This window comes from Limosilactobacillus albertensis (assembly GCF_014145555.1).
GTDB classification, from domain to species: Bacteria; Bacillota; Bacilli; order Lactobacillales; family Lactobacillaceae; genus Limosilactobacillus; species Limosilactobacillus albertensis.
Window position 1 is genome coordinate 1 of sequence record NZ_JACIVD010000055.1, and the last position, 115,343, is coordinate 115,343.

110 protein-coding genes, 1 pseudogene and 1 riboswitch (1 of these 112 running past the window's edge) are annotated in these 115,343 nt (G+C 39.1%); of the genes and pseudogenes, 32 read left to right on the forward strand and 79 right to left on the reverse strand.

Annotated features, from left to right (window positions below; all coding sequences use genetic code 11):
- Positions 1–19: 19 nt before the first annotated feature.
- The 3 genes from H5S41_RS03335 to guaA all read right to left on the reverse strand — a co-directional run bounded on the left by H5S41_RS03335 (position 20) and on the right by guaA (position 2,914).
- Positions 20–988: an IS30 family transposase gene (locus H5S41_RS03335; RefSeq protein WP_085720378.1), complete on the reverse strand. Its 969-nt coding sequence runs from the start codon at positions 986–988 to the stop codon at positions 20–22.
- A gap of 78 nt (positions 989–1,066) precedes the next feature.
- Positions 1,067–1,189, reverse strand: a complete 123-nt coding sequence (locus H5S41_RS11915; RefSeq protein ID WP_259395056.1) for a hypothetical protein — start codon at positions 1,187–1,189, stop codon at positions 1,067–1,069.
- Positions 1,190–1,360: 171 nt separating this feature from the next.
- Positions 1,361–2,914 (reverse strand): glutamine-hydrolyzing GMP synthase, encoded by a 1,554-nt coding sequence (gene guaA / locus H5S41_RS03340; protein WP_182598025.1) that lies wholly within the window; start codon positions 2,912–2,914, stop codon positions 1,361–1,363.
- A gap of 513 nt (positions 2,915–3,427) precedes the next feature.
- Here guaA and H5S41_RS03345 point away from each other — a divergent pair.
- Positions 3,428–4,618: an ATP-binding protein gene (locus tag H5S41_RS03345; RefSeq protein WP_182598026.1), complete on the forward strand. Its 1,191-nt coding sequence runs from the start codon at positions 3,428–3,430 to the stop codon at positions 4,616–4,618.
- On the opposite strand, the gene coaA is transcribed toward H5S41_RS03345, so the two are convergent.
- The gene (gene coaA, locus H5S41_RS03350) at positions 4,619–5,542 is read right to left on the reverse strand and encodes a type I pantothenate kinase (protein ID WP_182602329.1); all 924 of its coding nucleotides are present in this window, start codon (positions 5,540–5,542) and stop codon (positions 4,619–4,621) included. It lies immediately after the preceding gene.
- A gap of 193 nt (positions 5,543–5,735) precedes the next feature.
- Positions 5,736–7,832, reverse strand: coding sequence for an LTA synthase family protein (locus H5S41_RS03355; protein WP_182602330.1), 2,097 nt, complete (start codon positions 7,830–7,832; stop codon positions 5,736–5,738).
- 211 nt (positions 7,833–8,043) lie between these two features.
- On the opposite strand from H5S41_RS03355, the gene H5S41_RS03360 reads away from it, so the two are divergent.
- Positions 8,044–8,913, forward strand: coding sequence for a DMT family transporter (locus H5S41_RS03360; protein WP_182602331.1), 870 nt, complete (start codon positions 8,044–8,046; stop codon positions 8,911–8,913).
- A 46-nt stretch (positions 8,914–8,959) separates the two neighbouring features.
- Here H5S41_RS03360 and H5S41_RS03365 read toward each other — a convergent pair whose 3' ends face one another.
- The 3 genes from H5S41_RS03365 to helD form a co-directional block, all read right to left on the reverse strand.
- Positions 8,960–10,312 (reverse strand): FAD-dependent oxidoreductase, encoded by a 1,353-nt coding sequence (locus H5S41_RS03365; protein ID WP_182602332.1) that lies wholly within the window; start codon positions 10,310–10,312, stop codon positions 8,960–8,962.
- A gap of 94 nt (positions 10,313–10,406) precedes the next feature.
- Entirely contained in the window at positions 10,407–11,750 is a 1,344-nt protein-coding gene (locus H5S41_RS03370) for an FAD-dependent oxidoreductase (RefSeq protein ID WP_182602333.1), read from the reverse strand.
- A gap of 92 nt (positions 11,751–11,842) precedes the next feature.
- Positions 11,843–14,149: an RNA polymerase recycling motor HelD gene (gene helD, locus H5S41_RS03375; RefSeq protein WP_182602334.1), complete on the reverse strand. Its 2,307-nt coding sequence runs from the start codon at positions 14,147–14,149 to the stop codon at positions 11,843–11,845.
- 228 nt (positions 14,150–14,377) lie between these two features.
- On the opposite strand from helD, the gene H5S41_RS03380 reads away from it, so the two are divergent.
- From H5S41_RS03380 to hflX, 3 genes are all read left to right on the forward strand, one after another.
- Positions 14,378–15,028 carry a DedA family protein gene (locus tag H5S41_RS03380; RefSeq protein WP_182602335.1) on the forward strand — a complete coding sequence of 217 codons (651 nt, stop codon included), beginning with the start codon at positions 14,378–14,380 and terminating at the stop codon, positions 15,026–15,028.
- Positions 15,029–15,101: 73 nt separating this feature from the next.
- On the forward strand, positions 15,102–15,755 hold the full coding sequence (locus H5S41_RS03385) for a histidine phosphatase family protein (RefSeq protein WP_182602336.1): 654 nt from the start codon (positions 15,102–15,104) through the stop codon (positions 15,753–15,755).
- A 29-nt stretch (positions 15,756–15,784) separates the two neighbouring features.
- Positions 15,785–17,062: a GTPase HflX gene (hflX, locus tag H5S41_RS03390; RefSeq protein ID WP_182602337.1), complete on the forward strand. Its 1,278-nt coding sequence runs from the start codon at positions 15,785–15,787 to the stop codon at positions 17,060–17,062.
- Positions 17,063–17,150: 88 nt separating this feature from the next.
- Here hflX and H5S41_RS03395 read toward each other — a convergent pair whose 3' ends face one another.
- The 8 genes from H5S41_RS03395 to H5S41_RS03430 all read right to left on the reverse strand — a co-directional run bounded on the left by H5S41_RS03395 (position 17,151) and on the right by H5S41_RS03430 (position 24,369).
- On the reverse strand, positions 17,151–17,882 hold the full coding sequence (locus H5S41_RS03395; protein ID WP_182598035.1) for an LrgB family protein: 732 nt from the start codon (positions 17,880–17,882) through the stop codon (positions 17,151–17,153).
- A complete protein-coding gene (locus tag H5S41_RS03400) occupies positions 17,866–18,309 on the reverse strand; it encodes a CidA/LrgA family protein (RefSeq protein ID WP_182602338.1) in 444 nt (147 codons plus the stop codon). Before H5S41_RS03400 ends, H5S41_RS03395 begins: the two co-directional genes overlap by 17 nt.
- 91 nt (positions 18,310–18,400) lie before the next feature.
- Positions 18,401–18,925, reverse strand: coding sequence for an SA1002 family membrane protein (locus H5S41_RS03405; RefSeq protein ID WP_182598036.1), 525 nt, complete (start codon positions 18,923–18,925; stop codon positions 18,401–18,403).
- Between the two features lie 165 nt (positions 18,926–19,090).
- Complete coding sequence (locus tag H5S41_RS03410; RefSeq protein ID WP_153709096.1) at positions 19,091–19,342, reverse strand: GlsB/YeaQ/YmgE family stress response membrane protein; 252 nt, start codon at positions 19,340–19,342, stop codon at positions 19,091–19,093.
- 3 nt (positions 19,343–19,345) lie between these two features.
- Entirely contained in the window at positions 19,346–19,537 is a 192-nt protein-coding gene (locus H5S41_RS03415; RefSeq protein WP_153709097.1) for a CsbD family protein, read from the reverse strand.
- 239 nt (positions 19,538–19,776) lie between these two features.
- Positions 19,777–20,769, reverse strand: a complete 993-nt coding sequence (locus H5S41_RS03420; protein WP_182602339.1) for a D-2-hydroxyacid dehydrogenase — start codon at positions 20,767–20,769, stop codon at positions 19,777–19,779.
- A gap of 157 nt (positions 20,770–20,926) precedes the next feature.
- A complete protein-coding gene (locus H5S41_RS03425; RefSeq protein WP_182602340.1) occupies positions 20,927–23,794 on the reverse strand; it encodes a YhgE/Pip domain-containing protein in 2,868 nt (955 codons plus the stop codon).
- Positions 23,795–23,832: 38 nt separating this feature from the next.
- Positions 23,833–24,369 (reverse strand): TetR/AcrR family transcriptional regulator, encoded by a 537-nt coding sequence (locus tag H5S41_RS03430; protein WP_182598039.1) that lies wholly within the window; start codon positions 24,367–24,369, stop codon positions 23,833–23,835.
- Between the two features lie 282 nt (positions 24,370–24,651).
- Here H5S41_RS03430 and H5S41_RS03435 point away from each other — a divergent pair, with 282 nt between their 5' ends.
- Positions 24,652–24,903, forward strand: a complete 252-nt coding sequence (locus tag H5S41_RS03435; protein ID WP_182602341.1) for a PspC domain-containing protein — start codon at positions 24,652–24,654, stop codon at positions 24,901–24,903.
- Between the two features lie 59 nt (positions 24,904–24,962).
- Here H5S41_RS03435 and H5S41_RS03440 read toward each other — a convergent pair whose 3' ends face one another.
- From H5S41_RS03440 to H5S41_RS03460, 5 genes are read right to left on the reverse strand one after another with little or no spacing between them, the layout of a single operon-like run.
- Positions 24,963–25,802, reverse strand: a complete 840-nt coding sequence (locus H5S41_RS03440; RefSeq protein WP_182598041.1) for a DUF6681 family protein — start codon at positions 25,800–25,802, stop codon at positions 24,963–24,965.
- Between the two features lie 18 nt (positions 25,803–25,820).
- Positions 25,821–26,300: a hypothetical protein gene (locus tag H5S41_RS03445; RefSeq protein WP_182602342.1), complete on the reverse strand. Its 480-nt coding sequence runs from the start codon at positions 26,298–26,300 to the stop codon at positions 25,821–25,823.
- A gap of 59 nt (positions 26,301–26,359) precedes the next feature.
- Complete coding sequence (locus tag H5S41_RS03450; RefSeq protein WP_182602343.1) at positions 26,360–26,797, reverse strand: Fur family transcriptional regulator; 438 nt, start codon at positions 26,795–26,797, stop codon at positions 26,360–26,362.
- 45 nt (positions 26,798–26,842) lie between these two features.
- On the reverse strand, positions 26,843–27,409 hold the full coding sequence (locus tag H5S41_RS03455) for a guanylate kinase (RefSeq protein ID WP_182602344.1): 567 nt from the start codon (positions 27,407–27,409) through the stop codon (positions 26,843–26,845).
- A 2-nt stretch (positions 27,410–27,411) separates the two neighbouring features.
- The gene (locus H5S41_RS03460) at positions 27,412–27,822 is read right to left on the reverse strand and encodes a bis(5'-nucleosyl)-tetraphosphatase (RefSeq protein WP_182602345.1); all 411 of its coding nucleotides are present in this window, start codon (positions 27,820–27,822) and stop codon (positions 27,412–27,414) included.
- A gap of 129 nt (positions 27,823–27,951) precedes the next feature.
- On the opposite strand from H5S41_RS03460, the gene H5S41_RS03465 reads away from it, so the two are divergent.
- Positions 27,952–29,346: an APC family permease gene (locus H5S41_RS03465; RefSeq protein WP_182602346.1), complete on the forward strand. Its 1,395-nt coding sequence runs from the start codon at positions 27,952–27,954 to the stop codon at positions 29,344–29,346.
- Positions 29,347–29,526: 180 nt separating this feature from the next.
- Positions 29,527–30,834: an MFS transporter gene (locus tag H5S41_RS03470; protein ID WP_182602347.1), complete on the forward strand. Its 1,308-nt coding sequence runs from the start codon at positions 29,527–29,529 to the stop codon at positions 30,832–30,834.
- Between the two features lie 68 nt (positions 30,835–30,902).
- Here H5S41_RS03470 and H5S41_RS03475 read toward each other — a convergent pair whose 3' ends face one another.
- The 5 genes from H5S41_RS03475 to H5S41_RS03495 all read right to left on the reverse strand — a co-directional run bounded on the left by H5S41_RS03475 (position 30,903) and on the right by H5S41_RS03495 (position 36,106).
- Positions 30,903–32,204, reverse strand: coding sequence for a hypothetical protein (locus tag H5S41_RS03475; protein WP_182602348.1), 1,302 nt, complete (start codon positions 32,202–32,204; stop codon positions 30,903–30,905).
- A gap of 116 nt (positions 32,205–32,320) precedes the next feature.
- Entirely contained in the window at positions 32,321–33,394 is a 1,074-nt protein-coding gene (locus tag H5S41_RS03480; protein WP_182602349.1) for an ABC transporter substrate-binding protein, read from the reverse strand.
- Positions 33,391–34,209 carry an ABC transporter permease gene (locus H5S41_RS03485; protein ID WP_182602350.1) on the reverse strand — a complete coding sequence of 273 codons (819 nt, stop codon included), beginning with the start codon at positions 34,207–34,209 and terminating at the stop codon, positions 33,391–33,393. Before H5S41_RS03485 ends, H5S41_RS03480 begins: the two co-directional genes overlap by 4 nt.
- Positions 34,209–35,015, reverse strand: coding sequence for an ABC transporter permease (locus tag H5S41_RS03490; protein ID WP_182602351.1), 807 nt, complete (start codon positions 35,013–35,015; stop codon positions 34,209–34,211). Before H5S41_RS03490 ends, H5S41_RS03485 begins: the two co-directional genes overlap by 1 nt.
- A complete protein-coding gene (locus tag H5S41_RS03495) occupies positions 35,015–36,106 on the reverse strand; it encodes an ABC transporter ATP-binding protein (protein WP_182602352.1) in 1,092 nt (363 codons plus the stop codon). Before H5S41_RS03495 ends, H5S41_RS03490 begins: the two co-directional genes overlap by 1 nt.
- Positions 36,107–36,245: 139 nt before the next feature.
- Here H5S41_RS03495 and H5S41_RS03500 point away from each other — a divergent pair, with 139 nt between their 5' ends.
- The 4 genes from H5S41_RS03500 (at position 36,246) to H5S41_RS03515 (ending at position 43,209) form a co-directional block, all read left to right on the forward strand.
- Positions 36,246–38,648, forward strand: a complete 2,403-nt coding sequence (locus H5S41_RS03500; protein WP_182602353.1) for a Xaa-Pro dipeptidyl-peptidase — start codon at positions 36,246–36,248, stop codon at positions 38,646–38,648.
- 99 nt (positions 38,649–38,747) lie between these two features.
- Positions 38,748–39,653 carry a proline-specific peptidase family protein gene (locus tag H5S41_RS03505; RefSeq protein WP_182602354.1) on the forward strand — a complete coding sequence of 302 codons (906 nt, stop codon included), beginning with the start codon at positions 38,748–38,750 and terminating at the stop codon, positions 39,651–39,653.
- Positions 39,654–39,922: 269 nt separating this feature from the next.
- Positions 39,923–42,586 carry an HAD-IC family P-type ATPase gene (locus H5S41_RS03510; protein WP_182602355.1) on the forward strand — a complete coding sequence of 888 codons (2,664 nt, stop codon included), beginning with the start codon at positions 39,923–39,925 and terminating at the stop codon, positions 42,584–42,586.
- Between the two features lie 155 nt (positions 42,587–42,741).
- Entirely contained in the window at positions 42,742–43,209 is a 468-nt protein-coding gene (locus tag H5S41_RS03515; RefSeq protein ID WP_182602356.1) for a Dps family protein, read from the forward strand.
- 42 nt (positions 43,210–43,251) lie between these two features.
- On the opposite strand, the gene H5S41_RS03520 is transcribed toward H5S41_RS03515, so the two are convergent.
- Positions 43,252–44,601, reverse strand: coding sequence for an APC family permease (locus tag H5S41_RS03520; protein WP_220483215.1), 1,350 nt, complete (start codon positions 44,599–44,601; stop codon positions 43,252–43,254).
- 175 nt (positions 44,602–44,776) lie between these two features.
- On the opposite strand from H5S41_RS03520, the gene H5S41_RS03525 reads away from it, so the two are divergent.
- Positions 44,777–45,433 (forward strand): HAD family hydrolase, encoded by a 657-nt coding sequence (locus tag H5S41_RS03525; protein WP_182598058.1) that lies wholly within the window; start codon positions 44,777–44,779, stop codon positions 45,431–45,433.
- A 112-nt stretch (positions 45,434–45,545) separates the two neighbouring features.
- Here H5S41_RS03525 and H5S41_RS11920 read toward each other — a convergent pair whose 3' ends face one another.
- Both H5S41_RS11920 and H5S41_RS03535 read right to left on the reverse strand, forming a co-directional pair.
- The gene (locus H5S41_RS11920; RefSeq protein WP_231833111.1) at positions 45,546–45,848 is read right to left on the reverse strand and encodes a hypothetical protein; all 303 of its coding nucleotides are present in this window, start codon (positions 45,846–45,848) and stop codon (positions 45,546–45,548) included.
- A 249-nt stretch (positions 45,849–46,097) separates the two neighbouring features.
- Complete coding sequence (locus H5S41_RS03535; protein WP_182602358.1) at positions 46,098–47,096, reverse strand: NAD(P)/FAD-dependent oxidoreductase; 999 nt, start codon at positions 47,094–47,096, stop codon at positions 46,098–46,100.
- A gap of 173 nt (positions 47,097–47,269) precedes the next feature.
- Between H5S41_RS03535 and H5S41_RS03540 the strand changes: the two genes are divergently transcribed.
- The 3 genes from H5S41_RS03540 to H5S41_RS03550 all read left to right on the forward strand — a co-directional run bounded on the left by H5S41_RS03540 (position 47,270) and on the right by H5S41_RS03550 (position 50,118).
- Positions 47,270–48,232: a nucleoside hydrolase gene (locus H5S41_RS03540; RefSeq protein WP_153709122.1), complete on the forward strand. Its 963-nt coding sequence runs from the start codon at positions 47,270–47,272 to the stop codon at positions 48,230–48,232.
- A 146-nt stretch (positions 48,233–48,378) separates the two neighbouring features.
- On the forward strand, positions 48,379–49,134 hold the full coding sequence (locus H5S41_RS03545; protein WP_182602359.1) for a glucose 1-dehydrogenase: 756 nt from the start codon (positions 48,379–48,381) through the stop codon (positions 49,132–49,134).
- 129 nt (positions 49,135–49,263) lie between these two features.
- On the forward strand, positions 49,264–50,118 hold the full coding sequence (locus tag H5S41_RS03550; RefSeq protein WP_182602360.1) for an Rpn family recombination-promoting nuclease/putative transposase: 855 nt from the start codon (positions 49,264–49,266) through the stop codon (positions 50,116–50,118).
- A gap of 61 nt (positions 50,119–50,179) precedes the next feature.
- Here the strand turns inward: H5S41_RS03550 and H5S41_RS03555 are convergent, their stop codons facing one another.
- Both H5S41_RS03555 and yjeM read right to left on the reverse strand, forming a co-directional pair.
- A complete protein-coding gene (locus H5S41_RS03555; RefSeq protein ID WP_182602361.1) occupies positions 50,180–50,965 on the reverse strand; it encodes a sulfite exporter TauE/SafE family protein in 786 nt (261 codons plus the stop codon).
- A 71-nt stretch (positions 50,966–51,036) separates the two neighbouring features.
- Entirely contained in the window at positions 51,037–52,548 is a 1,512-nt protein-coding gene (gene yjeM / locus H5S41_RS03560) for a glutamate/gamma-aminobutyrate family transporter YjeM (protein ID WP_182602362.1), read from the reverse strand.
- Between the two features lie 131 nt (positions 52,549–52,679).
- A riboswitch (TPP riboswitch) is annotated at positions 52,680–52,769 on the forward strand.
- Positions 52,770–52,840: 71 nt separating this feature from the next.
- Between yjeM and H5S41_RS03565 the strand changes: the two genes are divergently transcribed.
- From H5S41_RS03565 to H5S41_RS03585, 5 genes are all read left to right on the forward strand, one after another.
- Positions 52,841–53,401, forward strand: coding sequence for an ECF transporter S component (locus H5S41_RS03565; protein WP_182602363.1), 561 nt, complete (start codon positions 52,841–52,843; stop codon positions 53,399–53,401).
- A 4-nt stretch (positions 53,402–53,405) separates the two neighbouring features.
- Positions 53,406–54,788, forward strand: a complete 1,383-nt coding sequence (locus H5S41_RS03570; protein ID WP_182602364.1) for an ATP-binding cassette domain-containing protein — start codon at positions 53,406–53,408, stop codon at positions 54,786–54,788.
- A complete protein-coding gene (locus tag H5S41_RS03575; protein ID WP_182602365.1) occupies positions 54,778–55,431 on the forward strand; it encodes an energy-coupling factor transporter transmembrane component T family protein in 654 nt (217 codons plus the stop codon). The genes H5S41_RS03570 and H5S41_RS03575 overlap by 11 nt, the downstream gene beginning before the upstream one ends.
- Before the next feature lie 40 nt (positions 55,432–55,471).
- Positions 55,472–55,813, forward strand: coding sequence for a magnetosome magnetite crystal formation protein family (locus H5S41_RS03580; protein WP_163704518.1), 342 nt, complete (start codon positions 55,472–55,474; stop codon positions 55,811–55,813).
- A 143-nt stretch (positions 55,814–55,956) separates the two neighbouring features.
- Complete coding sequence (locus H5S41_RS03585) at positions 55,957–57,915, forward strand: cation:proton antiporter (protein WP_182602366.1); 1,959 nt, start codon at positions 55,957–55,959, stop codon at positions 57,913–57,915.
- Positions 57,916–57,964: 49 nt separating this feature from the next.
- On the opposite strand, the gene H5S41_RS03590 is transcribed toward H5S41_RS03585, so the two are convergent.
- Both H5S41_RS03590 and H5S41_RS03595 read right to left on the reverse strand, forming a co-directional pair.
- Positions 57,965–58,321: a DUF1304 domain-containing protein gene (locus H5S41_RS03590; RefSeq protein ID WP_182602367.1), complete on the reverse strand. Its 357-nt coding sequence runs from the start codon at positions 58,319–58,321 to the stop codon at positions 57,965–57,967.
- Between the two features lie 13 nt (positions 58,322–58,334).
- Entirely contained in the window at positions 58,335–59,315 is a 981-nt protein-coding gene (locus H5S41_RS03595) for an alpha/beta hydrolase (RefSeq protein ID WP_182602368.1), read from the reverse strand.
- Between the two features lie 120 nt (positions 59,316–59,435).
- Here H5S41_RS03595 and H5S41_RS03600 point away from each other — a divergent pair, with 120 nt between their 5' ends.
- Positions 59,436–59,849: a helix-turn-helix domain-containing protein gene (locus H5S41_RS03600; RefSeq protein WP_163704514.1), complete on the forward strand. Its 414-nt coding sequence runs from the start codon at positions 59,436–59,438 to the stop codon at positions 59,847–59,849.
- Positions 59,850–59,859: 10 nt separating this feature from the next.
- Positions 59,860–60,717 carry an SAM-dependent methyltransferase gene (locus H5S41_RS03605; RefSeq protein ID WP_182602369.1) on the forward strand — a complete coding sequence of 286 codons (858 nt, stop codon included), beginning with the start codon at positions 59,860–59,862 and terminating at the stop codon, positions 60,715–60,717.
- 100 nt (positions 60,718–60,817) lie between these two features.
- Here the strand turns inward: H5S41_RS03605 and H5S41_RS03610 are convergent, their stop codons facing one another.
- Positions 60,818–62,230 carry a PTS galactitol transporter subunit IIC gene (locus H5S41_RS03610; RefSeq protein WP_182602370.1) on the reverse strand — a complete coding sequence of 471 codons (1,413 nt, stop codon included), beginning with the start codon at positions 62,228–62,230 and terminating at the stop codon, positions 60,818–60,820.
- 150 nt (positions 62,231–62,380) lie between these two features.
- Between H5S41_RS03610 and H5S41_RS03615 the strand changes: the two genes are divergently transcribed.
- The 3 genes from H5S41_RS03615 to H5S41_RS03625 all read left to right on the forward strand — a co-directional run bounded on the left by H5S41_RS03615 (position 62,381) and on the right by H5S41_RS03625 (position 65,330).
- Positions 62,381–63,550, forward strand: coding sequence for an MFS transporter (locus H5S41_RS03615; protein WP_182602371.1), 1,170 nt, complete (start codon positions 62,381–62,383; stop codon positions 63,548–63,550).
- Between the two features lie 177 nt (positions 63,551–63,727).
- Complete coding sequence (locus H5S41_RS03620; protein WP_182602372.1) at positions 63,728–64,609, forward strand: XRE family transcriptional regulator; 882 nt, start codon at positions 63,728–63,730, stop codon at positions 64,607–64,609.
- A 10-nt stretch (positions 64,610–64,619) separates the two neighbouring features.
- Complete coding sequence (locus H5S41_RS03625) at positions 64,620–65,330, forward strand: lantibiotic ABC transporter permease (RefSeq protein WP_182602373.1); 711 nt, start codon at positions 64,620–64,622, stop codon at positions 65,328–65,330.
- A gap of 220 nt (positions 65,331–65,550) precedes the next feature.
- Here H5S41_RS03625 and H5S41_RS03630 read toward each other — a convergent pair whose 3' ends face one another.
- The 3 genes from H5S41_RS03630 to lplA all read right to left on the reverse strand — a co-directional run bounded on the left by H5S41_RS03630 (position 65,551) and on the right by lplA (position 67,571).
- Positions 65,551–66,009 (reverse strand): hypothetical protein, encoded by a 459-nt coding sequence (locus H5S41_RS03630; protein ID WP_182602374.1) that lies wholly within the window; start codon positions 66,007–66,009, stop codon positions 65,551–65,553.
- Entirely contained in the window at positions 66,006–66,413 is a 408-nt protein-coding gene (locus H5S41_RS03635) for a hypothetical protein (RefSeq protein WP_182602375.1), read from the reverse strand. The genes H5S41_RS03630 and H5S41_RS03635 overlap by 4 nt, the downstream gene beginning before the upstream one ends.
- Before the next feature lie 144 nt (positions 66,414–66,557).
- Positions 66,558–67,571, reverse strand: a complete 1,014-nt coding sequence (gene lplA, locus H5S41_RS03640) for a lipoate--protein ligase (RefSeq protein ID WP_182602376.1) — start codon at positions 67,569–67,571, stop codon at positions 66,558–66,560.
- A 202-nt stretch (positions 67,572–67,773) separates the two neighbouring features.
- On the opposite strand from lplA, the gene H5S41_RS03645 reads away from it, so the two are divergent.
- On the forward strand, positions 67,774–68,244 hold the full coding sequence (locus H5S41_RS03645) for a universal stress protein (protein ID WP_182602377.1): 471 nt from the start codon (positions 67,774–67,776) through the stop codon (positions 68,242–68,244).
- Positions 68,245–68,253: 9 nt separating this feature from the next.
- Positions 68,254–70,182: an elongation factor G gene (locus H5S41_RS03650; RefSeq protein ID WP_182602378.1), complete on the forward strand. Its 1,929-nt coding sequence runs from the start codon at positions 68,254–68,256 to the stop codon at positions 70,180–70,182.
- Between the two features lie 58 nt (positions 70,183–70,240).
- Here H5S41_RS03650 and H5S41_RS03655 read toward each other — a convergent pair whose 3' ends face one another.
- The 6 genes from H5S41_RS03655 to H5S41_RS03680 form a co-directional block, all read right to left on the reverse strand.
- A complete protein-coding gene (locus H5S41_RS03655; RefSeq protein ID WP_182602379.1) occupies positions 70,241–71,143 on the reverse strand; it encodes an ROK family protein in 903 nt (300 codons plus the stop codon).
- Between the two features lie 27 nt (positions 71,144–71,170).
- Complete coding sequence (gene brnQ / locus H5S41_RS03660; RefSeq protein ID WP_182602380.1) at positions 71,171–72,523, reverse strand: branched-chain amino acid transport system II carrier protein; 1,353 nt, start codon at positions 72,521–72,523, stop codon at positions 71,171–71,173.
- A gap of 155 nt (positions 72,524–72,678) precedes the next feature.
- Entirely contained in the window at positions 72,679–73,425 is a 747-nt protein-coding gene (locus H5S41_RS03665) for an alpha/beta hydrolase (RefSeq protein WP_182602381.1), read from the reverse strand.
- A gap of 33 nt (positions 73,426–73,458) precedes the next feature.
- On the reverse strand, positions 73,459–74,820 hold the full coding sequence (locus H5S41_RS03670; protein ID WP_182598176.1) for an APC family permease: 1,362 nt from the start codon (positions 74,818–74,820) through the stop codon (positions 73,459–73,461).
- 163 nt (positions 74,821–74,983) lie between these two features.
- Positions 74,984–77,395, reverse strand: coding sequence for a phosphoketolase family protein (locus H5S41_RS03675; RefSeq protein ID WP_182598083.1), 2,412 nt, complete (start codon positions 77,393–77,395; stop codon positions 74,984–74,986).
- Between the two features lie 319 nt (positions 77,396–77,714).
- Positions 77,715–78,446, reverse strand: coding sequence for a GntR family transcriptional regulator (locus H5S41_RS03680; RefSeq protein ID WP_182602382.1), 732 nt, complete (start codon positions 78,444–78,446; stop codon positions 77,715–77,717).
- Between the two features lie 128 nt (positions 78,447–78,574).
- Between H5S41_RS03680 and ybaK the strand changes: the two genes are divergently transcribed.
- The 3 genes and pseudogenes from ybaK (at position 78,575) to nrdJ (ending at position 82,923) form a co-directional block, all read left to right on the forward strand.
- The gene (ybaK, locus tag H5S41_RS03685; protein ID WP_182602383.1) at positions 78,575–79,081 is read left to right on the forward strand and encodes a Cys-tRNA(Pro) deacylase; all 507 of its coding nucleotides are present in this window, start codon (positions 78,575–78,577) and stop codon (positions 79,079–79,081) included.
- A 78-nt stretch (positions 79,082–79,159) separates the two neighbouring features.
- Entirely contained in the window at positions 79,160–80,596 is a 1,437-nt protein-coding gene (locus H5S41_RS03690) for a C69 family dipeptidase (RefSeq protein WP_182602384.1), read from the forward strand.
- 138 nt (positions 80,597–80,734) lie between these two features.
- A pseudogene (gene nrdJ, locus H5S41_RS03695) lies at positions 80,735–82,923 on the forward strand (ribonucleoside-triphosphate reductase, adenosylcobalamin-dependent).
- A 70-nt stretch (positions 82,924–82,993) separates the two neighbouring features.
- On the opposite strand, the gene H5S41_RS03700 reads toward nrdJ, so the two are convergent.
- From H5S41_RS03700 to H5S41_RS03710, 3 genes are read right to left on the reverse strand one after another with little or no spacing between them, the layout of a single operon-like run.
- Positions 82,994–84,823, reverse strand: a complete 1,830-nt coding sequence (locus H5S41_RS03700; RefSeq protein WP_182602385.1) for an ABC transporter ATP-binding protein — start codon at positions 84,821–84,823, stop codon at positions 82,994–82,996.
- A complete protein-coding gene (locus tag H5S41_RS03705; protein WP_182602386.1) occupies positions 84,807–86,549 on the reverse strand; it encodes an ABC transporter ATP-binding protein in 1,743 nt (580 codons plus the stop codon). Before H5S41_RS03705 ends, H5S41_RS03700 begins: the two co-directional genes overlap by 17 nt.
- Positions 86,546–87,004 carry a MarR family winged helix-turn-helix transcriptional regulator gene (locus tag H5S41_RS03710; protein WP_231833110.1) on the reverse strand — a complete coding sequence of 153 codons (459 nt, stop codon included), beginning with the start codon at positions 87,002–87,004 and terminating at the stop codon, positions 86,546–86,548. The genes H5S41_RS03705 and H5S41_RS03710 overlap by 4 nt, the downstream gene beginning before the upstream one ends.
- A gap of 294 nt (positions 87,005–87,298) precedes the next feature.
- Between H5S41_RS03710 and H5S41_RS03715 the strand changes: the two genes are divergently transcribed.
- The gene (locus H5S41_RS03715) at positions 87,299–88,321 is read left to right on the forward strand and encodes a D-2-hydroxyacid dehydrogenase (protein WP_182602430.1); all 1,023 of its coding nucleotides are present in this window, start codon (positions 87,299–87,301) and stop codon (positions 88,319–88,321) included.
- A 79-nt stretch (positions 88,322–88,400) separates the two neighbouring features.
- On the opposite strand, the gene H5S41_RS03720 is transcribed toward H5S41_RS03715, so the two are convergent.
- The 33 genes from H5S41_RS03720 to cobD all read right to left on the reverse strand — a co-directional run.
- Positions 88,401–89,009: an Rpn family recombination-promoting nuclease/putative transposase gene (locus H5S41_RS03720; protein WP_231833109.1), complete on the reverse strand. Its 609-nt coding sequence runs from the start codon at positions 89,007–89,009 to the stop codon at positions 88,401–88,403.
- Entirely contained in the window at positions 88,957–89,283 is a 327-nt protein-coding gene (locus tag H5S41_RS11925) for a PD-(D/E)XK nuclease family transposase (protein WP_231833108.1), read from the reverse strand. Before H5S41_RS11925 ends, H5S41_RS03720 begins: the two co-directional genes overlap by 53 nt.
- A gap of 441 nt (positions 89,284–89,724) precedes the next feature.
- Positions 89,725–90,264: an ECF transporter S component gene (locus tag H5S41_RS03725; protein WP_182602387.1), complete on the reverse strand. Its 540-nt coding sequence runs from the start codon at positions 90,262–90,264 to the stop codon at positions 89,725–89,727.
- A 5-nt stretch (positions 90,265–90,269) separates the two neighbouring features.
- Positions 90,270–90,647, reverse strand: a complete 378-nt coding sequence (locus H5S41_RS03730) for a DUF4430 domain-containing protein (protein ID WP_182602388.1) — start codon at positions 90,645–90,647, stop codon at positions 90,270–90,272.
- Positions 90,648–90,781: 134 nt separating this feature from the next.
- Positions 90,782–91,834, reverse strand: a complete 1,053-nt coding sequence (cobT, locus tag H5S41_RS03735) for a nicotinate-nucleotide--dimethylbenzimidazole phosphoribosyltransferase (protein WP_182602389.1) — start codon at positions 91,832–91,834, stop codon at positions 90,782–90,784.
- Position 91,835: 1 nt separating this feature from the next.
- Complete coding sequence (locus H5S41_RS03740) at positions 91,836–92,546, reverse strand: uroporphyrinogen-III synthase (RefSeq protein ID WP_182602390.1); 711 nt, start codon at positions 92,544–92,546, stop codon at positions 91,836–91,838.
- Between the two features lie 11 nt (positions 92,547–92,557).
- The gene (locus H5S41_RS03745; protein ID WP_182602391.1) at positions 92,558–93,148 is read right to left on the reverse strand and encodes a histidine phosphatase family protein; all 591 of its coding nucleotides are present in this window, start codon (positions 93,146–93,148) and stop codon (positions 92,558–92,560) included.
- Positions 93,145–93,906, reverse strand: a complete 762-nt coding sequence (locus H5S41_RS03750; RefSeq protein WP_182602392.1) for an adenosylcobinamide-GDP ribazoletransferase — start codon at positions 93,904–93,906, stop codon at positions 93,145–93,147. The genes H5S41_RS03745 and H5S41_RS03750 overlap by 4 nt, the downstream gene beginning before the upstream one ends.
- Positions 93,907–93,914: 8 nt before the next feature.
- Complete coding sequence (locus H5S41_RS03755) at positions 93,915–94,505, reverse strand: bifunctional adenosylcobinamide kinase/adenosylcobinamide-phosphate guanylyltransferase (protein ID WP_182602393.1); 591 nt, start codon at positions 94,503–94,505, stop codon at positions 93,915–93,917.
- Positions 94,506–94,566: 61 nt separating this feature from the next.
- Positions 94,567–95,862, reverse strand: coding sequence for a glutamate-1-semialdehyde 2,1-aminomutase (gene hemL, locus H5S41_RS03760; protein WP_182602394.1), 1,296 nt, complete (start codon positions 95,860–95,862; stop codon positions 94,567–94,569).
- Between the two features lie 18 nt (positions 95,863–95,880).
- The gene (gene hemB / locus H5S41_RS03765; RefSeq protein ID WP_182598096.1) at positions 95,881–96,852 is read right to left on the reverse strand and encodes a porphobilinogen synthase; all 972 of its coding nucleotides are present in this window, start codon (positions 96,850–96,852) and stop codon (positions 95,881–95,883) included.
- A gap of 5 nt (positions 96,853–96,857) precedes the next feature.
- Complete coding sequence (gene hemC, locus H5S41_RS03770) at positions 96,858–97,775, reverse strand: hydroxymethylbilane synthase (protein ID WP_182602395.1); 918 nt, start codon at positions 97,773–97,775, stop codon at positions 96,858–96,860.
- On the reverse strand, positions 97,765–99,030 hold the full coding sequence (gene hemA / locus H5S41_RS03775) for a glutamyl-tRNA reductase (protein ID WP_182598098.1): 1,266 nt from the start codon (positions 99,028–99,030) through the stop codon (positions 97,765–97,767). Before hemA ends, hemC begins: the two co-directional genes overlap by 11 nt.
- A gap of 2 nt (positions 99,031–99,032) precedes the next feature.
- Complete coding sequence (locus H5S41_RS03780; protein ID WP_231793351.1) at positions 99,033–99,494, reverse strand: precorrin-2 dehydrogenase/sirohydrochlorin ferrochelatase family protein; 462 nt, start codon at positions 99,492–99,494, stop codon at positions 99,033–99,035.
- 5 nt (positions 99,495–99,499) lie between these two features.
- Positions 99,500–101,011 carry a cobyric acid synthase gene (locus H5S41_RS03785; protein WP_182602396.1) on the reverse strand — a complete coding sequence of 504 codons (1,512 nt, stop codon included), beginning with the start codon at positions 101,009–101,011 and terminating at the stop codon, positions 99,500–99,502.
- Positions 101,012–101,106: 95 nt separating this feature from the next.
- Positions 101,107–101,916: an energy-coupling factor ABC transporter ATP-binding protein gene (locus H5S41_RS03790; RefSeq protein WP_003669945.1), complete on the reverse strand. Its 810-nt coding sequence runs from the start codon at positions 101,914–101,916 to the stop codon at positions 101,107–101,109.
- 9 nt (positions 101,917–101,925) lie between these two features.
- Positions 101,926–102,603 carry a cobalt ECF transporter T component CbiQ gene (gene cbiQ, locus H5S41_RS03795; protein WP_182602397.1) on the reverse strand — a complete coding sequence of 226 codons (678 nt, stop codon included), beginning with the start codon at positions 102,601–102,603 and terminating at the stop codon, positions 101,926–101,928.
- Between the two features lie 25 nt (positions 102,604–102,628).
- Positions 102,629–102,952, reverse strand: coding sequence for an energy-coupling factor ABC transporter substrate-binding protein (locus H5S41_RS03800; protein WP_182602398.1), 324 nt, complete (start codon positions 102,950–102,952; stop codon positions 102,629–102,631).
- Complete coding sequence (locus H5S41_RS03805; protein ID WP_003669942.1) at positions 102,949–103,692, reverse strand: energy-coupling factor ABC transporter permease; 744 nt, start codon at positions 103,690–103,692, stop codon at positions 102,949–102,951. Before H5S41_RS03805 ends, H5S41_RS03800 begins: the two co-directional genes overlap by 4 nt.
- Before the next feature lie 2 nt (positions 103,693–103,694).
- Positions 103,695–104,393 (reverse strand): cobalt-factor II C(20)-methyltransferase, encoded by a 699-nt coding sequence (locus H5S41_RS03810; RefSeq protein WP_182602399.1) that lies wholly within the window; start codon positions 104,391–104,393, stop codon positions 103,695–103,697.
- A 5-nt stretch (positions 104,394–104,398) separates the two neighbouring features.
- Entirely contained in the window at positions 104,399–105,175 is a 777-nt protein-coding gene (locus tag H5S41_RS03815; protein WP_182602400.1) for a sirohydrochlorin cobaltochelatase, read from the reverse strand.
- Entirely contained in the window at positions 105,168–106,562 is a 1,395-nt protein-coding gene (cobA, locus tag H5S41_RS03820) for a uroporphyrinogen-III C-methyltransferase (RefSeq protein ID WP_182602401.1), read from the reverse strand. The genes H5S41_RS03815 and cobA overlap by 8 nt, the downstream gene beginning before the upstream one ends.
- Positions 106,552–107,310, reverse strand: a complete 759-nt coding sequence (cobK, locus tag H5S41_RS03825; protein ID WP_182602402.1) for a precorrin-6A reductase — start codon at positions 107,308–107,310, stop codon at positions 106,552–106,554. Before cobK ends, cobA begins: the two co-directional genes overlap by 11 nt.
- Positions 107,307–108,032 carry a precorrin-3B C(17)-methyltransferase gene (cobJ, locus tag H5S41_RS03830; protein ID WP_003675137.1) on the reverse strand — a complete coding sequence of 242 codons (726 nt, stop codon included), beginning with the start codon at positions 108,030–108,032 and terminating at the stop codon, positions 107,307–107,309. The genes cobK and cobJ overlap by 4 nt, the downstream gene beginning before the upstream one ends.
- Before the next feature lie 11 nt (positions 108,033–108,043).
- Positions 108,044–109,099 (reverse strand): cobalt-precorrin 5A hydrolase, encoded by a 1,056-nt coding sequence (locus H5S41_RS03835; protein ID WP_182602403.1) that lies wholly within the window; start codon positions 109,097–109,099, stop codon positions 108,044–108,046.
- A gap of 2 nt (positions 109,100–109,101) precedes the next feature.
- On the reverse strand, positions 109,102–109,863 hold the full coding sequence (locus tag H5S41_RS03840; RefSeq protein WP_153709170.1) for a cobalt-precorrin-4 methyltransferase: 762 nt from the start codon (positions 109,861–109,863) through the stop codon (positions 109,102–109,104).
- 14 nt (positions 109,864–109,877) lie between these two features.
- Positions 109,878–110,432 carry a decarboxylating cobalt-precorrin-6B (C(15))-methyltransferase gene (locus tag H5S41_RS03845; RefSeq protein ID WP_182602404.1) on the reverse strand — a complete coding sequence of 185 codons (555 nt, stop codon included), beginning with the start codon at positions 110,430–110,432 and terminating at the stop codon, positions 109,878–109,880.
- Entirely contained in the window at positions 110,425–111,024 is a 600-nt protein-coding gene (locus H5S41_RS03850) for a cobalt-precorrin-7 (C(5))-methyltransferase (protein ID WP_182602431.1), read from the reverse strand. Before H5S41_RS03850 ends, H5S41_RS03845 begins: the two co-directional genes overlap by 8 nt.
- Positions 111,021–112,172, reverse strand: a complete 1,152-nt coding sequence (cbiD, locus tag H5S41_RS03855; protein ID WP_182602405.1) for a cobalt-precorrin-5B (C(1))-methyltransferase CbiD — start codon at positions 112,170–112,172, stop codon at positions 111,021–111,023. Before cbiD ends, H5S41_RS03850 begins: the two co-directional genes overlap by 4 nt.
- Positions 112,150–112,836 (reverse strand): cobalt-precorrin-8 methylmutase, encoded by a 687-nt coding sequence (locus tag H5S41_RS03860; RefSeq protein WP_182602406.1) that lies wholly within the window; start codon positions 112,834–112,836, stop codon positions 112,150–112,152. The genes cbiD and H5S41_RS03860 overlap by 23 nt, the downstream gene beginning before the upstream one ends.
- A gap of 5 nt (positions 112,837–112,841) precedes the next feature.
- Positions 112,842–113,801, reverse strand: coding sequence for an adenosylcobinamide-phosphate synthase CbiB (gene cbiB / locus H5S41_RS03865; protein WP_182602407.1), 960 nt, complete (start codon positions 113,799–113,801; stop codon positions 112,842–112,844).
- Complete coding sequence (locus H5S41_RS03870) at positions 113,798–115,162, reverse strand: cobyrinic acid a,c-diamide synthase CobB (RefSeq protein ID WP_182602408.1); 1,365 nt, start codon at positions 115,160–115,162, stop codon at positions 113,798–113,800. The genes cbiB and H5S41_RS03870 overlap by 4 nt, the downstream gene beginning before the upstream one ends.
- Positions 115,159–115,343: the end of a threonine-phosphate decarboxylase CobD gene (cobD, locus tag H5S41_RS03875; protein ID WP_182602409.1), read on the reverse strand. The gene runs 904 nt beyond the window's last position; only the last 185 of its 1,089 coding nucleotides appear in the window; its start codon lies off the right edge, out of view; its stop codon occupies positions 115,159–115,161. Before cobD ends, H5S41_RS03870 begins: the two co-directional genes overlap by 4 nt.

Sequence of the window (115,343 nt, forward strand, 5' to 3'; positions counted from 1 at the left end):
CCCGAAATGTCAATTTAAATTAGAAAAATGTTGAAAGCTGTTCATCTGTGACGTGACTTAGGAATACTTCAAGTGGTGTGCGGTAGTGAAGTGACTTCCGTGGAATAGTATTTCGTTTGTGCATCAGCTGGGTGATTAGTTCATCTGGTAAATTACGGAAGTCTAATCGTTTACTGAGACCGTCACGACGTAAGATACCATTATTGTTTTCATTCAGGCCGCGTTGATTGGGCGCTCCAACCTCCGCAAAATAAGTATGAAGATCATGTTTATTGGCAATCTCACGCCAGCCCGCGAATTCCTTACCATTATCAAAGGTAATCGACTTAACGAAATGACGAGGTATTTTAGAAAGCCATTTATCCAAGTGATAGTTAACTGCTTCATCAGTTTTACGATGAACGTTAAGCACAATCATCACCTTAGATTGACGTTCCACCAAGGTCATGACCGCACCACGATGAGCTTTTCCTTGAACAGTATCAGCTTCAAAGTGACCAAACTCGTGTTGGTAGTGAGGAAAATCATGGTATCGCTGGTAAATACTCCGACCGAGATGCCCCGCCTTACCACGTCGTTCGACATAGCCATTGGGGTGTCGCTTGCCTTTCATCGGTAATTGCTGGACGGCAAAATTGTACTGTCCACGAGCAAACATCCGATAAAGTGTCCGCATACTACAGCTAATTGTCCGTTCTGCTCGACCAATGATCGTATCAGGTGTCCAGCCCGCTTTAACCTGCTCATTGATGTAGCTGATCTCATCCTTGGCTAGCTGAGCCTGCTTACGACCACAACGCTGCTTATTCCGTTGGTAAGCCTTAAGATACTGTGCAATGGTCTTACCGCTATCAAGAAATCGATAGACTCGGTAAATAGTTTCTTGGCTTCGTTTAAGCAGTTTAGCAGCTTGATAAGCCTTCGTACCTTGGTGCCAAAAATTAGCTATGAGGGTTAGTTCACGTGTGGTAAGATGTTTATAAGTCATTTGTGATGTTCCTTTACTTTTGTTTGTGGTTATTCAAAAGTCTATCACAAATGGCTTTTTTATTTTTCTAACTTAATTTTACAAACGGCGAGAATTAAGCTGCTCAGCCATTTTTAAGGCCCCAGACGCTCGTAAACCGTTATAAAAAGAATTAATATGTTGCATAGCCTTCGTTAGGTCCTCATTATATTTATTCGGCATATATTTTCTCCTTTATATTGAAACAAAAGCACCCAGTTTTTACACTGGATGCTTTCTTCATATGGCAAACATTTTGGCAAACAAACATGTAGATTTAAGTGAGTTGACCTAGTTTTCAAACTGCCAAGATGCTGATATATCGCGGTTCCAACTCTATCTTACATTGCAATTCTATTCGTATTCGATCGTCGAAGGTGGCTTACTCGTAACGTCGTAAAGGATTCGGTTAACGTGATCAACTTCATTGACGATCCGTACTGAGATCTTTTGAAGAACATCCCATGGAATCTTTGCAAAGTCAGCCGTCATTCCATCAATTGAGGTTACGGCCCGAATAGCAACGGCGTAATCGTATGTCCGACCATCACCCATGACCCCGACTGAACGAATACCTGGTAAGACAGTGAAGTATTGCCAGATTTCTTCGTCCAAACCAGCCTTCTTAATCTCTTCCCGAAGAATAGCATCACTTTCACGAACAATTTCTAGCTTTTCGGGGGTAATTTCACCGATAACCCGGATACCAAGACCTGGACCTGGGAATGGTTGCCGCCAGACTAATTCGTGCGGAATACCAAGTTTTTCACCAAGTTCACGGGTTTCATCTTTAAAGAGCTTCCGTAATGGTTCAATTAACTTGAAACCGAGCTTCTTTGGCAGACCACCAACGTTATGGTGTGACTTGATTGTCTGGGCAGTATCAGTTCCAGATTCAATCACATCGGTGTAAAGCGTTCCTTGCGCAAGGAAGTCAGCATCAGGAATCTTCTTGGCTTCTTCATTAAAGACTTCGATAAATTCTTTACCGATAATCTTCCGCTTTTGTTCTGGATCAGTAACGCCTTCCAGCTTACCTAAGAAGCGATCTGCAGCGTCAACTTTAATAATGTTAACACCAAGGTCACGGCTCAACGCATCCATTACTTGGTCAGCTTCGTTCTTTCGTAACAGTCCGTGGTCAACAAAGATACAAGTTAACTGGTCACCAATGGCCTTGTGGATCAATACGGCAGTAACGCTGGAGTCAACCCCGCCAGAAAGACCCAGGATAACTTTCTTATCACCGACTTCTTGGCGGATCTCATCAATCTGCATATCGATAAAGTCATCCATTGTCCAGTTTGCTTGGGCACCGCAAACATCAAAGGCAAATCGCCGTAAGATGTCTAACCCATATTCGGAGTTACGAACTTCAGGGTGGAATTGAACACCATAGAATTTACGGTCATTATCAGCAATAGAGGCAATTGGACAGTTCTTACTAGTAGCAGTAACTTCAAAGCCGGCTGGTGCCTGTGTTACTAAATCACCATGGCTCATCCATACATATTGCTTCTTTGGCAAACCTTTGAATAATACGGCATCGTCATTAAGGACCTCAATGTCTGCATGACCATATTCAGAGTTATCGGCCTTTTCAACCTTGCCTCCAAGGTCATATGACATTAATTGCATCCCATAACAAATACCCAAAATTGGAATACCGAGCTTAAAAATTTCTGGATCCACTTTGAATGCATTAGGATCATAAACACTGTTTGGTCCACCAGAGAAAATAATACCCTTAGGATTAATCTCTTTAATCTCGTCAGCAGTCAGCTTATGAGACAATAATTCTGAGTAAATCCCAAAATCACGCAAACGCCGAGTAATTAATTGGTTATACTGGCTACCAAAATCTAACACGATGATCTTATCAAACGCATCTAAATTGATGTTTGCCACAATGACACTTCCTTTGTTCAAATTTTTATTCTTAAAGGCTAGTTTACAGGCCGAAAAGGGTTCGGTCAATGATTAATTCCTGTCTTAAACAAAAAGACTAGGTTATATCGCCTAGCCCTGTTTTTAGATGGAATTTTATTGAGAGTGTTTATTGGTTTAATTTTCAAGATCAAGATTTAATAAACGTAATTCTTCATCGACTGCCTGTGTTTCAAGCACTTGAGCTTCATTATCCTTTTTGCTCATGATGATGACCTCCTCGTATCATTTAATCTATATCTTTCTTAAGCGGTGTCGTAACCATTGTCAACCATTATAATCAATAAAATTATGCGCAACCGTTCCCACTGTTGATAAATCAAGGCTAAAAAGTTTATCTTTTTACTTTTATCTTTACTTTTTACCAAAATTCACAATGTTAAATTTGTAATACGTTCCAAATCCAGATGTTTGAATGCGTTTTCACGTTTTGGTAAAATTTAGTTGATTATATTTTTTTACTTGAGGTGTAATATGTTTATTCGGACAAAATACCTTAATCCGTTATTAGATAATATGGATCAGCCATCAATAAAGATTCTGGTGGGGGTTCGGCGGTGCGGAAAAACTACTATTCTTGAACAATTCCGGGCAACGCTTCGTCGGCAGGAGATTTCACCAAGTCAGATCCAAGTTATTAATTTCGAATATTTACTTGATAATGAGCTATGCAACCCTGAATACCTTTTACAATTTATTGTTGGCCGGCTCTGCAAACACCAAATGAATTACCTATTCTTAGATGAAATCGAAGTCGTTCCGCAATTTGCACGGGTAGTTAACGCGCTTAATTCCTTAACCAACACTGATATTTATATCACAAGCTCTAATAATATTATTCTTGAGGAACAAAATCTTAAACAACTAACACCCCATGTCGTCATCCCCGTTTTTCCATGCAGCTATCGTGAATACTTAAAAAGGAACCAACAAGAAGCTGATTCCCAAACACTATATCAATATTTAAATACTGGCGGTTTTCCCTATACTCACGAAATCCATGGACCGATTAACCTAATCAATTACGTTAACGGTATTATCAACACAATCATTATTACTGATTTTACTCAACAAGCCACACTTTGTAATCCAGGGTTAACTAAACAGCTTGCTCATCACCTCGCCCACCATGCCGGGACGACCCAAAACATTTCGCAAATTGTGGATAGTCTCAAACAGCATAATATTACAACATCGAATAAAACCGTTGACTTTTACCTCCAGTTTTTACAAAACTCATTCATCTTTTATCCCTGCAACGAATATGATTTTTCAAGGCATCATGTAAAAAGCACTAATGTCCGTTATTATCCGGTTGACCCTAGCATTCGCCAAGCATTAACCCTCAAGAAAAACGTCCTTTCGCAACGGATCCTTGAAAATATTGTTTTTATTGATCTCCTTAGCCAGGGTTATCAAGTATACAGCGGACGGATTAAGGATAATGAAATCACGTTTGTCGCAGTTAAGAATAGTATTTTCACCTGTATTCAGATTGCATATTCTCTTGCGGATGATGCTGCATATCGGCACGCGGTTTGCGGTCTCAACCAATTATCAGCTAAATATAAAAAAGTACTGGTTACGGTCAAACCAGCACTTAATTATGCTCACCTTAATCCTGATATTCAGGTAATTGATCTCTACAGCTGGCTTACAGCATGATTAGCCCCGCCGTAAGTATAACTTATCAACCACATGCCCAGTAGTTTTATGAAGTATTACATCAGCACGGCTCTTTGTCGGGAGGATAAATTCGCGGAGGTTAGGCAAATCTACCCGTTGCCAAACATCCTTAGCCATCTCAAACGCTTCTTGCCGATCTCCCTGTGAATAAGGGTAGTAATAATTAGACGGATCGGTAAAGGCAGTCTCAAGTAGCATTCCAAATCGTTGCAAGTACCAATGCTCAATCAAATCTGAATCGGCGTCAACATACAGGGACCAGTCAAAATAATCACTTACGTATAATTGTTGGTTGCTTGGTAACTGTAACGTGTTGATTCCTTCGACAATTAAAATATCTGGGCGATCGATAACAAGTGGTTTATCCGGTTGAACATCATAAACCTGGTGCGAATATGTCGGTGCCTTGACAACCGGCTCACCAGCTTTGACATCATTAAGGAACTTAAGAAGCTTTTCCATATCATACGATTCAGGGAACCCCTTCCGATCCATAATTCCCCGTCGTTCAAGTTCAACATTGGGATATAAAAAACCATCTGTCGTCATCAATTCAACTCGTTTATCTGGAAGCATCTTGTTTAAAAGAATACTAATTAACCGCGCAATTGTACTTTTTCCAACTGCAACTGAGCCAGCAATGCCAATAATATAAGGTACACGAACTGTTGAACGTTGTAAGAAATTCGCCTTTTGCATCTGCCATTCCAAAAAATTCTGATAGCGAAGTTGGATTAACTTTATCAAGGGCAAATATACATCTTGGACATCCTCAATTGAAATTCGGTCATTCAGTGACTTAATCTCGTCCAAATTACCTTGTGTTAACCGAACTGAATCAGTTGGAAAAAAGCTATGCCAAGTTTGGCGGTCAAATTGTTCGTAATTCATCCATTCATCCATTACGCAAAATCCTTTATTTTATCCCGTTCTGAAAACGGTTACTCATGTTTTATAGTAACATATTATAAGCGCAATTAAAGTCTAATCTTGCTTGTGAACACCTAAACATTTTATCAAATAATTTACACAACGCAACTATTTTACTTTACATAACAAAAGAGGTTGGGAATAACCCAGCCTCTTTGCTATTTTACTATGGTTTAGGGAAGTTTAATTTCGGATAATCTTTTAACTCTGGTGCATCGGTTGTGTAATCATCAAGTGTACTTTGGTTATTATTTTCCGTCTTCAAACTTGTCTTTTGTTTCTTCTGTTGCTTTTGGAGGTTCTTCAAACTCTTCTTAAGGTTATAAGTGTATTGCTTCTTATCAACTTTCTTAAACCCTGGCAGCTTATAGAACCGCAGCAAGTCACCGTTTACCACCTTGTCTGACAATCCTAGGTCCGTTGTGACATACTTTTGAATCTCACCAATTTCTTTTCGCTGAGCAGCAGTTTGATGGGTGATCTGTTTACCATTCTTAGTGTAATAGTAGTCACCATTATACTTAGTGTATTTTGGCGTTACCCAATCACCATTTCTAAATGGAACAATCTGCTTATTTTCAGGTGAAAGTAAGTCCTGCCCAAATTGAATATAATTCTTAGAGCTAATCCCTAGTAAGTCTTCAAGCGTTGGCAATACATCGATTTCCCCACCATAAGTATGGTTAATACCACCCTTTAACCCAGGCATATTAATCATAAACGGCACTTTTTGGAACATTGCTAAATCGTAATTAGTAACCTTCTTCTTGCCTAAAATCTGAGCAATCGCTGGTTGGTGATTATTAGAGATCCCATAATGATCCCCATAAAGAACTAACACACTGTTTTGCCGCAAACCGCTTTTATCAAGATAGTCAAGGAATTCGCCAAGTGATTCATCTAAGTAACGAGCAGTTTGGACATACGGATCAACTGTATCATCGCCCGTCTTCCATGCTTCAATATCCTTATTCTTTTTATCAAGGATGTATGGGTAGTGGTTAGTCACCGTAATAATTTTGGCATAGAATGGCTGTGGAAGCTGTTCGATATAGTGAGCAGACTCTTTCATGAAGATCTTATCCTTCATTCCATATCCAGCATCATAATCCTTAGTCTTTGGATAGTATTCTTTACTAAAGAAGTACTGGTAGCCAAATGACTTGTAGGCATTGTCACGGTTCCAGAAACTAGGCACGTCACCGTGGAATGACGCTGTAGTATACCCCAGCTTTTGATGGAGAAGCGCAGGTGCTGATTGGAAAGTATTGGTCGTCCCATCAGTAACCATTGCTGATCCTTCTGGTAATCCAAATAATGAGTTTTCAAGCATTGTTTCAGCGTCAGCAGTCTTACCTTGCCCTACTTGATGGAAGAAGTTATCAAATGCCAATGTATCGTTTGCATGATACAGCTTATTAAGGTTTGGCATTACTTCCTGTCCATCCTGCTTATAGTCAATCATGAACTGCTGTAAACTCTCTAAGTGAATTATGAAGATATTCTTCCCCTTAGCTTTGCCATAATATTCAACATTTGGCGCAGCGTAATTACTATGAATAAAATGCAAAACCGGTTTTAACTCATTTCGGTTAGCGCGAGCCTTTACCACACTATTATTGGTCGTCTTAACACCGTCATAGATTGTATAGGCTTCAAGGCCAAGGTACTTAACGATGTAGTTATTATCAAAAGTCCGCGTAAGGAGTTGTGAACGGTCGCTTTCCGCCATTCCTAAGTTAACCCCAAAAAGGACAAAACCTAGAGCAGTAATCGTCATCGCGTATCTAATCTTGAACCGCCGCATATCAACACGGACAAAGTGGAAGATTAAAATGATCGCTAAGATTACAACGTCCAAGTAAACTAAAAAGTCTTCGGGACGCAAAATCCCCATTAAACTCTTACCAAGGTTATTTGAAGCTGCTCCAGACCCCTTAATCACGTTAAACGTAATGAAATCTGAAAATTCTCGATAGTACAAAATATTCGCAAAGAGCCATGTCGATAGGGCGGCATTAATAATCAGCATCATCCAATAAGATAAGCGACCCCGGAAATATAATGCAATCCCTAAAAATACAAGGGCACTTGGAATCGTATTAAATGCTAAAAGGAAATGCTGCATACTTCCTTTTACACCTAAGTTAAATTCGTTTTGATAAGCGCAATAACTCTTTAAACAAAATAAGAGTACAACAAGCAGAAAAAAACCGAGCTTCGTATTCAAAACACGGCGGAGCTTCTGCAACGCTGTTTTCATAGTCGTTCCTCCATAAAAAAATATCATTATTAACAATAATACACTAATAAGAGGACCGCAACCGTACAATTTTATTTTTCCAAAAAGTTAAAAATTATATCATGTTTTTATCTTATTGATCACTTTTCGCAAGTAACTGTGCGTGTTAATATTAAATATCACTAAATAATCGAAGGGACTGAGAATAATTTCAAAGAAAAAAGCTAATTTCATGCTGCTGCTTGTCGCTATTTTATGGGGAAGCAGTTATGTTTTTGCCAAATTAACAATTCAAGCCGGAATGCACTCTGGAGTTATTAACGCTTGTCGAGGAACAATGTGTGTAATTGCCGGTTACATTATTTTTCGCCACCAGATCAACCGAATGACTTGGGTAGATTTCAAGCTAGGACTGATGATGGGAACTATTAATTTCCTGGGTTATTTTTTACAAACCGATGCATTACGTTATACCACACCAGCTAAGAATGCCTTTCTGACTACCCTTTATGTTGCAATCGCTCCTCTGCTTTTATGGTTATTCTGGCATGAGCGCCCACAACGAAAAACTTATTTTGCGGTTGCACTCGCACTTATTGGAATGGCTATAATCACCAATGTTATTAACACGGGACTGCAATTAAATTTCGGTGATTTTCTTACAGTTGTTTCGGCAATCTTTTGGGCATTACAGTTAATCTTCTTCGGAAAGTATGCGCCGAAAGTTTCTAGTCCCTGGGTAGTTATCTTTATGATTGGTCTATGCCAGGGAACATATGGCTGGATTACAACCTTTTTATTCGAGCGGGCTAGTTTAGCACAGATTCATTGGGTACAAGCCCTCGTTCCTTTAGCAATCTTAGCAATTGTTGTTACTTTTTTAGCTCAAGGAATGCAAATTACTGCCCAACGCTATACAGATGCAACTTCTGCCGGTTTATTGCTGATGCTCGAATCATTTTTTGCCAGCACAATGTCCGTTTTAATGGGGTATGACCCTCTTACACCTTCACTAATTTGGGGTGGTTTAATCCTCCTACTCGCTAATGCAATCATGCAAATCAATTTCCAAGATGTACCATTTTTACGGAAACAACAATGAATACTCAAAAAGCTGTAGCCGAGAATTTCTCAGTTACAGCTTTTTCTTATTTCTTCTTATCTTCTTTTTCAACAGCCGCTTGCGCTAATAAGTTAACGTAATTAAACGGACGGTCAAAGTTTGGTTGGAACAAGGTATCGACATATGCAAGGAAATCAATTGAATTACGATTTTGAATACATACCGAAACCAGGTTAGCTGATTGCGAAACATCATGTTTACTCATAAATTGCGCACCCAGAATCCGTCGTGTACCCTTTTCCCATACTAATGTCATAAAGACAGGGGTCGTTGTTGGCATAAACTCTGGACGGTAGTTATCTTCAATCGTTACAGAATCCGCATCAATACCGAATTCTTTGGCCTTTTGCAACGTTAATCCGGTACATACCATGGTGTTACCGAATAAGTGTAGTCCTGTTGTTGATTGGGTTCCCATGTACTTCATCTTATTACCAAAGACATTTACACCGGCGATTGTTCCTTGACGAACAGCATTAGTAGCTAAAGGAACATAGCGGTCGGTATTAGTTGGGTTAAAGTGAACTGATGTTACGTCCCCACCAGCATAAATATCAGGATCAGAAGTTTGCATGTAAGCATTAGTTTTAATCGTGCCATCAGGGTGTAATTCAAGCTTGCCCTGAACTAAATCACTATTAGGGCGGAAACCAACACAAAGAACAGCCATGTCGGCATCATAGATCTTACCGTTATTGGTTAATACGCTCACACCACCATTGCCATTATCCTTAAACCCGGTTACCCGTTGGCGAAGTGCAAGGTGGGCATTGTGATCCTTAAAGACGCGCCCAATCCGATCTGAGTATTGTTTATCAAAATACTTAAGCAGCATCTGATCTGAACTATCAATTAAAGTGACCTCTCGACCTTGACGGAGGTATGCTTCAACTAATTCAACTCCAATGTATCCACCACCAACAACAACAATCCGCTTTGATTCTTTGGCAACATTGAAGAGTTTTTTAGCGTGGTAATAAGTCTTACATAAGTATAAATTATTATTTTCAAGTCCTGAAACAGGAGGAATTACCGGCCATGAACCAGTCGTAATAATTAATTTATCATAGTAATCAGCTGTTAGTTTACCAGTCTCCTGATCCTCAATTTCAAGTGTCTTTGTAGTAGGATCAACGCTCAATACATTATGCTTGACCTTAACAGTTGCACCCATTTTTTCCAGCTGCTGTGGACTGGAGTAAAACATTGCATCGGGATCGCCAACTTCACCGCTTAAGTAAACCGCAATACCACATGAAAGGAATGAAACACTATCATTTCGTTCATAAATTACAACTTCAGTATCTGGATGCGCATTTAAAATCTGGGTTGCTGCTATCGTGCCCGCGTGCGTACAGCCAACAATAACTACTTTCATATCTACACCTCATTTTATATTCCTACTTTGATTAAAGTAAGCCTTTTTACTCCCATAATCAATAAATTAAATCTTCTTCTACTATTTTAACAGATTATTCGCTCCCTGCTTTAGCCATTGCTGCTTGACCTAATATGTTGACGTAATTAAATGGACGGTCAAAATTAGGCTGGAACATTGTATCGTACAATCCTAAGAACTCAATCGTATTCTTATTTTGAATACACAATGAAATTAAACTCATCGTTTCGGAAATGTCATGCTTACTCATCATCTGTGCCCCTAAAATCCGCTGCGAATCTTTATCCCAAATTAATGACATTAATACCGGGGTCGTTGACGGCATAAACTCTGGACGATAATTGTCTTCAATAGTGACCACATCTGCATCAAAGCCTGCTGCCTGCGCTTGCTCAAAAGTCAAACCGACTGCTGCCATTGTCGTCCCATGAAGGTTAAGACTCATACTAAGCTGGGTTCCTGAATCCTGCACTTGTTTTCCAATTACATTTTCTGCCACAATCGCTGCTTGGCGAACTGCTTCTGCTTGTTGTGGCTTATAAATATCTTTTTCAGTCGGATTATAGTGGACGGTAGTTGAACCCCCAATTGCATATACATCCGGGGCAGATGTCTGGATAAACTCGTTAACGGTAATGACACCTTTTTCATTCATATCTAACACACCGTTGTAAATCGAAGTATCCGGTTTTTGACCTGCTTCTACCACAGCCCGGCTAACACTATAAGATCCCCCGTCTGTTACAACAGTAATCCCAATACCATTATCATTTAATTCAGTCACATGCTCATTAGTAATAACCTTAATGTTATCAGCCTTTAGGATATCTTCAGCACGCTTTGAGTATTCTGCTTCAAAGTTTTGGTGTAAGACCGGTTCGCCATTAGTAATGAGAATAATCTCTTTTCCTTGCTGCCGAAACGCATCGACTAACCCTAAACTAAGCGGAGTATTTCCGATAATAGCTATTTGTTGGTCAACTGTTGACAGAAGCAAAGCCGCCTTAGCATCTTGCTGATCTTTTACTAAGGTTACGTTAGTACTGTCAATTCCTTTTAAGGCTGGGGCATCGCTTGTTGAATCATTAGCGATAATCAATTTATCGTAGTGTTCTTCAGACGTGGTGTCATCTAACATTCCCATCACTTTAACTGTTTTTTGTTGTGGATCAATGCTCATCACCAGATAACCCATTTTCACATCTGCGCCTCTGATTGTTAATTGATCAGGACTTAACTCTGTCCGTAGTCGAGGCATCTGCGCATCTTGGTCATCATAGTCATTAATCTCGTAAGAAATTGAGGGGACCACTGCACTACGATCATAAATTGTGACCTCTGTGTCTGGATGACTCCTTAAAATTTGTGACGCGGCTGTCATCCCCGCAAAGGTACAACCGATAATAATAACCCTCATAAACACTACTCCTCGTCGAAATTAATTCTTCACTTTTTATACATATTTAAATTATAAAGCTAATATAAGAAAGTGCAATATTCCTCTTGATTTTATTTATCATCATTAGCTTTTTCATATTCATTATTTGGTACCTGGTCAAGTAAACTTGTTACATTTCCAATTGAAATTAAGCTTAGTTCATGCATTGCTCGAGAACAAATTGTGTACAGCAATTGCCGCTCATCGTCTCCATGATATTGCTGGTCGTTGGCATTCCATACAATTACCGCGTCAAATTCCAATCCCTTGGCTAAATATGACGGTACGATAATCGGTCCTTTTACCAAACGCTGGTTCTCCGTCCGAATTAAAGTTGTTTTAACATTTTTAGCAAGCAATTTCTGATATAGGGCTTCACTATCTGCTAAAGTCTTACCAATAATTGCAACGGCATCATGGTCAGCTTGATATTTGGCAAGAATATCAATAACATCTTCCACTGCTCTTTCTTCATCACTAACCTGGTATACCTGTGGCTTGGCACCATCCCGTTCAAATGCTTCGATAGCTTCACCGTCAATCAGAATATGTTTGGTAAAGTCGGTAATCTGCTTTGTTGAACGGTATGATTTCGTTAATTGCACAACTTTCGTCTTTTCCGGATCAAACATTGTTCCTAATTGTTGCAACAGTGACCGGCTATTTTCATGGGTAAAAATCGCTTGGTTAAGGTCACCAAGCAAAGTAAATTTAGCACGCGGAAAACGATATTTAAGGTAAGCTAACTGATAAGCATCATAGTCTTGTACTTCATCAACAAAAACATAACGAATATCACGCTGCCCCCGCTTACCAGTAATCAAATCATACAGGTACAAGTAAATCGTAATCCCATTAGCGCTAACGTTCCTCTTTTTCAGCCCTTCCTTTACCTCATCTACATATTTTTTCCATTGTGATTCATTAATCCCATAGTCTGTAAGATTAATCAGCTTTGGCGTTACCCTTAGCAAATGAAGGAACTGACCATTAATATTCAACCACTGGTTATGATCAATTGCCCGTTTAATCGGCGCAAAGGCACGCATTACGATCTGCCGCGCAAGAAATTTATATTCTTTATCTTCATCGTCAAATTCACGCGGTTGGTTATTAAAAAGATTATCAATCTCTTCCTTGCTCAAGCTTTGAATTTCATCTTCAACCCACTTATTCCGCATCTCACTGCTAACACGGTGGTTCAGATATTTGATTAATTCCTCTTTGGTTCCGTCTAACCTATTTCCCAGGTTATAGTTATTGTTAAAGGAGTAATAAATCTCTTTAATCTTATCTTTGCTTAAAAATACTTTTCCATTAAACATTAGATTGCGAAAGCGCATATTAGCTTGACCGAGGTGTTTAGCATAACGCTCTGTTGCATTAAAATACCGCAGACTAGTCAAAAGCCGCTGTGCATTTTGAGATATTTCATCATTGTGACTTTCAAAGCGTTGTTCTAAGTTCTGAACATGTAATTTTGGCACCCGCCGATTAGCAAACTGGAAGTAGGTCATTTGAACCATATTATGTTCACCAAGCTCCGGTAAAACCTGGTCAATATAATCATTAAAAAGCTGGTTTGGTGAGAATAATACAACTTGCGAGGAAGTTAAATTACCGCGATAACGATATAGCAACCAAGCAACCCGTTGCAAGACCGCTGCAGTTTTTCCAGACCCGGCAGCCCCTTGAACAAATAAGAGGTCATCTTTCGTATCACGAATAATTTCGTTTTGTTTCCGTTGAATAGTCGTTACAATGCTCTTCATTTTTGTACTAGAGTGATTACCAAGCGCATCCAAAAGCATCTGGTCGCCAACTTGTTCATCAGTATCAAAAATCGTTACGATTACGCCATCTTTAATTTGAAATTGCCGTTTAAGGGTTAGGTCAACTTCCTGCTCGCCAACTGGAGTCTGGTATTTTACCTTACCTAGTTTTCCCTCATAGTAAACAGAAGAGATCGGAGCACGCCAATCATACACAAGGAAGTGATCAGGCTTATCAGTAAATGATGCCAGTCCAATATAAACACTTTCGGTCTCAGTAGCACCTTCTTCCCGAAAATCAATCCGGGCAAAGTATGGTTTCTTTTCAAGCCGCTGTAAAGTTGCTAAACGATCAGCAGCATGTTGCCAACTATTTTGCCGTTCATCTAACATCTGCTGCTGAGCACGAAAAGACATCGCCGTATCCATCATTCCTGAGTAGGTAGTGGTATTTAAGTGAATATCATCAATCTGCTTGTTAATTCCCTTAATATCATGTCGCGCAGTTTTTATTTTTTCTTCAGCATTTTGCTCTGCCTGTTTTACTTTATCAATTACATTATCAAGATATTTTTGTTCTAGTTCTTTTTCTGTACTTGCGGACATTACATACTCCCTGCCTTTCAACTTCTTATAAGCCTATTTTACAATTCGGGTATCTTTTCCTTAAAATTATCCAACTATTATATCATTTTCCCCAATTAGTCTGCTAACTTTACGTCCGCTATTTTCTCAATTATTAAATGTCGCTTAATTTTAGCGCTAAAAATGGGCAGACAGCTAAAATAAAGCTACAATATATTGAAATCCTATGACAGGAGGAGAGAAAATACTATGGGCCATCTTTTTTATATCCTAACGCATATTGCGGAAACTATTATCCCAATGTTTGAATGGATGGGCGCTTGGAGCTATGTCCTCCTTTTTATTTTGATTTTCATGGAAACTGGATTAGTAATTTTCCCTTGGCTTCCTGGTGAATCACTCGTCTTTTTAACCTGTTCTTTTATTGCCTTTAACCCTGTCTTAAAAATGGAAATCGTTATTCCCGTATTTTTCTTGGCCGCACTAATCGGCGATACTGTCAATTACTTCATTGGCCGTTCCCTGTCACGATGGCAATGGCTGCAAAAAAGATTAACAGGGCCGCGTTTCGAGAAAGCACAAGAATTTTTAACCCGCCACGGCATCAAGGCAGTTGCCCTAGGACGATTTGTACCATTGATCCGCACCTTTGTCCCCTTAATCGCTGGCACAATGCGTTTCCCATTTCACCGCTTTACAGTCGGTAACATCATTGGAGTTGCATTATGGGTGGCAATTGGTGCCGGATGCGGATATTACTTTGGGACAATCACATTCGTTCGGCAGCACTTTTCACTTATTATCTTAGCATTTGTACTGTGCTCACTGCTAGGAGTTGGGCTGCTTGCACTTATTAAAATGCTTCGCCAGCGGATTATTAAGCGGAACCGAATGCTATAATTACTTTTTCTTCGGCAAAATCATGTTAAAATATAATAAGTATTTTTATTTCGCATAAAGGAGTGCTGTAACTATGGCAATCAACGTTTATTTTGTACGTCATGGACAAACCTATCTCAATCTCTACAATCGGATGCAGGGGTGGGCTGACGGTCCGCTAACGCCAAAGGGACAAGAAGACGCCAAACGAGTAGGACGGGCGCTTGCTCCAATTCAATTTGATTATGTATTTTGCAGCGACCTCGCACGAACAGTATCAACGACACGGTTCTTACTCGCTGAGCATCCTGTCAATAATCCTGAACCAATTACAGAGCCAGCATTTAGGGAAGAGTTCTTTGGCTACTTTGAAGGAGAAGACGGTCAACACTTTGCTGACTTTCTTGGCGGTCCAGAAGGTTATCATAGTTTTGCTGAAATGGTTGCCGGCTGGGGACCGGATAAGCTAAAGGATAAGATTGCAGCCGCAGATAATTACGGTACTGCTGAAGACCACGTTGCTTTCTGGAAGCGAGTAGATAAGGGATTTGATCGTTTACGCGCATTACCGGATGGATCAGAAGTACTCGTTGTTTCTCACGGGGCTACTATTCGGTCAATTGTTCAACGTTATTCAGATGCCTATGATCCAGGTGATTCGCCTCGTAATGGAAGTATCACCAAACTAACTTTAGATAAAAACAATACTACCGTTGATTTTTACAACAAACTTGAATTACCAGAATAACATCCATAAAGGGGGAACACTATTCTTCAATGGACACTAACATACAAACTGCAGAACCAGTAATTATTACTGGGCTAAATACCGGTCAAGAAGACTATGACTATTCAATGATTGAACTCGCTGAATTAGCACAGGCCAACAATATGGAAGTCATTGACCGAATTGATCAAGTAATCGACCGTCCCAACCCTGCGACCTACTTTGGAAAAGGTAAAGTCGAAGAGATTCAGGAGGTTGCAGATGCCAACCACGTTCCAACAATCATTACTAATGACGAACTATCACCTAGTCAGTTGCGTAATCTTGAAGAGGGTACTGGTTGTCGGATTCTCGACCGTACCGCCCTTATTTTAGAGATTTTTGCCAACCGTGCGCAAACAAAAGAAGCCAAACTTCAAGTACAGATTGCCGAGCTTCAATACCGTCTGCCACGACTTCAGACTAGTGCAAGCGAACGTCTAGACCAACAAACAGGTGGCGGAAGCGGCTTTACAAACCGGGGTGCGGGGGAAACTAAGCTTGAAATGGATCGGCGGACAATCCAGCACCACATTTCACACCTTCGTCAGGAGCTTGCCGCAATTGACAAATCTGAGCAAACAAAACGAAAGCAACGATCAAAAAGCGCCATCCCGACAGCTGCATTAGTCGGTTATACTAACTCCGGTAAATCAACAATTATGAATGGTTTAGTACGAAAATATGGTGCCGCAGAAGAAAAAACCGTCTTTGAAAAAAATATGCTATTTGCAACGCTCGATACAAGCGTCCGGCAATTAACCCTTCCCGACCAAAAACGGTTCTTATTAAGTGATACAGTTGGATTTGTCAGCAAGCTGCCAACCCACCTTGTTGAATCATTTAAATCAACACTTGCTGAGGCAGCAAACGCCGATTTACTAATTCAAGTAATTGATTACTCAGATCCCCACTACAAACAAATGATGGAGACCACTGCTAAGACATTAAAGCAAATTGGCATTACGGATATTCCGATGATTAATGTCTTCAATAAGGCGGATAAAACTGAGATTGAATTTCCAGTCTTGGAAGGTGACGATCAAGTTGTCATCTCGGCTAAACAAGACGCTTCGTTAGATTTACTTATCGATGTTATTAAAAAACATCTCTTTAAGGATTACGTCACTGCAACCTTATTGATTCCATTTACCGATGGGCATATCGTTTCTTACCTTAATGAGCACACTAATATTTTAGATACAAAATACGAGAGTAACGGGACGTTGTTAAAAGTTGAAATGTCTGTTCAAGACTATCAACGCTATAACAAGTACGAAAAAGTTTAGTCTCTTCTAACAAACATTCAAAGAACGGCCAGGATTAGCTAAAAAACTAATTGTGGTCGTTCTTTTTACTTATTCTAAATAACTACACTTACATAAAAATTTGTGCAAAAGGAATCACAACTAAATCGACAACAATCCCGATTATAACAACACAAACAGAAGCCATTGCTCCTTCTAATTCGCCAAACTCTAGTGCTTTCGCTGAACCCACTGTTCCACCGGTTCCTAGACCCAGACCAAGGCCAATTTTAGATCCTTGGAGTCTAAATAATTTGATGAATGCATCTGCTAAGGCGTACAAGATTACGGCCTTTAAAATACAGGCCATTGCCGTAATCGCTGCATTTCCTCCAATTGCATCTGCTACCGGCATTGCAATCGCGGTTGTCGCTGCTTGTGGAAGCATCGCAGCAGCTGATTGATGAGATAGCCCCACCATTTTAGATGCCCCGAGGATAATAAACAGGGCAATAACGCTACTAATTACCAGAGAAATTAAAATATCAAACCAATATTTTTTCAAGACGGCATTCCGTTTAAATAATGGGATTGCAAAGGCAATGGTGGCTGGATTAAGGAACCAGAAAATAATATCTCCGCCCGGCTTATAATAGTGACGGTAAACATAAGATGTCGGCATTCCACCAATCTTTCCCCAAATAACTAAAAGAATAATTCCAGCAACCATCCCAAAAAATAATGGCTGAAATAGGAAAAAACCGTTGGTAATCTTAAATAGCCACTGTCCAAGAAGGAAGACAGCCAGTGATATAAAAATCCCGGTAAACGGTAGGGCAAGATTATTATTCAAAGCTGCCATCTTTATCCCCTCCTTGTGCTATTTGTTCGCGTTTTTTATCAATGCGGCGGTGAATTGCAATAACAAAACGGGTAACATACGCGGTCACAACTAGTAAAGCAATAGTTGCAACAATAATTACAAAGACTATTTGAAGCCCTTCTTCACGCAAGATTCCAAGGTCATTGGCTATCTGAATTCCTGATGGGACAAAGAGAAAACCGATTAGGCTAATCATAAACATCCCAAATTCTTCTACCCACTCAACCTTTACAATCCGTAAAGTAAGCAATAAATATAGCAAAACGAGACCAATTACCGGCGTAGGAACAATAAAACTGCTTGGCAAAATGCCTGAAATAACACTGGAAACCCATAAGACTCCAGCAAAGATTCCCATTTGGACGAGAATCGGCGCTTTCTTTTCTTTTTTATTTTTCTGCGTCATATCGATAGTCCTCCGTATTCTATTTGCTTTCAATATTAATTATACGGGAGTCAGCACAGTTATGGAAGCGCTTTACTCGTTGTCCTTTTCACTAAATCTGCTTCTGTTGGACCTTATAAATAACAATTGCAATCCATGTCGAGATTAACGCAGGAAACAAAGCCATAATTAGGTAGTCCGGATTAATGACTTTACTTTCTGCCACGATCCTTATCATGTATTTAGATGATTTGGAAAGGTCACTAAAAATTACCTGATAGATTGTCGTATAGATCAATGACCACTGAATATAATATTCCATAATGGTTAGACTAGTTTGGCGGTAGTGAAAATGTTGCTGAAACCACCGTAAAAAGTTTGACATTAAGATTCCAATAAAGACTGCGATGAGCAAAATCAAACTAAAAATCGAATCAACGTGAAAGAGTTTAAAATCAAAAATTAACGTCATTACACAATACAATAAAGTGATAAAACTAATCATACTCATCGTGACCATAATCGTAATCAACACTAATGAATGAACATATATTAAGCTATGTGTCCGCTGCACGCTAAAAGTAGTTGACCCTACTATGAGAAACGCTAACAAAACCCAATAAATGATTTTTTTCATCCCCTTAAAACTCATTATTTCTAGTTTAAGCTAATTATCGTGAAAAGCGAAAAAGAAAGTTAAAAAGAAAGTTAAAAAGACGACCAAAATTAACTAAAAAGCTGATTTTGGTCGTCCTATTCAAATCTCAGTTAGAATTATATGCAATTATCTATTTATCTTAGCCTAATGATCAGTTCGAATACCAAAGATGAGGGACACAATCATAACAAGGATAACTGCTCCGATCACGGATGGTATAATCGCCATCCCCGCGACTTGCGGCCCCCACGCACCGAGGATCGCCTCACCGACTACTGAACCTACTAACCCAGCAATGATGTTGCTAATCACGCCCATTGATCCGCCACGCCGAGTTAGTGCACCTGCGGCTAGTCCGATTAGGCCACCAACAATTATAACCCATATCCAATGCATAATTTATCCCTCCTTTTTATCTTCTTCCTTGCCTTTTAAATCATCGCGCAGGTCGGCTGCCTTATCCTTAATTTTGCCCTTAAGCTTTTGCAGTTTTCCCTCACCTTCACGGGATTTATCGTTTGTTAGTTTTCCTTCAACTTCCTTAAATTTCCCCGCAACTTTATCTTTCATTCCGTGTTTATCGCTAGCCATTATTATCAGTCCTTTCCTCTGGATCTGGCTATCAAGCGGCTGACAACATTCCGTTAAATGTGACTCCTTTCTTGGTTGACTAGTGGTAATTGATAGTTTTAAGTCTAACACCCCTTTATCAAGAAAGCGATATCTTAGTTGTGTCCTTATAGTTTACTTAAAAATATTTTTTATATCTTAAGCAAATAAAAAGAGGTTGGAAAATTATCCAGCCTCGTTTCTAGTTTTGTTTATATATCCTACATTCTGATCTCATTTCTTGAATGCTTTCCTTCAACAACTGCCACAACATCATTTAAGCTTATTTCAACCATATTACGGATTGAAGTCTGGGTTAAAAACGCAATATGCGGCGTTACAAGGACATTCGGCATTGCTGCCAGCTTCTTATAATCAGCAGGTATCTTGTCAGGGGAAACCTGCTTGGAGAAGAATGTCGTTTCATCCGCAAGCGTATCCAAACCGGCACCAGCAATTTCGTGATTTTCCAATGCAGCAATAAGGTCTGACGTATTTACTAAACCGCCTCGTGCCATGTTGATTAGGTAGGCATTATTTTTCATCATCTTAAATTGAGGAGCCGCAATCATGTTCTCCGTGCTTGGCAGAAGCGGGGTATGGAGGGTTAAAATATCAGCACTCTTAACAACTGTTTCAAAGTCAGTATATTCAACATATGGTTCATATTCGACATTATAGAATGGATCATATGCTAATACCCGTGCGCCTAAAGCCTTATAAATTTGCGCGGTAGCACCACCAATATTGCCTAATCCAATTACCCCCACGGTTAAATTATAAATTTCGTTACTGATCAGATCATCGCTCCACCGAAAGTCACCATGAGCCATTCTTTCCTGAAAGTCCGCAATGCGACGTAGGAGGTACATTGCCTGGGTAACCCCCATTTCCGCAATTGCCCGTGGTGAATATACCGGAACGTTTGTCACAACAATATCGTTAGCCTTGCAGTCGTCGAGATTAATCATATCAACACCAACTGTCCGCGTTGATAATTGTTTGATCCCCATCGCCGCTAATTCTTCATATATTTTTGCATCACCAAGTTTTGCCGTTTGTTGGATAGAAACACCATCATACCCTTGGGCAAGCTTTACGGTCTTGGCATTTAACGGTTTATCCACCATTTCTACTTCATGACCGGTTTTCTTTGCCCACGCGTTAATATACGGTTTTTCTGCTTCACGAACACTATAGATAATTAATTTCATCAGTTTACTCATTCCTTTCGATGAAACTGTTTACATAACTAGCTTATCACTCTTTTCCCTCATCGGCAGTAGATTAACCTCAGATATAATGAACATTTAATTATTAGGTGAATAAAAAAGCCTGCGATAGCATTACTACTATCACAAGCTTATTTACTTATTGTTCACCATTGCTTCCTTGATTAGGACGTTTCTGTTGAAGGTGCATTCCATCGTAATCGCCTTCTGGTCCAAGCAGTTCTTGATTATTATCTAACTCTGACCGACCAGCGAAATGATGGTGTTGTAGCCAAATCATTCCGAATAAGAGAAGGATAAAGAATACAACAGCAATTACTAGAAGGACAGCATTACAGAACGCTACGTAATGCGAGCCAAGTCCTCCTGAAATTGAATCCCGTAGTCCTAAAATCGAGTACGTCATTGGTAAGTACCAGTGAATTACGTTATAGAACTTCATTGTAATTTCCATTGGGAAGGTACCGCCAGATCCACCTAATTGAAGCATTAGGAGAACCATGGCGAAGAATCGTCCTGGATTATCAAAGAGCATCGAAAGGAACATAACAATTGCCATCGAAGCTAACCCGAAGCAAATCGTAGTCACAAAGAATGAAAGCGGATGGAGAACAGTAAGTCCACATGCCATCATAATTGCGTCTTCTGCGATTGCCATTGCAGTTACAACGATTGACCCAACTGTAACCTTACTTGCCCACCAAGCGATTGGTGCCTTGCCAAATTCAGCAACCCGCCGAATTGGGTAAACAAAGTTAAATACAAGGGCCCCAACATAGATTGCTAATGAGAGAACGTATGGTGCTAAGGCATGACCGTAGTTTGGCACGTAGCTGTAATCAGTGTGCTTAAGTGCTGTTGGTTCAGCAAACATCTTAGCAGTCCGTGATGAAGTCTTAATACCATTAACTTGCTTTGCTCCGCCTTCGAGAGATGTTGCAAGTTGAGAAGCACCAGCATTCAACCGGGAAATTCCCGAAATAAGGGCTGGAGAATTATCTTGAAGCTGCTGTGTTCCGGCAGCTAATTGATTTACTCCCGCAACAAGAGCAGGAACTTGACCATTCAATTGACCAAGGGCACTAGCTAATTGACCAGCTCCCGAATTCAATGCTCCGCTATTAGCATTAAGTTGGCTAATTCCGCTACCTAATTGACCAACACCGGCTGTATATTGACCGATTCCGTTAGCAAGTTGGTTTGCACCGGCTCCAGCTTGAGAAACACCCGCTGTGTACTGGCTAACACCATTAGCAAGCTGACCTGCACCAGCTCCGGCTTGGGCAACACCCGCTGTATAACGTCCAATCCCTGAATTAAGGGTACCAGCACCGGCAGCCGCACTATCAACACCATTAGTATATTGGTTTACACCATTATTAAGTGTACTTGCACCAGATGAAATCTGACTAGTAGCGTTTTTGAGCTGGTTAACGGCATCTGGCATTGCGGCTAAAGTACCTTTGTAGCCGTTCAATGTTGCTAATAGTGTATTAGCTTGTTTAATTGTACCGTCAGCATTATTTAGTACTGTTGACATTTGCGAAAGCTGACTAAGCTGTTGTTGCATACCGCTCAAACTGCCTTGAAGACTGCTTAATTGACCTAGCGTACCACTTAAACCTTGAATTGTTGCAACATTACTACCTGCTTTACCAGCGATTTGCTGAGCAGCTGCCTTGGTGGAGTCACTAGCTTTGTCATCTTTAAGGATTTGTTGTGCTAATCCAGCAATCTCTGCGTCATTAGTAGCAACACCTTTAAGCTGATCACCAGCACCAGCAACGCTTGATAGCGAACCAGAAGCTTGTTGCAACTTTCCAGCACTATCTTGAACGCCAGCAAGGGCATTCTTGGCAGTAGCAAGACCAGTTTGCAATTGGCCTAAACCTTGTTGAAGACTTTGTGCTTGATCCATTGCCCCCATAATACCGTTAAAATTAATATTACCGAGTTGGCTATTAACTGTCGAATTTAATTGGTTTGCACCAGATGCTAATTGGCCCGAACCATTTCTTAAATTAGTTGAATTACCGCTTAAGGTATTCAGACCGTCACTCAATTGAGAAGCACCTGAACTCAAAGTGCCAGAGTTGGCCATCAATTCATTCAAACCACTATCTAACTGACTTGCACCAGAATTCAAAGCACCAGAATTAGCCATCAAGGTACTCAATCCGCTGCTTAACTGACCAGCTCCCGAATTTAATGCGCCAGAGTTAGCCATTAGCTGACCAACACCATTGCCTAATAAGCTTACGCCACCAGTGTACTGCATAATACCGTTAGCTAAGGTCTGACTTCCAGTGGCGAGCTGTTGTGCTCCACTAGCTAATGGTGCAACACTAACTCGTAAGGTCTGTACACCATTATTTACTTGGGAAACACCGGCAACATAACGATTTACCCCATCGCTTAAGGTTACCATTCCCGTATCGATCTGCTTAGCACCATCGGCGGCCTTAGTCATCCCTTTGCCAAGTACGTGCAATTGCTTAAACATCGCTGTTGCATAAGCATTAGTAACTGATGCACGAATTTTTTCGTTTAACCGTGTCATTCCAGTTTGAACGATTACTTGACCGATGTAATTCAAGGAACCATTAGTCTGGTAATGTAATTTCATTGTTCTGGGATGCTTTTGTAAAACAGTCGCAGCGTTTTCCGAAAAGTCTTTAGGAATTGTAACTACCGCATAATACTTACGGTGGCTCATTCCATACTTAGCTTTTTTAGCTGACACAAATTCCCATTTTAGTTGATGATTTTTCTTTAATTCATCAACTGTCTGTTGTCCAACATCCATTTTCCGGCCTTGGTATTCAACAGGAATATCCTTGTTAACTACCGCTACCGGCAAGTTCCGTGTACTTCCATACGGGTCCCATACTGATTTCAAGAAGAAAATACTATATAGGAAAGGTATGAAGCAAATAACCGTTACTGATAGGAGCAATAAACGGTTATGTAAAATATGGCGAAATTCGCCTTTTATCATGCTCCACATTTTTAATACTTCACCTCAAGCTTTATCCTTTCATAATTTTAATTAGTTAATGATCGTGTTGCTGATCGTGCAAATTTAACAACATCTTCTGTTGGCACGTCATAGTTATTGCCTTGCCACCAGTAGAATGTTCCAATGATTGCACCGCTTAAAACATAAGCTAACATTTCTGGATTTTCAGCTTTCTTTAATGCGATGACAATCGGATCGTTAGTCTCAATATTCCGGCGCTCTAATAAAATCTGGCTTAAAATATTGAGAATTTCTGTGTATAAAGAGCTTCGTGCACTATTAGGTGCTAGGTGACGAATAACTTCCTTGTTCTTCTCAATATATGACAATAATTGCTTAATAATATCATCTTCAGAATCAGTGTTTTCCGTCAATTTATTAATTTGAGCATTTAGCGTTTGCTCTAAGAGGTCATATTTGTCACTAAAATAGCGATAAAAGCTACTCCGGTGTAACAAGGCCTCCTTACAAATCTGATCAACCGTCAAACTCTCAAAAGAATTTTTTTCTAATAATGTTATCAATGCATTTTCGAAATCACGAATAGTTCTTGTAACACGCACAACGCTTCCCTCCCTAAATATAATACAAATTTAACATAATTATTCTAGCTTGTTGCAATACAACACAACAGGGGTAATTAAAGATATCCATCTCCATTTGAGACAATAATCTTTTTTTGTTCACAGCCATTCTCCGATATGTATCTTAGTTAAACGAAATACTATATTATTCTCTTATTGTATTTCGGTCAAGCTTACCATAATCCTCTGCTTATATTAACCTTCCCATCTAAAAGTACGGTATAATAGTTGTAACAAGTTGATATGATTGGAGGGTTCTTTATGGCAAAAACAAAAAAGCACTTAACTAAATCTAAAAACAAAGTATTTCTTGGTGTATTCGGCGGAATTGCAGATTACTTCGGTCTTGATGAGACACTGGTACGAATAATTGGTATCCTTGTTTTTGTATTTACCGGCTTTTTCCCACTAGGAGTCTTCTACCTATTAGCCGCTTTAATTATGCCTGAATATAACGGAAATAATACAAACAATGGTGACAATATTGTTGATGGCGAATTCAGAGAAAAATAATATTTAATACTCAATAAAAAAACTAGAAGCTGAGCATTTGAAAACTCAACTTCTATTTTTTAATCTTTATTTCGTTGTTTATATGCTACCTGAACTTGTAAGCCGTAATCTTCTTCAGTTAAAATAGTTGATCCGCTTCGGCCCGCAATCTTATTAGGCCCACCGTTTACAACTACTGATGCGAGATACAGGCGATACTTGTCATGAGCAGTATGAACGTCTGTCAACCCAATCTTAGTAATATGACCAACTGCGTGCCGTTCCATTTGATTGATTCCAATATAAATCTCAAGGCGGTGACGTAATTCATCATGTACCAGTTCAAAGTACGGTGGCACAGACTGTGAATTTAAAGCTGTTACTGGCTTATCAGTAGCATGATATTGCTCAACAATCTCTTTTTCACTCAAGCCGTCATACCCATTAACGAAAATTCCTTCCATTAATAGTTGATCGACAACCTTATGCAAGTTTTGCTGCTCATACTCATCAATGGCTACAGCAGCCGGAATAGTATCATCAGCTGTAAAAATACCATTAGAACGTTTTGCCAATTCAGCTGCTAAACGTTGTTGGGCATCAAGCGGCGTCTTTGATTTACCATCATCAAATTTCTGACCGGTAATCTTTGCAACCCGTGGCGAGATAACATCAAATTTGGAAGTCTTTTCTAAGAAATAAAAGACGAAATTCAAGTAAATAAAATATGTCAATCCAATTACTGCTAAACAATATAGAAATGCTCGCAACCAAACGTGGTTCATAAATAGCCGGAAAGTAACATAAACTAAGTAAATATCACCTAAAAAGGCAATCGCAATGTAGATCCGACTTTTTAACTTTACATCAAGGTTAAAATAACTCAATGACGAGTTAATCATATCAAGAAAACTAAACATTAATAACTCGCCTCCTTATTATTCAGTTGAGGTCGTTCCGGTTGTATTACCGGTCGTACCCTGAGTGGTCGTTGTATTATTGTTAGTTGTTCCCGTTGTTTGGGAAGTACTGTTACGGTTAGCACTATTATTATCATTCGTGCTATTAGACCGATTCGTCGTTGTATTATTATCATTATTACCCGTTGAACGCGTCGTTTGATCCGTATCATTATCAGCATCGCCAGTTGTCGTATTTGTACTGTTACTTGTTCTGGTTGTTGATGAACTGCTTTCACTCTCATCGTCATCATCACGATTACTTTGTGAATTACGACTAGATTGATTGCTCTCATCGTCTCCCGACTGCTGAAACTGGCGGCTTGTTGATACAGACGTTACCTTTGCACCTTCTGAAGTATGCGTTGCTTTGTTAACCACAACATTGGTGGCGCCTAACGCAAGTACTAATGATACGAGCGCAAACGGGGTTACTAATGGCGGTATCTTTGCTCCCATATTTCATTCTCCTTTTCCAGAGTATATAATACACGAAAATTGTGCTGATAAATATGAATTTATTGTAAAGATTTTGCCTGACATTCAGCACAAACTCCATGCAACTCAAATCGGTGACCAGTAATTTTAGCTCCTGGTAACTGCTTTTCAAAGAATTCTTTATCAATTGGCGGCATCTGAATTTCCTGAACTCGTCCACAAACGTCACAAATAAAATGGTGATGATGAGTAGAATCACACGAATATTTAACTTGCATTTGGTCGTCTTGCTGGCGTAATTCAACAATCCCTAATTTTTCAAATTCCTTAAAATTACGATAAATAGTGTCATGGCTTAATCCCGGATATTGTTTACGGAGATATTGGTCAACCTCGGCAATATTAAAATATCGGTCAGGATAGCGTGCCACGGATTCAATCATTTTTTGGCGCTGTTTTGTCCAACGCAAGTGATTTTGTTTAACAACTGCCCGCGCCTGATCAACTAATTCCTGCATCATCTCACCCCCAGATTAGAAGTGTTATTTTACCATATTTTAAACTCATTTGGACAGCATTTGCTTAACAATTGCATCTACTTGTTCTTTTGTCTTCTTCCACTGGTCATTTACCACTACATGTGCCGTCCCCTTTAAGGCGTCAGGCAGGGCAAGGTCACGATGATATTCCTTACTATGCAAACGTGACCTGATAGCGCTTATTTTATCACCACGAAGCGTCATGCGCTTAGCTAAGGCATCCATATGAGTAACGGTGAGAAAAATTATTACTGCTTTTGAACCGAGCTTTTGATGATAGGTAATTGCTCCTGCTGTATCGAGGACAATCACTTCATTGTGTCCATTCTTCCATCCCTCTTCAAGACTTTCAAAAGAAGACCCGTACTGAAACTGATCGTACTTTACTTCCTCCAGTAGATGCAGTTTTTTCATCGATGCTGGTGTTTCAAAATGATAATCGACACCATCTTTTTCATCTGCCCGTGGCAACCGGGTAGTATGAGTAATCACTCGCTGCATACCATAATTCTCCTGCAAGTAATTGGCAACAGTTGTTTTCCCCGATCCAGCGGCACCAGTAACTACAAAGACATAATTATTCCCTTTCATATTTAGTTTAAATGATTATTAACTTGATCAAGTAGTTCTTTTAAATTGTCGTACGTTAATCTTGCCCGTGCCTCATCATAGTTAAACCAACCACAATTTTTAATTTCTTCTGCCTGTAAATGAATGTCTTCCTTATTATCCAGTTCTGCGGTGTACAAGGTCATTTGCTTGCGGTTGCCGTTTGGTAAATCATACTCGGTATAAACCTTAAAGCTTGTATCAATTGGCAATTCAAGTTGTGTTTCTTCTCTTATTTCACGAATGGCCGTCTCTTTTAATGACTCATGCCCTTCTACATGACCCTTGGGGAATCCCCAGAAATGACCTTTGTTTTGACTTTCCAATAATAAGTACTCAATTCCATTTTCGCCTTGACGATATACAACCGCTCCACTAGTAACTTCAATAGCCATTTTATCCCTCTTTTGTAATTAAAATTTTCTAATTGACTTTTAATATTGATTAAAGGTATCATTATTAATTATAAACGTGGCGAACCATTTCGGCACGTACAATATATTATAGCAAAGGTGGGTTAAAAGATGAGCTTAAACATTATGCGAAAAGAAAGTCTTGATCGATATCTTGGTGAGGACAAGCTTTTCGTTAAATCAATGAATGCTCGTGATCTCATGGCAATTGGGATTGGTACTGTTATTGGTACCGGGATTTTTATCCTCCCAGGAACAATTGCCGCCAAATCAGCTGGACCAGGAGTGTCATTGTCATTTCTGTTTTCAGCAATTGTCTGTGCACTGGCTGCGATGTGTTATGCCGAGTTTGCTTCTGCATTGCCAGTCGCTGGTAGTGCATACTCATACGGAAATGTAGTGTTTGGTGAATTTCTTGGCTGGCTGCTTGGCTGGGCATTAGTCCTTGAATATATGCTGGCAGTTGCATCTGTTTCGACTGGATGGGCAGCCTACTTTAATACCCTGCTTGAAGCTGTCGGGATTCACCTTCCTAAAGCGATCTCAGGTCCATTTGATCCAGCTCATGGTACCTACATAAATATCGTAGCGGTTGTGATTGTCCTTTTAATTACAGTGATGCTTGATCGAGGAATGCAGTCTTCAATCCGGATCAATAATATTGCGGTCTTTCTTAAAATTGCAATTATCCTGATTTTCATTATTGTCGGCTTCTTCTTCATCAAGCCAAGCAACTATCATCCTTTCTTGCCATATCATATGAAAGGTGTTATCCACGGGGCAACAATTGGTTTCTTCGCTTATCTTGGGTTCGACTGTGTCTCTAGCTCTGCTGCCGAGGTTAAAAATCCTAAGCGAAACATGCCATTAGGGATTATCGGGACGCTTGCCGTTGCAACAATCTTGTATACGGGAGTCGCAGTTGTGCTAACGGGAATGGTTAAATACACTAAACTTGATGTTGCTAACCCAGTAGCATTCGCTCTCCAAATGGTTCACCAGGACTGGCTGGCCGAATTACTATCAATCGGTGCCTTAATCGGAATGTTTACAATGATGGTTTCCATGATTTATTCCAGTTCACGTCTTATTTATGCAATTGGACGTGATGGCCTTCTTCCTTCATTCCTTGGTAAGCTTGATGAAAAGAGCCACTCGCCACAAATTGCGTTATGGATAGTCGCAGTTATCATCGCAGCAATGGGTGGTCTTGTCTCCTTAGACCAACTAACTAGTCTGGTTAACATTGGGACATTATTCGCATTTATGCTTGTGTCATTTGGAATCATTCCTCTCCGCAAGCGAAAAGACATCGGCAACCGTGGTGGTTTTAAGGTTCCTCTTTACCCCGTCTTGCCAATCATTTCTGGCCTTGCCTGTCTCGCAATGATGACCCAGTTGCAAAAGGAAACTTACATTGGTGCCGCTATCTGGTTTGGTATCGGGATCATTATTTACTTCACCTATGGCTACTGGCATAGTAAATTAGCAAAAAATAATAATTAAAAATAGCTGAGGCTGTAATCTGAGAATGATGCAACCTCAGTTTTATTTTTGCCATTTTCACAAGGCAATTTGCATCAAATACTTATTTTTGTTAGGGTAATATTACTCACTATTTTATTTTTCACAAGGAGGAATCAAACAAATAGGCATAATTTAGATAAATAATACGCCTATTTTTTTATGGAATATACAAAGAAAAATTACAAAACAGCACCCTTATCATCAATTCACTTACGCATATATCTTGCCCTTGTTTTTGGTCAAATTGCTTGCGGCTTTGCCCTCGGAATCAGCGGGACCGCACTTGCGCAAGCTAACAGCTATATCAATATCAATGACTTCTGGACTGGTCTGATCGGTGCCGGAAGCCTAATTGGGTTAGCGGGTAGCGCATTAATGGGTAAAATATCTGATCAATTTGGTCGACGAAAGATGTTGATGCTCGACATGTATCTTTTTTCTGTATTTTCTATCCTACAATTAATAACCACAAATCTTACTATTCTTTTTATATTACGGATTCTGATTGGTTTAATGATTGCAATTGACTATACCGTCGGAAACGCACTGCTAGTTGAATGGCTGCCAGCTAAAGAAAGCGGTCGGCTACAAAGCCAGTTAATTGTTTACTGGACAATCGGTTTTATCGCCTCATATATTACCGGAATTCTAATTACCGGGTTCGGGGCGCACAACTGGCAGGTTATCCTCGCATCAAGTGCTATTCCTGGATTAATTGCTGCAGTCTACCGGTCATTTTTCCGCATTCCAGCATCGCCAAGCTGGTTAGCAAACCAAGGAAAAAACCATGCTGCCCAAAAAGTAATTCAAAAGCACCTTGGTAAAAAATGGGGTCTTTCATTAAAACAAATTCGTAGTAAAAAGCCCTCGGACATCTCACTTAAGACCCTGTTCAGTCCTCAATACCGCCAGCGGACAATTGTTGGTGGCCTATTTTATGCTTGCCAGGCATTTTCTTTCTTTGGCATCAGCATCTTTTTACCAATCCTTTTAGAAGGGATGCATCTTGGTAATAGCAGCCTCTCTGGGATTATCTATAACGGTTGTATCTTCATTGGTGTAATTATTGGTAGCTGGATATTTAAGATTATCAGTCGCCGAATGTTTTTAGTTGGTACATTTTTCCTTTCAGCAATCGCGTTAATCTTATTAATCCTTGGAAATAGTTTTTCTTCGGTTCTGCAAATTAGTATTTTTGCTATTTTTGCCATAATCCTGTCTGCAGGACTCGTTTTAGACTACCCCTACCCCACAGAATTATTTGATATTAAGGTTCGCGCCAGTGGTGTTGGTACCTGTATCACTATCAGCCGGTTTGGTGCTGCAAGCGGAACCTTTTTACTGCCGATCTTAACGCACTTAGGCGGACCGGCCTTTGCTATGCTTGTCTGCACGATTGTTCTTTTAATCGGTGGGATAATTTGCCTACTATGGGCACCTGAAACTTCACCTAAATATACAAAATAATTAGCAGTAACCACTTCTGCACTGATAGGGGTGGACGGAATTAGACATACGCGTTCCGCCCCGCTCTTTTATTTTTGACTATTGCTTACAAATAAGTATTTTCGATCGTGAAAAATCACAAAGATTCCTGTAATGATAAAGAGCAGAATCATGCTTACCCGTAGATAAAACATTTCACGACTATACTGTAACTCTTGCTGATGGTCGATATACGGAATTAGCAGCGCACTTTTGTTATCCAGCTTAAAGAAAGAAATTACTTCTAACATTCCAAAAAGCGCAACTTGATTACATAATGAGCCGAAAACCGACAACTTTTGATCAATGCTATTATCATCATCCGGCGCCTGAATTTTTACCCACTTACCTAATAGTAACGAGCTTAGAACAGTTACTGCTGTCCCAACCAGATATGTTCGATCGGTGTAAGTTAGGAACAGGCCAAAGAATAATACTCCTAGAGTGGCCTTATAACGTATTCCTAATCCTATCTTTTGAAGGCGATGATTCAAAAAGCCGGTTAGCATCCCACAAGCCATTAGTTCAATAAAAACGATAAATATCCAATAAACTTTATTCTGTTGAAAGGCAAATAACAGGGTATAAATAATGACATAATTTTTTATTGCTCCTAGCCAAATCCGAAAAAGCTTAAACGGCTGACCAAAAATATTACGTAATTCTAAAATAATTCCTAAAATCGCAAGGATAATTAATACCCAGCTAAAGTCAGATATTCGACCAGTTTTCTTAAAAAAACTGATGATAAATACAACGACAAGAACTGCCAGTGCCGGAAATGCTGTTTTGAGGTTGAATGAAAATTTAAGATTAAGCGGTGCTTTTTCCCGCTTAACGACAATATAAGCATATAAGACTTCAAGTCCTAAAATAATGGTATAAAAAATAAAGCCGACGACTAACGGGGTTTTCATTAACAAGAAACCTAGCGCAAGCAATCCGCCAATAACACTAAGTCCCGCAATTACATTCACTCGCTTAAAGTTAATCCCTGCAACTTCCTTATTAGGATCGCCAAGTAACTTCAAACCCGTAACACCAAACCCAATTAAAATTGCAGCAGTACTAGCGAGCCACTCAAAACGAAAATAAATACCAACACAGGCAAATATTCCACCTACAAAGGCAACTAATGAACAAAACTTAGTAACGCCTGACCATGATGCTAGATTTAAGTGTCCATCTAAAATAAACGGCATTACTTTTTCAACGGTATAGACAAAAATAAACGGCCATACGAAAGTTATTACATTTGCGTGCGCAATAATAGAAAATGCAAATAGTAACGTTGGAAATAAAATGTAGCTTCGGGCAACGAATTCATGGTTAATCGCTAAAAATTTTTTCATAAGCTGCCTCCTTTTTGCCGTTTACTCTTAGTAAAGCACATCCCCAGTTAAATTAAAAAGAATAGGACTTCTAACACTCTTTTTTAGTGCTAGAAGTCCTGTTATATTGCTAATAATTATTTGGCAAACATTTTAAATTCTAAGAATAAATCATTATATTCGCCTAAAACTTTTAATGGAAGATCACGATAAACCTGAAGATGCCTCATCGTTGTTTCGGGTGGATAAAAGGCTTTATCGTTTGTAATCTTCTTTGGCAACTCCTTTTTAGCTGCTTTATTTGGTGTAGCGTACCCGACATATTTTGCATTTTGGGCCGCATTCTGTGGATCTAACATAAAGTTAATAAATTCATAGGCAGCTTTTTTATTCCGCGCGGCCTTAGGAATTACCATGTTATCAAACCATATATTACTTCCCTCACTCGGAACAACATAATGAAGGTGCGGGTTGATATCCATCATTTCACGCGCATCACCCGAGTAAGTTACCCCGACGGCAGCTTCATCCTGTTCCATGTACATTTTCATCTCATCAGCAATAATTGCTTTCACATTTGGCGTCAATTGCCTTAAATGAGCTTGCGCAAGCCGCAGTTGGTGATAATTAGTTGTATTGACAGAATGATGCTGGGTAATAAGAGCAACAGCAAAGACATCCCGAGCACTATCAATCAGCATCACATTATTTTTCAACTGCGGATTCCAGAGCTGTTCCCAGTGCTGGACATCTCCTGCATTTACTTTTTGATCATTATAAATAATTCCTAAAGTACCCCAAAAGTATGGAACAGAGTAGCGATTATCAGGGTCAAAAGACTGGTTGAGGAATTGTGGATCAATATAATGAAGATTAGGCAGCTTATGATGATCAAGCGGGGCAATTAAGTGTTCTTTTTTCATCCGCTGAACGGTATACTCACTCGGGATAACAACGTCATAATTTGTCCCGCCCTGACGAATTTTTGTTAGCATCGATTCGTTACTATCAAATGTTTCATAATCAACGTGATACCCCGTTTGATGTTCAAATTTAGTTATCAATGCCGGGTCAATATAGTCTCCCCAATTATAGATTGTTAGTGTTTGCTTACTACCACCCGTCTTTTGCTGGTTAAAGGCAACATCACCAAGCGCTAGCAAAACACAGATAGCAACAATCGCGAGGAAGGCAGTAAATAACTTTTTCATTGAACATCCCCCTCTTTAACAGCAACAATCCGGGTACGACGACCGCCCCGCTTACTAATAAGATAGTACCCAATCACTAAAAGAAGCGAAACGATAAACATCAATGTAGATAGGGCATTAATTTCCAAGTTAATTCCTTGACGGGCACGAGAATAGATTTCAACTGACAGCGTTGAGAACCCATTTCCGGTAACAAAGAAAGTTACTGCAAAATCATCTAACGAATAAGTAAAGGCCATAAAATAACCAGCAAAAATTCCTGGTGCGATCAATGGCAATATTACCCGGGAAAGTACCTGCCAGCGACTAGCACCGAGGTCATAAGCCGCATCTACTAGTGTTGGTGACATTTCATTCAATTTCGGCAACACCATTAAAACAACAATTGGAATACAAAAGGCAATATGACTTAGCAGAACCGAGATAAAACCTAACCGCACCCCAAGCATGGTAAAGAAAATCAAAAAACTGGCACCAATAATTACATCTGGTGAAACCATTAAAACATTATTTAGTGACAATAAGCTGTTTTTCCACGGTCGGCGTGCATCTTTAATTGCTAAGGCCCCTAGAGTACCAATAATAGTTGCTAATAATGACGCCAGAAAAGCTACTAACAATGTATTAATAACGATTGCAATCATCCGTGAATCCGCAAGCAAGTCCGCATAGTGCTGCCAAGAAAAGCCATGATATTTTTCCATCGTTTGCCCGCTACTAAAAGAAAAAATAACCAAGTAAAGGATTGGCGCGTATAAAATCACAAACACGAGGGCGAGGTATATCGTCCCCCATGACCATCGATGCTTCTTCATTAACGGCGTCCTCCTTTCCGCTTATTATCTCCAGTAACAAACATAATAATAAACATTGCAATAATAAGGACAACCCCAATCGTTGAACCCATCCCCCAATTCTGTGTTGTAAGGAAATGTTCTTCAATCGCGGTTCCTAGAGTAATTACCCGATTTCCACCGATCAATCGGGTAATCATAAAGAGTGATAGCGATGGGATAAAAACAGCCTGGATCCCCGCTTTTACCCCCGGCATGGAAAGAGGCCAAATCACTTGCCGAAATGTTTGCCAGTGGGTAGCCCCTAAATCATAACTAGCATTTATTAACGATGGATTAATCTCAGCCAGATTATTAAAGATTGGCAAAACCATAAATGGTATCTCAATATAAGCAGCTACAAACATAAAACTAGCGTCGGTAAAGAGAAGCTGATGACTTCCAAGGCCCATAAATTGGAGGAATCCGTTGATTGTTCCCGTCCGGCTAAATAAACCGATAAACGCGTAAGTTTTCAATAGTAAATTGATCCATGTTGGCAAAATTACCAGTAGGAGCCAAAATTGCTTATTAGGCAGCTTATTGAGTATATATGCTGTCGGGTAGCTGATTACTAATGTGACAAGCGTAATCAGGAAGGCATACCAAACAGAATTAAGCGTCATCTTAAGGTAAACGCCTGATGTTAGATATTCAGCGTAATTATTGAGGGTCAGCTGACCATTAATATTGAAAAATGATTGATACAAAATTAATACCAATGGAGCGATTACAAATAGAATAATCCACAATGCGTATGGCACTATAAACATTGCTTTTTGCCGCATTAGTCCCCCTCCTCGTAGCTGTCAAGACGCGCATCAAAATCTTCTTCGCTTTCGTTATACCTCATAACATGAATGTCTTCAGGATCAAACGTAATTCCGACCTTTGCGCCAACCTTTGTTTTATGAATTGAATTAATTTTCCACTTATGATTTCGTTGATCAATTACTGTGATTTGATAATCGACACCCCGAAAAAGCTGCGTTTCAACTGTGCCAATAAGTTTTCCTTTCTCAACTGTCGTAATATCAAGATCTTCAGGACGAATTACCACTTCGACTCTTTCATTTGGCTTCATCCCCGCATCCACACATTCAAAATCCTGCCCGTTAATTGAAACTACATAATCTTTTTTCATAATTCCAGGTACAATATTACTTTCACCAATAAAATCAGCAACAAAATGATTAAGCGGTTCATCGTAAATATCGACCGGCGTGCCGCTTTGCTGAATTTTACCGTCATTGATAATCATAATTTGATCACTCATTGCCAGTGCTTCTTCCTGGTCATGAGTAACAAAAATAAAAGTAATTCCAAGGCGTCGTTGTAATTGCCGTAATTCAGTCTGCATCTGAACCCGGAGTTTATGGTCAAGGGCAGATAAAGCTTCATCTAATAATAATACTTTCGGTTTATTAACTATTGCCCGGGCAATAGCAACCCGTTGCCTCTGTCCACCTGACATTGCCGTAATTTCACGATCGTCATATCCATCTAGCTGGACAAGGTGTAATGCTTCCTTTACGCGTTGTTTAATTTCTGCTTTCTTGACACCCTTAATTTGTAAACCAAACGCGACATTTTCCGCAACATTCATATGAGGGAAAAGTGCATAATCCTGAAAAACCGTATTTACTTGCCGTTGGTTAGCTGGAACGTTATTAACCTGCTTTCCATCAAAATAAATCTCACCACTGCTAGGATGATCAAACCCGGCAATCAAGCGTAAAATGGTCGTTTTTCCTGAACCTGATGGCCCTAATAAGGTATAAAATTTGCCAGTCTCAATTTCAAAATTTATATCACGCAATACAACGTTATCGTCATACTGTTTGCTTACATGCTGAAATTCCATTACGTTTCTTACCATCAGCGTTTCCCCAATCATCATTTTTTAAACTAAATCTTAGTATAAATTATACGCCCTAAATCGCAATACTGTTTATACTAAGCAATTTATTATAAAAGTGCGATAATTAATATATCAAACTTTATACGAGGTGTTCCAGATGAAAATCAATCAATTTAGTATTACTTCAACTACACCACAAGAACGGCGCCATGAATTAATGCAGATTCATTTGCTGCGAAAAAATGAAGAACAGACTTTAACTCCTAATGCAATGTTTGAAAGCTTCTTAGCACGAATCCACATGGCAAGCGCCCAACCGATTGTTACTAAACAATGGTTTCATGACCTATTAGCTACTCCTGAATCAGCGCTCGATGACTGGTTCACGCAAAATACACCGTTAACAGATGAAGTATTTTACTTAGTCGCACTCCAGCTGCTCGATTTTGAAGCAGCAGTTGATTTCAGTATTACCGATCCCCTGACCACCATTAAAAAAATCAATTTACCTGCTGAATACCATCAAAAATGGACAACTGCCGATGTTATCGATGCTTTTTATCTTCTGCTGAATACGCATAATAAAAACGGCCAATCACTTATTGACCATTTGACAGCAGAAGGCTTCCTGGCTTGGACTTATCATCTTCCTGCCGAACAAAAGCCGCTGTTCTTTAACGGCAAGCCGCTTGCTAGTTTTGATCCTGCTAAATTTATTCGCGAAGTCGTCTACATTGAGACCGACATGGATACCGATTTTGACGGCAAAGCGGACCTAGTTAAGGCAGAAATCATGCGTCCCATCGATTCCGAACATGGCTTAAAGGTTCCTGCCGTTTTTACTGCCAGCCCTTATAATCAAGGTACGAATGACAAATGGGGCGACCAAGCAACCCATAATGTTAATATTCCGTTGCAACACAAAAAAACTGAATACCATGCTCCAGCTGAAGAGAAATTTCCTACTAGATTTTCTCATCAAAGCGTGACCGGAGAAAGTAAACATGCAACCGAAACATTTAGCACAACGCCAGCATACACCCTTAACAACTACCTTGCTGCTCGTGGCTACGCGGTTGTTTATTCAGCGGGAATCGGAACTAAAGATTCTGATGGTCTTCAAACATGTGGCTCACCAGAACAAACGGCTGCGATGAAAGCCGTTGTGGAATGGCTTCACGGCGATCGTCAGGCTTTTACTGATCGTCATAGCGGAACAGTAACTAAAGCATGGTGGTGCAACGGCAAAGTAGCAATGACCGGCCGTTCATACCTCGGAACTCTGGCCACTGCGGTAGCAACAACCGGCGTGCCCGGCCTTGAAGCAATTATTAGCGAAGCAGCAATTTCTAGTTGGTATGATTATTATCGGGAAAATGGACTAGTACGTGCACCAGGCGGTTTTCAAGGAGAAGACGCAGATGTTTTAGCTGATGAAACACTTAGTCGTACTAAACGTCCCGCAGACTACCATCGAATTGAGAAAGTCAACGCCAAATATATCGATAAAATGCAGGCTGCAATGGACCGGGTAACCGGAAATTATAATGAATTCTGGGATAATCGTAATTATCGTCACAACCTTAAAAATATTAAAGCCGCTGTAATGATGGTTCACGGTCTTAACGATACAAATGTGCGCCCTAGTAATGTGAAAGCCCTCTATGATGGAATTCAAAATTTGCCAATCCCAAGCAAACTTATCCTTCACCAAGGACAACACATTTATATCAACGCTTTTCGCTCGTTAGACTTTTCCGACATGGTTAACTTATGGCTTGCTAATAAGCTGTGGGGACAAGAAAACCATGCAGATGATACTTTACCAAACGTTCTTGTTCAAGATAATAGTACTCCTGAGACGTGGACTGCATTTGACCAATGGACTGAAGGCAAACAAAAGCAATATCAATTCAACGACCATCGCTTAACAAATTTGCCAGGTTTAGGGACACAAAGCTTTAATGATCAACAACCTGAGGAAAAGTATTTGCAATGGTGTAAGCAGCCACAGGCATGGGCCAAGGCACTCATCAATGATAACGGCCAATTTAGCCGCCATTTTGTAAGTAAAGCCTTCGACGCTGATGCGCTTCTTCGTGGTACGCCCACCGTTACTTTAAAAGTAGCTTCTTCTAAAAATTACGGAATGATTAGTGCCCGCCTCGTCGACCTTGGTAACAGTAAACGTCTGACAATATCCCCTGTTCTCTTTAACCGAAATGGCCTTGAACTAGGCTATCATTGGAAGACCGATGACCTCCGTGAATTCAAATTAGAAAAGGAACCGACTAGTTATAAGGTAATTTCAAGCGGGCATATCAATTTACAAAATCGTACTAATCCTGCACAAATAGAAGAATTAGCTGCTAATCAATTTGTCACTGTTACATTTGAACTGCAACCGATCTTCCACCGCATCTTAGCTGGACACCAATTAGGAATAATCATCTATAGTACTGATTATGAATATACTCTTCGCGGTAATGAACAAATCGAATATCAATTAGAGCTAGCTGGTTGTCACCTTAATATTCCCGGTTTTACCATTTTGCCTTAAATGCTTACTAAAAAGACACGGCATCAAAACTAGTTTTAGCAGAATATAGCTAAATGAGTTAAAATAGTTAGTATTACAATAAAAAGGAGAGATTCGAGAATGAAACAAGGTACTAAAATTATTACCCTTGATAATGGCTATCATCTATGGACAAATACCCAAGGTGAAGGCAATATTCATTTACTAGCTTTGCATGGTGGTCCTGGTGGTAACCATGAATACTGGGAAGATGCTGCTGAACAATTAAAAAAGCAAGGTCTAGACGTTCAGGTAACGATGTATGATCAATTAGGTTCACTTTACTCTGACCAACCAGATTATTCTAATCCTGAAATTGCTAAAAAGTATCTTACTTATGAATATTTCCTTGATGAAGTAGATGAAGTTCGGGAAAAACTCGGCTTAGACAATTTCTATCTTATTGGTCAAAGCTGGGGCGGCCTTTTAGTTCAAGAATATGCCGTTAAATACGGTCACCATCTTAAAGGAGCAATCATTTCTTCAATGGTCGATGAGATTGATGAATATGTCGACCACGTTAATGAATTACGGGAAAAAACTCTTTCACCCGATGCAGTTGCTTTTATGAAGGACTGCGAAGCTAAGAATGATTACAGCAATCCTAAATATCAAGAATATGTCCAAGTAATGAACGAACAATACGTTGATCGTAAACAGCCATCTAAGCTTTACCACCTTAAAGACCTTGGCGGTACCGCTGTTTATAATGTTTTCCAAGGTGACAATGAGTTTGTTATTACTGGGAAGCTTAAAGATTGGCATTTCCGTGACCAATTGAAGAATATTAAGGTACCAACCTTAATTACATTTGGCGAGCATGAAACAATGCCAGTCGAAACTGCTAAAACAATGAATAATCTCATTCCAAATTCAAAGTTAGTCACTACTCCTGATGGCGGACACCATCATATGGTAGATAACCCTGATGTTTATTATAAACACCTTGCTGACTTTATTCGTGATGTTGAAAATAGCAAAAAGTAGCCTTTTTACAGAGGCGGGATAACGAACTAGACAAGCTGGTTCTGTTCCCGCCTCTTTTTATGCCTATTTATTAATAATTCATGAATCATGTTTTAAAAAAATCTTAACTAGAACTAAAATATTAAACGAATATGGTACGATATGTATACGATAAACATGAAGGAATGATTAAAGCAAAAACTTAATATGGCTTCACTGATGTTGTTTGCTTAAAATGTGGGAAATTTAAGCATAGTTACTTTACTTAATTTATATATTCAAGGGGAAAAATGAAAGAAAATTATCAATTAACAACCGATGAAATAAAGAAAAATTATCAACTAACTGATTTTACGCAGGGCTTGTCTAAGCAGGCAGTTGATGAACGTCTTGCTAAAGATGGCCGAAACATTATTGAGGTAAAACCAACACCTAAATGGAAACTATTCCTACGTCAGTTTAACAATATTGTTATTTACATCTTACTTGCTGCTACTTTGTTGACAATTTTAATCGGCCACTATACTGATGCAATTGTCATTGGTGCAGTAGTTATCCTTAACGCGCTTATTGGTTATTTCCAAGAATCAAGCGCCGCCAATGCATTAGCAAAGATTAAAGAAATGATGGCACAACATGCCACTGTCTATCGTGACGGTAAACGACAAGACATTGATGCAGCTGACCTTGTTCGTGGTGATGTTGTTTTCCTTGAAGCTGGTGATAACGTACCTGCCGACTTGCGAATTGTCTCTGCAGATAATTTACGAATTGAAGAATCTGCTTTAACTGGGGAAACTAATTCTGTTATTAAGACCGACGAAGCTATTACTGACAGCGATGTTCCCCTAGCCGACCGTGTCGATATGGCGTATGCTTCTACATCTGTAACTAGCGGAAGCGGACTAGGAGTTGTCGTTGCAACTGGTGAACAAACTGAAATTGGTAAGATTTCACAAGAAGTTGCCCAAATCAAACCAAAGAAGACTCCGCTAACAAAAGAAATTGACTACGTTGGAAAAGTCGTTTCTTACATTACAATTACTGCCTCAGTGATTGTTTTCATTGTCGGTTTCTTCCTAGAAATTTACTCTCTACCAGCACTTGCCTTAGCAGTCGTTGCAATGTTGGTTGGGGCGATTCCTGAAGGTTTGCCGGCAATTACCTCTGTTATCTTAGCTTTCGGTATCAGTAAGATGGCCCGCGAACATCAAACCATTATTAAATCAATGCCAGCTGTCGAAACATTAGGTTCAGTGGACGTTATCGCAACCGATAAAACCGGGACACTTACTAAAAATGAAATGACAGCAATTGAATTATGGGTTGGCGACAACCACTATACGGTTACTGGAACTGGTTATGCTCCTAATGGTGAAATTTACTTAAATGACAAGCCAGCCCACCTCACAGACCAGCTCAAACTATTTTTGGAAGCTGGATATCAAGCAAACGATACAGTTTTAACTGATGAAAATGGGACTTGGCATATTAATGGAGAGCCAACTGACGGTGCTTTCCTAACCCTTTACCACAAAGCGTTCGGTGCTAAATATCAGTCACCATATCAAGCAGTCGACTTATTACCATTCGATTCTGATTATCGTTATATCGCCGAATTAACCCGTGATCCTGAAGACAAACAACAGGTTATCTTTGTTAAGGGTTCGCCAGATAAGCTTTTTGAAATGGCTGTTAAAGAAGATCCGCAATTTGATACCGCTAAATGGCAAAAACGAGTAGATGACTGGTCGAAAGCCGGCAAACGGGTTATTGCAGTCGGCTACCAGCCAGTTAATGGTGAAAACTTAATGGAGGTAGAGCACGACCACCTCTATAAAGGAATTCATTTACTTGGTTTAGCCGCCCTTCAAGATGCGCCACGTGAAGAAGTTATCGTTGCATTAAAGCAAATGAATCGTGCTGGTGTCTCTGTCAAAATGATTACAGGAGATGATCCGCAAACTGCCCGCGCAATCGGGAAACAGCTAGGTCTATCTACCGGCCCGATTAATGCAATTACTGGTGCAGAATGGGATAAACTATCCGCGGCTCAACGAGAAGAAGCCGCCTTAGCTAACCAGGTCTTTGCACGAACTACCCCGCAAAACAAGCTTGAGATTATTGAGGCACTCCAAAACCGGCAAAAGGTTACCGCAATGGTTGGGGATGGTGTGAATGATGCTCCTGCCCTAAAGAAGGCTGACATTGGAATTTCAATGGGAATAAAGGGAACTGATGTCGCTAAAGACGCTGCTGACATGATCCTCGGAAATGACAACTTTGCTGTAATGGCGGCTGTTATCAAAGAGGGACGCCGAATTTACGATAATATTAAAAAGAGTATCCTATTCCTGCTTCCGACATCCTTTGCGGAAGGGTTAGTAGTTGCCTTCTCCATTCTGACTGGGCAACAGGTTCCATTACAACCAGCACAGTTATTATGGATTAACTTAATCGCTGCTATTACAATTCAGTTTGCATTTGTATTTGAAAAAGCAGAAGAAGGCATTATGGACCGTAATCCACGGCCAATAACGCAACGGCTTATGAACCGTCATGACCTAATCCAAATGGGTTATGTATCAGCTTTAATGGCTATATTTGCCCTCATCGGCTATGAATGGTTTATCAACTCTGGAGCAGACATTGTAAATGCAACAACAATGATGGTTAATACAATTGTTATCAGTAAAGCCTTCTACTTCTTCAGCATTCGGACTGAACGATACGGTTTGAAAGAAGTTGGCAATATTGGTAAAAAGGCTTGGGGAGTAATCGGATTAATGATTTTATTCCAATTAATCTTCACCTATGTCCCATTCATGCAAGCCGCTTTCCATGTTACAGGGATAAGCCTAATGGAATGGCTAGCGGTAGTCATCTTCTCTTGTTTGATCTTCTTATGTACTGAAGCAGATAAGATGGTTCGTTTCCGCCTAAACCGCCGTTAATAAAATCAGCGACACTGGATTTTAGGGAAAAACTCCCTAACTTTTCAGTGTCGCTTTTTTGTAAATACTAAGCTTTTTTAATGATTATAGCAATTTGTTGTAAGCGCATTCTAAAGCTGATATGCTAAATCTAACATATAGAAAGGAGTAATGTTATGAAGTACCAAGAAACCAAAGAAACACTTAACCAATTAGTTGCGGACCTTAGTCAAATGGCAATGATAATTCATCAAACTCACTGGTATATGCGCGGAACTAACTTTTTAAAACTTCACCCATTAATGGATCAATTTATGGATGAAATAAATGATCAACTTGATGTTATTTCTGAACGATTATTGACTCTTGATGGCCACCCATACTCTACCCTAAGTGAAATGGCAGCTCATACTAAAATTAAAGATTGGCCCGGAAAATTTGATAAAACAACTCCCGAGCGTCTCACACACCTAGTTACTGGCTATCGTTACCTTAAAGATCTCTATCAGCACGGGATTGAAGTAAGCGATACGGAAAAAGATTATTCTACCCAGGATATCTTCATTGGTTTTAAGACAGCGATTGAAAAGAAAATTTGGATGATCCAAGCAGAATTAGATCAAGCTCCTGAAATTGATCGTTAAATAAAAGGTTCCTAGCATTTAAGAATGTTGGGAGCCTTTTATTCACTTAGCCGATTTATTAGTAACCTGCCTTTCTTTTTCACCCTTAAGCCGTAAATCATCAAGCCACTTTAGGTGTTTCTCTTCATAACTACGATCACTTTTAATGAAGAAATATGCAGTCGCAGCAGCAATTGCAATGACTGCTCCAACCAGCAGCGTTTTGGCTGTAAAATTGGTAACCATGTAACATGAAACCAATAAGGCAAAGATGGGGATCAAATATTTCCCGGGTAATTTGAACCCATGCGTGGGATATTCATTACTATGTTCAAACTTGACCACAGCAAGAATAGAGGGCACATACTGAATAAACGAGGCTAAGACAGTACAGCTAACTAAGAAAAGATAGCTTTGAGTAGCAAATATAGCAGAAAGAATTGAAGTTAGTATAATTCCAACCCATGGTGCGTCATGCTTATTTTTCTTACCAATAAATTTTGGCAGCATTCCATGTTCGTTTGCCATAGAAGCAATTAACGACGGCGTATTAAATGAAGCTGAAAATGCAACGCCAAAAATACTTACAAGCATTCCTAAAATAATAAAGGCATATCCCCACTTACCAATTGCAGTTCCCAACGAATTAGCCAATGGTGTGGAATAACCGCCCAACTTAGTACCAGAAAGACCAACCGCAACTGTCATCATTAGGGCATCTAAAATCGTTACACTAACCATAACCGCAATTAATACCCGTGGAATATTTTTCTCAGGATTATTCATTTGCTTAGCAGCAATTGGTAAAAATGAAAAGCCGGTAAAAAGATAAAAGATCGGTGTAAATGCCTCACCAAAATGATGAATAAATGGCATCGGACCCTGTAAGGCCGCCTGCGGAATTAATGGTGAGAAATTAGCCTTATGAATAAAGAATGCTCCCACAACAATAAAAATAATTAAAGTAAGAATCTTTGCCGCTGCTGAAGCATTATTAACAAATTTAACAAGACTCCGCCCAAAGAAATTAATAATTGCAAAAAGAATAATTAACCCTAGCGCGGCAACACCGTAAACAATCGGCCGATTAAAGATGGGCAAAAAGCTTTTTAAGGTAGTTAACAAGGCAACAATTTCCGCCGAAAGAGTGCAGCAACCTAAAAACCACGTAAAAATTCCAAGCTCATAGCCCGTAAACCGTCCAAAAGCATGGTAAGAATAAAGCCATGCCGCTCCAGATCCTGTAAAACGACTAGCAAGGTCTGCGTAACATAGGGCAATCATTGAAACGGTCACTGCTGTACACAGTAAAACGGCAACCGCCGACAAGTTCATGTAACGATAAATAACGGATGGCAGTAAGAATGTTCCTGAGCCAATCACTCCATTAATCCCCAAAAAGTAAATTGACATAAAAGACAACTTTTTAGGTACTGATTTTTGATTACTAATATTAACCACCCCATTGGATTTATAATTTCCTTTATATTGTAGTCTTTTTTAAATAAAAAGGTAAATTATCTATTCCGCCATCAATCTTTTTCTTAAATTGTTATACAATTAAAGATGTACTTATTTTTAATAAAGGATGAATAAAATGGCACAAAAAATTAAAAATTTTATTTTTGATATCGATGGAACTTTAATCGATACTCTCGATATGTATATGCCGGCGATGATTGATACCTTAGCTAAACACGGTCATCCAGTTGCTCCTGAAAAGGTTGAACAGACTAAGCATGATTTATTTGGTATTACCGGACGAGACGCTCTTCGCCTTGCCGGCATTAGCGAGGCTGAAATTCCCGAAATTCAACAAGATTGGTTTGATCTTGCTTATCAACGCGCTGATCGGGCAAAGGTTATTGAAGGAATTCCTGAAATGCTCAATACCCTTGCTAATCGCGAAGACGCAAAAATTGCAATTGCAACTTCAAAACTTGCTGACGAATACCAAAAATATTTTGTAAACAAATATGACTTTGCAAAGTTATTTAAAACTGCTATTACCTCTGCTGATACCAAGAAACATAAACCAGCTCCAGATCCTATTTTAGCGGCCATGGATAAAATGGGTGCAGATCCAGCAACGACCGTTTATGTCGGCGATACCATTAACGATATGAAAGCCGCTCATGCAGCAGGTGCAAAGTTCGCCGGTGCACTTTATTCTTCCGCAAATCCAGATAGTATTAAAGATGCAGATTTCCCACTATTAAAGCCTGCTGATTTACTAGAAATTTAAACTAAATAAGGAGCCTCTGATGTGAAGACACGTTAGAGACTCCTTTTGTTATCATTTTCATTCTTCTTTAAATGATATCCAAGCTTTTAATTAATAGAAACCTAGATAATTTCTAATCAAGGTATTTCGATATCTCATCATCATTTAAATCGTACTGTAGCTTTAATTCTTTAGCAATAGTTACTGAATTAACATTTAAGTGCCGAAGAGAATTAACTAAATTTTTAATACCTTCTTCTTTGCCTTTAGCTTCCCCAAATTTTATGCCTTCTTCACGTGCCTTATGTTTTGCATCCATCATCAACATTTCGTACTTCATAAAGCCCTGTCTCCTTTCTGGATCACGTTTGACCTTATCAATTTCGCTTTGAATCTGTGCAATAAACCTATCTTTATTGTCTACTTGATTACGCATTAAGGCAAGAAAATCTTTGATGGATTGATCATCGTCCCTAAACTTCTTAGCTAAGGCATTAATAAAGACCTCAGCATTCAGTTTTCCCGCGTGCCGAGGTCCTTTACTTTATCCTGTTTTATTAAGGTCTTGTCCCAATTAGTAACAAAAAGGCACTAAAGCCAACAATTAATAACCATACATAGAACTTTTCTACTTTTCGTTGCATCATCTTCATTAACGGTGTTACAACGTGGACACCTTTTCATTTTACTTACTTATCCCCATTGACGAACTATGCATTGCCATTCGTTTATCCGGGTAAAGTTTCTTAGCAAGTGCCGTCACTGCTGTCGGTGCTTCCCCAAAGCCTGCTGCAATCAAGGCAACTTTACCTGGATAGGTAACACCATCCCCGATTGCATATACTCCTGACACACTAGTTTCCATCATTGAATCAACCTTAATTAGGTTTCGCTCAGCCTCAAGATCCAGTGACCATTGATTCAAAGCAGCATTATTTGAGGTAAAACCATAGTTAACAACCAGCTTGTCGACATTTAATTGGGCATCGTCATCACTACGCATCTTCTTAAGATCCAATGTTACGGTTTGATCATCTTCAACTTTTAACGACCGTGGTAAAAATGGCGTATCAAGTTGAACAGATGATTGTTTTAGCTGTGTTACCGTATGTTCTAAGCCACGGAATTGATCACGCCGATGGACAAGGTGAACTTCTTTGGCAACAGGTTCCAGCATTAGGGCAATATCGATTGCTGAGTCACCACCCCCGAGAATGGCTACCCGCTTATCAGCATAGTCTGCCTTATGATTAACAAAGTATGATAATTGTTCTCCTTCAATCTCTGCTGCTCCCTCTAAGGCAAGCTTCCGCGGGGTAAATGCACCATTACCAAGAGCAATAATTACCGCATGAGAGCGAGAAGTCCTGTTAGCCGACTTAATCGTAAAAGTGCCGTCCTTTTCCTTGATTACATCTTCAACAGTCTCACCAAGGTATTGATCAATGGGCGCAATTGCCATTTGTTCTTCTAGCTTGGCAATCAGTTCTCTACCCGTTACTCCTGGCATTCCTGCAACGTCCCAAACCTGCTTTTCAGGATAAAGCGCCCCCACTTGTCCTCCTAATTGTGGCAAGCTTTCAATCAATTGAGCATCCAATTCATGAAGTCCGCAATAAAATGAAGCAAACATCCCTGCTGGACCCCCGCCAATAATCGTCACGTCATAGATTTTCTCTGCCATTTTTCTTCGATTCCTTTCGCCTTTTATTTGTGATAACTATTATAGCATTTTCAAAATTGCAAAGTTTTTTCAAAAATTCGTAAGCGGTACCAAATTTTATTTGTAATTATTTGTAAATTAAATTAACATATTAAGTAAAGGTAGTAAATTTTACTTAAATTGGAGGAACTACAATGGCAAAACGTAAAATGATTCTTGATTTAGATACTGGTGTTGATGACGCTTTAGCTATTGCTTATGCGCTTGCTGATCCAGAGGTTGATTTAATCGGAATCGTTAGCTCATATGGTAACAACTTATTAGATGTTTGTGCGGAAAATAGTCTTAAGTTACTCGAATTATTAGGGCACACTGATATTCCTGTATTTAAAGGCCTTCCACATTCATGCACTACAGACCACTTCGATGTAATGCAAGTTTCAAAAGACATCCATGGTGACAATGGTATCGGTGATGTTGAGCTCCCTGCACCAAGTCGGTCAATTGAAGAACAATCTGGTGTTGACTTCTACATTGAAGCCGCTCACAAGTATGGTAAGGACTTAATCATCATCCCTACTGGTCCAATGACAAACTTAGCTGCTGCCCTTAAGAAAGATCCAGAAATCGCTGATCTTATTGGTAATGTAACATTCATGGGTGGCGCATTGACTGTTGAAGGTAACGTTACCCCTGTTGCAGAAGCAAACATCAACCAAGATCCAAAGGCAGCTGATGAAGTAATGAAGTCAAACCTACCTCTTACTATGGTTGGTCTCGACGTTACTTTACGGACACTGCTTACTAAGGAAGATACTAAGCAATGGCGTGAATTGGGTACTAAGGCTGGTAAGGCTTACGCTGACATTACTGACTTCTATATCGACGCTTACTACAACCTTGACATTGATAAGCGTGGCTGTGCTCTTCACGACCCATTAGCTGTTGGTGTTGGTATTGACCCATCATTTGTTTCAACTATTAGTTTATTCATGAAGGTTGTTTATGAAGAAGGACCTTACTATGGTCGGACAATCGGTGATAATGCTAAGTTAAACGACGAAAATCCTAATGTTAAGGTTGCCGTTAATGTTGACAAGGAACGCTACCTCAAAGCATTCATGGACCGCTTAACTAATCTTTTCAAAGAACACTAATTTAGTGATTGAACGAGTGAGACTGGGAAATTTTTCCCGCCTCGCTCTTTTTGTTTTATGAGGCGTTATCTTAACCTTCTCTAATAATAATTGTTATAATTAAATTTGTAATAGCTGCTTGGATTTTATTAAGGAAGTGTCTGATATTGGCTCGCTTAGATAATAAAGTTGCAATTGTAACCGGTGCATCAAAAGGAATTGGTGCTGCCGTCGCAAAGAAGTTTGTTGAAGAGGGCGCCAAAGTCGTCTTAACCGCACGAAAAATGGATGAAGGACAAAAAGTTGCTGACCAATTAGGCGACAATGCTATATTTATCCAACAAGATGTTGCCCGTAAAGGTGATTGGGATCGTGTTATTCGTCAAACTATCCAAGTTTTTGGAAAACTTAACATTGTTGTTAATAATGCTGGAATTGCCGACTATGCTGACATTGAAAAAACAGATGCTGAAATCTGGGATAAAACAATCTCTGTTAACCTTACAGGAACCATGTGGGGAACTAAACTCGGCATTGAAGCGATGAAAAATAATGGTGAAAAGAATTCAATCATCAACATGTCCTCAATCGAAGGGCTAATTGGTGATCCAAATCTCTTTGCCTACAATGCTTCAAAGGGAGGCGTCCGGTTGCTCACTAAGTCTGCTGCCCTTGACTGTGCTCAGAAGGGATATGACATCAGAGTTAACACAATTCATCCGGGCTACGTTTCTACACCATTAGTAGACAACCTCGTAAAAGATGATCCAAAGGCTAATGATCATCTCGTTAGCCTTCACCCGATGGGACGCTTAGGCAAACCTGAAGAAATTGCTAATCTCGCATTATACTTAGCTTCCGATGAGTCTAGTTTCAGTACTGGGTCTGAATTTGTTGCTGACGGTGGATATACTGCTCAATAAGTTAATTCAATGTTCCCCAGAGTTCATAATGGATTCTGGGGTTTTATTTTTTAAAAGTGCAAATGCTAATTCTTTTCGTATATATATTTTAGAGGGTATCTCAAGAATAAATTATGGGAGATTTAACATATGTGCACAAACTTAGAGAAGAACATCGCAACGGCATTAGCAATTTGGGAAAAGATGACGATTACCAGTGATCCAATGTTTGGGATGGTAATGGAGAATAAGGAGATTTGCTTAGAACTGATTAATCGAGCATTACCACACTTAAAGGCGCAGAAAGTCGTTCAGCTGGTAACTCAAAAGGATATTAACGTTGTTGCCGCCCGCCGTGTCCGATATGATATTTATGTTCAAGACGAGCAAGGAAATATTATTGTCATTGAAATGCAGGTAGCTGATAAACAAAATTTACCCGATCGTTTGCGATATTATCAAGAACAGGTTGATCATAGCTTATTATTACCTGGGAAAAACTATCAGGATCTAAGAAAACACCCGACCTATATTATTATGTTTTGCGATTTCGACTATTATGGGCGAGGCTGGGCACGGTATACTTTTGAAAACACTTGTCTCCGTGACCACAATCTAAAACTCAATGATCAACGAACAGTAGTGGTTTTTAACGCCTTAGCAAAAGAGTTTAAAAAAGACGAAGAACCAATTAAAAACTTCCTTGCTTTAATGCGCAATCAAGTAGACAATAAAAGTAAGTTTATTACAAGAATTCAAGACGAAATTGCCAGAGTAAAGCAAGATCCAGAGAGGAGACGGGGCTTCATGAAATTTGAGCTGGAACTAATGGATGCACGTAATGCTGGACTTAAAGAAGGAATGGAAAAGGGTGAAGCGAAAGGAATCTATGCCCTTATCCATACCCTTCGCGACCTCGATGTTGATGAAACCATTATTAAGCAAAAAGTGATGAGCAATTTTAACCTGTCTGATACAGAAGCGATTAAATATTTAAAAAATTAAACAAGAAAAAATGTGTCATCAGCATTCAAATCATCTCGAACGCTAGTGACACATTTACTTTCTACATCAAATTTCTTATTACAAGCGATACCGCTAAAATCAGCGAACCAATTCCTACTAATACTTGCATTAATCGGCCTGGTAAATGGCGAACAATAATTGGTCCTAGATACCCGCCAATTACATTTCCAATCATCAATGGAATAACATAATTCCAATAAATCGTAGTTTCGATTGCAAAAACAATCCAAGAAGTTGTATTCGTAACCGTCATTGCAACGTTTTTTAAGGCATTATTAACAGCAAAACTTTTTTGCCGATTAATGACGGTAAGCAATGTTAGCATTAATACTCCAGCACCCGCATTGAAAAAGCCAGAGTAAATTCCAACAATAAAAATGCCGATAATCGAAAAGAATTGACTAATTCGCGATTTACCAAATAATTTACTATTACCAACCATTGTCCCCGTACTTTGCTTAGGCCGATGAGGAAATAGCAGAATAATCCCTGCAAGCGCAATACATAATGGAACCAAATTAGCAAACCATTTACTTGGCACTGCAAATAGCATAAAAGCACCGATAACCGACCCTGCAAATACTAACGGCAAGATAATCCAGAGCTGTCGACGATTATGCTGCAGTTCCTTAAACGATGCAAAAACGGAGCTATAGTTACCCGTAATCGTTGAAAAGGCACTCGTAACATTAGCCATCACAGGCGGTAACCCTAATGCAAGCAACGAAGGATATGATACTAGTGATGCTAATCCCGCGGCAGCACTAATAATTCCTGAGAGAATTCCAACCCCTAGTAATAATAAGATAAAAGCTATTCCATTCATTAATTAAGACCATTCCTTTAAATACTAGTGTTTATTGTAATAATAAATCAGTGTTAAGGAAAGGCTATTATTTATATTTCCGTTTGTCCATTCTTAATTAGTACACGTTTCTCCGCAAAAGTATAGAAAGACCATGCTAATAATCCAAAGAAAACCGGACCAAACGCAGTCCAGAAAGCGGTTGAATAATCGTGTTCCAAAATAGGCTCAACACATGTAAAAATAATTCCAATTGCAACCACAAGCCAAACAATGATACTAACTATCCATGTTACCTTCATATTTTTATAAAAGACAAACGGACGATCCAGCCCCTGCTTTTGCTTAAAGAATGGAAATGCACCAATTAAAAACAAATAAGGCGCCGACGATGAAACATTCATCATATCTGTCAAAACAGTATAAAACTTGGCTGCATTATCGCCACCAAATGAAATAAATAGGATAATTACACTAACTAAGATTGCCTGCATCCACATCGCAAAAGCCGGCATATTAACATTATTTAACTTTGTCAGCCGCTTAGGCAATAACCGTGGATCACACCCTTCAATGAATGATTTAATTGGAGAATACGTCATTACAAACGCTGCTCCCAATCCGCCAAATACATCAGTCAATGCAGTGAATTGAGCAAATAGCCGGCCAATTGTCAATGCGGTTGAATGACTAACACCTAGCTTAGTTCCCATTACATATCCCATATTATTAATTAAAACATATTCAACATTGGCCAAATTAACATTACTTTTGCCTAATAGCTGATGCCAGTTAGCAGTTACTCCACATAAAAAGATCGTTAATATATACAAAACCGTCATAATAATAGTTGCTAAAATGATTGCCCGTGGAAAAGTCCTTTCTGGTTTGTGAACCGCGTCAATCACTCCTGCCATTGTTTCCATGCCACCATACGCAAATAATGCATAAACGATAAATGAAACCACAGCAATCGGCGACAGGAACTGCGGATTAGGTGATTTTACCATTGCCGTTGGCGTAACTGCCTCTGCAAGAGTTCCATGATTAAGTACCCATACTAATAAACTAATCAAAATAAACAATACTGAGATACCAAGAGTAAAGATCCCACAAATTGATGCTATTTTAGCAATTTTATCTATTCCGCGCGATGCAATTAACGTCACAGCAAATAAGAAAATAATTTCAAGAATTCCTAACGTCTCATTAGCTCCTAAACCAAATAGGTGCCAACTCTGTGTTTCATCTGTCCCAGAAATCATTGTTGATACTGAAACAAGAAAAAATTGAGTCGATGAAACCAGCCATACAACCCAAGCAGCTAACCAAATAAAACTGCCGATAAAAGCGGGCTTTTCACCAATCGATCCTCGTAACCATGAAAAGATCCCACCACGAGCTGCTTTAAAAGTTGCCCCATATTCAGCAAACATAATTGAAGACGGGACAAAAAACAGCAATGCCGCAATTACATACCAAATAATACTTGCATATCCCATTTGAAAATACGCATTTAAGGAATTACTAAATCCATAGATTGACGAAAAAATCATAAGGACTAAACTAGTTAATCCGATTCTCTTTATTGTATCTTTATTCATATAACCACTTCTTTTTTAATAAATATTCATAAAATATAAATAGTATACAACTACTTTCACTATTTGTTAAATATAATGGTCTCTATAAAAAATTAATTTGCATTCATATTAGTTTTTAGCTATGATAATGGAGAATAAATCTGGGGTGCCAAACGGCTGAGATAATACCCATTGAACCTGCTCTGGTTAATACCAGCGAAGGGAGATTCAGTGATATTAACTTAATTATTAACTCCATGATTTTTTGTCATGGAGTTTTTTTGCCCTTATTAATAATTAAGGAGTTTTAATTATGACTAAACGTTCATTACATTTGCGCGATATTATTTTACTTGCACTGATTGGAATAATCTTTGGTGTTATTTACTTTGCAGCTGGCTTTGTTTATAACGGATTAACGATTCTCTTAACACCAATCGGTTATGGTCCAATGGCTAATGATCTTACAATGGGAATTTGGTGTATGGCTGGTCCGCTTGCCGGATTCTTGCTTAAAACACCAGGAGCTGCTTTCCTTGGTGAATTCCTAGGAGCAGCTATTGAAATGTTTCTCGGTGATCAATGGGGCGCTGCCAATCTAATTTCAGGAGCCGTTCAAGGACTAGGTGCTGAGTTAGGATTCACTTTTACTCTCTATCAAATGTACAATTGGCTAACGCTTTTGATTTCATCTCTCACTCTTACCTTCATTACTTTCGGCTGGGATTGGTTTAGAAATGGATACAATCATTTCAGTGGGCAAATGTTAATAATCATGCTGATTGCCCGTTTTGTTTCAATGTTTGTTTTCTCTGGTATTCTTGTTAAACTAATTGCTAACCTTTTGCAGCGTGCACACCTAATTAAACAATAAAGCTATGACAAATATTAACTTTAAAAATCTTTCATTTAACTTTGACGACCAATCAATACTAAAAAATATTAATACTGAATTTAAAGAGGGAAAGATTCACCTGCTTACCGGAGTTTCGGGAAGCGGCAAATCTACAATTCTTAAGTTAATAGCCGGGCTTCTTCCTAAGTATGGCGGGAAAATAGTTACAGGTACTGTCGATATTCCAACGGGTGCACAGGTCGGAATGGTCTTCCAAGACCCGCTGATGCAGTTCGCCCTTAATACCCCGCGTCACGAATTAGAATTTACTCTAGAAAATTGTCAGGTACCAACTCAGCAAATTCCAGCAAGAATTAACCGCGCTTTAAACTTTGGCAATGTCCAATCATTAGCTAATCGCTTAATATCTACTCTTTCTGGTGGTCAGCAGCAACGAGTTGCTTTAGCTGTCACAATGGCAATGCAACCCGATATTCTATTATTAGATGAACCATTTGCCAACGTTGATGAAGCAAATCGGCAATTTATCCTTAAACAATTAAGACATATCAATAATGATTACCATACAACAATCATTATGACTGATCACGATTTACATGGCTACCAACAACTTCAGCCGATTGTTTGGCGTTTAACTAATGGCTGCCTTTCCCAACTTTCCGTAAAAGATAGTGCCCATCTTTTGCAAAAAGACATTAATCAAAAACTAACTACTAGTCTGCCGACATCAGAGCTACCGGCAATTATTAACTTTGACCACCTATCAATAAAGCGTGGTCATCAAAATCTGCTTTTACCGACTAATCTAGCATTTATTAAGAATAAAACGACTCTAGTAACGGGGCCAAATGGGATCGGTAAGTCAACCCTTTTTAAGGCCATTGCCCGGCTTTTAAAATATAAGGGAACTATTACATATGAGAGAACAAATATTCAAAAATTATCACCTGGGAAATATTACCGTCATCTTGGTTTAGTATTTCAACATGCTAATGATCAATTCTTAAACGTAACAGTTGGCGAAGAACTGGCTTTAGCTCTTAAAACCAGTCAAAATCCTTATTTTAATCATCAGCAAGTACAAAGCGCGTTGAAACTGCTTGGGTTAACCGGTCGAGAGGAGCAAATTGTTTATTCATTAAGCGGGGGGCAAAAGAAAAAGCTTCAAATCCTGCTTATGTTAATGCGGGGACAGGATATTCTATTATTAGATGAGCCATTTACCGGCTTAGACCCAGTCTCCCTAAAAAACGTTCTCCAGCTAATCAAGGATGCCCAGACAAAAAAGCCACAAACCCTGCTTATCATCAGCCATCAATTAAATGGTCTCGATGGTTTTATTGATTTCCATCTTAAAATGAATCAGCAACAGCTTAAATATGTTGGAGGCAGTCATGAATCCTAGTTTAAAATTATTTCTTGTTATTTTTCTTTCGCTCGAATTAACTTTTATAACTAAACTGTGGGTCAATTTAATTGTCATCATAATATGTTTAATAATCCTCATGCACTACCGATTTCACTGGCGGCAGTTTTGCTGGTTAGTTTTTGTTCCACTTTTTCCAGCTCTTGCTATTTTTATTACTATTGTCCTCTTTAGTCCCAGTCACAGTCTATTTGATGGTACTGTTCTATTTAGCCGTTTATATGTCTACGTTTGTCTTGGCACCGTCTTTACTTTCACGACAAATACTTTAACCCTTGCTCGTTCATTAGAACAAAATTGCCATCTCCCCAGCAAATATGCTTATGGTGTACTAGCTGCACTCAACCTCATTCCGAAAATGAAGCAAGCTGTTACAACTATTTATACTGCTGGCCATATGCGGGGTGTTAATTTACATTGGTGGTCGCCTACCCTTTACTTTAAGGCGATTCTAGTTGCTATCCAGTGGTCTGATCAATTAGCTCAGGCAATGGAGTCACACGGCTTTGTGGAAGGACAGGCACGAACAGTAACTGTTAAAATTCCTATTACTACTCGCGATTGGGTTTGTTTTGCTAGTATTCTTATCCTTATTCAGATAATTGTAATTGCACTTCCTTAAGTTTTCATGCGATAATATGCTAAAAGAAAGGACTGATATAGTGAAGGATAATAACTTAACTGATCGGATTGTCAATGCCCTATCATATTTAAGCATCATTTTCTTACCAGTTATATTTCCCTTAATTGTTTGGATTATCGCTAAGAATAGTGATCGACCTACGATTGTCAAGAATGCGCGATATGCTTTTTGGAGTCAGATATTCCCATTATTATATGTAATTGCAGCTATTCTAGTCTTTAGTGTCTTTTCCCTGAATCCAGCTGATTTTCATGGAGGCGCATTATTTGGTATCCTGCTAACATTTGCTCTTTTATTAGCCCTTTTATTGTTCATTTACAATATTGCAATGGCCGTTAAGATGCTCATTGGACGTGAGTAATTTTAAGATTATCGGTAAAAGAGTTAAGGCTGGGAGAAAACAAAAAAAGTTTCCTTCCAGCCTCTCTATTTTTTACGAGCATTTAGTAGATTAGTTTAAACTAGCCCTTATCTACCCTAAATTATAAGTGAGGTGATTATCTGATGGAAATGATTTTAGGAATTATTCTTCTATTAACCGCAGTTGTTGCAGCTAATGTTGTACACCTCGTCTACCCTAAGATTCCTTTATCCATCTATCAAATTATTGCGGGAATTCTTTTAGCATCCCTGCCTACTGAAGCAACAAATTTCACAATGCATCCAGAGTTATTCATGATGGTAGTAATCGCTCCGTTAATGTTTAATGATGGTCAAAACCAATCCTTCCGTTATCTTTCGAGCAATATTAAGTCGATTTTGTCAATGACAGTAGGATTAGCATTAGTAACCGTCTTAATTACCGGCGGCTTTTTACACGCAATACTGCCAGAATCTTTTCCTTTAGCACTTGCTTTTATGTTAGCCGCGATCGTTACTCCTACTGATGCCGTTGCAGTAAAGTCGATCACTACTAATATGAAGGTACCAGAAAATGTTAACGGTGCGCTTGAGTATGAATCGCTCTTTAACGACGCATCAGGAATCGTTCTTTTAGATTTAGCACTTGAAACATATAAGTCTGGGCAGTTTTCGCTTAGCCATGGGATCTGGATTTTTGTTTATGTTTTCTTTGGCGGAATCATTTTTGGAGCAGTGCTAGGCAGTCTATTAATTAGTCTCCGAACTAGTTTAATGCGGAAACACGTTGACATTGGCTCAATTGTTATCCCAATTAATGTAATGACCCCAATTGTTATTTATTGGTTAGCCGAAGAACTCCACCTTTCCGGAATTCTTGCGGTAGTTGCTGCCGGGGTTGTTCATAGTATTCTTTATGATCGAATGCGTTTAACTTCAACTAAAATGCAAATGGCAACCACTACCATCTGGACGATTATTAGTGATGCATTGAATGGTTTAGTATTCGTCCTTTTGGGAGTCATGCTTCCCCAGGTCCTTGGTCGAACTTCTTTGAAAAACCTAGGAGAAATTGTTATCTTAGCCTTTGCTATTTACATTATCGCCACCCTCTTAAGATTCCTCTGGGTCCGTTTCAAACTAGTAAACATCCATGCAACCAACATTAACCGCGATAGTCTCTTAATGGCCCTAGGTGGTATTCACGGAACTATTACCCTCGCGTTAGCTTTCTCGTTACCAGTATTAATTAATAATCATCAATTTACTTTTCGTAATTCAATGATCTTGATTGCGGCAATTGTTATTTTAATTAGTATTGCTGTAGGTGCAATTGGCTATCCCATTATTTTACCGCCTAAGTCAAAGAGCTATTCAAAGAGCGAATTCCAAAAAGAACTTATTAAGACCGTCCAATATGCAATTAACGAATTACGTTCTTCTGAAAAATATTCCCCAGAAAAAGCAATCGTTATTGACCAGCTAAGCAGTCAGATGACCCAGTACCATGAATTCAATCACAATGTTTACAATCAGCTAATGGGAAAAACGCATCAGATTGAATTAGCTACTTTAGACCGCCTCAATAAGGAAGGACGCATTTCCGATAAAGAAGCTAAAATCCTAGTTATCTTTGTTACACGGTCTATTTTCCGAATGCATAAACATAGCTTCCTTGAATTATGGGTAATTTTATGGCATCGATTAAAATGGCGTTTTATCCGTCATCGACATCTTAAAAAGGAGCCGCAAAATAACATCGGGCCAAAGCAATTAACTGAGGAACAACGCGCTGAAACAGCTGACATTTTAGAGATAATTAACCGTGAAATTGATAAATACCTTCACTCTATCGAAACCCCGCAAAATGCTAATGAAGTTGCGATGGTGCGCCGGACATATTTCCAGCGTAAACGATTCTTCATGCGCGATATTTCGATGGATAGTGATCTTATTACTTCGCTATCTATTGAGGCATTTCAACTTGAGCATAGCTATGTTCAGATGCGACTAGCAGATGATCAATTCTCACAAGAATTAGCGAACGCTTTAAACGAACAAATTTCAACTGACGAGTTAGTTTATACTCAATCACTAGATTAAAAAAGGAAATTACTCCACAACCCTTGCAGAGCAATTTCCTTTTTATGGTTTAAATAAATGTGAGTAAAAATGCGAGTAACGCTGGTAAAAATTGAATGAGAATAATCTTTTTAGTAGCGGTAAACGCACCGAATAACGCAACAACCATCACAAACACCAACAGCATTTGCCATACCAACACTAGAGTTGCGCCACTAAATAACCAATAACTAGCAATAATAGCCGCTCCTAAAGCCCCATTATAAATTCCTTGATTAGCAAATGAGACCCGTGCTTCGTGCTGTTGCGTAAACTTAAGTGGTAAATCAAAAGCCTTTGCCTGTTGGGCTGGATTCCCCCAAATTTCTAAGGCCATAATTCCTAAATGTTCAATTGCAACAAACATTGTAACAATAATCGCAAGCATTTTTCTCCTCCAATTATTTAATATACTGGTTTAAAAATTTTATCAGATGGCGACGATATTCGCTAGGATGTGTAGCATACGACTTTGCGTGCCCCGCTCCTGGAACAACCCACAGTTCTTTACTTCCTCGAGTTGCCTGATAGTTACGATAAACCATTTCGGTAGGAACAAAATTATCCTTTGCACCATGGATAAATAACATTGGACGATGATTATTGTGCAACATATTAAGCGAGCTGGCATCCCGAATAAGGAAACCGTTCTTTACCCGATTAATTAAACTCATCGTCCCTATTAACGGTACCCGTAAAAACTTAGGAATTCCATAAAGGTTACCGGCTTCATAATTCAACTCATCACTAAGGCTAGTATATCCGCAATCTTCCACAAATGCTTTTACTTGGGGCGGAAGGCTAAGTCCACTGGTCATCATTGTCGTTGCACCACCCATACTGACACCAAATAAGACTACCTGACTATCATCCCCGTTATGACGAATAAGTTTATTAATCCATTTTCGGATATCATAACGTTCTGGCCAACCGTAACCAATATACTTCCCTTGGCTTTGACCATGAGCTCGTGCATCTGGCATTAAAACATTATACCCCATTTGATGAAAAAGTGCGGCATACTCACCCATCTTCTCTTTATCCCCCATAAAACCATGGGCAATCACTACATTTTTAGTTGTTGGTTTAGAAGCCGGGATATAGTCGGCTACTAGCTTATAATTACCACTTGCTGACTTCATCGTCCATTTCTGCTTATCAGCGTGCTTAAACCACATTTTTTGCTCATACAATGGATCATTACGTGATATTTTAGTTGAATTATTTATAAAATCTTTATGTCCTGGAACCATCGCAACAGAGAAAAAGTAACAACTAGCAGTAAAAATTATAACCGCTATTACTGCTACAATGCTAATAACCCAGCGCCACGGATGCCATTTTTTCTTTTTAATTTCTGTTTTCAAAATAATTAACCCCATGTTGTATTTTTGGTCAACGCTGATAGTTTAGCACACTTTCCGTTACTTTGCATATTCTTTTTATCCAAAATCCCTGTGCTAATGTTAAAATAGATAATGATACACTAAGGGAGTGAAATAATGTTTCCAGAACGCCTACGAGCACTACGGAAGGGTCAAAAGATTACCCTCAAAGAACTTGCTACCCATCTCAATGAAAATCTTGGTCCAAACGAAAAGCCTAATACTGCTTCACAGATTGGTAACTGGGAACGCGGTATTCGGACACCATCATATGTTGAAGCAAGAAAATTAGCCGAATTTTTCGATGTTAGTCTTGACTATCTTACTGGAAAAACTGATCGTGATGATTTTGATTTGGCAAAACTATTCTTTTCAAGCAAAAATCTTTCATTCAATCAGACAATTCTTTCAAGTGATGACCGCTATGAGATTTTTCAATTAATTGACGGCTACCTAAAAGGACGGCACAATCGTCGCGATACAGATACCTTCTATGGTAAACAGGAGCAATTAGACTTAAAACTTAAATAAGGAGTAGCTAATGAATCCTAAAAAATTAAAACAATTAAAGAAAAGAGTAAAAAAGGCCCACCAAGTTGTTAACGAATCAGCATACATCGAAGAACTAACAACTTACCGTGACCTTTTTGACAGCTTTCCGCCCATTAAATACCTAATTAACAATGTATTAGAAAGTGACCGCTTATTAAAAAACGGGCTTCTTCCTCAGCCATTACCACAATTGCTATTACCGGATAATATTCAAGATACGATCTTCCAACAAGTTAATGGTCAGTTTCCACAAGGAGATCCACGTGGGGATAAACTCTGGAATAAGTACAGTGAAGCATTACCAAAATTAGATAAAGCATTACGCAATTACCGTGATTACCTTGAAGAAACATACGGAATGTGGTCATATGTTAATGCCCCATTTGCAAAAGCACTTTCTGACTATTTAGCAGGTGCGCCCACACTCGAAATTATGGCCGGCAATGGTTATATTTCGAAAGGATTACGTAATAATGATGCAAATCAAAAGATATATACCACAGATAATCAAGCATGGATTAAAGAAAACGAGACTGGCAAACACCCCGTTACCACAATTGAAAAATTAGATGCGTTAGCTGCAATCAAAAAGTACGGTAATGATATTGAGTATGTCATTATGTCATGGGCCCCTGATAAAGGCGAGACTGACTGGGATGTTTTACAATTGCTCCGCTCAGAGTACCCCGAAGTTAAATTGCTCGTTATTGGTGAAGAAAATGGCGCAACTAATTCCAAGAAATTCTGGCAAGAAGCACACCTTAGCCAAGATGATGCACTTAGTAAGGTCAATGCTAATTTACATTCATTTGATTTGATTGATGAACAGATTTACCTAGCTAAATAAGTTTTTCCATAATAAAAAAGGATTCTTAAAAAGAATCCTTTTTTATTATGCTGGCTTTATAACGTTTTTATTAGTACCCATACGTAAAGTCCCATTACAACTAAGCGTTCTTTGCAGCCATCTTATTAAGGTACCGCCAAATTTGCGGACGATACTTGCGTAACCCAAATAATAGAACAAGATAAATAATAATCGCTAATGTAATCCACAGCGGGTTTTCTGAAATGAAGGCAGCAAATACCAAAACGTTTAGCGGTCGTGCAACTAAGTTAAAACTTGTTACCATCACGACTCCTGTTGGAATAGCAACACCATAATGGGCAACTGCTCCAGTATAAATCGGCCCTAGCCAACTAGCAGCATATAGTCCAAGACTAAACCACACAACCCCTGTAGCGACAACTTTAAGAATATTTCCCCGTGTGATAGCGACAATGGACTCAACCATGTAAGGGATCGCAATCAAATCAACGACAGGTAATGTTTTGTTTCCTGGGAGAATAAATGCCATTAAAACCATAATTGGAATAAGAATAATCCCAGAAATTAAAGTTGCAGATTCACCGTAGCCAACCCCGTCGTCAACTGCCAAGAACCATCGTTTTTTATCATAACGGTTATTCTGCTTACCATGCGTCTTCTTCTTTTGCTGTTCATCAATTGCCGCAGATAAAGGAGTAAATGCCTGTGCAAAGACTTTAGTAATTAGTGGGAAAATTGTCATAACGGCCGCTAGTTGCACTGCAACGCTTGTAATTTGTCCCCAAGCTTTCATTGTTGTAAGTGACGACAAATTGCCGAGGATTCCCAAAATTAGGCCTAAGATTATCCCCATTGTAATTGGCTCGCCAAAAACACCGAGTTTCTTCTTAAAATCCTTTGGTGTCATCTTGATTTTATTAAATCCAAGTAAATTCCAGAGCGGGTCAAGCAAGATGGCAGGCACAACCTGTTCAATATTATGAAGGGCATCGACAGTCGTATTCTCAATTCCATAGTAATCAGACCAGCGATCAGCTTGAATTTCAGCTAATACTAAAGAATATAGCAGCATGAAAAATTCAAGTCCTAATGATAGCCAATAATTATGAGTAGCGTAAAAAGCTAATGTTCCCCAAATCATATAACCAAAATTATTCCAAATATTAGAAGGAAGAAATACTTTTGTCACTCCAACTGCAAATAAAATTAATTCTACTAGTAAGCCAAAAACAAAAAACGATAAACCGACTGGCGATCCAAAAGCTGCTAATGAACCAGCTTCCCAACCAATATCAACAACTGGCAACTTAATCCCAGTATTATTTACCATTTGTCGAACAACTTTAGTAATAACTGGCGTAAACTCGGTGATCACCCAGGTAAATCCAGTTAGCCCAACTCCGGCATAAAAAGCACTCATCATTGCCGTTTTCGGTTTTACTCGTAGTAATAATGCGATAATAAATATTATTAGCGGAACTACTACACTCGCACCAAATGTTTGAAAAATAGTATGAACTTCCTGAAGCATCCTTTACACCCCTTAATAAAATAACCTGCTACCTACATTCTCGCTAAAGCTGCCATTTTTAGCAAGTTAAAAGGTTTATGCTCTAGAAATAAGCAGAGAAATTTGCTACAGTATGGTGAGTTTGAGATTTATTAGGGAGGGTTACGTTTTATGAAATATCGCTTACAAGCTATTATTTTTGTATTTGTTGCATTTATGCTTGGATGTAATGAATACATGATTGTTGGTGTCTTGCCTGACATTGCCCATGAATACCATGATTCTCTTGGTAGGTTAGGGTTGCTTGTCACCGTATTTGCCTTAGTCTATGCCATTTTCACCCCGATTATTACTTCAATGGCGAATCGTTGGCGACGACACCACGTTTTGTTAGTCCTCATGGTTATCTTTTTTATTGGTAACACGTGGACAGCAATGGCCCCCAATTTCATTTCCATGCTGCTTTCACGAATTCTAACTGCTAGTGTTGCCGGGGCGATCATTTCAATGGTTCTCGTAATGGCTAGTTATGTTGCCCCACGTGATAAAAGAGCAAGTTTAGTCTCCTGGGTTTTCGCCGGTTTTAGCATTGCCTCGGTTATTGGGATTCCTATCGGGACTGTTATCAGCACCACCCTTACTTGGCACGATAGTTTTTGGATGATTTCAGGGATCACGATTATTGTCTTTATTGCTTTAATCTGGTTAGTTCCCCGTGATACGCCGCAATTTAAGAGTACGCTTAGCAAACAATTCGTCCTCTTTAAGGATTCGCGGATTATTCTTGGTGTCTGCTTTATTGTCGCTGTTTGCGCAGCCGATTATACTGTCTATACTTATATTCGGCCATTGATCACTAACGAGATGGGATTCGATAATACTTGGTTAAACTGGCTCTTATTTGGAATGGGTATTTTCTTCATCATTGGCAATAAATTTGGTGGCTACCTTGCTGATCGCGGAGGTATTCACCGTCTTAGCGGGATATATGCAGCCATGACTATTTTATTCCTTATCTTTGGCCCTGCCCTGCCATTCAAGTGGGGTGCGATCATCATTGTCGCCATTCTTTGTGTTGCTTTTTCCTGTTATGGTTCTTCTACCCAGTTAATGTTTCTTAACATTGCTGAAAAACAATACCCGCAATCACTTGACCTTGCTTCCTCGCTAAACTCAATTTTTGCTAACATTGGTATTTCCCTAGGTTCATTTACGGCTTCTCAGGCTGTTACATTTACGGCTATGAGTAATTTAGGGTACGTTGGTGCTCTTTACGGGCTTCTTGCCACAGCTCTTGTCGTGATCCTTAGTCGCCGCTATACAGGGATGCGTAATTATTAAAATCATAAAACCAGTCCAAAACGTTATTATTTCGCTTTGGACTTTTTTATTTCCCAGGAAATATTCCTGCAACTAATAGTAGCAAGTTATGCATCCGCTATTTGCTAGGCATTCTATTGACCTTTTTAGAATCAGCAATTAAATTCTAAATATAGATTTTTACAAAGGAGTTTCACGATGCAAGATATATTTCCTCAGCAATTACTCAAGCTACGTACTGAAAAACAATTATCACAAACAGAACTAGCTAGACGGCTCTATGTATCCCGGCAAGCAGTTTCTAAATGGGAAAACGGTGATGCCGATCCTAGTATCGATAAGCTTATTTTATTAGCCAAAATTTTCAAAGTATCTTTAGATCACCTAATTTTAGGAATTCCAGATCACAATAACCTCATTTTACAACTCAATCACATTGCGATGACCTTTAATACTCCTGTCCTTAAAGACATCAATCTTAGCATTTTTAATAATGAACGAATCGCACTGCTCGGAAGCAATGGTGCCGGTAAAACAACTTTAGTCAAAATTATTGAAGGTGCACTTACGCCAACTAATGGCACTGTTGAGTGGCAAATTAACAAGAAGGATTTCCTCAACATTATGCCGCAAAACGATTTATTGATTCCTGCATTAAAGGTTAAAGAACAGATTACTTTAGCCGCCCAGATTAGTAAGGTAAATAATTCAGAAAGAATTAACCGCCTCCTTGAACAGTTCAATTTAAAATCCCAGCAGAATACCCTTGTTGCTAAACTCTCAGGCGGGCAAAAGCGGCGTCTTTCTCTTATTGTTAGTACCCTCCGTCAATCAAAACTATTAATTTTAGATGAACCGACTGTCGGGATGGACTTAGAATCAATTGATTACTTTTGGCAGTTTATTGATCAAGTTACGGGAAGCATTATGGTTATCACCCACGATTTCAACCAAATTGATAAATTCTTTTCCCGAGTATTATTACTTAAAGATGGACAAATAAGTTACGATGTATCTGTCAAAGAGATTCATCAGCATAATCAAAGCATTGAACAATGGTATCGGCAAGTTAACCAATAGGAGCCTTCATATGAGTATTACAACAATTCAATTAAAACAAGTTTTACGTAACCGTCGTTTTATACTATTTACTATTTTACTACCAGGGATTTGGTACCTCTTTATGATTAAAGTCATTGCTCCAGCGGTCCCACATAATGGGAAATATCAGATCGGTTTATTATTGCTCGCTCTCCTAATGGGGATTATTGGAAATTCTATCGTTACCTTTAGCAAACGAATTAGCGGTGGCAAACAATTCTATCTTTTACAATCCCATATTAGCCACTATTCAATTTGGCGATACATGCTCACTCAGCTAGTCAGCCAACTAATTGTTAATTTCCTAATTACCGCAATTATTATTTCGCTCGCAGTCGGTCTCCGCTCTGTTACGTTTACAAGTATTAATCTGCTCAGTATTCTTCTTATTAATATTCTTGGAATTTATTTAAGCATAATTGGCTTCACTATTGGGATAGTCTTTGACGCACCTACTGTTGATGCAGGCGGGACACCGATCATGTTTATTCTTATGTTTTTCATAATACCGTGGAACTCTTTTTATATAACCAACGGCTTTGCAAAATTTTTCACCGTAATTCAAAAGCTTTTTCCCTGCTACTATATCTATGCAAATATCAATCACTTTACAGTTAATAATTTAATTATGTTCAGTGTAACCTTTATTATTACTATTCTCCCATTCATCATCTTAATTTATTACAAATTAAAAAAATAAAAGAGCGTCATGACTTAAATGCCATAACGCTCTTTTGGTGTATTGATACTATCTCAGGCTAATTACGATGTCCACTTCGTAAAATAACCAGACGCCTCACAATCCGGTGAGTTAATGCGTCCCACTGTCAAAATGTCAATGGTAGCTCTTAGGGTCGCTACCAGACCTCTCGACTCATCGCAAACTATAATCTAACATACTACACCGAATGATGCAAGTTTTACGCTCTTGCTTCCATTACATCTGCTAGGTGTTCGGCTACCCATTCCTGAGCCTTTGTAACTAAATCAGCTACTTTGCCGCCCTGATCAGTTTCGTTTGCTAATTCATCAATCCGTAATCCTGACTTATTAACATCTTCGCTTTCCATTACTAAGTAGAGATTAACCGGATATTCAATTTCTTTATCTAGCAGCTTAACGTCTAAGCGCTCTGCCTCGTCCATTGGTACATTAATGAGGTTTGTTTCTAAGCGAAAACTTACTGGCTCACCCTTTTTCATTTTAATCGTCATTTGATATTGACCGAGGTGTCCAGTATCAAGCTGCTCAATCATAAATTTTACGGCAGTTGTTAATACTGTCTTTTGCTGTGATTGGGCAGCTGTTTTTTCAACATGTTCTGTCACAACCTGATCGCTCGTCAATTGTGACAAATAATCAGTTACTGACATCTTCATTTTTTCATTTGCTCCTTCATCTTTTCAAATTTGGCTTTTGTGTAGTCTGTCCGCTGTTTTGCACCATAATAAATGCCTGCAGCCCCCACTAAGATTCCCACAATACTAAGCGCTTGAATAAATAAGCCATAAGCGCTCTCACGCGGACTTACCATTTGAAAAGCCGCTAAACTGGCAATTGCAAAATAAAGATTTACTAAAATTGTCGCATATCCGCAAAATCGCATTTTTAGAAACGACAATCCATTAACCACAACCGCCAAAATAATAAAGAGCAGCAAACGTGGCCATACAGATGACGAGGTCAACGAATGACCATGTTGAACAAACATAAAAGCATCTAAAACTAATGCAATTACTGCTGCTACTGATGTTACAATAACAACTTTTTCATTATTTTTCACTATCTTTGCCAACTTTCTTTTTAAGATTAGAAATTTTGCCTTTCCAACCTCTTTTTCCGAACATCTTGCATCTTTTACCCACGAAAAAAAGGAATGCAATTTAATTACACTCCTCATTTTACTAAATTCAGTTAAAAAGCTCAATTATGCAAGCAAATCTGCTACTTCAGCAGTTGGAATTCCCGTGATATATTGTTGGGTTCCTTCTTCTTCAAGTACCTTTGCAATTGCATCATGATCATACTTAACCCCTTGAAGCTTTTCTGCTAGCTTATTAATATCTTGTGGGCCGAAAAAGTCTCCATAAAATTTAACATTCTTAATTACACCATTTTCAACATCGAATCTAGCGTCAATCGTTCCCATGTCAAAGTGTTTACGTCGCTTAATGGTGAATTCTGGTGACTTTCCATAGACCCAATCCCAATTATTGTAGTATTGCTCATAAATCTTATCGATCTCTTTTTGATCTTCTGGAGTAACTGTATACTGCTTATCCTTTATTTCATCGAGATTATCAACATGAAAAAGGCCTTTTAACAATTCATCCCTAAATGTCGGAACATCAATATTTTGGTATTTTTCATCTAAATATGGTCGTAAATTGGTAACCCGCGAACGAACCGACTTTATCCCTTTGGAAGCAATCTTATCTTTTGCAACATGAAGCGCATCAGCAACCACGCTAAGATCCACGTCAAGCATTAAAGTCCCGTGAGAGAACGTCTTGCCATTACGAGAATACATCGCATTGCCAGAAAACTTTTTGCCATCAACCAAAATATCGTTACGGCCACTAACTTCTGCACTCGTGGCTCCCATTTGGTGGAGAACGTCAACAATCGGTTGCGTAAATGATTTGAAATCACCAAATTCTTCACTGTCGCTTGGTACCACAAAACTAAAACAAAGGTTACCCAAATCTTGGTAAACGGCTCCACCACCGGATAACCGGCGAGTTACACGGATATTATGTTCTTTAACATAGTCATGGTTTATCTCTTCAAGGGTGTTTTGGTTTCGGCCGACAATGATACATGGCTCTTCATAATAAAATAGCACTAACGGTTCTTTCCCAAAATCCTTATTGTTCATCAAATACTGTTCAGTAGCTAAGTTCATCCCAATATTATGGGAAGTCATCGAAACGTAACGCATAATAAGCACTCCTCTTGTGAAAACATCAACAATAATAGACTAAAAATATAATTTTGTCATTTAGTCATTCAAGTGTAGTTTACGTCTTTTGGTAAGCGTTTGCAACGTTTTGTTAACAAAGTAAAAAATCCTTTCCTTTTTTCAGCTTTTTATTATAAAAACCCTTTATAATAAAGGTATAAACTTTCGGAGGTGTCTATTTATGACAGACAATTACCAATACAAGCATATTCTTGTCGCTGTTGATGGCTCAAAAGTCACAAGCAACGTTTTAGAAAGCGCCATCGATTCAGCCTTACGTAACCAAGCAAGCCTTGATATTTTACGAATTGTTCAGGTTACTCAATTAACCGATGGATACAGTAACGCTGCCCTTAGTAACGAAGAAACATATAATATCGTTAAAATGACAAAAGAACGCTTGGATGACTTAAAAAAGCAAGCCGTTGATGCTGGTGTTAAAGATGTTAATGTCCACATTCGTTTTGGCAATCCTAAGCGTGTCATTGCCCACGAATTCCCTGCTGACCATAATACCGATTTAATCGTCCTTGGTGCAACTGGTGTTTCTGGGATCGAACGCTTTGTCCTTGGTTCAGTAACACACTATGTCAGTCGAATGGCTAAGTATGACGTCCTCGTCGTGCGCAAAAATGATCACGCTGCTAACTAGGTGACCACTGTGAAGAAAATTGTAACCGGGATTGTCGCTCACGTTGACGCTGGTAAAACCACTCTTACTGAAGCACTTATGTATGAAACCGGAGCAATTAGAAAACTAGGACGAGTAGATAACGGTGATGCTTTCCTCGACCCCGATGCATTAGAGAAGCAACGCGGTATCACCTTGTTCACCCACCAAGCAGAATTAAAGTATCAAAATATTAATTTAACATTGCTAGATACTCCCGGACACGTCGACTTTGCTAGCCAAACGGAACAAGTTTTGCCGGTCCTTGATTACGCCATTCTAGTGGTTTCTGCTAGCGACGGCATTCAAGGATATACACGTACTCTCTGGCAGCTTTTAGAGCGTTACCAGGTGCCTGTCTTTATCTTTATTAATAAAAGCGATACTGTTGGCGCAAACCCAACAAAAGTTATTGCACAGCTACAAGCAGCGTTTTCGTCAGGCTGCCTTGATTTCACTGATAATTTAACTGCCGATGTGGTAGAAAATGTTGCCATGCAAGATGATGCTGTCTTAGAAAATTATCTCAATACCGGGACAGTCGATGAGCTGACAATTTGTCAATTGATTCAGCAACGAAAAGTCTTTCCTTGTTATACAGGTTCAGCACTTAAGTTAGACGGTATTATTAATTTCCTAAACGGTTTTGAAAAATGGACTATTCCACCGACCTTTTCACAAGAGTTTGGAGCGCGAATATTCAAGATATCCCATGATGAAAAAGGTAATCGTCTTAGTTGGGTTCGTGTTCTCGGGGGAAAACTACCTGCCAAAAAAGTTTTGCTTAACGAGGAAAAGGCTAATCAAATCCGCGTATATAACGGTGCCAAATTTATTACCAGTCAGGTCTTAGAAGCGGGAGACGTCGGGGCAATTACCGGGCTTACTTCCACTTATCCGGGGATGGGAGTGGGAAACGTCCCCCAGCTTCCTACTCCTGCAATAAAGCCAGTACTAAGTTATGCGGTTAAGGTTGATAATGCTGACCTCCACGCTTGTCTTAATGCGCTAAAAGAGTTAGAAGATGAAGATCCGCAGCTACAGGTTACCTGGTACTCCCACCTACAGGAGATTCATATCCAAATCATGGGCGAGGTTCAGTTGCAGATTCTTCAGCAAATATTGTTAAATCGCTACCACCTGGCTGTAGAATTCGATGAAGGAAGTGTCCTCTATCAAGAAACAATCACAGCTACGGTTGAAGGAGTGGGACACTTTGAACCATTACGCCACTATGCGGAAGCCCACTTATTTCTTGAACCGGGCAAGCGCGGCTCTGGGATTACAGTTAATAGTGATTGTAGTCTCGATATCCTTGATCGTAATTGGCAGCATCAGATTCTAACTAGTCTTAAAGCAAAGGAACATCGTGGCGTTCTTATCGGCGCGCCACTTACCGATGTAAAAATTACACTTATTGGTGGCCGCGGACACATTAAACACACAGTTGGTGGTGACTTTCGACAAGCGACTTGGCGAGCAGTTCGGCAAGGGCTTATGGAATTAAAGTCACAAAACGCATGTCAATTACTTGAACCATGGTATACATTTCATCTACAAGTTCCAGCAGATCAGGTCGGGCGCGCGATAAATGATATCCAGCAAATGCATGGAACTTTTACGCTTGATGAAGCTGATGATTCTCAGTTGACAACAATTACCGGAAAAGCTCCGGTTGCAGCAATGCGTGACTATCCTAAAAAGGTGCGTGCCTACACTCATGGACAAAGTCAAATTGATTTAATTGTCGATGGGTATCAGCCATGTCATAATTCAGCTGAATTAATTGCAAATAGTAACTATGATCCTGTAGCAGACATAGAAAATACACCGGACTCTGTTTTTTGCGCTCATGGTGCTGGCTTCCCGGTTTCATGGGATAAAGTACCATCAATGGCCCATTTCCCGTATCGTAAATAGATAAATTTAAATGACCTCCAAGGCTAGGCGTACCCTACCATTGGAGGTCATTCATATACTATTCAATTGTTAATAGTAATCCGTATAATGCTCCTAACAAATTAGCTTCATTGCCAAACTTTGCAGCCATAATCTCCGGCATCGTCACATCATCCCGAAGACGGTAATCACTTTGTTGCAGAAGTCTAAACTGTTTTTTTATTTCATCAATTAAAATATGCTGAGCACTGATTCCCCCACCAATAAGCACCCGGTCCAAATCCATAACTGTTTGAAGGTTTAAGATTAGAATAGCAACCCGTCGGCAGAAACTTTCAAATAATGACCAAGCAACCTGATTGTGAGGGTTAATCTTCTTAAATACTCGCCGTCCATCTTCTTTATCAGCTATTCCACAGACATCAGCTATTGTTTCAATCATTTTTACCGCAGAAGTTGTAGCGCCAACAGTCGAATAGTGGGGGTCTGCTACATCATGATTTATAATCATCGCACTAAGCTCTCCAGCTTGAAAATGCGGGCCATACAATAATTGATCATTAATCACGATTCCACCACCAACAGAAGTTCCAAGCGTGATTACAGCACCGTTATGAACCTCGTTAAGGTTACCTAGCCACATTTCGGCTAGAGTTGCACAGTTAGCGTCATTCCCAACATACACAGGGCAATGGGTCCGTGCTTCAATATAGGAAGCAAAATTAAATGTTCCCATGAACCCTAATGCACCAGTGAATTTTACCTTACCAGTAGCTGAATTAACAACTCCAGGAACACTGACACAAATTGCCGTTACCTTATCTAAAACAGGGGTAATTATCTCAAAGATTTTTGTGAAAAATTCCTCTTTTTGGCGAGGAGTTAATGTATGATTCTTCTCAAAGATATTTCCTGAGTGGTCAATTAACGCACTCTTTATCTCCGTTCCTCCAATATCAATACTTAAATATTGTCGTTGCATCTTACTCCCCTCCTCATTACTCCTATATTATACACGACTCCTCTGTTGAGGGTACCAAATACAAACGCTAATAACAATTCCAATAAAAGTAAAAATCAACCAACTAAATCCTAAATGATATAGCGGCAAATATTGTTCTGCAAAATGAATTAGTGACATGCTAAATGACGTGTCCCTTAAAGCAGGCGAAAATGCATTTACCATATCAAAGAAGGCCGGAATCATTGTAATCCCCGTTGTAATCCGATAGATTAAGCTAGCACCTTTAAAAAGCGGTGAAAAAATTCCAAGGAGGATCAGCACAATTGCTAATGGATAAAGAAACATCAAAATCGGCTTTGACCATGAAACAATTCGATCCAGGCCCATGTTAGCTACTAAAAATGACAACAAGCAGTTACCACGTAAGAAAGCTTTATATGAAATCTGAGGAAAACGGTAATGAAAATCTTGCGCAAAGGCAACTACTAACCCCATTGCCGTTGTCATACAAGTAATCGTTGCAAGAGTAAGCAGTAAAATATTTCCAAAATCTCCCATATAATAATGGGCAATCTGGTTAAGGGTTGTTCCCCCGTTTTCAGCAATCGCAAATTGATGGCGGCTAGTAGTCCCTAAGTATATTAATCCAATATACAAGACCCCTATTCCAAGAATTCCAATCAGGCCCCCTTTAGTTGTCGCTAAGGAAACAGATTGTTGACTCTTAAAACCTAATTGCCGCACCGCCGTAATGATCGTAACCCCAAAGACTAAAGCAGCTAACGCATCAACCGTGTTATAACCTTGAACAAAACCATTGCTAAACGCGTGGTTAACATAGCCTGCTGTTGGTTGAGCCGTAGCTGTGCTTCCCATAGGATGGAGAAATGCTAATAAGAAAATCAAAAATAGCATTATCAAGAAAAGCGGGTTCAAAATTTTCCCAATTATTTCAGTGATTTTTCCTTCACGAATTGCAAAAAAATACACAATTAAGAAAAACGCACCGGTATATGCAAGCAGCCCCCAGCCTTGCATTCCCTTGCTTAAATATGGCGCAATCCCGATAGTATAAGGCACCGTTGCCGTTCGTGGCGTTGCACATAGCGGTCCAATGATTATCTGAACCAAAATAAGAAAGATTAATGCAAATTTCTTCCCGTTTGGCAGAGCTAATTCATACAATCCATTTGCATGCGTAATACTAATGGCAAGTAATGCGAATAGCGGTAAAAATACCCCTGAAAGTAGGAATCCCCCTGTCGCTGAGATCCATTGACTACCTGCTAGTTGTCCTAAATGTACTGGAAAAATTAAATTTCCGGCCCCAAATAACATTCCAAAAATCAGCGACCCAATTACCAAGTAGGTTTTACACGCTGCTTTGATTGAGTTCATCGTTAATCACTCATTCCTTTACTTCTTTTTTTGATACAATCTGACGCTAAATTATACCATGAAATAGCCAGGCGACAGAAGCCTCTGAAAAACGAAAAAGCCCTTACCGTCAGAACTCTTTAACGATAAAGACTTTTTACCTTCTATTAGTTATTCTAATGTTTTAAGAAGTTAGCGACCAACTCAAGAATCTCCTGTCGTTTAGCGCCATTAAACATATGACCCTCATCAGGAATTAAATGCAGTTCGCTATTAGGCATGATTACATTATATTTTTGCGAAGCTTCTGGTGAAACAACATTATCGGCTTCTCCATGGATTAATAGCGTCGGTCCACCATAATGTTGAGCCGTTTCATAAATTGGCATTAGCTGGGCAGTCCGAAAATAACCTCCACCAACTGAATAGCCGCTAACATTAACCGTATTGGGAATGTGGTTAGGATCATAATGGCTGCCTTGACAAACACCCTTTAACGCATCATCTTTCAAGGTAGCTGCTGGTGCTAATAACACGAGCTTCGTAATAATATCACGATAATAGCCAGCCAGCATAGAAGCGACAACTCCACCTTGCGAATGACCGATTAGGTAAATTTTCTTCGCCTGCATCGTTGTATGAGCATAGTCAATAATCTTCATCCCATCAAGGATTTCGCTAAACACTGTCATATCCGCAAAATCGCCGTCACTATTACCAGCACCGTCAAAATCAAAGCGTAATGTCGGTATTCCCTGTTGGTTCAAGTAGTGAGAAAGCGCATAGAGGATTGCAGAATCATCATATCCTAAATTACCTTTAAATCCATGCATCAAGATTGCCACAGTATCATTTTTGATTGCCGTTGTTCCTTCAAGAAGTCCATATAACTTCAAGCCATCTCTTTGTATCGTTAATTCCATTAAATCACCTCTTATCCATCATGTTTTTAAATTTTAACGTTTTATTCTTAGTTTAGCTAATTTTTCTTGGTGGCGTGCTTCATGTTCTTCATCACGTTTAATAAAGAAATAAGATACTGCTGCTACTACCGCAACAACAACACCAACCGTTATTGTTTTAATTGTAAAATTAGTTACCATGTAGCAGGAAATTAACAAGGCCAGCACTGGAATAATATATTTTCCAGGTAACTTAAATCCATGATTAGGAAACTCATTAGTATGCTTAAATTTAATCACTGCTAGAATTGATGGTACATACTGAACGAATGATGCCAACACAATACAAGAAACAAGGAATAAGTAAGATTGAGTAACCAATATAAGGGATACAACGGCTGTAAGAATAATCGCAACCCACGGGGCATCGTGCTTATTTCGCTTACCTATCCACTTTGGCAACATAGCGTGCTCACTCGCTAACGATGCAATTAATGAAGGGGTATTAAAGGATGCCGTAAAAGCAACACCAAATATACTAATTAACATTCCAGCAATTACCAAGATGTAGCCCCATCGACCGACACCAGTTTCAAAGGCATTGGCAATCGGTGTACTGTACTTAGCCATGCTAGTTCCTAAAATCCCAATGGCAACTACCATCATCAGCGAATACATAATCGTTACGCTTACCATTACCGCAATTAATACCCGTGGAATATTCTTTTCCGGATTTGTCATTTGCTTAGCCGCAATTGGAATAAAAGAAAAACCAGTAAACATATAGAAAACAACACTAAATGCTGCTCCAAAATGTTTTGCAAATGGCATTGCTCCAGTCATTGCAGCGTGAGGGATAACCGGCGAGAAATTAGCAAAGTGAATGCAAAATGCACCAACAATAATAAATATAATAATCGTAATCATCTTAGCGGCCGAAGAAAGGTTATCAACCATTTTTACTAATGTTCGACCAAAGAAATTAATTAGTGAGAATAATAATATCAATCCGAATACAGAAACATAGTATACTAAGTGATTATCGAAAATCGGTAAAAAGCTCCGCAATGTTGTTAGCAATGCAACAACTTCTGCCGACAGCGTACAACAGCCAAGAAACCACGTAAAGATCCCTAATTCATATCCTGTAAAGCGACCAAATGCATTATATGAATAAAGCCATGCTGCTCCTGAACCAGTAAACCTGCTAGAAAGATCAGCATAGCATAAAGCGACCATACTAACAGTAATTGCCGCGCAAAGCAAAACCAGGACACTGGCTAAATTCATATCTTTATAAATAGCTTGTGGTAACAGGAAAGCTCCAGAACCAATAACACTGTTAATACCTAAAAAGTAAATTGAAATAAAGGATAATTTCTTAGAACTTACATTTTTACTACTAATGATCTCCACCTTCATTCTCTTATAGAACAAACCAATACTCTACATTTAAATTCTATTCTTATTTAATAGCGTTTACAAATAAAACAATAAAAAAGAAGAGGCAGGAGAAAGCTTCTGCTTTTTCCTACCTCTTGTATTTATTAAGTGTTTAATTAGCAATCAGTATTATTGATTACTTAAGACCCTTCCAAGTCCAGTTAGTAACTTCTGGTAAGTCCTTACCTTCTGAACGGATGTAGTGGTTGTGCTTGTTAATCATGTTGTCCATCTTGGCAACAAATGCAGCACTCTTTTGTTCGTAACCAGGAACACTTTGGATAGCGTCCTTAGCTAAGTGGAACCGGTCAAGTTCGTTCAATACACGCATGTCGAATGGAGTGGTGATATCACCATTTTCTTCGTATGAGTGAATGTGAACGTTACGGTTTGCACGATCGAAGAACAATGCTTGGATCATGTCACGGAATCCGTGCCATGCAAAGATAACTGGCTTGTCAGTAGTGAAGTAACGGTTGAATTCTGCGTCAGACAAACCTTCTGGGTTCTTGTCTTGCTTCATCAACTTCATGATTTCAATGATGTTGATGTAACGAATCTTCAATTCAGGGAAGTTGTCATGAAGAATGTCAATAGCTGCAAGAGCTTCTTCAGTAGGTTCAGTACCAGCTGAAGCAAATACAACATCTGGTTCGCTACCTTGGTCAGTAGATGCCCAGTTGATGTAGCCAAGACCATTGTCAACTAATTCAGTAGCTTCATCAATGGAGAACCATTGTGCACGTGGGTGCTTTGAAGTTACAAAGAGGTTGATACATTCTTGGTTACGGAATGCCTTGTTTGATACAGCCATAAGTGAGTTAGTATCAGCAGGTAAGTATTCCTTAACAAGGTCTGGACGTTCCTTTTCAAATAAGTGAGTCAATAGACCTGGATCTTGGTGAGTGTAACCGTTGTGGTCTTGTTGGAATACAGTTGAAGTATCAACAAAGTTCAATGCTGGGTATTGACGACGCCAGTAAAGATCCTTAGCCTTACGTAACCACTTCATGTGTTGAGTAAGCATTGAATCAACAACACGACCGAATGCTTCATAAGTTGCGAAGAATCCGTGACGACCAGTTAATGTGTAACCTTCAAGGAATCCTTCAGCTTGGTGTTCTGATAATTGAGAATCAATCATCCGACCTTGTGGAGCAACGTTTTCGTCGTTTGGTTCGTGAATGCCTTCCATCCATTGACGCTTTTGGTTGTCAAGGAATGCGTAAAGACGGTTTGACTTAGATTCGTCAGGACCGAATCCACGGAAGTTAGTTGGGTTCAATTCAGCCATCTTGCTGAGGTACTTACCCCATTCAAGCATATCTTGCTTTACAACAGAACCTGGAGTTTGAACGTCAACAGCAAAGTCACGGTAGTTTGGTAATACAAGTGGCTTAGGATCGATACCACCATTAGTGATAGGGTTCATAGCCATACGACGGTTACCTTCTGGTGTGTTCTCTTCAACAAGAGCAACTGGGTGACCGTTTTCGTCGAACAATTCTTCTGGCTTGTATGACTTCATCCAGTCAATAAGCATGTCCTTGTGTTCCATGTCATCTTGTGATACCGGAATAGGAATTTGGTGAGCACGGAATGAGTTTTCGATTGGGTTACCATCAAGATCCTTAGTAGGACCAGTCCAACCCTTAGGTGCACGGAAGATGATTAATGGCCATTGTGGTAATGAATCATCGTTGTTTTCACGAGCGTTCTTTTGGATAGCCTTGATTTCTTCAATAGCCTTATCCATAGTCTTAGCCATTTGTTCGTGAACTTCCATGTGTGGCTTGTAACCATCGAATTCGCCATCACGGTCAGCTTCTTTGTAAGCTGACACGAAGTATGGCTTCCAGCCCATACCTTCGAAGTACTTAGTAAGTTCTTCGTCACTCATCCGTGAAAGAATAGTAGGGTTAGAAATCTTGAATCCGTTAACTTGGATGATTGGTAATACCGCACCATCCTTGATTGGGTTGATGAACTTATCTGAGAACCATGATGCCATTAATGGACCAGTTTCAGCTTCACCATCACCAATTTCAACAGCGGCGATAACATCAGGGTTATCTAAGATAGCACCTACACCGTGTGAAAGTGAGTAACCAAGTTCCCCACCTTCGTGGATTGAACCTGGAGTTTCAGGTGCGGCGTGAGATGCAGTACCGCCTGGGAATGAGAAGTGCTTGAATAACTTAGCCATTCCCTTAGTGTCTTGTGTGTATTCAGGATAAATTTCAGTGTATGAACCATCCAAGTATGAGTTGTTAACCATAACTTGGCCACCGTGACCTGAACCTTCAATGTAGAACATATCAAGGTCATACTTCTTAATTACACGGTTTAAGTGTGCGTAAATGAAGTTTTGAGGAACAATAGTACCCCAGTGACCAATTGGCTTTGGCTTAACGTCTTCAGCCTTTAATGGTTGGCGTAATAATGGATCACCCATTAAGAACAATGTACCAACTGAAAGGTAGTTAGCTGCACGCCAGTAAGCATCAACACTTTCCAAATACTTCTTGGAATCGTAATCTACTGCCATTCTAATAAACACTCCTTCTATATAAATCAATACGTCCTGTGCTCTATAACAACATAACGTAAATCATTAAATTTACAATGTTAATGATAAACTGTTTTTTCAAAAAGTCAACCTTTTTACAAATTGATACGGTCCAATTATAAAAAATTAATCTTTTTAAGGTGTTCTTTAACATTTTTCTATTTATCTTAATCCGCAGAAATGCTAATTTACCTTTGTTTAACCCTGTTCAATACCAACAGTGTACAATTAAAATTTCTTTTAGAAAAAAATAAATTTTACATCTATTTTAATACTTTAAATACTGCTATCATATTCACTAGTTTTCTTGGTCTAAGCTAACAAAAGTACTATATTTCATGTATTTATAGTGAATTCGCATATTAGAAACTTCAAATGGCGTCCCATCATCCAAAAAGAAAATCCCTTCAATAGTTCCAACCGGCTCAGTTGCATTTAACTTCAATAGTTCTTGGTCTTCAGTTGTTGACGGTGAAACACCAATCGTCATAAATGACTTTGTAACTCGTTTTCCCATCATGTCTTCTAAATAATTAAAAATCGACCCATTAACAACTTCTGGGGAAAGGGTGGGCGTAATTCTAATTGGAATAAAACCTGTTTCAATCATAAATGGCTGATCATCAATTAACCGCAGCCGCTTAATCTGGTAAACAAAGTCGTTATCATTAAGAAATAGTTCTTCTTGTACGTCCTTACTTGCAGGAACAACTTGATAGTCAAGTAATTTTATTCCTTGCTTCTTGCCATCTACTTGGAAACTGTCCGTTACACCCAAATTACTACCTTCATAGTGGAATAACGATTGGTTTTTTAGGTATAGCGGATTAATGAATGTACCGGATCCACGTTTCTTAAAAATAATTCCCTGCTGAGCGAGCACTCCCAATGCCCGTTTTATAGAACTGCGACTTACCTGATAGATTTCACTTAGGCTTCGTTCATCAGGTAAACGCATCCCTTGATATTTATTGTCTAGTATTTTTTGTTTTATATCACGCATCACTGAGCGATATACTAAGTCTGCCATCTAATTAACTCCTCGGATTTAATTAATTCGCAATTTAAGCTACACTTTTAGTATAGCAGACCTATTTTAAATTGGGATCCTTTTGTAAAATATTGGTGCGTCCCAGATAAACTTAGGAGGAAATTTTTATGAGTAAAAAGAATAAAAAAAGCAAAATGAAAAAAACACAGGTAGAACAAATCCTCGATAAAAACAATATTGCTTACGAGCAAGCTGAATTTCCTACTCACCAAGACGGCGACGTACGTTCAATGAGCGTTGACCATACTGGTGTTGATGAACATATTATTTACAAGACCTTAGTATTAACCGGTAACGTAACCGGACCGCTAGTTGGCGTTATTCCAGTCGATACCCACTTAGATGAGAAAAAGCTTGCTAAAGTTTCGGGCAATAAAAAGGTTAATATGGTACCGCTAAAAAATCTTCTCAAAACTACCGGATATGTGCATGGTGCTAACACCCCTGTAGGAATTTACGAGAAGTTTGAATACCCCATCTTTATTGATAACGAGGCCAGAGAACAAGGCGATATTTTCGTTTCATCAGGCAAAGTGGGGCGTTCTGTTAAATTAAACGCCGAAGATCTTGCTAACCTAGTTCATGCTACTTTCGCTGATTTAGAACAAAAGTAGTTTCTTGACGATTGACCCGGTTAATGTTGAAGATTAAACTGATTATTGTAGTTTGTTTGATAGAAAGGTCCTGAAAAGATGAAAAAGAATTTATCTGCTTGTACCACTGTTCTTGCGGGTCGTAACGCAACAATCGATGGTTCAACAATGGCAGCGCGGAATGATGATACATTCGGTCCGCTTACGCCCCAACGTTTTGTTACTTATCCCGCATATCATAATCACCCTAATCAAGTAAAGGCATACTTAAATAAATGTGTAATTGACCGCCCCGCTGACGGTTATCGTTACCAAGGTACTCCTAACGTTGATTATCGAACTGAAGGGGTATTCGACGAGAGCGGCTTTAACGAAAAAAATGTTGGAATGAGTGCAACCGAAAGTGTTTATGCAAATGAACGCGTCCTTGCCTGTGATCCGCTTAATACCGAAACGGGGATCAACGAAGATCTTGTAGTTGCTGCTACCCTTCCCTTTATCGATAGCGCTCGTGATGGCGTTGCATACCTTGGTAAACTAGTCGCCAAATACGGTTCTGCTGAAGGAAATGGGATTATATTCAGCGATAAAAAAGATGTATGGTATATGGAAATAGTTACTGGTCACCACTGGGTTGCACAACGGATCCCCGATGACTCTTATGCTGTAACCGGAAATCGAGTAGCAATCCAGCAGGTTGATTTTAATGACCCTGATAACTTTATGTGGTCTGACGGCATCCAAGAATTCGTTGAGAAAAACCACCTCAATCCTGATAAATATGGCTGGGACTTCCGCCATATCTTTGGAACTGCTGACATATTCGACCAGCATTACAACACGCCACGTCAATGGTATGGTCATAAGGTATTAAACCCCAGCGTAGAATTCGACCCCTTGGACTTTGATATTCCATTTATCATGCAAACCAATCACCGGATCACTCTTGAAGACGTGCAAAAAATCCTCAGCAGTCACTACCAAGGAACCCCTTACGATCCCCTCGGTCATGAAGGAACTGAACAGCAAAAACAGCTTTTTCGGCCAATTTCTCTAAATCGAACACAGAATTCCCATATTCTGCAGGTTCGGAATGATTTGCCAGAAGCTGCTTCGACCATTATGTGGATGAGCTTTGGTGTACCGACATTTACTCCTTATATTCCATTCTTCGGAAACGCCGAAGATATTGACGTTAGCTATCGTGAAACACCAGAAAAACTCAACATGGACCTTAAGAGTGCTTACTGGATGTACCGTACCCTTTCAATGCTTGTTGAATCACACCACGCTGAGTTCTCTAAGGAAGACTTAGATTACCTTAAAGATTCACGCAAATACTTGTACCGCTGGGTTAATGAAATTGCTCCACAAGTTAAAGGGATGGAACCTAGTGAAGTTAGCGACTTTTTGAGTTCCAAGACTCATGAGATGGTTGCTGAAATGGCTAAGCGAACTAAGAACCTAATGGCTGAATTAGTTATGCACGGGTTAGAGCTTTCTAAACTCACCTTCAAAATCGACAAGAACCTATAACTAAATTTTTATAATCTGATTAAACCGCAATGATAGTCTAATTCATTGCGGTTTTTAAAAATCACTATATGTTGTATATCTCATTAAATTAGATTACCATATATTGTGTTATCTAATTTAAAGGGAGCACCAATTACCATGCAAAAAATTAAACTTAAAGAATCATTTATTGATCAAGCTACTAAAAAAATCACACCACATTGGGGCCCGCTCGGCTGGGTCACATATAAGCGGACATACGCCCGATGGCAAGCAGATAAGAATCGAACCGAGGAATGGAAAGAAACCGTTAAACGTGTTATCGAAGGAAACATTAACCTTGATCCCCGCCTTAACGATAATCCATCACAAGCTGTTATTGATGAGTTAACAGCTGAAGCCGAACAGTTATTCAAATTAATCTACGGTCTGGGCGCAACTTATGGATTTCAGGTACCGATTACCAGAAACGGACCGGTGACTCACTAAACAATTGCTGGTTCATTGCTATTCGTCCCCAAAAATATGGTGATAGTCACATTCAGCCAAGCTACTTAAATAATGAACAAGTGGCGGTATCAATGCCCTTTGCTTTCCTCTTTGACGAATTAATGAAGGGTGGCGGTGTTGGCTTTTCCGTGACAGACGATAACATTAATCAAATTCCAAACGTAGATCACAAAATTAACTTATCCATCGTAATTGATAAAAGCAGTGCTTCTTATGATGAATCAATTAGTGCCGGCGCTTACGATCGAAATGATATCAAAAAGCCACTCCAGGAAAATGAAATTTACTATCAGCTTCCTGATACCCGTGAAGGCTGGGTACTTGCTGTTGCTCAATTAATTGACCTTCACTTTAAAAATACCAACCAAAATAATGTAAATAAGCTTATTCTGGATATGACCAATATTCGTCCGCGTGGTTCTAAAATCCACGGCTTTGGCGGTACTGCTTCCGGTCCCACACCCCTCATTGAAATGCTTCAAGATGTCAATGAGGTGCTTAACGCCAAGGATGGTACGAACCTAAGCGCCGTTGACTGTACCGATATCTGTAATCTAATTGGCAAGGCGGTCGTTGCTGGTAACGTTCGTCGTTCAGCTGAACTAGCTCTTGGTTCAGGAAATAATCACCAATTTATTACAATGAAGCAAGACCAAGAAAAGCTTCAGCATCACCGGTGGGCATCAAATAACAGCATTAGTATTGATAAGGATTTTGACCACTTCCAAGAGGTCGCTGATTCTATTCAAGAAAATGGTGAACCGGGAATCGTCAATACTAGCTTATCCAAGAATTATGGCCGAATAGCTGATGGCTACCAGGAAAATATCGATGGCGATGTTGAAGGGACTAACCCGTGTGGCGAAATTTCTCTTGCTAACGGCGAACCTTGTAACCTGTTTGAAGTTTTCCCGCTTGTCGCTGAAAAACAAGGCTGGGACCTTAATGATGCTTTTCGGCTTGGTGTTCGGTTTGCAAAACGAGTTACATTTAGTCACTATGATTGGGAAGTTTCCCGTAAGATGATCCAGAAAAACCGGCGCATTGGGATTTCAATGTCAGGAATACAAGATTGGATTTTAAACGACTTTGGCAACCGGGTAGTAACCGGCTTTGCAAAAAATAATGACGGTGTAATGGAACCTATCTACGACCAACGAGTAATTGACAAGTTCAACACCCTATATCAAGCAGTAATTAACGCCGATAAGGAATACTCCGCTGAATTGAATTGTAATCTGTCAATCAAACATACTACTGTTAAACCTTCTGGAACAGTAGCAAAATTGGCTGGTGTTTCTGAAGGAATGCACTTCCACTATGCGGGTTATCTTATTCAACGGATTCGTTTTCAGGATACTGATCCGCTGCTTGATGCATTAAAAGAATGCGGCTACCGGATGGAGCCTGATATTTATACCGACCATACTATCTGTGTTGAGTTCCCCGTTAAGGCAACTAACGCTGAAAACGAAAACTTTGCTTCTGCTGGAAATGTATCAATTGCAGAACAATTCGCTACTCAGGCGTTCTTACAGAAATACTGGTCTGATAATGCCGTCAGTTGTACTATTACCTTCCAAAATAAAGAAGCTGCCCAAATTCCGGTACTATTAAAGCAGTACCTTAACGGAATCAAATCTACTTCACTCTTACCTTATTATGGCGGTTCATTAAAACAAGCACCTAAAGAACCAATCACCAAAGAATTTTTCGTTAAACGACAAGCCGAAATTACTGGTAATGTAATTGATGTATTTAACGCGCAACAACAGGATAAAGCACTTGAACTTGTTGACCAGTCTGATTGTGCTGGTGGTGCATGTCCAATTCGTTAATAATTTTTCTTTAAAAAGCGACCAAAATCAGCCTTTTCGCCGATCCTGGTCGCTTTTTGCTAGTTTTAAGTTAATTTCCTGCAAATTGGCTATTATAAAGTGCCGCGTAGAATCCCTTTTGATTCATCAATGATTCATGATTACCGGTTTCGATAATCTTTCCATGATTAACAACTACAATTTGATCAGCTTTGCGAATTGTTGATAAACGGTGCGCAACAACAAAACTAGTTCGTTCCTGCTGCAATGCATTCATTGCTTCTTGAATTAATACCTCTGTCCGTGTATCAACAGAACTCGTAGCTTCATCTAATATCAAGATTTCTGGATCAGCTAGAAACGCCCGGGCAATCGTTAGTAGTTGACGCTGCCCTTGCGAAATATTGGATGCTGATTCATCCAGCACTGTTTGATAACCATCAGGCAATTCACGAATAAACGCGTCAGCCCGTGCCATTTTTGCCGCATGATAGACTTCCTCATCCGATGCGTTTTCGTTTCCATACTTAATATTTTCAAAAATTGTCCCCGTAAAGAGCCACGTATCCTGAAGAACAATTGCGATATGTTTCCGCAAATCATCGCGGGTCATAGAGCCAATATCTTGTCCATCGAGATAAATGTGCCCGCCTTGAGGATCGTAAAAGCGCTCTAAAAGGTTAATGATGGTTGTCTTTCCGGCACCGGTTGGGCCAACAATCGCAACCATCTTATCTCGTGGCGCCTTAAGGTTAAAGTCTTGAATTAGCGGTTCATCGGTATAACTAAATTGAATATCCTTAAATTCAACCTTTGGCAAGTTTTTGCCTGCCAATACTGGCGTCTCTTTAATTTTATCGTCCATTTCCGGCTCATCAAGCACTTCAAAAATCCGTTCAGCAGAAGCAATTGTCTGTTGGATAGTATTACTAAGGTTCGCGATTTGCGCAATTGGTTGGGAAAACTGGTTGGTGTATTGAAGAAACGCTTGAACATTACCAAGTGTAATTTGGCCGTGGATAACCTGAATTGCACCAACAACTGCAACAACTAAATAGCCGACATTTCGTATAAAGATCATCATCGGCATCATTAGACTAGAAAAGAATTGTGCTTTCCACGCTGATTGATAATATTGATGGTTACGCCGATTAAATTCTTTTTCTTCGTCCTCTTCTTTGTTAAACGTCCGAACAATTGTATGAGCAGCATAGGTTTCCTCGACCTGGTCATTGATTTTTCCTAGGGCTGCTTGCTGGCGACCAAATAATCGTTGTGAAGTAGGTGCGACAAAAGCAACAACTAAAATACTCAGCGGAATCGTCACAAGCGCAATAATGGTTAGTTTCCAACTAATTGTTAACATTAAGATAAAGACGCCAATAACTGTTAATACACTAGTAATAATCTGAATTAGGCTTTGCTGGAGCGTTCCGGCAATATTATCCATGTCGTTAACCATTCGACTCATAATATCCCCATTATTATGAGTATCATAATATTTAATGGGTACCCGTCGCATTTTTTCTTCAAAGTCTTGTCGTAAATTATAAACAACACGTTGTGATACCCGAGTCATAATCTGCAATTGCAAGAAACTGAATAAACCGGAAAAAAGGTATAGCAAGATGACGGTAATTCCGATCTGCCAAATGCGGTTGAAATTAATAGGAAGCGTGCTTAGGTGCGTTCCCGGTTTCATTTCCGCATATCCTTTTAACATCCCATCATAAATAATAGTAGTGGCTTCACCTAAAATTTTAGGTGCCAAGATTGAGAGGATAACTGAAACAATTGCCAGAACGATCGATACAATAACACCCACACGCCAAGGCCGTAAGTAAGCAATCAAACGCTTAGTAGTTGGCCAAAAATGCTGCGCTTGTTCAGGTACACGTGGTCCTCTACGCACGATCGACATCCCCTTTCTCAACCTGTGACTGAATTATTTGCTGGTAAGTCTTATTATGGGCCTTTAATTCTTGGTGAGTTCCTTGACCAACTACCCGGCCTTCTTCAAGAACAATAATCTGGTCAGCATCGACAACCGTTGAAATCCGCTGGGCAACAATTACCGTAACCGCCTGTTGAATTTGCGGATCCTTAGCTAAAGCAGCCCGCAGTTTAGCATCAGTTTCAAAGTCCAACGCGGAGAATGAATCGTCAAAAATATAAATTGAAGCTGGTTTGATAATCGTCCGCGCAATTGCCAGTCGTTGACGCTGTCCGCCAGAAAAGTTGCTTCCATTTTGCTCTACGACAGCATCTAGTCCGCCCTCTTCACGAACAAAATCTGCTGCTTGTGCAATTTCCAGCGCACGCCATATCTGCTCGTCACTTGCATCTTCATAACCAAATTGAAGATTAGAACGAATTGTCCCGCTAAAGAGAACCGCTTGCTGTTGCGTAATTGAAATAACTTTATGAAGGTCATGCTGACTGAGCTTTTTAATTGGTACTCCGTTAACTTTAATTTCACCACTCTCGACATCAAAAAGACGCGGAATTAAGTTAACTAAAGCCGATTTACCAGAGCCGGTTCCACCGATGATTGCTAAAGTCTGTCCCGCAGTAATTTTAAAGTTCAGATCCTGTAATGCAAGTCTTTCCGCACCATTAAAACGAAAATCAACGTCCTTAAACTCTAGGGATGCTGGTTGATCAATCGAAATATTCTCCTGATCTTTTTTTGCAGCATCATGGATACTAATTGGCTGGTCTAAAACAGCGTTAACCCGCGCAGCAGATGCCGAAGCTCGTGGGACAAAAACAAAAATCATTGAAAGCATCATAAAACTGATCATAATCTGAGTAGCATAGGTCATAAAAGCAATTAGATCACCGACCTGCATATTCATACTTGCCACAAGGTGACCACCAAGTAAGATGATAGCAACATTAGTCATCCCTAAAATCAGCGTTACAACCGGAAATAATGTCGAGACGATTGTAAAAGCCTTGATCCCAGTCTGTGTGTAATCTTCATTAGCAGTTTTAAAACGTTTTTGTTCGCGTTCATCTTGGCGAAAGGCTCGAATAACGCGTACTCCTGTGAGCCCTTCACGGAAGATCAGGTTAATGCGGTCAGTCTTTTTCTGAATACTCTTAAATAATGGCACTGCAAAGTACATCACCATCATTACAATAATCGCTAAGATAGGCAAACTAATAAAGAACACTTTTGTTAGCCGCGGTTCACGAATATAAGCCAAGACACACGCAGCAACTAGCATAACCGGTGCTTGAAGCATCATCCGCAACATTTGAACCATTACGTTTTGAATCTGCACAATATCATTAGTTGAACGCGTAATTAACGAGGAATCCCCGAATTCATCCATCTCACGATTAGAAAAACGCAAAACTTTATGATAAATCTGACCCCTTAATTTTTCACCGACCCTCATTGATTGGGTGGCCGCAAAGTAAACGTTAAGCCCCGCAGCGAGAAGACCGATTGCTGCTACAATCAGCATCTTAATTCCCTTACTCCAAATCACGCCCATATCTTTTTGGACAATTCCACGATTAACAAGATCTGCAGTAACCGTTGGTAAATATAAATCACAGGAAACTTGAATCAGTAAAAAGAAAACTGCTCCTAAGGTTGCCCATAAAGCTAAATTTTTTCGTGCTATCCGTATCAATTGTTTCTCATCTCCTTTTGATGCTGATCAATATATGTATTAAATTGTTTCCGCAATATCGTTAAAGTCGTGACAAACTGATCTATCTCTGCTGGTGTTAACGGAGCAGTCATAAATTCTTGAAAATCACGATGATACTTTTCGTTTTTTTGAAATTGCTCTTTTCCCTTATTGCTTAGGCGAACATAAATCAAACGTTTATCGTTATGGTCACGTTTACGGATAATTAATTGCTCATGTTCCATTTTTTCAAGAATCTGAGTTAACGATCCCGGCTTTATTTTGGCAAGCTTAGCAAGTTGATTCTGGTAGACATAATCATTATTTGCTAATAACCACAAAATTTTACCCCGGCCAATAAACGCGCTATGTGCCCGGTGGCTCTGAATAATTCGCTGATGAATCTCATTAGAAAAAGAGAATAATTCTTTTGTCAATTCTTCACTAGTAGCCATTAAATTCTTCCTTTCGCTAACTCGTTTGGTACCTAACTTTCTATATGTTACTCTTTTATAAGAATAATGCAAATTAAAATATAAGCTCATATAATATAATGTAATTTTATCTATAAGATTACTCACTAATTGACAGCATTTAACTAGTTATTTATTATGAGCTATAATATAGTTTGTTTAATTTGCATATGGGATTAAGTTCCTTATAAAGAAACGAGGTTATATATTATGGCTAACGTTGATGTAAACCCAGAACTAGTTAAAAAGATTGTCAAACAAGTATTAAATCAATCTATGCAAAATTCTTCCAGCACTAATAAAAAAATTTTTGCGTTCAGCATCCGTAAAGATGAAGAACCTTATGTCAAAGAATGGGCTGAGAATCATCCAGAAGTTGAAGTCGAATATACTAATGAACTATTGACTCCTGAAACTGCTAAAAAGGCAAAAGGTGCTGATGGCGTTGTCGTTTATCAACAACTTGATTACACTGCTGACACCCTTCAGGCACTTGCAGATCAAGGCATTACAAAGATGTCATTACGTAACGTTGGTGTCGATAATATTGATATGAACAAGGCAAAGGAACTCGGATTTGAAATTACTAACGTTCCTGTTTATTCTCCTAACGCAATCGCAGAACACGCTGCTATTCAAACTGCTCGTGTCCTCCGTCAAACTAAAGTATTAGATGAGAAGATTGCGAATGGCGACTTACGCTGGGCACCGACAATTGGTCGTGAAGTTCGTGACCAAACTGTTGGTGTTATCGGTACCGGACACATTGGACAAGTCTACATGCAAATCATGGAAGGCTTTGGCGCTAAAGTAATTGCTTATGACCCATTTGAAAATCCAGAATTAAAGAAGCAAGGTTACTACGTAGATAGTCTTGATGATCTCTACGCTCAAGCTGACGTAATTTCACTTCATGTTCCAGCAACCAAGGAAAACTTCCACATGATTAATCGGGAATCAATTGCTAAAATGAAAGATAATGTTGTAATTGTTAACTGTTCCCGTGGTGCATTAGTCGATACCGATGCAGTTATTGAAGGCTTAGACAGTGGAAAGATTTTTGGCTTCGTAATGGATACTTATGAAGATGAAGTCGGGATTTTCAATGAAGATTGGCGTGGTAAAGAATTCCCTGACAAGCGCTTGAAGGACTTAATTGATCGCTCAAATGTATTAGTCACCCCTCACACCGCTTTCTACACCACTCACGCTGTCCGTAACATGGTTCTTAAAGCTTTCGATAATAACTTCAAACTAATTAATGGTGAAAAAGCTGACACACCAGTTAAGGTCGGTTAGTATATATTTTTTAACTATAACTATTAAAAGCCAAAGTAACATTTATTTTGCTACTTTGGCTTTTAAAGTCCCAATTGAATCAATTATTTAAATATTTGTCTGCTTCACTATCGGTTAGATTATATCGTACCTTAATTTTTTGACGAACTTTTCTTTCATCTATATCTAACTCTCTAAGTGTTTTAACGAGGTTTTTGATTCCCTCAATATGTCCTTTTTCGTATCCCTTTTTTTCGCCGACATTCATCCCATCTTCACGCGCCTTACGTGTAGCATCCATCATCAACATTTCATACTTCATGAAGCCCTGTCTCCTTTCTGGGTCACTTTTAACCTTATTAATTTCATCCCGAATCTTTCCAATAAATCTATCTTTATTGTCTACTTGATTGCGCATTAAGGCAAGGAAATCTTTGATGGGTTGTTCATCATCCTTAAACTTCTTAGCAAGAGCGTTAAAAACTACAATAGTTCGTTTGTCGTTAAACTTTAGGTTATGATCTCGTGTGCAAATCGTCTCAAACTCATATCGTGCCCAGCCACGACCAAAGAAATCAAAATTACAAAACATGATGACATAAGTCGAATACTTCGTTAACTCACGATAATTCAAACCTGGTTGTAGCAAACTATGATCAATTTGTTCTTGATAGTAACGCAAACGTGCTGGTAGACTTTTTTCTATCATTAACCTGCATCTCAATTGCTACCGTATTGCTTTGCTCATCTTGAACATAGACATCAAAGCGGACCCGATGAGCGCCTAGCACATTAATATCTTTTTGAGTAGTCAAATGTACAATTTTAGTTGCTTTAAGTTTTGGTAACGCTCGATTAATTAATTCTAAACAAATCTCTTTATTTTCCATTACCATTCCAAACATTGGATCACTAGTAATCGTCATCTTTTGCCACTTTTCCCAAGCTACTGCAAATTGTGTCGTACGATCGTTGTTCATCATCTATACCAACCTTTTTGATATTTTAGGAAAATTTTGAATCCTCCTAAAATATATATACGTAAAAAATCAGATTAGCATTTTTTTAACTCAAAATACACTATTTTTCTGTGAATACTATTAGTAGTTTTAATTCAATATTTTATGTAGTTAAAATAATGGGTCATACGGTAATTTAAATCTTGTTGAATCATACGGCGGCGATATTGATTAACATAATTTTGTTGTTGCTTAGCTGTTCGATCGTAATTCATTAGCAAAGTAAAGGAATTTATTTGTAAATCATTCATAGCATTTCACTCTCTTTTTACATTCTTTTACATTTTGATTATGTTTTACATTCTTTTACATTTTCTATCAAACTACTGATATATCTAGTGCCAGATAGAATTAAAGACCAAAGAAATAGAAAATACCTACTACTTTGGTCCTTATCAAAATCATTTATCCTTCTTGCAAATAGTGCTTAAACGCTACCGTTAACGGCTTATATAAAATAAAGTAACAGCCTAAATTTCCTAATGCATGATATAGATCAAATAGCAATCCACTAAGCCAATAAGCTAAGAAAGCAGCCCAACCACCATAAATTGACATTCCTAAACTAACAAAAAATCCATATTCAAATCCCAGAAAAGTTGCCAATATAAGCTGTAATGTAAAATGCTTTTTCAAGGGTGTTACTTTGGCAAGACCAGCCACTGTAAGAACACAAACGACATATGCTAGGATCTGTGGCACGGTCCAAATACCAAAACCTAATAGCAAATTTGACAAGATCATTATCATCATTGCTAATGAAATTCCAAAGCCAACGCCAAGAACTAATGTTGCAATCATTATCAAATCTGTAACAGGTTGAACGTTAGGAATTGGAATTATCTTAAAGACCCGTAAAACAGTCCCAAGTGCTGCCAGCATCGCAATTAGCGTCATTCGTTTGACCTGCATATGCTTACTTACTGAATGAACACGTACTTTCATTTACATCATTCCGCCTTGTCTAACGTAAATTGAACCTTATCTTTATTCTTTAGCGTTTGTTGATTAGCCAGTTTATTAACCTTTTTTCCGTTAATAGTGTACGTCCAATAAATCCCTTTCTTTTGGTTTTCCTTCATTCCATCAATCGACGTAATGAATCCCTTAACTTCTTTAACTTTCCAATTTTTCTTTAAGCCAGTGACAACCTTATCATTCTTTTTTAAGGTTGTTTTTTTAGTAGCAACAATTTTCTTCCCCTGTTTAAGGGTATAGGTAACATTAATTGTACTATTACCCTTTTGATCATTGTTTGTATAGCCTGTTAAAACAACAAATAATAAAAGCATAACTAATAAGCTACTAATTAACTTGATTTTCTTCATTAAATTATCTCCTCCTAGAATCACTATTTTCTTATAGCGCAATAAATTACAACTCATATTTCACCAAGTATCAAAACGAAAGCTAAAATAAATTGTGTACTGATATCTTCTCGCAAATTTAGTAATAATACAGTTTACGGAATAAAATTAAAATCCATTTCCTGCAAAGTATTCATATTATCTAGTACAGATTTTATTCCATCCAACCATGGCAGAATCATCATTGCACCGCTACCTTCACCTACACACATGTCAATATCAATGTATGGATTCAGCTTAAGTGCCTCTAATACAATTTGTGATCCATGCTCCTTTGATTTATGAGTTGGAATCATATAATCAGTTATACCAGGCACAATCAAATTAGCAAGTAACGCCGCGGAATACGAAAGAAAGCCGTCCAGCAAAACAGGTTTATGCACCGCCCCAGCAGCCAAAATTGCACCAGCCATTGCACCAAGTTCATAAGCACCTACTTCACTGAGAATTTTAAGAGCATCGTTAATTTTTCGGTTTGTAAAACCTGCACGAGCTAAACTCCTGTTAATCACATCAATCTTATGCTTCAATCGTTCATCTGAAATATTCGATCCTCTTCCGGCTACTTCTTCACCAGTCTTTCCTAATGCTGCCGCAACTATTGCTGAGGCAGCAGTTGTATTACCCATCCCCAGCTCACCAACTGCAATTACCTGGTTTCCTTCTTCAAACGCCTTAATTCCCATCTCAAAGCCAAATTGAAGAGCCTCCATTGCTTCTTGACAGGTCATTGCTGGTTCAACAAGCATGTCCTTAGTCGAATAACTAATCTTATGTTCTTCCACCAACGGAGATCTTAAATCAGCATTTATTCCTAAATCATAAACCTGAATGTCGCAATCAAATGCTTTAGCCAGAGCTGCAACTGCGGTATGTCCTTTCATCATATTAACTGCCTGAATTGCCGTAATTTTTTGCGGGCTCGCTGAAACCCCCTCTTTTACCACGCCATTATCTGCCGCAAAGACTAAGCATTTGCGTGGCTTTACGTTAAAGTCAACTGTCCCATAGATTCCAGCTAAGTGATCAGCAAGTTCCTCAAGTCGGCCTAAGCCCTTAACTGGTTTGGCAAGGTTATCCAATTTAATCTGCATTTGTTTCATTGCGCCTTGTACTAGTGGTCTGTATTTTGTCTCATTATATTTCATTTTATTTATCCTTTTCAGCTTTGTAGATGTCGCTCAATGCCTGCTCTAAGACTCTTGTTTTTGTCTCCGGAACCGTTACATCTAGCCCCTTGCGTCTTAAATATTCGCCTGTACTTCTACCAAGAGTAAAATAGCTAATCCTTTTATATTCATTGCTATCTACTTTTGTCATCACTTCATACATTCGATCAAAGTTAGAAGCACTTGTTACTAACGCCATCGTGATCTTCTGTTTTAAGAAGATTTTTAACCCCTTGCTTTCATGCAATTTATCCCATGTATTACGATAAATTACTACTTTCTCACCAGCAAAATCACCGTAATACTTTAAGGCTTTATCACCAATTAGCCAGCACGTTTCCTTAACTGCATCCGCTTCCAAAATAGTAGCCAATGAAGCACGATTTTCTACCGGCGAAATAATAATCGGGTTAGCTACTTTATTTTCTAAAAGTTTTGCAATTTTCTCACTGAGAACATAGATTGGTGCTGTTGTATTTAACGATTTTAATTCATTAATAAACGTTTTAGCGCCAAATAAACTAGTAATAACGAGTGCTTTACTAGTTCTTACCTTATTTTGATCTTCTTTTTTTAAATCTACCGGTTCCAATACCCGAAAAGGAAAATAAATAACATCTGTCATCTGCTCTAAACGCATTCGCCAGTAAACAGGAATCTTACGTTTAGGATATGTAATTAAAATTGCCATTGTCTTCACTCCTACAAGTTAAGCTGCTGCCTTTTTACCTCTCCATTTTTTAGTTCTAAAATACTATAACAAGATGCTTTAAAATCAAGTGAATAAAAATCTGCTGTCGGATCAACCAATTCTTGATATATCAGGCGAAGAGAGCCAAGGTGGGCAACGATAAAAACTACATCACTTTCCGTAACATGCTCCAATAACCACCGCAAGCCTTGATGTACCCGAGTCTGAAAGTGATCAAACGGTTCGACTGTCGCTGGTGTATATGTTAACGGTGCCACCAGCCATTTTTTCCAATCTTCTGGATACTTAGCTTCAATTTCATCTGCATCTAATCCTTCCCAGTTGCCAAACCCTTTTTCAGCTAAATCGGGAATTATTATTGTCGGAGTTGTCGGAAAGAATGCTTCTGTTGCACTAATCGTTTGTTTTGTCCGCTGAAGATTAGTCCTAACGAATAATGTAGGATGAAGCTTTCTTACCTTTTCTGCTAATTTCTGTGCTTGCTTTTTTCCTTTTTCATCAAGACTAACATCAGTCGACCCGTAAAATTTTCGCAAGTGGTTATAATTAGTTTCTCCGTGTCGTGCTAAAATCAGTTTCATAATCCAAACCTCAATAAAACAGTAAGTGTTACCAAAAAAATCAAGGGGGAAAGGCTGGCAAATGCTCCTAGTGTATCTCCCGGCGTTCCTCCTAACACTTTCGTTACCTTTCGGCGATAGAAAATGGCTACCAATGGGATCACTAAATAGCTAACTAATCCCTGCCATGAAAAACAGAGACTAACGACAATAATTGCAAAAACCTGTGCAATTATAATCCGCCATGTTTTAATCCCTAGCCAAATATTTGAAAGGCCCTTTTTATTGCCAGGATAAACCATTTTATAAAAGAGAAGCGACAAACCTGCCTTAGTCAGCATTGTTAAGCAAATCGTCAATAGAATCATATGAATAAGGTTTAAATAATGGCTAATAACAATTCCTAAGCCAATAACTAATGCATAATAATAGAGCAGTGCCAAGCTCCCCATTGTTCCCAGCCGACTGTCTTTCATAATTGCAAAAATTTTATCCGACGTTCGGGACGAGAAAAAGCCATCGGCCGTATCAGCGAGTGCGTCAAGGTGAAAGCCCCCCGTTAATAAGCCATCAGTAATCCAGTATAAAATCCACGCAAACCACAATGGAAAAAGGTAGGTAAAGCCCCAAAAGATTAGCCCTTCAATACATCCTAATAAAAAGCTAAAAAGGGTAATGTATTGGATACTCGTTTTGAATTTATTAGTTGCATCATCAACGGGAATAGGAATGTTCAGCTTAGTAAAAAACTGCCCAAATAAAATCAACGCATCTTTCATTTCATCACCTACTTAATTTTCTGTGCTAATCCGCTAATAACGAAATAGACGTCATCTGCCTTCTTGGCAATTAGCTGGTTAACCTCACCATATAAATCACGCAAAATTCGCGTCTGCTTGGTTGCTGGTACTACTCCTAAACCAACCTCATCGCTAACAATTACCATTGATTGGTTATTTTGTTTTTGCGCTATTAAAATTTTTGCCCACTCATCAAGAATCACTTGTCGAATTTTTGCTATTTCTGTCGAAGATGCTTGTTCTAAATAATTATCTATTTTTTCTGGAGCTACCTTAGTTAGCACAAAATCATAAAACAAGTTTGTAACTAGCATTATCGCATCATCGAGTAAGTAGCCATCTAAAGGATTATCTTCAATCGCTTCTGCAATATCTCTATATTGTTCTCGCGTTGTCCAATTAGCAGATCGGCGCTCTTGATGGCGTTTTATTCGCAATTGCATTTCACCGTCTGGATTTTTTACTACGCCAGTTGCGATATAGCAAACCTTTTCTTGGCGCGAATATAAACTTTCAGCAAATTCTGACTTACCACTCTTGGCCCCGCCTAAGACAAAGGTTAAGTTTTGTTTTCCCATTTTTTCACTTCTTTCAAAAAAGGCCGTGACAATTCCTTGCCACAGCCTTTTAATCTTTTATTTACTTGGTTGCCGCATTAAATGCTGCATCAAATGCTGCAATTGTCTTTTCAATGTCCTCATCAGTATGCTTAGTAGAAATAAAGTTTGTCTCAAATTGTGAAGGTGCAACATAAATGCCATGAGCTAATAATTCCCAGAAGCACTTTTCAAAGAGTTTCTGATCACATGCCTTTACATCATCAAAATTATTAATTGAATCACTATTATAGAAGTAACTCCACATTGTTCCAACATGATGAACAGTCATTGGTACACCATACTTATCTGCAGCCTGCTTAATTCCATCGGTTAATGCTGTAACTTTTTTATCCATTTCAACATAATCTTCAGGCGTTAATTGCTTAAGCGTACTGATTCCACCCGTCATTGCTAATGGATTTCCAGAAAGAGTCCCAGCGTGATAAATATTACCAGCAGGAGTGATTTGTTCCATAATTTCACGACGACCACCAAATGCACCCACTGGAAGTCCTCCACCAATAACTTTGCCAAGTGTTGTTAAGTCAGGGGTAATGTTAACTAAACTTTGCACACCATGATATGCTGCCCGGAAGCCAGACATTACTTCATCAAAAATAAGAAGAGCACCATGTTCCTTGGTAACATCACGAAGCGTTTGTAAAAAGTCTTGGGTACCAGGAATAACACCCATATTCCCCGCTACCGGTTCAACAATCGCACAAGCAATTTCATCCCCATGATCTGCAAATAATTTTTTAACACCGTCAACATCATTGTAGGCAACTGTCAAGGTATCGTAAGCAAGATCATCAGGCACACCAGGCGAAGTATTAATGCCAAACGTTGCCAATCCTGACCCCGCGTCTACTAATAGTGAATCACTGTGTCCATGATAATTACCCACAAACTTTACAATCTTCTCGCGGTGAGTGTACCCACGGGCTAACCGAATAGCACTCATTGTTGCTTCCGTTCCTGAAGATACCATCCGGATCATTTCAATTGATGGCATAATCTTATTAACAATCTTTGCTAGCTCAGTTTCCTGTAATGTAGGTGCACCATAGCTCGTTCCTTTTGCAACTGCCTTATCAAGCTCAGCTACTACTTGATCGTCTGCATGTCCTAAAATTAGCGGACCCCATGATAAAACATAATCAATATATTTATTCCCATCAATGTCGTAAATATATTCGTCTTTACCATGGTCAATAAAAAGCGGGTCGCCACCAACATTCTTAAATGCTCGAACCGGACTATTAACCCCACCTGGCATATATTGTTGCGCTTCCTTAAACGCAGCCTGAGATTTTGTTGTATCTAACTTAGTCAAAATAATAACCACCTTATATTAGAGCTTTTTAGCAACATCTTTAGCAAAGTAAGTAATAATCAGGTCAGCACCCGCACGCTTCATCCCTACTAGGCTTTCATAAACAATTTGATCTTCATTAATCCAGCCATTAGCTGCTGCTGCCTTGACCATCGCATATTCACCAGAGACATTGTATGCAACTAATGGTAAAAGGGTATGATTGCGGACTTCTCGCATTACATCAAGAAATGCCATCGCCGGCTTTACCATTACAAAGTCAGCACCTTCTTTTTCATCACTTGCCACTTCCCGTAAGGCTTCTAAACGATTTGCCGGGTCCATTTGATAAGTTTTACGATCTTTTGGCCCTTCTTTTGGCGAACCATCTGCTGCGTCACGGAATGGACCGTAGAATGAAGAAGCAAACTTAACCGCATAGGACATAATTGGTGTGTTCTTAAATCCTGCTTCATCCAACCCTTGACGAATAGCAGCGACATAACCGTCCATTGCATTTGATGGCGCAATAATATCCGCACCGGCTGCCACTTGGCTAACTGCTGTTTTAGCAAGATATTCTAAGGATTCATCGTTTAAGACTATTCCGTCTTTAAGAATTCCACAGTGACCGGTGCTGGTGTACTCACATAAGCAGGTATCTGCAATTACGATTAATTCAGGGTAGTTTTTCTTAATCAACCGAATCGCTTGTTGGACAATACCATTCTCTTCCCAAGCGCCGGTTCCAACCTCGTCTTTTTTCTCTGGAACACCAAAAATAATAATTGATTTAATACCAAGATCAACGATTTCCTTAATTTCATCCAAAATGGTATCAAGACTATACCGGTAAATTCCCGGCATTGACGGAATTTCTTCTTTGCCGTTGATTGTTGCATCCACAAAAACTGGCATAATTAAATCATCTTTATTTAAATGAGTTTCTCTTACCAAATCTCGCATTGCAGCACTAGTACGTAAACGACGATGACGATCAAATTGCAACATTATTACTAATCTCCTTCAATAATTCCAAAATTATCCTTAGCCAATAACTGATCAGCAACCATCTTGCCGACTCCAGGCTTATTGGCAGGAACTGCTATTTCTTTAATTAAGTGTTCACCATTCGGGGATGCTATTAACCCGTCAAAAACAATCTGGTGATCCTGTGAGTAAGCATGTCCGCCGATTGGGAAATTACAGCTTCCCCCTAATTCGCGCATAAATTCACGTTCAATTTGAATGCACTTTGTCGATTCTGAGTCATTAATCTGACTAAGCATTTTAAGAACTTTTTCATCAGCTTTTCTGCATTCAATAGCGAGGCAGCCCTGGCCAACAGCTGGAATAATACTATCTTTTAGTGACAGCTTATGGTAGTCGCTTAAGTCAATGTTCAAGCGCTCTAATCCTGCCTCAGCTAAAATAACCCCAGTAAGGTTTTCCGTGTCGATTTTCTTTAACCTAGTATCTATATTACCCCTAATTGGGATAATTTTTAAATCTGGACGGAGATTCAATAATTGTCCTTGCCGGCGTAGGCTATTGGTCCCAATTCGTGCTCCATGTGGCAGACTGTCAAGACTTGTAATTTTCTGCCGACTCACCAAGCAATCAAATGGCGATACTCGTTTAGGGAAGGCGCCAAGTGTTAATTCATCAGGCAGTACCGGCATTACATCCTTAAGACTATGAACAGCAAAATCAATGGTACCGTTTTTCAGCTCTTCTTCAATCTCTTTTACAAAAACACCCTTACCGCCAATTTTAGCTAAGCTTGCTTGCTGATTACGATCACCTTCAGTAATAACATTTTTAATTTCAAATTGTGTTGTCGGAAAAAGTTTCTTAAGCGATGCAATAACCAGCTTCGTTTGTGCCATTGCTAGCTTACTCTTCCGGCTACCAACAATTACTTTATCTGTCATTTTCTTGATTCTCCACCTTTAAATTGTCCATCCCAAAGATTTTACAGAAAAAGTCAATATCCGCTGTTGCTCCTGGCGTTACTGATAGCTCTTTGATCTCTTTGATTGGTCCCTTAATCATCTGGTTAATGATACTCTTCATATGCTTGCTAATTACTTTACGTTCATGGGCATTTAATTCTGGCAATTTACGTAGAAGACTATCGTATGCCTCCCCTTCAATTTTTAATGAATGCTCACGAAGCCCCCTAATTACGGGAACAATATGCAACTGTTTTTCCCAAACATAAAAATCATTAACTTCAAGGGGAATTTCTTTAGCAATTTGATTTAACATTTGATTTTTCTTGGTGTCATTCGTTTCTAATATTGAGTGCAAATTATCAATATCATAGTAATTAACGCATTCACTATTATTGGCGACATTTCGCGGAACACCCAGATCAATAATCACTTGCTGACGATCATTGGTTACCTGATATAATGGCTCTTTTACTGAAGCAGCAAAAACAGCAGCATCAACCTCTGCCATCACTGAATCTAACTGGCTAAATGGTCGTGCTTCCACTACCCCTTGCAACTCGTTAGCAATCTGTTCTGCTTTCTGGTCCGTACGGTTCAATAGCAAAACCTTGCTAAAGCCCATGTTACTAGCATTATAGGCAGTATGTTTACCAATATGTCCTAACCCAATTACCGCCAGGCTCTTCCCTTCTAATGAACCAAAATCACTTTTAATTTGATGTAATCCTGCTTGACCAGAGGACTGCGCCAGTTCACTTACCCGATACTCTGTATGCATTCTTTTAGAGAATGTAATTGCCTGCCGAAACAGATGATTCAATATTACTCCGGTTGTTCCTTGATCTGTTGCAACTTGAAATGCATTTTTCATCTGTCCTAGGATCTGTGGCTCACCTTTTATTAAAGAATCCAGCCCCACAATTACTCGAAAAAGATGACTTGCAGCATCATCCTTGGTAGTAATTGAAACATACTGATTAAATTCTTCTACCGTATAATGAAACCACTCCGCTAAAAAACGTTTAATGTAATAGCGACCCGTATGAATCTGGTCCACTACCGCATAAATTTCAGTCCGATTACAGGTTGAAATCAACAAATTTTCTAAAATACTCTTTTCAGCATTAAGCAACCTATTAGCTTTGGGAATCTCGTCAGCTGAAAAAGAAAATTTCTCTCGTAATTCAATTGGTAATTGATGATAATTCAAACTCACACACATCAAATACATTCTTATTCAAACTCCTTATGAAATCTCTTACTAACCCATTCTTTAATCTCATTTTTCATTTTTTTAGCAACACTGGGTGATTTTCCCATTGTCGAAATACTGATAAACATATCATCTGAGCTAAGTGTTGCTAAATTATAAAAATCAGAATTAGTTTTATCACTGGTATTATTTACTAATTGAAAATGTGTTGCCTCCGCTTTTACACGATCGTTAACCTGCGCGTCATTTGTACATGCGATAATAATATCCATCTCTTCAACATATTTCCGTCGATAAACATCCTGAATCCAATTAACCTTAGCTGGATCAATATTTGCAACTAACTCAGGACTAATAACTGTCGGTACTACATCAGCTAAGAGCAATTTTTTTATTTTACGATGGGCAACTTTTCCGCCACCAATTACTGCTACGTTTTTTTTCGCCAAGTTTAAAATAATCGGATATGGTGCTTCCATCATCTTAATCACCCTTTACTTTTTGTTGAATCATGCAAAATCTGTTCAAACTTTTCCATATCAACATTTTGTTCAAATAATAGAGCAAGTTTCTCATATTGCTGATCTTTATAATCGCTAATCGAAACATTAGTGTTAACAAGTGGCGCTAAGCCCTTGCTTGTCCTAATTTTATTCAAAAAATGCCGCGTCCAATAAGGATTATCAAAAATTCCATGAAGATAAGTTCCCATTACAGTTCCATCGCTACTAACAGCTCCATCTTCCCGCGATTCCGTTTGACCATTAGTCGTACAAATAACAGAGAAGGGCGTTGCATTTAAGCCTAATTTAGTAGTCCCCATATGAATTTCGTAACCCTTTAATGTATAATTCTTTCTTTTGGCGACGGCCTGTGTTGTTGTCTTTTGTTCGTTAAAGGTTGTTTCCGTGTCAATCAACCCCAAACCTGCTTGTTCCTTAATTGGTGATTCAATTGCTTCGGGATCATAAAGTTTTCGACCAAGGATCTGATAACCGCCACAAATACCAACGACCTTACTACCATCTTGGTGTGCTCGTAAAATTTCTTCATATAGCCCATTCTTTTTAAGAGCAGCAAGGTCCTCATTTGTATTCTTGCTTCCGGGGAGAATTAGAAGGTCAGGCGTACCTAATTCGTCTGCTTTTACAACGTAACGAACAGATACGTCCGGTTGGATTTCAAGACTATGAACATCAGTAAAATTAGAAATTTTATCAAGGTCAATCACAGCAACGTCCAATGCTTTTCCTGCTTCTTTTTGGCGCGATTTCCGAGTTAATGAAACACTGTCTTCCTCATCAATATCGATGTCACTCATCGGTAAGACACCAATAACAGGTACTCCCGTTAATTTTTCAATCATCTTATTTCCCGGCTCAAGCAAGCTTTTATCGCCTCGGAACTTATTAATAATAATCCCTTTAATCCGTCGTTGATCTTCTGGTGACATTAATTTAATTGTTCCGTAAATAGAAGCAAATACGCCGCCTTTATCAATGTCGGCAACAAGAATTACAGGGGCATCAACCATTCGGGCCATCCCCATATTAACGATATCATTATCGTTTAAATTAATTTCAGCAGGACTACCGGCTCCTTCTAAAATTACTGCATCATTTTCACCTGCAAGTCCTTCATACGCTTCCATTATTTGGGGAATTAATTGAGGTTTGAACTTGTAGTAGCTTGCAGCATCCATGTCAGCAAGTACTTTACCCATTACAATTACTTGTGAATCTTTATCGGTTGATGGCTTAAGTAGTATTGGGTTCATCCGTACATCTGGTTTTACCCGTGCTGCTTCCGCTTGATAGACTTGTGCCCGTCCCATTTCATCACCAACATCAGTAATAAACGAATTCAACGCCATGTTCTGTGATTTAAATGGAACAACTTTTTTCCCTTGATTAGATAATATTCGACAAACAGCTGCAGCTAACCAGCTTTTTCCGGCATCTGATGCTGTTCCCTGAAACATTATGGACTGTGCTGACATGATCATTCCTCCATAAGCTTAATAAAATTATGTACCGATGGAGTAAACTGTATCTGCCCCATCAACTTGTGTATTAAAATTTGGTTTCGCCAAAATCAGTTATGTTTTCCTTCAATCGCAAATAATTCTTGCTCACTATCGTATAATGGTAAGCCTAGTTTCTGGTGAATCTTTACTAGCCACGGCTGGTCAAGCTTATTTTCCCGCAATAATTGTTCATCATCAAAGACGGTTTGCTTATCTCCCTGCTTTAAAATCTTCCCTTTTCCTAACAAATAGAAATAGTCACAGGTCTCATACATAAAGTCCATGTCATGGCTTGATAAGATTATTCGCTGTCCGTTATTTACTAATTTTTGAATCAGTTTTTGCATTCTGATTCGACCATCTGGATCAAGGCCGGACGTTGGCTCATCAAGCAGGATCCACTCTGAACCAATTACCATCATTCCGGCAATCGCAACTCTTTTCTTCTGACCGCCGCTTAAATACTGAATTGGTCGTTCCTTTAATGGTAGAATGTCAAGTTCACTTAATACTTTTTCTACTCGTTTATTTATTTCTTCGCTAGGAACTTTAAGATTATGCAGTGCAAAAGCAACATCGTCTTTAACAATTGAATAAAAAATTTGCTGATCTGAATTTTGAAAAACAATTCCTATTTTCCGTCGCAGTTTTCGTAGTCCCTTTTTGGAATACTCTACAGGTTCTCCATCAATTAATATTTCTCCACTAGTTGGCTTTAGTTCGCCAACTAAATTAAGAAAAAGGGTTGATTTACCCGCACCATTGTGACCCATAAAGCCAATTACTTTATGATTATCTGCACCAATCTTTAATGAAATATCATCGAGAATTTTTACCCTATCGTCATAACTGTAGCTAAGGTGTTTTAATTCAATCATTGCATCCTCCTAGATATAAAATTCTCCATCATATAATTTAGCATCTAATGCTTTTGTCATCATTTCATAGTTAATAATAACTTGTTCAAAAAGCATCTTCGCTAAAATACCAGATGAATGAATCATTAGTCCAAAGGAATCATATCCGAATCGTAGTTTTTGTGCTCGATGAATTTGATCGAATGCATCAACAAAGATAAAGATAAAGCGATACATTAGCATCGTGACCTCAATCATAACACGGGGAAACCTAGCTGCTTTAAGCACCTGCAAAATCTGAATAAACGGTGTTGTTAATGCAAACCAATAAGTGCAAACAATTGCCGTCATACACTGCAACGCCATTTGCCCAGCTTTTGGCATCATAACCTTTGCCATCCCAATATAGATGCTTCCAAATTTTATTGGCCAAATTAGCGCGCTTCGTTGCGGAGAAACCGTCACTACAATTCCAATAATACTTAAAAGGACAAAGGGAATAATTGCATAAAACCAACTAAGATAGCGCCTAAAAGATACCTTTGTCACATAAATCGTAATTGCTGCAACTACTACCAAAACTGCTAACTTCAGCCATTGAATAGGTTGAAAAGCAAGAATAATTCCACCAAGCCATAATAAAGCCTTAAGTTTTGGTGACCAGTTAACAATTCGGTTTTCATAAGCATATTTATCAATACTCAGCATGAAATAGTCACCGCCTTCTTCTTAATTACTTACCTATGACTTGTTGCTTCCCATCATTCTTAGAATTTTCTCGCGCTTTTTTCTTGCCATGCGCTACACCAATAAAGTAACAAATAACTCCTGTCCCTAAAGAACCTTGAACGGTGAAAAGGAGACTTTCAATCTCGCCTGATGGTGGTGTCCAAATCGGTTGTGCCCACACCTTATAATGAGGATCAAACTTCTTTATTTGTTCAGTCCCTTGGTCATCACTACCTCCGTACTCACCCTTAACAAAAATAAATGGAATCAGAACCAGCAAGATAACACAGATTAATAAGATGATGTTAGTCTTTGTTCGCTTCTTCATTGTAAAGCCGACTCCTTCCAAAGATCATTACTGATTACTAAGTTGTAAACAATAACCGTTAATAAGCCTTCAGCAATCGCTAATGGAATTTGTGTTACGGCATAAATTCCGAGGAACTTGACAAGTGCTGCTCCAACACCACCGTTTGGATCTGGAAAAACAATTGCTAATTGAAAGGCAGTTGTTACATATGTTGACCAATCCGCAAACATTGCACAAAGGAATAATGATATAGACCGTCTAACCTTCATTGCTCGACAAAGCTTCCAAACGGCATACCCAACTATTGGTCCAACAATAGTCATCGAAAATTCGTTAGCTCCAAGAGTAGTTAATCCACCATGAGCTAACAATAAAGCCTGGAATAATAGCACAATAACACCCAAAACAGACATAACACCTGGGCCAAACATTACTGTTCCTAAGCCAACACCTGTCGGGTGAGAACATGAACCAGTAACTGACGGCAGTTTTAATGACGAGAGAACAAAAACAAAAGCTCCACAAAGCGCTAACATAACCTTAGCATTAGGAATATCTGAATTGACGATCTTATGCATTCGATATAGTCCATAAATAAAGAATGGTGCGGATACAACAAACCAGAAAATACACCACTTAGGCGGCAGCATTCCTTCCATGATATGCATTGCGTGAGCTGTCATCGGATAAGCAAGGGTATAAATAAAACCAATTGCTAAAAATAACATAAATTTTCGATATTTTTTCAATGCTCCCATAATTACGCCTCTTTTTTCTTTAATAACGCGGTTGAAAAATACGGTAGCTGATCGTCTGCTGAATATTCTGTTAACCGTTGCACCCTTTGATTAGCCATTGATGCATTTTCGACAATAACGGTTTTATCTAATAACTTTCTTTCTTTGAGGATTTGATAAACTTTTTTAAAATTAGTGGCAATTTTCATAATGACAACATTATCATTTAGGTCAATTACCTTTGCTAGCTTTTCCTTATCGGCCGTTGCAGGGACCACTTCTAGCGATTCCTCATCCAGCATTAATGGGATCGATAAGCTAGCTGCAATTTGGCTAAATGATGAAATTCCAGCAATTGTTTGAACATCAATAACTGGTATCAATATGTCGGCGAGGTAACTAAACGTACTGTAAACGGATGGATCCCCCAGTGTAAGGAAACCAACATTTTTACCTTGTTGCACATCATTTTTTATTTCATCCGCAATTTTACGCCAACTTTCCATCTTAGTATCCCAATCTTTTACCATTGGGAAATGGCGCTTTTTTATTGTCAATGTTGCTGGCAGATATGGGGCTGCAATTCTTTCTGCAACACTCTTGCTTCCTTTATGCGCTTGCGGTACATATAAAACATCTAATTTCTTGATCGTATTGATTGCTTTAACAGTCAATAATTCACTATCTCCAGGGCCAACGCCAATTCCATAAAAACTTGCCACCTAATTCATCCCCTCTCAATTGTCGTTCGTAATTTAGCAATAAACATTTCTTGGATTTCTTCATACTCACCCAATCCCTTTAATACAGGGTGACCAACAATGTCATTTTCTTTTAGGATCGTCTTCCAAGAGTTCGGCTGATCTGATGCCATATCATTATGGGCGTGATTTCCTGCCACCATCATCAATGGCTGCATATATACTTTCTCAACCTTTGCATGTTTTAGCCGCTTAATTTCATCATGAACGTCAGGATAGCTTTCTACAGCCCCAACATAGCTTTTTGTTTCTGCAAGCATGTGGTCTAAGCAAGCATAAGTTGTAAAGGCACTATGAGCTGTTCCATGTCCCATCCATAAAATAGCTTTCCCAGATGGTAAATATGCACTTTGCTTCTCCAGAAAATTAACCAGCTGTTCATAGTCCGCAAATTTATCAAGCAACGGCGGAGTAGCAACAAGTTTCTCAAATTGTGGTGAATAATCATCGATAGCATTTTGGACTAATTGATATTCAATTCCCGGAATAATATGCAAAGATTGTAAGTAAACTTCTTCGTAACCCTGCGCTTTTAATTTATCCAGCGCTTCTTGGATACTATCAACTTTGATTCCTTCATTTTTATAGATGCGTTTCCGAACAATCGTTGATGTAAATGCGCGGAATACATCATAATCAGGGAACTCTTCACTAATTTTATTTTCAGTAGCCCCAATTGTTTTTTCACGGGTTTCCGGATATGTTGTCCCGAAGCTTACCGCTAATATTGCTTTTTTATTCACTCGCTAATTCCTCCTTTACCTTCTCAATTGTTGCTTTAATATTTGGCTGACAATTGATTACTTTTTTAAAACCATTCTGCGTTGCAAAATCATAAATGGATTGTCCCATTACAAAGGCTGTTAGATCCTTTAATTGCTTAACCTGTTCTTCATCCAATGTATTCTTAAAATCCCGTAAACTAGCCGTGCTAGGGAAAATCACGGCATTAAATTCTTCAAGGTCAAACGGCAACTCATATATTTGCCTTTTTCGTTGGTAGAGACTAAGAAATTCTTTATGTAAATAAGACGAATTTTGTCCGCCAACTTCAAGTACATCATTAGAAAGTTTGATCGTTGTAACAACCCCATCTACTAACAACCCCTGTGTTGCAAGATGTTTGGCAACACTTTGATTGCCTGCAAGAATCTTTTTACCTGCCAATGCGCGAATATCTTGTTTGCTTGCCGTAAGCAACTTAATAAATTCTTTATAAGCAAGGTAATCATCAAATAGGATTGACGAATATGCATCAAGAGCTGGTAACTTAGCTGGGACGGATTCTACTATTGATCGCTGATAAAAGTCCGCAGTTGCACCTAAATCTTCCAAGCAGTTAAATAATCGCTGCCTCTTACTATATGGTACTAATACATGGATTCCTGCAAGCGGCTTAGCAACATTCAACTGCTTACTAAGCTTAACAACATTCCCTACCACTATTAATGCTGGTGATGATAACCCGTTTTTATTTACCAATTCCACAATGTTTGAAAGATCACCACTGACCATCTTTTGTCGCCATTGGGTTGCCCATTGAATAATTGCAACAGGGGTTTCCACCGCTTTTCCATGCGCTATCAATTGATGACATATATTAGGAAGTTGCGCCATCCCCATTAAGAAAACAAGCGTTCCTTCTTGGTTAGCGATGTTTTCCCAGTCGAGTTGCTGCCCATCCTTTTTATGATGTCCCGTAATCACGTGGAAGCTCGACGCAAAATCACGATGGGTAATCGGAATACCAGCAGCTGCTAATCCAGCAATGGCACTAGTAATTCCAGGAATAATTTCAAAATTAATTCCCTGCTGTTGTAGTATCTGCGCCTCTTCGCCACCACGACCAAAGACATATGGGTCACCAGCTTTTAACCGAACCACTTTTTTCCCCGATTTTGCATAATCAACTAACATCTCATTGATTTTGGACTGTTTTACTTTATGGTGCAAAGGCATTTTACCAACGTCAACGAGGGTCGCATCATCGTTTGTAAATGATAATAATGATGGATCAATTAACCGATCATATAATACTACGTCAGCCTCTCCCAGCCGCCGTTTACCGATTAATGTTAATAGTTCAGGATTCCCAGGACCTGCACCGAGGAGCGTTACTCTACCACTCATAATTTTCCTCCAAATACTCTTTTAGTTCGCTCAAATCAGCAACTACCGCAGGATAATTTAATTGCGGTCGACGAATAATAACACACGGAATTTGTAATTGTTCACATGCGGCAATTTTTTCCTGAATTCCGCCTTGGCGCCCGCTTTCTTTTGTAACAACCACAACCGAATTGGCACGCTTAAATAATTCATAATTTAATGCCACTGTAAAGGGTCCTTGAATCGCATCAATTTGAGATGCAATAAACCCCGTTGCAGTTAAATTCTCCATCACGCGAGTCGTTGGTAAAACCCTGACATGTAATCGGTCAACGCCCAATTTTTCCGCATATTCCGGTGCCGTTTTACTTCCGGTTGATAGGTAAATATTCCCCTTTACCGTTTTTAAATACTCACAAGCTTCCTCTAATGAATCCACCATTTTTAATTTGGCGTTTTTGCTGTAAATATTCTGGCGTTCATAACGCAAATAAGGTATTTGGAGTTCATTTGCCTTGTCCATTGCTAGTTGTGAAATGACTCGGGCAAAAGGATGGGTAGCGTCAAGAATGAAGTTGATTTGGTTATCGTGACAAAAACTTAACAGACTTTCATCAGTAAATGTTGTTTCAACAACGTTTTTAGCGTGACGTTGGGCAAGTTCCGCACCATAATCACTAATAACCGATAAGACAAACGGAACCTTATGCTTAGTCAATTCATCCGCAACGGCTAAGCTTTCTGTAGTTCCACCCAGTAAAAGAATCATAAGGTATAACCTCGTGGAGTAATCATCCTACCATCTTCAACATATGTATTTTTATTACCGACAATGACAATCGAAGTCATATTAATTTCAGTTTCATCAAGATCCTTAATCGTTGTAACCTTGTCAATCTCTTTTGGCCGAGCAACATCTTTACCAATCCCAACAACAGTATCAGGCGACTTATACTTGAGAATAATATCTAAAGCCTTACGAAGATGGTGTGGCCGACCTTTACTGCGTGGATTATAAAGACAAATTACAAAGTCGGCCTTGGCTGCTGCGTCGACTCGTTCTGTAATTACATCCCATGGCGTCATTAGGTCACTCAAACTAATGTGACAAAAATCGTTCATTAATGGTGCGCCAAGATGAGCTGCGGCTGCAATACTTGCGGTTACACCAGGAATCACCTTAACATCGATATGGGTATCCATCTTGCCTGCTAATTCAAGAACTAGTCCTGCCATCCCATAAATACCGGCATCACCACTTGAAATAATCGCAACATCTTTTCCAGTTGCTGCAATTTCAAGCGCTTTTTTACACCGTTCAATCTCACCACGCATTCCAGTAACAACCAATTCCTTACCCTCAATCATATCCTCAATCAAACGAACATAAGTAGCATAACCGACAATCGTATGAGTATTTTCAATTACCTGGCGTGCTTCTTCTGTCATCAACTCTTTTGATCCTGGTCCTAATCCAACTACATATAACATCTTATTTCCTCCTATATCTCGTGTAACCGACTAAGTGCTATTGTTACTTCGTGGTTAGCGTATCTTTCTGTAGCGTTTCGTTCACCGCTCGCATAATCAGCAGCTGCACAAGCAACATTTCCAACGCCAACCGTCTTCAAGACAAAAGCCGACTCAGGATAATTAATGCTTGCGTGCTGCAGTTCGTGCGCCGAGTAAAACTCCGCTTGAATATTAAATACCTGAGCTAAATATTGAATTGCTGGTTCGTTCTTTTTAATATCAATTGAGGCTATCTTTACAATTGATTCCCATAATAACTGATGTTTTGCACAAAATTCAGCAAATGTCTGTTGCATCATCTCATTAGTAACATTCTTTCGACAACCAATCCCAAGGACATTTACCCGCGGAATAACGTGGATTGCATCTTTATTTTTAGCAAATCCAGAATGATCTGAAACGATAACTAACGGTACCTCATCTTGATGCTCATTTATCTCTGTTAACACTTCAAAGCCATCGAACTGCTCTACATAATGCCGTAAATAAGGCTCAATATATAATTCAACCTTATTACCTTCAGCTAATAATCGATTTATTTTTTTCGTGTTTTCTTTAAAATTGGGGTACCAACCATTAACCCGTTTCGCCAAAATATCGAGCGATTGAACCTTTTCCGTATCTGTTGCGGTCGTAATAACCGGATTTGCTCCTGTCAGCCTAGCAATTAACCTTGTCCATTGATTTGCTCCGCCAACGTGTCCTGAAAGCAGACTAATTACGCTATTAGCCTGCTCATCCATTACGATAACAGCCGGGTCTACCGTCTTATCAACAATTACTGCTGCCAATGAACGGACTACAATCCCTGTTGCCATTATGCAAATAACACAATCATACTGTTTAAATAGTCGATGCATCGTCGCTGTAAACTCGCCCTTAGGATAATAATTTTCTTTCCCCTGAGCTAACCGTTGTGGTAAGACGACTTCCGTATGATATGACTGTTCTCGTAAGTGTTCTTGCAATTGACGGGCAGTTTTCGCACCACCTGCTGTTAACGCTATGATCACAAACCGTTTCATTTTTACTTACTCTTTTTACGGAACATCGTACTGAAGCCAGCATCATAAAGGTGTGAGTAATTGTATTCATCCCCGAGGAACTTTCCAACCATAATCAATGCAGTCCGGCGAATATCCGCGTCATGGACCTTTTCAGCTATATCTGCTAGCGTTCCACGGACAACTTTTTCATCAGGCCAAGTTGCCTTATAAATAACTGCAGCTGGCGTATCTGTCGGGTATCCGCCGTCCTCAAGTTGTTTAACTACTTTTTTAATTCCCTGAACGGAAAGGAAAATTACCATTGAAGTTTGGTGCTGAGCTAATGACTTAAGTGATTCGCCTTCTGGTACCGGTGTGCGTCCCGCCATTCTTGTAATAATGACACTCTGTGCAACTTCTGGGACTGTATACTCAACACCCATACTTGAAGCCGCACCAAGAAATGAACTAACCCCAGGAACACATTGATATTTTATTCCGCGCTTTTTCATTTCTTCAATTTGTTCACGAATCGACCCATAAATTGAAAAATCACCAGTCTGTAGCCGTACGACTGATTTATCGTTTTTCACCGATTCTTCCATTCGGTCAACAATATCATCTAAGGTCATCTTGGCACTATCATACTTTTCAGCACCATCTTTGCAATAATTTAGTAAGTCTGTATTAATTAATGAACCGGCATAAATTACTACATCAGCCTCTGATAATAATTTGTATCCCTTTAACGTAATTAAATCTGTTTCACCAGGACCTGCACCTACAAAACTTACAATTGCCATTTTAATCATCCTTTCTACTTTTGCGCGCTTACAATAATTGTTGGATTATTCGGCTTAAAGAAATGTCCTTTGCCTAACTTATGCCAGCGCAAAACACCTACTTCAATTAATTCAATCTCCTTAAATCCATTATCCTGTAATAATTTTTCAACCTGCATTGCATTCTCAAATAGAATGAAGTTCAAGCCAATTGCACCGCCTTCATTTAAATGAGTGCTTGCAAAGCGAATAATTTCATTAAGGTGCGTACCACTGCCGCCAACAAAGATTGCATCATATTTTTGATCTGGTATATCTGCTGGGGCGGTACCCTGAATTAATTTAATATTATTCAAGCCAAATTTATTTATATTTTGCTGAATAATATCAATACCATCCGAATTCATTTCAACTGCCGTTACAGCTAGTTGGTTAAATTCACGGGCAGCTTGAATACTAATGCTCCCGGTTCCTGCACCGACATCTAACATCGATTTCTTATTGCTTAAATCTAGTTTGTCAATACTAATTGCCCGTACCTCCGATTTAGTCATCGGTACCTTATTTCTTAAGAATTCTTCATCACGCATCGGTAATAATCACCACATTCATCTCATAATCACGATTCTCAATCGTTTGCTCATCATACTCAGTTATTTGTTCATCAGGATAGCTAAGTTTCTCCCCCACGTAAATAATTCGATGGAAACCACGTTTTTTAATTTCCTGACCAATTTCGTAGGGACCAATTACTTTATCCGTTACCATTCCTACTTTCGGATGTTTTAACAAAAAATCAAAGTCTGGCGTACGACCATGACTACTCGTTAGGTAACAGTCATTCATCGATATTTGTAATTGGTGAAACATATATTGAATTGAACTAATTCCCGGAACAATTTTGATTTTCTGACTACCCAATTGGTTTTTTACCCAGGTTCCAATACCATATAAGAGCGGATCACCAGACGCAAGCAACACTATGTTCTTTTGCGGATTAGCTTGTAAATAATCTTTTAATTCAGCTAACCGAGGTAGTTTCATGTGTTTTTCCGCCATATCTGGAAAAATAGCCAATTGTCGTGATGAACCAATCACCACATCCGCTTGGGCTAGATATTTGTGTGTTCCTTGCAGCATGTATTCTTGATCACCTGGACCGATTCCTAATACTGTAATCATTGCCACTCACCCTTGATCTCCTGAAGCGGTTTGCTTGCAGCTAAGAAGCCGCTCTCACGAGAAAATATTACTGCATCAATTTCAACGTGTGGTTCACGATGGGCAAGCAATTTTTCTGCACGCAGCTTAATCTTATCGGCAATCATCTGGTATACGTCTTGATAACCGGCTTCATCAATCATTTTAATCATTGAAATTGTTGTTAAACACTGGTTAATCTTTCGTAAAAATGCTGTTGGCACGCCACCCATTAAAGCAAGGTTAGCAACCATTATTTCAGCGCGAGCATCCGCATCTTTACTATGAGTAGAAAAAATTCCGCCAGCAACTTTAATCATTTTCCCTAAGTCCCCAACAATTAGCACTTTAGTAAAACCAAGCCGCTGAGTTTCATGTAAAACATAACCAACAAAGTTACTCATCTGTACGATCTTGGCATTCGGTATCCCAAGCTCATCCTTGGCGAAGTCCTCACCATAGTTTCCTGGAACTAATACAATAGTGTTATCGCCACGTTTTCTATGAATATTCATCTCAATTGAAATTGAGTGTTTCCAACTCGATTCAGACATCGGAGTAACAACACCACTTGTTCCTAAAATCGAAATGCCGCCAACGATTCCTAACCGCGGATTATAGGTAAGCTTTGCTATTCTTTCGCCTTCTGGAACCGAAATAACGATATCAAGGCCGCGATCCTCACCTACTTCTTCACGTGCCGCAGCCTTGATAACTCGCCGTGGTGTTGGGTTTATGGCTGGCATTCCCGGCTTATTGGCAAGGCCTTCTTTAGTTACCCTCCCGACTCCTTTACCGCCATCAAGATGAATCTCATTATCGTCACGTAGCTTTACCGTTGCAAATATCAACGCGCCATCAGTTGCATCCTGGTCATCGCCGCCATCCTTTTTTATCGCGCAGCTTGCTTGTTGTTCGTCAAAATCTGTTTGCTCAACATCAAAAATAGCTGTTTTACCATTAGCTGCATGTACCGTCACTGTCTCTTGCGGTTCCTGATTTAACAACGTCCTAATTGCCGCTACTGTTGCTGCAGTCGCTGTTGTTCCTGTTGTAAATCCTTTCCGTAGTTTACGACCGTTATAGTAGACGTAATTATCTTCTGAATTATTGTTTGGTGTGACGGCCATATTCATCACCTAACTTTTCAATATCCATGTTGTACATCACAGCATTAATCAGTGCCGCAGCCAGATTACTTCCACCCTTTCTGCCGAGTGCTGCAATTGCTGGAATATTTGATTCATACAGTGCCTGCTTACTCTCAGCTGCTTCAACAAAACCAACCGGTACACCAATTACGGCTGCTGTTTCCAATTGATTTTCATTGACCATCTCAATGATTTTGCAAAGGGCAGTTGGCGCGTTCCCAATAATAAATATTTTTTGTCGTGAATCATTAGCTGCTACTTCAACAGCGGCCATCGAACGAGTAATCCCCTTCTCTTTAGCCATTGTGATAACTTGAGGATCACGAATTAAACAATGATAGCTCACACCAAGTTTATCCAATCGCCGCTTATTAATTCCCGACAATGCCATGGTAGTATCAGTATAGATAACTCCCCGATTCATCAAGACACCCTTTATTTTTTCCAATACATTATGGGTAAACTTCAAATTCCTTAAATAATCAAAATCAGCAGTTGTATGAATTGCTCGTTTGATTACTGCTTCTTGTAACGGATTCTCAAACCGATAATCAGGGTCTATTTTTTCAATTTCTTCTTGAATAATTTGAAAACTCTTATCGGTTATTTGATGGGGAATTGTAATATAGCTTTCTTTTTCCATCCTTCTCACTTCCAAATAATTAATAATCTAATAAGTTCAAAACATCCTAAGCTAAGTAATGACGTCATATACAACATCGTAATCGTCCGTCTTAAATGCCAGTTAGCTGCAACTACCAAATGATTATTTCCAATGTATGGCTTTTTTACTAACTCGCCAAAGTAATAGTGCGGGCCACCCAGCTGAAGGTGAAGTGCCCCTGCTACTACCGCCTCACTAAATGCGCTATTGGGACTTAAGTGCTTCTCACAATCTCTTTTACCAACTGCAACCGCTTCCCTAGTATCATCACGAAGCACCCAACTGCTGATTATCAGGAAAAGCCATGTTAATCGAGCGGGGATGTAGTTTGCGATGTCATCTACCTTAGCGGAAAATTCACCAAAATCCCGATACTTTTCATTTCTATATCCAACCATCGAATCTAGCGTGTTGATTGCTTTATACATTAATCCGAGAACCGGCCCGCCGATAACTAAAAACAGCAGCGGGGCGACCACACCGTCACTCGTATTTTCAGCAACCGTCTCAATGGTCGCTTTGGTAACCTCCTCGGCACTTAATTTCTCGGTGTCGCGGCCAACAATCATCCCTACTTGGTAACGCGCTTTTTTAAGGTTACCCTGCTTAAGACTTTTCATTATTTTTTCTGCCTCAATTGCTAATTGCCGAGCAGATAAACAAGTGTAACTTAAGTATATCCCTACAATCATGTATAAATAGTAATTAAACATTGCTAATCGCATTACGACATAGGCTACAAGACCAGTGCCACCGACCGTAATCAGCCATGTTGCTACACCTAAGTATTTACGCTTTTTCCTAGAATACTCCGGCTTATTAAGCTTTTTCGTTAGCACTGCGATTAATCGTCCAATTGCTTTTACTGGGTGTGGCCAAGGATGGGGATCACCAATTAAAAGATCGAGGATAAACGCGAGCAACACCATAATTACAATGTTCATTGCACCTCAGCTCCTAAATTACGCAAAAATTGAATAAATAATTGCTGATTTTGATAGAAATGAACGTGGAGGTAGCTAGCAAACGTTCTTCTTACTTGATATCCGCCATCCCATGTATCTACTATCTTGTTGTCTCGGATTTTCTGCATATTAAGAACTGGAGTTAGATGCTTATCTAGAGGTGTAAACGTAGAATGGTGAAATTCATGTCCAATAATTTCTTGTCCCTTGTTTCCTAGCAAGCAATCTTGTTTAGGATAGGCAACACAATAGCCAAACTTTTTTAAACGGGGAGTCATCTGACTTTCGCCATTAAAAATTCCTACCATTGAGTACTTCTTATTCTCTTCTCGTAATGTTTTCCCCAAGTACATCAAGCCGCCACACTCAGCATAAATTGGCTTTTGGGCTTGAGAAAATGCCATTATTTCGTTTTTCATTGCTACATTTGCGGCCAGCTGGGCAGCAAACTCTTCTGGGTAGCCGCCTCCAAAATACAAAGCATCCACATTAGGAAGCTTCTTGTCTTTAAGCGGGCTAAACGGAACTAATTCAACCCCTGCTTTTTTAAGCAAGCTTAAGTTGTCCGCATAGTAGAAGTTAAACGCCTTATCCTTAGCGAGACCTAGCCGGAATTTCACTCTTATTTTGGAAAATGGATCGCGATAAACATTAGTAAGCGGTCGAGCAATTTCAACCAGCTGATCAAGGTCAATATGCTTCTTAACTTCTTCCGCTATTAATGAAATTTTTTTATCAATGTTTGGCAGCTCATCATCTGGAACTAATCCCAATTGGCGCGATGGCAAACTCATTGCTGCATTGTGCGGTAGGTAACCTAAAACCGGTAAGTTCAAGTATCGATGAATCGCTCCTGCAATCAGTTCATAATGATTTTTGCTCATTACATTATTAATAATGACTCCCTTTATCGGTACAGCAGGATCAAACTCAATAAATCCCTTTAAGATTGCTGCGGCTGAAGTAGAAGTAGCCCGCGCATTAATTACTAAAATAACTGGAATATTTAATTGTTTGGCAATACTAGCAGTCGAATAAGCATCTTTATCTGTCCCAAGTCCGTCATATAATCCCATAACGCCTTCAACAATTCCTAAATCAATCCCTTTTGTGTTAGCCGTGAATAAATAGTTTAATGTTGCTGGTTCGGGTACAAGATAATTATCGAGATTACGTGCGGGGCGTTTTGTTATTCTGGTATGAAACTTTGTATCAACATAATCAGGGCCTACCTTATATGATTGAATTTTGTACTGGTCATTCAATGCTTTTAAGATCCCGAGAACTGCTGTCGTTTTGCCTGAGCCACTTGTTACCCCTGCGATTAAAACTTTTTTCATCGTTCACCACGCCCTAAAACTTTCTTTAGCGTATTCACAAGCATTACATTATCCTGTGGTCCCTTCACTGCCACTCGATAATATTCTGATCCAAGTCCTTCATAGTCGTCACATTGGCGAATTAAAATCCGTTGCCTTATTAACTTCTCTCTTAATTCGGGGTCAGAGCACTTAAACAAGA

Excerpts from the sequence above, each read along its gene's own strand:
- cbiB (WP_182602407.1), bottom strand. The coding sequence starts at position 113,801 with ATGAACATTGTAATTATGGTGTTGCTCGCGTTTATCCTCGATCTTTTA.
- H5S41_RS03630 (WP_182602374.1), bottom strand. The coding sequence starts at position 66,009 with ATGAAGATGTCAGTAACTGATTATTTGTCACAATTGACGAGCGATCAG.
- H5S41_RS03730 (WP_182602388.1), bottom strand. The coding sequence starts at position 90,647 with ATGAAGAAAATCAAGTTAATTAGTAGCTTATTAGTTATGCTTTTATTA.
- H5S41_RS03480 (WP_182602349.1), bottom strand. The coding sequence starts at position 33,394 with ATGAAAAAGTTATTTACTGCCTTCCTCGCGATTGTTGCTATCTGTGTT.
- H5S41_RS03750 (WP_182602392.1), bottom strand. The coding sequence starts at position 93,906 with ATGAAAGATGCGTTGATTTTATTTGGGCAGTTTTTTACTAAGCTGAAC.
- H5S41_RS03655 (WP_182602379.1), bottom strand. The coding sequence starts at position 71,143 with ATGCAACGACAATATTTAAGTATTGATATTGGAGGAACGGAGATAAAG.
- H5S41_RS03335 (WP_085720378.1), bottom strand. The coding sequence starts at position 988 with ATGACTTATAAACATCTTACCACACGTGAACTAACCCTCATAGCTAAT.
- H5S41_RS03470 (WP_182602347.1), top strand. The coding sequence starts at position 29,527 with ATGGAATATACAAAGAAAAATTACAAAACAGCACCCTTATCATCAATT.
- H5S41_RS03420 (WP_182602339.1), bottom strand. The coding sequence starts at position 20,769 with ATGAAATTAATTATCTATAGTGTTCGTGAAGCAGAAAAACCGTATATT.
- hflX (WP_182602337.1), top strand. The coding sequence starts at position 15,785 with ATGGACACTAACATACAAACTGCAGAACCAGTAATTATTACTGGGCTA.
- H5S41_RS03840 (WP_153709170.1), bottom strand. The coding sequence starts at position 109,863 with ATGGCAATTGTAAGTTTTGTAGGTGCAGGTCCTGGTGAAACAGATTTA.
- H5S41_RS03790 (WP_003669945.1), bottom strand. The coding sequence starts at position 101,916 with ATGATTGAATTAAAACACCTTAGCTACAGTTATGACGATAGGGTAAAA.
- H5S41_RS03510 (WP_182602355.1), top strand. The coding sequence starts at position 39,923 with ATGAAAGAAAATTATCAATTAACAACCGATGAAATAAAGAAAAATTAT.
- H5S41_RS03345 (WP_182598026.1), top strand. The coding sequence starts at position 3,428 with ATGTTTATTCGGACAAAATACCTTAATCCGTTATTAGATAATATGGAT.
- H5S41_RS03700 (WP_182602385.1), bottom strand. The coding sequence starts at position 84,823 with ATGTCGATCGTGCGTAGAGGACCACGTGTACCTGAACAAGCGCAGCAT.
- cobJ (WP_003675137.1), bottom strand. The coding sequence starts at position 108,032 with ATGTTATATGTAGTTGGATTAGGACCAGGATCAAAAGAGTTGATGACA.
- H5S41_RS03395 (WP_182598035.1), bottom strand. The coding sequence starts at position 17,882 with ATGGCAGCTTTGAATAATAATCTTGCCCTACCGTTTACCGGGATTTTT.
- H5S41_RS03500 (WP_182602353.1), top strand. The coding sequence starts at position 36,246 with ATGAAAATCAATCAATTTAGTATTACTTCAACTACACCACAAGAACGG.
- H5S41_RS03455 (WP_182602344.1), bottom strand. The coding sequence starts at position 27,409 with ATGAAAGGGAATAATTATGTCTTTGTAGTTACTGGTGCCGCTGGATCG.
- H5S41_RS03860 (WP_182602406.1), bottom strand. The coding sequence starts at position 112,836 with ATGGAAAAAGAAAGCTATATTACAATTCCCCATCAAATAACCGATAAG.
- H5S41_RS03440 (WP_182598041.1), bottom strand. The coding sequence starts at position 25,802 with ATGTTTAGTTTTCTTGATATGATTAACTCGTCATTGAGTTATTTTAAC.
- H5S41_RS03625 (WP_182602373.1), top strand. The coding sequence starts at position 64,620 with ATGAGTATTACAACAATTCAATTAAAACAAGTTTTACGTAACCGTCGT.
- H5S41_RS03460 (WP_182602345.1), bottom strand. The coding sequence starts at position 27,822 with ATGGCTATTGAAGTTACTAGTGGAGCGGTTGTATATCGTCAAGGCGAA.
- H5S41_RS03680 (WP_182602382.1), bottom strand. The coding sequence starts at position 78,446 with ATGGCAGACTTAGTATATCGCTCAGTGATGCGTGATATAAAACAAAAA.
- H5S41_RS03570 (WP_182602364.1), top strand. The coding sequence starts at position 53,406 with ATGACAAATATTAACTTTAAAAATCTTTCATTTAACTTTGACGACCAA.
- H5S41_RS03605 (WP_182602369.1), top strand. The coding sequence starts at position 59,860 with ATGAATCCTAAAAAATTAAAACAATTAAAGAAAAGAGTAAAAAAGGCC.
- lplA (WP_182602376.1), bottom strand. The coding sequence starts at position 67,571 with ATGCGTTACGTTTCGATGACTTCCCATAATATTGGGATGAACTTAGCT.
- H5S41_RS03645 (WP_182602377.1), top strand. The coding sequence starts at position 67,774 with ATGACAGACAATTACCAATACAAGCATATTCTTGTCGCTGTTGATGGC.
- H5S41_RS03495 (WP_182602352.1), bottom strand. The coding sequence starts at position 36,106 with ATGGTAAGAAACGTAATGGAATTTCAGCATGTAAGCAAACAGTATGAC.
- cobK (WP_182602402.1), bottom strand. The coding sequence starts at position 107,310 with ATGATTCTTTTACTGGGTGGAACTACAGAAAGCTTAGCCGTTGCGGAT.
- cobA (WP_182602401.1), bottom strand. The coding sequence starts at position 106,562 with ATGAGTGGTAGAGTAACGCTCCTCGGTGCAGGTCCTGGGAATCCTGAA.
- H5S41_RS03415 (WP_153709097.1), bottom strand. The coding sequence starts at position 19,537 with ATGGCTAGCGATAAACACGGAATGAAAGATAAAGTTGCGGGGAAATTT.
- H5S41_RS03450 (WP_182602343.1), bottom strand. The coding sequence starts at position 26,797 with ATGCAGGAATTAGTTGATCAGGCGCGGGCAGTTGTTAAACAAAATCAC.
- H5S41_RS03715 (WP_182602430.1), top strand. The coding sequence starts at position 87,299 with ATGCAAAATTCTTCCAGCACTAATAAAAAAATTTTTGCGTTCAGCATC.
- H5S41_RS03475 (WP_182602348.1), bottom strand. The coding sequence starts at position 32,204 with ATGAAAAAATTTTTAGCGATTAACCATGAATTCGTTGCCCGAAGCTAC.
- H5S41_RS03425 (WP_182602340.1), bottom strand. The coding sequence starts at position 23,794 with ATGTGGAGCATGATAAAAGGCGAATTTCGCCATATTTTACATAACCGT.
- H5S41_RS03620 (WP_182602372.1), top strand. The coding sequence starts at position 63,728 with ATGCAAGATATATTTCCTCAGCAATTACTCAAGCTACGTACTGAAAAA.
- H5S41_RS03540 (WP_153709122.1), top strand. The coding sequence starts at position 47,270 with ATGGCAAAACGTAAAATGATTCTTGATTTAGATACTGGTGTTGATGAC.
- H5S41_RS03490 (WP_182602351.1), bottom strand. The coding sequence starts at position 35,015 with ATGCGGCAAAAAGCAATGTTTATAGTGCCATACGCATTGTGGATTATT.
- H5S41_RS03600 (WP_163704514.1), top strand. The coding sequence starts at position 59,436 with ATGTTTCCAGAACGCCTACGAGCACTACGGAAGGGTCAAAAGATTACC.
- H5S41_RS03780 (WP_231793351.1), bottom strand. The coding sequence starts at position 99,494 with ATGATGGAAGCACCATATCCGATTATTTTAAACTTGGCGAAAAAAAAC.
- H5S41_RS03845 (WP_182602404.1), bottom strand. The coding sequence starts at position 110,432 with ATGCGTGATGAAGAATTCTTAAGAAATAAGGTACCGATGACTAAATCG.
- H5S41_RS03755 (WP_182602393.1), bottom strand. The coding sequence starts at position 94,505 with ATGGGAAAACAAAACTTAACCTTTGTCTTAGGCGGGGCCAAGAGTGGT.
- H5S41_RS03740 (WP_182602390.1), bottom strand. The coding sequence starts at position 92,546 with ATGGCAATTTTAATTACATATCCTAAACGTAAGATTCCTGTTTACTGG.
- helD (WP_182602334.1), bottom strand. The coding sequence starts at position 14,149 with ATGTCCGCAAGTACAGAAAAAGAACTAGAACAAAAATATCTTGATAAT.
- H5S41_RS03710 (WP_231833110.1), bottom strand. The coding sequence starts at position 87,004 with ATGGCTACTAGTGAAGAATTGACAAAAGAATTATTCTCTTTTTCTAAT.
- H5S41_RS03805 (WP_003669942.1), bottom strand. The coding sequence starts at position 103,692 with ATGGGAGCATTGAAAAAATATCGAAAATTTATGTTATTTTTAGCAATT.
- H5S41_RS03720 (WP_231833109.1), bottom strand. The coding sequence starts at position 89,009 with ATGATAGAAAAAAGTCTACCAGCACGTTTGCGTTACTATCAAGAACAA.
- H5S41_RS03610 (WP_182602370.1), bottom strand. The coding sequence starts at position 62,230 with ATGCTTCAGGAAGTTCATACTATTTTTCAAACATTTGGTGCGAGTGTA.
- H5S41_RS03485 (WP_182602350.1), bottom strand. The coding sequence starts at position 34,209 with ATGAAGAAGCATCGATGGTCATGGGGGACGATATACCTCGCCCTCGTG.
- coaA (WP_182602329.1), bottom strand. The coding sequence starts at position 5,542 with ATGGATGAATGGATGAATTACGAACAATTTGACCGCCAAACTTGGCAT.
- H5S41_RS03745 (WP_182602391.1), bottom strand. The coding sequence starts at position 93,148 with ATGAAACTGATTTTAGCACGACACGGAGAAACTAATTATAACCACTTG.
- H5S41_RS03435 (WP_182602341.1), top strand. The coding sequence starts at position 24,652 with ATGGCAAAAACAAAAAAGCACTTAACTAAATCTAAAAACAAAGTATTT.
- ybaK (WP_182602383.1), top strand. The coding sequence starts at position 78,575 with ATGAGTAAAAAGAATAAAAAAAGCAAAATGAAAAAAACACAGGTAGAA.
- brnQ (WP_182602380.1), bottom strand. The coding sequence starts at position 72,523 with ATGAACTCAATCAAAGCAGCGTGTAAAACCTACTTGGTAATTGGGTCG.
- H5S41_RS03525 (WP_182598058.1), top strand. The coding sequence starts at position 44,777 with ATGAATAAAATGGCACAAAAAATTAAAAATTTTATTTTTGATATCGAT.
- H5S41_RS03400 (WP_182602338.1), bottom strand. The coding sequence starts at position 18,309 with ATGACGCAGAAAAATAAAAAAGAAAAGAAAGCGCCGATTCTCGTCCAA.
- H5S41_RS03365 (WP_182602332.1), bottom strand. The coding sequence starts at position 10,312 with ATGAAAGTAGTTATTGTTGGCTGTACGCACGCGGGCACGATAGCAGCA.
- H5S41_RS03445 (WP_182602342.1), bottom strand. The coding sequence starts at position 26,300 with ATGGGAGCAAAGATACCGCCATTAGTAACCCCGTTTGCGCTCGTATCA.
- H5S41_RS03725 (WP_182602387.1), bottom strand. The coding sequence starts at position 90,264 with ATGAAAGTACGTGTTCATTCAGTAAGTAAGCATATGCAGGTCAAACGA.
- cobT (WP_182602389.1), bottom strand. The coding sequence starts at position 91,834 with ATGAAATATAATGAGACAAAATACAGACCACTAGTACAAGGCGCAATG.
- H5S41_RS03410 (WP_153709096.1), bottom strand. The coding sequence starts at position 19,342 with ATGCATTGGATATGGGTTATAATTGTTGGTGGCCTAATCGGACTAGCC.
- H5S41_RS03615 (WP_182602371.1), top strand. The coding sequence starts at position 62,381 with ATGAAATATCGCTTACAAGCTATTATTTTTGTATTTGTTGCATTTATG.
- H5S41_RS03370 (WP_182602333.1), bottom strand. The coding sequence starts at position 11,750 with ATGAGGGTTATTATTATCGGTTGTACCTTTGCGGGGATGACAGCCGCG.
- H5S41_RS03590 (WP_182602367.1), bottom strand. The coding sequence starts at position 58,321 with ATGCTTGCGATTATTGTTACAATGTTTGTTGCAATTGAACATTTAGGA.
- H5S41_RS03405 (WP_182598036.1), bottom strand. The coding sequence starts at position 18,925 with ATGAAAAAAATCATTTATTGGGTTTTGTTAGCGTTTCTCATAGTAGGG.
- H5S41_RS03520 (WP_220483215.1), bottom strand. The coding sequence starts at position 44,601 with ATGTCAATTTACTTTTTGGGGATTAATGGAGTGATTGGCTCAGGAACA.
- H5S41_RS11915 (WP_259395056.1), bottom strand. The coding sequence starts at position 1,189 with ATGCCGAATAAATATAATGAGGACCTAACGAAGGCTATGCAACATATT.
- H5S41_RS03690 (WP_182602384.1), top strand. The coding sequence starts at position 79,160 with ATGAAAAAGAATTTATCTGCTTGTACCACTGTTCTTGCGGGTCGTAAC.
- hemB (WP_182598096.1), bottom strand. The coding sequence starts at position 96,852 with ATGTTGCAATTTGATCGTCATCGTCGTTTACGTACTAGTGCTGCAATG.
- H5S41_RS03505 (WP_182602354.1), top strand. The coding sequence starts at position 38,748 with ATGAAACAAGGTACTAAAATTATTACCCTTGATAATGGCTATCATCTA.
- H5S41_RS03800 (WP_182602398.1), bottom strand. The coding sequence starts at position 102,952 with ATGAAGAAGCGAACAAAGACTAACATCATCTTATTAATCTGTGTTATC.
- hemA (WP_182598098.1), bottom strand. The coding sequence starts at position 99,030 with ATGTATTTGATGTGTGTGAGTTTGAATTATCATCAATTACCAATTGAA.
- H5S41_RS03850 (WP_182602431.1), bottom strand. The coding sequence starts at position 111,024 with ATGATTACAGTATTAGGAATCGGTCCAGGTGATCAAGAATACATGCTG.
- H5S41_RS03835 (WP_182602403.1), bottom strand. The coding sequence starts at position 109,099 with ATGAAACGGTTTGTGATCATAGCGTTAACAGCAGGTGGTGCGAAAACT.
- H5S41_RS11920 (WP_231833111.1), bottom strand. The coding sequence starts at position 45,848 with ATGCGTAATCAAGTAGACAATAAAGATAGGTTTATTGCACAGATTCAA.
- H5S41_RS03355 (WP_182602330.1), bottom strand. The coding sequence starts at position 7,832 with ATGAAAACAGCGTTGCAGAAGCTCCGCCGTGTTTTGAATACGAAGCTC.
- H5S41_RS03595 (WP_182602368.1), bottom strand. The coding sequence starts at position 59,315 with ATGGGGTTAATTATTTTGAAAACAGAAATTAAAAAGAAAAAATGGCAT.
- H5S41_RS03535 (WP_182602358.1), bottom strand. The coding sequence starts at position 47,096 with ATGGCAGAGAAAATCTATGACGTGACGATTATTGGCGGGGGTCCAGCA.
- H5S41_RS03565 (WP_182602363.1), top strand. The coding sequence starts at position 52,841 with ATGACTAAACGTTCATTACATTTGCGCGATATTATTTTACTTGCACTG.
- H5S41_RS03515 (WP_182602356.1), top strand. The coding sequence starts at position 42,742 with ATGAAGTACCAAGAAACCAAAGAAACACTTAACCAATTAGTTGCGGAC.
- H5S41_RS03380 (WP_182602335.1), top strand. The coding sequence starts at position 14,378 with ATGGGCCATCTTTTTTATATCCTAACGCATATTGCGGAAACTATTATC.
- H5S41_RS03665 (WP_182602381.1), bottom strand. The coding sequence starts at position 73,425 with ATGGAATTAACGATACAAAGAGATGGCTTGAAGTTATATGGACTTCTT.
- H5S41_RS03465 (WP_182602346.1), top strand. The coding sequence starts at position 27,952 with ATGAGCTTAAACATTATGCGAAAAGAAAGTCTTGATCGATATCTTGGT.
- H5S41_RS11925 (WP_231833108.1), bottom strand. The coding sequence starts at position 89,283 with ATGATGAACAACGATCGTACGACACAATTTGCAGTAGCTTGGGAAAAG.
- H5S41_RS03360 (WP_182602331.1), top strand. The coding sequence starts at position 8,044 with ATGCTGCTGCTTGTCGCTATTTTATGGGGAAGCAGTTATGTTTTTGCC.
- H5S41_RS03555 (WP_182602361.1), bottom strand. The coding sequence starts at position 50,965 with ATGAATGGAATAGCTTTTATCTTATTATTACTAGGGGTTGGAATTCTC.
- cbiD (WP_182602405.1), bottom strand. The coding sequence starts at position 112,172 with ATGGCCGTCACACCAAACAATAATTCAGAAGATAATTACGTCTACTAT.
- H5S41_RS03385 (WP_182602336.1), top strand. The coding sequence starts at position 15,102 with ATGGCAATCAACGTTTATTTTGTACGTCATGGACAAACCTATCTCAAT.
- H5S41_RS03785 (WP_182602396.1), bottom strand. The coding sequence starts at position 101,011 with ATGTCAGCACAGTCCATAATGTTTCAGGGAACAGCATCAGATGCCGGA.
- H5S41_RS03575 (WP_182602365.1), top strand. The coding sequence starts at position 54,778 with ATGAATCCTAGTTTAAAATTATTTCTTGTTATTTTTCTTTCGCTCGAA.
- hemC (WP_182602395.1), bottom strand. The coding sequence starts at position 97,775 with ATGACAGATAAAGTAATTGTTGGTAGCCGGAAGAGTAAGCTAGCAATG.
- H5S41_RS03870 (WP_182602408.1), bottom strand. The coding sequence starts at position 115,162 with ATGAAAAAAGTTTTAATCGCAGGGGTAACAAGTGGCTCAGGCAAAACG.
- H5S41_RS03675 (WP_182598083.1), bottom strand. The coding sequence starts at position 77,395 with ATGGCAGTAGATTACGATTCCAAGAAGTATTTGGAAAGTGTTGATGCT.
- cbiQ (WP_182602397.1), bottom strand. The coding sequence starts at position 102,603 with ATGCTGAGTATTGATAAATATGCTTATGAAAACCGAATTGTTAACTGG.
- H5S41_RS03550 (WP_182602360.1), top strand. The coding sequence starts at position 49,264 with ATGTGCACAAACTTAGAGAAGAACATCGCAACGGCATTAGCAATTTGG.
- H5S41_RS03585 (WP_182602366.1), top strand. The coding sequence starts at position 55,957 with ATGGAAATGATTTTAGGAATTATTCTTCTATTAACCGCAGTTGTTGCA.
- yjeM (WP_182602362.1), bottom strand. The coding sequence starts at position 52,548 with ATGAATAAAGATACAATAAAGAGAATCGGATTAACTAGTTTAGTCCTT.